This is a genomic window from Streptomyces sp. NPDC008092 (assembly GCF_042957285.1).
GTDB lineage: Bacteria > Actinomycetota > Actinomycetes > Streptomycetales > Streptomycetaceae > Streptomyces.
This window is the reverse complement of record NZ_JBIBHY010000015.1, coordinates 227,964-330,823: the sequence shown is the minus strand read 5'-3', so window position 1 is coordinate 330,823 and position 102,860 is coordinate 227,964. Positions and strand designations below refer to the sequence as shown.

General features: G+C 70.9%; 95 protein-coding genes. 65 read left to right on the top strand and 30 right to left on the bottom strand.

Annotation, left to right across the window (positions count from 1 at the left end):
• Nucleotides 1–40: 40 nt before the first annotated feature.
• Nucleotides 41–934 carry a hypothetical protein gene (locus ACFZB3_RS39675; RefSeq protein WP_391385523.1) on the bottom strand — a complete coding sequence of 298 codons (894 nt, stop codon included), beginning with the start codon at nucleotides 932–934 and terminating at the stop codon, nucleotides 41–43.
• A gap of 344 nt (nucleotides 935–1,278) precedes the next feature.
• On the opposite strand from ACFZB3_RS39675, the gene ACFZB3_RS39670 reads away from it, so the two are divergent.
• The 29 genes from ACFZB3_RS39670 to ACFZB3_RS39530 all read left to right on the top strand — a co-directional run bounded on the left by ACFZB3_RS39670 (nucleotide 1,279) and on the right by ACFZB3_RS39530 (nucleotide 19,991).
• Nucleotides 1,279–2,478 carry an AAA family ATPase gene (locus ACFZB3_RS39670; RefSeq protein WP_391385520.1) on the top strand — a complete coding sequence of 400 codons (1,200 nt, stop codon included), beginning with the start codon at nucleotides 1,279–1,281 and terminating at the stop codon, nucleotides 2,476–2,478.
• Nucleotides 2,479–2,620: 142 nt separating this feature from the next.
• Nucleotides 2,621–2,944, top strand: coding sequence for a hypothetical protein (locus tag ACFZB3_RS39665; protein ID WP_391385517.1), 324 nt, complete (start codon nucleotides 2,621–2,623; stop codon nucleotides 2,942–2,944).
• A gap of 40 nt (nucleotides 2,945–2,984) precedes the next feature.
• A complete protein-coding gene (locus tag ACFZB3_RS39660) occupies nucleotides 2,985–3,833 on the top strand; it encodes a peptidoglycan-binding protein (RefSeq protein WP_391385514.1) in 849 nt (282 codons plus the stop codon).
• A 31-nt stretch (nucleotides 3,834–3,864) separates the two neighbouring features.
• Complete coding sequence (locus ACFZB3_RS39655; protein WP_391385511.1) at nucleotides 3,865–4,119, top strand: hypothetical protein; 255 nt, start codon at nucleotides 3,865–3,867, stop codon at nucleotides 4,117–4,119.
• 169 nt (nucleotides 4,120–4,288) lie between these two features.
• Nucleotides 4,289–4,876, top strand: a complete 588-nt coding sequence (locus ACFZB3_RS39650) for a hypothetical protein (protein ID WP_391385508.1) — start codon at nucleotides 4,289–4,291, stop codon at nucleotides 4,874–4,876.
• A gap of 216 nt (nucleotides 4,877–5,092) precedes the next feature.
• Complete coding sequence (locus tag ACFZB3_RS39645) at nucleotides 5,093–5,437, top strand: hypothetical protein (protein WP_391385505.1); 345 nt, start codon at nucleotides 5,093–5,095, stop codon at nucleotides 5,435–5,437.
• Nucleotides 5,438–5,460: 23 nt separating this feature from the next.
• On the top strand, nucleotides 5,461–6,552 hold the full coding sequence (locus ACFZB3_RS39640) for an AAA family ATPase (protein ID WP_391385502.1): 1,092 nt from the start codon (nucleotides 5,461–5,463) through the stop codon (nucleotides 6,550–6,552).
• A 278-nt stretch (nucleotides 6,553–6,830) separates the two neighbouring features.
• A complete protein-coding gene (locus ACFZB3_RS39635; RefSeq protein WP_391385496.1) occupies nucleotides 6,831–7,712 on the top strand; it encodes a PD-(D/E)XK nuclease family protein in 882 nt (293 codons plus the stop codon).
• A gap of 89 nt (nucleotides 7,713–7,801) precedes the next feature.
• Complete coding sequence (locus ACFZB3_RS39630; RefSeq protein WP_391385493.1) at nucleotides 7,802–8,782, top strand: helix-turn-helix domain-containing protein; 981 nt, start codon at nucleotides 7,802–7,804, stop codon at nucleotides 8,780–8,782.
• A 104-nt stretch (nucleotides 8,783–8,886) separates the two neighbouring features.
• Nucleotides 8,887–9,336, top strand: a complete 450-nt coding sequence (locus ACFZB3_RS39625) for a hypothetical protein (protein WP_391385490.1) — start codon at nucleotides 8,887–8,889, stop codon at nucleotides 9,334–9,336.
• An 81-nt stretch (nucleotides 9,337–9,417) separates the two neighbouring features.
• Nucleotides 9,418–10,068, top strand: a complete 651-nt coding sequence (locus ACFZB3_RS39620) for a hypothetical protein (RefSeq protein WP_391385487.1) — start codon at nucleotides 9,418–9,420, stop codon at nucleotides 10,066–10,068.
• Nucleotides 10,068–10,286 carry a hypothetical protein gene (locus ACFZB3_RS39615; protein WP_391385485.1) on the top strand — a complete coding sequence of 73 codons (219 nt, stop codon included), beginning with the start codon at nucleotides 10,068–10,070 and terminating at the stop codon, nucleotides 10,284–10,286. The genes ACFZB3_RS39620 and ACFZB3_RS39615 overlap by 1 nt, the downstream gene beginning before the upstream one ends.
• Nucleotides 10,283–10,447: a hypothetical protein gene (locus ACFZB3_RS39610; RefSeq protein WP_391385483.1), complete on the top strand. Its 165-nt coding sequence runs from the start codon at nucleotides 10,283–10,285 to the stop codon at nucleotides 10,445–10,447. Before ACFZB3_RS39615 ends, ACFZB3_RS39610 begins: the two co-directional genes overlap by 4 nt.
• A 58-nt stretch (nucleotides 10,448–10,505) precedes the next feature.
• Complete coding sequence (locus ACFZB3_RS39605) at nucleotides 10,506–10,988, top strand: hypothetical protein (RefSeq protein WP_391385480.1); 483 nt, start codon at nucleotides 10,506–10,508, stop codon at nucleotides 10,986–10,988.
• A 69-nt stretch (nucleotides 10,989–11,057) separates the two neighbouring features.
• A complete protein-coding gene (locus tag ACFZB3_RS39600; RefSeq protein WP_391385478.1) occupies nucleotides 11,058–12,557 on the top strand; it encodes a DNA cytosine methyltransferase in 1,500 nt (499 codons plus the stop codon).
• Entirely contained in the window at nucleotides 12,554–13,006 is a 453-nt protein-coding gene (locus ACFZB3_RS39595) for a hypothetical protein (protein WP_391385475.1), read from the top strand. The genes ACFZB3_RS39600 and ACFZB3_RS39595 overlap by 4 nt, the downstream gene beginning before the upstream one ends.
• 19 nt (nucleotides 13,007–13,025) lie before the next feature.
• Nucleotides 13,026–13,730 (top strand): hypothetical protein, encoded by a 705-nt coding sequence (locus ACFZB3_RS39590; protein ID WP_391385472.1) that lies wholly within the window; start codon nucleotides 13,026–13,028, stop codon nucleotides 13,728–13,730.
• Entirely contained in the window at nucleotides 13,727–14,074 is a 348-nt protein-coding gene (locus ACFZB3_RS39585; protein ID WP_391385469.1) for a hypothetical protein, read from the top strand. Before ACFZB3_RS39590 ends, ACFZB3_RS39585 begins: the two co-directional genes overlap by 4 nt.
• On the top strand, nucleotides 14,071–14,295 hold the full coding sequence (locus ACFZB3_RS39580) for a hypothetical protein (protein ID WP_391385466.1): 225 nt from the start codon (nucleotides 14,071–14,073) through the stop codon (nucleotides 14,293–14,295). Before ACFZB3_RS39585 ends, ACFZB3_RS39580 begins: the two co-directional genes overlap by 4 nt.
• Nucleotides 14,292–14,978 carry a hypothetical protein gene (locus tag ACFZB3_RS39575; protein ID WP_391385462.1) on the top strand — a complete coding sequence of 229 codons (687 nt, stop codon included), beginning with the start codon at nucleotides 14,292–14,294 and terminating at the stop codon, nucleotides 14,976–14,978. Before ACFZB3_RS39580 ends, ACFZB3_RS39575 begins: the two co-directional genes overlap by 4 nt.
• Nucleotides 14,979–15,092: 114 nt before the next feature.
• On the top strand, nucleotides 15,093–15,395 hold the full coding sequence (locus tag ACFZB3_RS39570; RefSeq protein ID WP_391385458.1) for a hypothetical protein: 303 nt from the start codon (nucleotides 15,093–15,095) through the stop codon (nucleotides 15,393–15,395).
• 11 nt (nucleotides 15,396–15,406) lie between these two features.
• Nucleotides 15,407–15,730, top strand: a complete 324-nt coding sequence (locus ACFZB3_RS39565) for a hypothetical protein (protein ID WP_391385456.1) — start codon at nucleotides 15,407–15,409, stop codon at nucleotides 15,728–15,730.
• 72 nt (nucleotides 15,731–15,802) lie between these two features.
• Nucleotides 15,803–16,207, top strand: a complete 405-nt coding sequence (locus ACFZB3_RS39560; RefSeq protein ID WP_391385453.1) for a hypothetical protein — start codon at nucleotides 15,803–15,805, stop codon at nucleotides 16,205–16,207.
• A 159-nt stretch (nucleotides 16,208–16,366) separates the two neighbouring features.
• Complete coding sequence (locus ACFZB3_RS39555) at nucleotides 16,367–16,714, top strand: hypothetical protein (protein WP_391385450.1); 348 nt, start codon at nucleotides 16,367–16,369, stop codon at nucleotides 16,712–16,714.
• Nucleotides 16,715–16,743: 29 nt separating this feature from the next.
• Nucleotides 16,744–17,028 (top strand): hypothetical protein, encoded by a 285-nt coding sequence (locus ACFZB3_RS39550; RefSeq protein ID WP_391385447.1) that lies wholly within the window; start codon nucleotides 16,744–16,746, stop codon nucleotides 17,026–17,028.
• A gap of 17 nt (nucleotides 17,029–17,045) precedes the next feature.
• A complete protein-coding gene (locus tag ACFZB3_RS39545; RefSeq protein ID WP_391385444.1) occupies nucleotides 17,046–17,645 on the top strand; it encodes a hypothetical protein in 600 nt (199 codons plus the stop codon).
• A 66-nt stretch (nucleotides 17,646–17,711) separates the two neighbouring features.
• On the top strand, nucleotides 17,712–18,770 hold the full coding sequence (locus ACFZB3_RS39540) for an N-6 DNA methylase (RefSeq protein WP_391385442.1): 1,059 nt from the start codon (nucleotides 17,712–17,714) through the stop codon (nucleotides 18,768–18,770).
• A gap of 264 nt (nucleotides 18,771–19,034) precedes the next feature.
• A complete protein-coding gene (locus ACFZB3_RS39535) occupies nucleotides 19,035–19,223 on the top strand; it encodes a DUF4314 domain-containing protein (protein ID WP_220649025.1) in 189 nt (62 codons plus the stop codon).
• Nucleotides 19,224–19,289: 66 nt separating this feature from the next.
• Entirely contained in the window at nucleotides 19,290–19,991 is a 702-nt protein-coding gene (locus ACFZB3_RS39530; protein ID WP_391385437.1) for a hypothetical protein, read from the top strand.
• A gap of 312 nt (nucleotides 19,992–20,303) precedes the next feature.
• Here ACFZB3_RS39530 and ACFZB3_RS39525 read toward each other — a convergent pair whose 3' ends face one another.
• The 4 genes from ACFZB3_RS39525 to ACFZB3_RS39510 form a co-directional block, all read right to left on the bottom strand.
• Nucleotides 20,304–23,186, bottom strand: coding sequence for an Hsp70 family protein (locus ACFZB3_RS39525; protein WP_391385565.1), 2,883 nt, complete (start codon nucleotides 23,184–23,186; stop codon nucleotides 20,304–20,306).
• A 2-nt stretch (nucleotides 23,187–23,188) separates the two neighbouring features.
• The gene (locus ACFZB3_RS39520; RefSeq protein WP_391385434.1) at nucleotides 23,189–23,503 is read right to left on the bottom strand and encodes a hypothetical protein; all 315 of its coding nucleotides are present in this window, start codon (nucleotides 23,501–23,503) and stop codon (nucleotides 23,189–23,191) included.
• Nucleotides 23,504–24,987: 1,484 nt separating this feature from the next.
• Nucleotides 24,988–25,635 (bottom strand): response regulator, encoded by a 648-nt coding sequence (locus tag ACFZB3_RS39515; protein ID WP_391385431.1) that lies wholly within the window; start codon nucleotides 25,633–25,635, stop codon nucleotides 24,988–24,990.
• Nucleotides 25,632–26,780: a histidine kinase gene (locus ACFZB3_RS39510; RefSeq protein ID WP_391385429.1), complete on the bottom strand. Its 1,149-nt coding sequence runs from the start codon at nucleotides 26,778–26,780 to the stop codon at nucleotides 25,632–25,634. Before ACFZB3_RS39510 ends, ACFZB3_RS39515 begins: the two co-directional genes overlap by 4 nt.
• Nucleotides 26,781–26,901: 121 nt before the next feature.
• Here ACFZB3_RS39510 and ACFZB3_RS39505 point away from each other — a divergent pair, with 121 nt between their 5' ends.
• From ACFZB3_RS39505 to ACFZB3_RS39490, 4 genes are all read left to right on the top strand, one after another.
• On the top strand, nucleotides 26,902–27,657 hold the full coding sequence (locus tag ACFZB3_RS39505; RefSeq protein ID WP_391385426.1) for an ATP-binding cassette domain-containing protein: 756 nt from the start codon (nucleotides 26,902–26,904) through the stop codon (nucleotides 27,655–27,657).
• Nucleotides 27,658–27,724: 67 nt separating this feature from the next.
• On the top strand, nucleotides 27,725–30,235 hold the full coding sequence (locus ACFZB3_RS39500; protein ID WP_391385423.1) for an FtsX-like permease family protein: 2,511 nt from the start codon (nucleotides 27,725–27,727) through the stop codon (nucleotides 30,233–30,235).
• A gap of 734 nt (nucleotides 30,236–30,969) precedes the next feature.
• A complete protein-coding gene (locus ACFZB3_RS39495; protein ID WP_391385420.1) occupies nucleotides 30,970–31,347 on the top strand; it encodes a type II toxin-antitoxin system RelE/ParE family toxin in 378 nt (125 codons plus the stop codon).
• The gene (locus ACFZB3_RS39490) at nucleotides 31,344–31,682 is read left to right on the top strand and encodes an XRE family transcriptional regulator (protein WP_391385417.1); all 339 of its coding nucleotides are present in this window, start codon (nucleotides 31,344–31,346) and stop codon (nucleotides 31,680–31,682) included. Before ACFZB3_RS39495 ends, ACFZB3_RS39490 begins: the two co-directional genes overlap by 4 nt.
• A 1,072-nt stretch (nucleotides 31,683–32,754) precedes the next feature.
• Here ACFZB3_RS39490 and ACFZB3_RS39485 read toward each other — a convergent pair.
• The 3 genes from ACFZB3_RS39485 to ACFZB3_RS39475 all read right to left on the bottom strand — a co-directional run bounded on the left by ACFZB3_RS39485 (nucleotide 32,755) and on the right by ACFZB3_RS39475 (nucleotide 36,896).
• The gene (locus ACFZB3_RS39485) at nucleotides 32,755–34,020 is read right to left on the bottom strand and encodes an alpha/beta fold hydrolase (protein ID WP_391385414.1); all 1,266 of its coding nucleotides are present in this window, start codon (nucleotides 34,018–34,020) and stop codon (nucleotides 32,755–32,757) included.
• A gap of 213 nt (nucleotides 34,021–34,233) precedes the next feature.
• Complete coding sequence (locus ACFZB3_RS39480) at nucleotides 34,234–34,893, bottom strand: response regulator (protein ID WP_391385411.1); 660 nt, start codon at nucleotides 34,891–34,893, stop codon at nucleotides 34,234–34,236.
• Nucleotides 34,878–36,896 (bottom strand): histidine kinase, encoded by a 2,019-nt coding sequence (locus tag ACFZB3_RS39475; protein ID WP_391385409.1) that lies wholly within the window; start codon nucleotides 36,894–36,896, stop codon nucleotides 34,878–34,880. The genes ACFZB3_RS39480 and ACFZB3_RS39475 overlap by 16 nt, the downstream gene beginning before the upstream one ends.
• A 220-nt stretch (nucleotides 36,897–37,116) precedes the next feature.
• On the opposite strand from ACFZB3_RS39475, the gene ACFZB3_RS39470 reads away from it, so the two are divergent.
• The 3 genes from ACFZB3_RS39470 to ACFZB3_RS39460 all read left to right on the top strand — a co-directional run bounded on the left by ACFZB3_RS39470 (nucleotide 37,117) and on the right by ACFZB3_RS39460 (nucleotide 38,456).
• Entirely contained in the window at nucleotides 37,117–37,611 is a 495-nt protein-coding gene (locus ACFZB3_RS39470; protein WP_391385406.1) for a hypothetical protein, read from the top strand.
• Entirely contained in the window at nucleotides 37,514–38,026 is a 513-nt protein-coding gene (locus tag ACFZB3_RS39465) for a type II toxin-antitoxin system RelE/ParE family toxin (RefSeq protein WP_391385403.1), read from the top strand. Before ACFZB3_RS39470 ends, ACFZB3_RS39465 begins: the two co-directional genes overlap by 98 nt.
• A gap of 136 nt (nucleotides 38,027–38,162) precedes the next feature.
• Nucleotides 38,163–38,456, top strand: coding sequence for a helix-turn-helix domain-containing protein (locus ACFZB3_RS39460; RefSeq protein WP_391385399.1), 294 nt, complete (start codon nucleotides 38,163–38,165; stop codon nucleotides 38,454–38,456).
• Nucleotides 38,457–39,069: 613 nt separating this feature from the next.
• On the opposite strand, the gene ACFZB3_RS39455 is transcribed toward ACFZB3_RS39460, so the two are convergent.
• Nucleotides 39,070–40,785 (bottom strand): CocE/NonD family hydrolase, encoded by a 1,716-nt coding sequence (locus ACFZB3_RS39455; protein WP_391385396.1) that lies wholly within the window; start codon nucleotides 40,783–40,785, stop codon nucleotides 39,070–39,072.
• Nucleotides 40,786–40,881: 96 nt separating this feature from the next.
• On the opposite strand from ACFZB3_RS39455, the gene ACFZB3_RS39450 reads away from it, so the two are divergent.
• Together ACFZB3_RS39450 and ACFZB3_RS39445 are read left to right on the top strand one after the other, a co-directional pair.
• The gene (locus ACFZB3_RS39450; RefSeq protein WP_391385393.1) at nucleotides 40,882–41,598 is read left to right on the top strand and encodes a TetR/AcrR family transcriptional regulator C-terminal domain-containing protein; all 717 of its coding nucleotides are present in this window, start codon (nucleotides 40,882–40,884) and stop codon (nucleotides 41,596–41,598) included.
• On the top strand, nucleotides 41,595–41,816 hold the full coding sequence (locus ACFZB3_RS39445; protein ID WP_391385562.1) for an XRE family transcriptional regulator: 222 nt from the start codon (nucleotides 41,595–41,597) through the stop codon (nucleotides 41,814–41,816). The genes ACFZB3_RS39450 and ACFZB3_RS39445 overlap by 4 nt, the downstream gene beginning before the upstream one ends.
• A gap of 323 nt (nucleotides 41,817–42,139) precedes the next feature.
• On the opposite strand, the gene ACFZB3_RS39440 is transcribed toward ACFZB3_RS39445, so the two are convergent.
• The gene (locus tag ACFZB3_RS39440; RefSeq protein ID WP_391385390.1) at nucleotides 42,140–42,289 is read right to left on the bottom strand and encodes a hypothetical protein; all 150 of its coding nucleotides are present in this window, start codon (nucleotides 42,287–42,289) and stop codon (nucleotides 42,140–42,142) included.
• A 215-nt stretch (nucleotides 42,290–42,504) separates the two neighbouring features.
• Here ACFZB3_RS39440 and ACFZB3_RS39435 point away from each other — a divergent pair, with 215 nt between their 5' ends.
• Both ACFZB3_RS39435 and ACFZB3_RS39430 read left to right on the top strand, forming a co-directional pair.
• A complete protein-coding gene (locus ACFZB3_RS39435; protein WP_391385387.1) occupies nucleotides 42,505–43,851 on the top strand; it encodes a DEAD/DEAH box helicase in 1,347 nt (448 codons plus the stop codon).
• Between the two features lie 80 nt (nucleotides 43,852–43,931).
• Nucleotides 43,932–44,174 carry a DUF5302 family protein gene (locus ACFZB3_RS39430; protein WP_391385383.1) on the top strand — a complete coding sequence of 81 codons (243 nt, stop codon included), beginning with the start codon at nucleotides 43,932–43,934 and terminating at the stop codon, nucleotides 44,172–44,174.
• A gap of 262 nt (nucleotides 44,175–44,436) precedes the next feature.
• Here the strand turns inward: ACFZB3_RS39430 and ACFZB3_RS39425 are convergent, their stop codons facing one another.
• Both ACFZB3_RS39425 and ACFZB3_RS39420 read right to left on the bottom strand, forming a co-directional pair.
• Nucleotides 44,437–45,270, bottom strand: a complete 834-nt coding sequence (locus ACFZB3_RS39425) for an alpha/beta fold hydrolase (RefSeq protein WP_391385381.1) — start codon at nucleotides 45,268–45,270, stop codon at nucleotides 44,437–44,439.
• A 39-nt stretch (nucleotides 45,271–45,309) separates the two neighbouring features.
• Nucleotides 45,310–48,228, bottom strand: a complete 2,919-nt coding sequence (locus ACFZB3_RS39420) for an AAA family ATPase (protein ID WP_391385378.1) — start codon at nucleotides 48,226–48,228, stop codon at nucleotides 45,310–45,312.
• A 157-nt stretch (nucleotides 48,229–48,385) separates the two neighbouring features.
• Here ACFZB3_RS39420 and ACFZB3_RS39415 point away from each other — a divergent pair, with 157 nt between their 5' ends.
• Nucleotides 48,386–48,814, top strand: a complete 429-nt coding sequence (locus ACFZB3_RS39415) for an ester cyclase (RefSeq protein WP_391385376.1) — start codon at nucleotides 48,386–48,388, stop codon at nucleotides 48,812–48,814.
• A 131-nt stretch (nucleotides 48,815–48,945) separates the two neighbouring features.
• Here ACFZB3_RS39415 and ACFZB3_RS39410 read toward each other — a convergent pair whose 3' ends face one another.
• Nucleotides 48,946–51,810: an AAA family ATPase gene (locus tag ACFZB3_RS39410; protein WP_391385373.1), complete on the bottom strand. Its 2,865-nt coding sequence runs from the start codon at nucleotides 51,808–51,810 to the stop codon at nucleotides 48,946–48,948.
• 50 nt (nucleotides 51,811–51,860) lie between these two features.
• Nucleotides 51,861–52,835, bottom strand: a complete 975-nt coding sequence (locus ACFZB3_RS39405) for a helix-turn-helix domain-containing protein (RefSeq protein WP_391385369.1) — start codon at nucleotides 52,833–52,835, stop codon at nucleotides 51,861–51,863.
• Between the two features lie 215 nt (nucleotides 52,836–53,050).
• Between ACFZB3_RS39405 and ACFZB3_RS39400 the strand changes: the two genes are divergently transcribed.
• The 7 genes from ACFZB3_RS39400 (at nucleotide 53,051) to ACFZB3_RS39370 (ending at nucleotide 61,727) form a co-directional block, all read left to right on the top strand.
• Nucleotides 53,051–54,010 (top strand): helix-turn-helix domain-containing protein, encoded by a 960-nt coding sequence (locus tag ACFZB3_RS39400; protein ID WP_391385366.1) that lies wholly within the window; start codon nucleotides 53,051–53,053, stop codon nucleotides 54,008–54,010.
• Nucleotides 54,011–54,201: 191 nt separating this feature from the next.
• A complete protein-coding gene (locus ACFZB3_RS39395; protein ID WP_391385364.1) occupies nucleotides 54,202–55,164 on the top strand; it encodes a catalase in 963 nt (320 codons plus the stop codon).
• A gap of 73 nt (nucleotides 55,165–55,237) precedes the next feature.
• Nucleotides 55,238–55,765, top strand: a complete 528-nt coding sequence (locus ACFZB3_RS39390; RefSeq protein ID WP_391385362.1) for a hypothetical protein — start codon at nucleotides 55,238–55,240, stop codon at nucleotides 55,763–55,765.
• Nucleotides 55,752–57,083 (top strand): Dyp-type peroxidase, encoded by a 1,332-nt coding sequence (locus ACFZB3_RS39385; RefSeq protein WP_391385360.1) that lies wholly within the window; start codon nucleotides 55,752–55,754, stop codon nucleotides 57,081–57,083. The genes ACFZB3_RS39390 and ACFZB3_RS39385 overlap by 14 nt, the downstream gene beginning before the upstream one ends.
• A gap of 54 nt (nucleotides 57,084–57,137) precedes the next feature.
• Nucleotides 57,138–57,692 carry a DUF308 domain-containing protein gene (locus ACFZB3_RS39380; protein ID WP_391385358.1) on the top strand — a complete coding sequence of 185 codons (555 nt, stop codon included), beginning with the start codon at nucleotides 57,138–57,140 and terminating at the stop codon, nucleotides 57,690–57,692.
• Nucleotides 57,683–58,435 carry an SDR family NAD(P)-dependent oxidoreductase gene (locus tag ACFZB3_RS39375; protein ID WP_391385355.1) on the top strand — a complete coding sequence of 251 codons (753 nt, stop codon included), beginning with the start codon at nucleotides 57,683–57,685 and terminating at the stop codon, nucleotides 58,433–58,435. The genes ACFZB3_RS39380 and ACFZB3_RS39375 overlap by 10 nt, the downstream gene beginning before the upstream one ends.
• Before the next feature lie 190 nt (nucleotides 58,436–58,625).
• The gene (locus ACFZB3_RS39370; protein ID WP_391385353.1) at nucleotides 58,626–61,727 is read left to right on the top strand and encodes an AAA family ATPase; all 3,102 of its coding nucleotides are present in this window, start codon (nucleotides 58,626–58,628) and stop codon (nucleotides 61,725–61,727) included.
• A 186-nt stretch (nucleotides 61,728–61,913) separates the two neighbouring features.
• On the opposite strand, the gene ACFZB3_RS39365 is transcribed toward ACFZB3_RS39370, so the two are convergent.
• The gene (locus ACFZB3_RS39365; protein WP_391385351.1) at nucleotides 61,914–62,591 is read right to left on the bottom strand and encodes an RICIN domain-containing protein; all 678 of its coding nucleotides are present in this window, start codon (nucleotides 62,589–62,591) and stop codon (nucleotides 61,914–61,916) included.
• 503 nt (nucleotides 62,592–63,094) lie between these two features.
• On the opposite strand from ACFZB3_RS39365, the gene ACFZB3_RS39360 reads away from it, so the two are divergent.
• The 6 genes from ACFZB3_RS39360 (at nucleotide 63,095) to ACFZB3_RS39335 (ending at nucleotide 68,121) form a co-directional block, all read left to right on the top strand.
• On the top strand, nucleotides 63,095–63,217 hold the full coding sequence (locus ACFZB3_RS39360; RefSeq protein WP_391385348.1) for a hypothetical protein: 123 nt from the start codon (nucleotides 63,095–63,097) through the stop codon (nucleotides 63,215–63,217).
• Nucleotides 63,218–63,471: 254 nt separating this feature from the next.
• Nucleotides 63,472–65,403, top strand: coding sequence for a RiPP maturation radical SAM C-methyltransferase (locus ACFZB3_RS39355; RefSeq protein WP_391385345.1), 1,932 nt, complete (start codon nucleotides 63,472–63,474; stop codon nucleotides 65,401–65,403).
• Nucleotides 65,385–65,975 (top strand): DUF5825 family protein, encoded by a 591-nt coding sequence (locus tag ACFZB3_RS39350; protein WP_391385341.1) that lies wholly within the window; start codon nucleotides 65,385–65,387, stop codon nucleotides 65,973–65,975. The genes ACFZB3_RS39355 and ACFZB3_RS39350 overlap by 19 nt, the downstream gene beginning before the upstream one ends.
• A gap of 94 nt (nucleotides 65,976–66,069) precedes the next feature.
• The gene (locus ACFZB3_RS39345) at nucleotides 66,070–66,411 is read left to right on the top strand and encodes a hypothetical protein (protein ID WP_391385338.1); all 342 of its coding nucleotides are present in this window, start codon (nucleotides 66,070–66,072) and stop codon (nucleotides 66,409–66,411) included.
• Nucleotides 66,404–67,339 carry a hypothetical protein gene (locus tag ACFZB3_RS39340; RefSeq protein WP_391385335.1) on the top strand — a complete coding sequence of 312 codons (936 nt, stop codon included), beginning with the start codon at nucleotides 66,404–66,406 and terminating at the stop codon, nucleotides 67,337–67,339. The genes ACFZB3_RS39345 and ACFZB3_RS39340 overlap by 8 nt, the downstream gene beginning before the upstream one ends.
• A complete protein-coding gene (locus ACFZB3_RS39335) occupies nucleotides 67,336–68,121 on the top strand; it encodes a methyltransferase domain-containing protein (RefSeq protein WP_391385332.1) in 786 nt (261 codons plus the stop codon). The genes ACFZB3_RS39340 and ACFZB3_RS39335 overlap by 4 nt, the downstream gene beginning before the upstream one ends.
• Nucleotides 68,122–68,165: 44 nt before the next feature.
• Here the strand turns inward: ACFZB3_RS39335 and ACFZB3_RS39330 are convergent, their stop codons facing one another.
• Both ACFZB3_RS39330 and ACFZB3_RS39325 read right to left on the bottom strand, forming a co-directional pair.
• Complete coding sequence (locus tag ACFZB3_RS39330; RefSeq protein ID WP_391385328.1) at nucleotides 68,166–69,554, bottom strand: MFS transporter; 1,389 nt, start codon at nucleotides 69,552–69,554, stop codon at nucleotides 68,166–68,168.
• Nucleotides 69,551–70,387 (bottom strand): helix-turn-helix domain-containing protein, encoded by an 837-nt coding sequence (locus ACFZB3_RS39325; RefSeq protein WP_391385324.1) that lies wholly within the window; start codon nucleotides 70,385–70,387, stop codon nucleotides 69,551–69,553. The genes ACFZB3_RS39330 and ACFZB3_RS39325 overlap by 4 nt, the downstream gene beginning before the upstream one ends.
• A gap of 157 nt (nucleotides 70,388–70,544) precedes the next feature.
• Here ACFZB3_RS39325 and ACFZB3_RS39320 point away from each other — a divergent pair, with 157 nt between their 5' ends.
• Nucleotides 70,545–73,499 (top strand): BTAD domain-containing putative transcriptional regulator, encoded by a 2,955-nt coding sequence (locus tag ACFZB3_RS39320; protein WP_391385321.1) that lies wholly within the window; start codon nucleotides 70,545–70,547, stop codon nucleotides 73,497–73,499.
• An 8-nt stretch (nucleotides 73,500–73,507) separates the two neighbouring features.
• Here ACFZB3_RS39320 and ACFZB3_RS39315 read toward each other — a convergent pair whose 3' ends face one another.
• From ACFZB3_RS39315 to ACFZB3_RS39305, 3 genes are read right to left on the bottom strand one after another with little or no spacing between them, the layout of a single operon-like run.
• Entirely contained in the window at nucleotides 73,508–74,068 is a 561-nt protein-coding gene (locus ACFZB3_RS39315) for a DUF742 domain-containing protein (protein ID WP_391385318.1), read from the bottom strand.
• Between the two features lie 40 nt (nucleotides 74,069–74,108).
• Nucleotides 74,109–74,543 (bottom strand): roadblock/LC7 domain-containing protein, encoded by a 435-nt coding sequence (locus ACFZB3_RS39310; protein ID WP_391385315.1) that lies wholly within the window; start codon nucleotides 74,541–74,543, stop codon nucleotides 74,109–74,111.
• A complete protein-coding gene (locus ACFZB3_RS39305) occupies nucleotides 74,540–77,050 on the bottom strand; it encodes a nitrate- and nitrite sensing domain-containing protein (protein WP_391385311.1) in 2,511 nt (836 codons plus the stop codon). The genes ACFZB3_RS39310 and ACFZB3_RS39305 overlap by 4 nt, the downstream gene beginning before the upstream one ends.
• A gap of 554 nt (nucleotides 77,051–77,604) precedes the next feature.
• Here ACFZB3_RS39305 and ACFZB3_RS39300 point away from each other — a divergent pair.
• Both ACFZB3_RS39300 and ACFZB3_RS39295 read left to right on the top strand, forming a co-directional pair.
• On the top strand, nucleotides 77,605–77,997 hold the full coding sequence (locus ACFZB3_RS39300) for a DUF485 domain-containing protein (RefSeq protein WP_391385308.1): 393 nt from the start codon (nucleotides 77,605–77,607) through the stop codon (nucleotides 77,995–77,997).
• Nucleotides 77,994–79,589 (top strand): cation acetate symporter, encoded by a 1,596-nt coding sequence (locus ACFZB3_RS39295; RefSeq protein ID WP_391385305.1) that lies wholly within the window; start codon nucleotides 77,994–77,996, stop codon nucleotides 79,587–79,589. Before ACFZB3_RS39300 ends, ACFZB3_RS39295 begins: the two co-directional genes overlap by 4 nt.
• Nucleotides 79,590–79,680: 91 nt before the next feature.
• Here the strand turns inward: ACFZB3_RS39295 and ACFZB3_RS39290 are convergent, their stop codons facing one another.
• Nucleotides 79,681–80,016, bottom strand: a complete 336-nt coding sequence (locus tag ACFZB3_RS39290; protein ID WP_391385303.1) for a hypothetical protein — start codon at nucleotides 80,014–80,016, stop codon at nucleotides 79,681–79,683.
• A gap of 294 nt (nucleotides 80,017–80,310) precedes the next feature.
• Nucleotides 80,311–80,670, bottom strand: coding sequence for a hypothetical protein (locus ACFZB3_RS39285; protein ID WP_391385300.1), 360 nt, complete (start codon nucleotides 80,668–80,670; stop codon nucleotides 80,311–80,313).
• Between the two features lie 238 nt (nucleotides 80,671–80,908).
• Between ACFZB3_RS39285 and ACFZB3_RS39280 the strand changes: the two genes are divergently transcribed.
• The 3 genes from ACFZB3_RS39280 (at nucleotide 80,909) to ACFZB3_RS39270 (ending at nucleotide 84,052) form a co-directional block, all read left to right on the top strand.
• The gene (locus tag ACFZB3_RS39280; protein ID WP_391385297.1) at nucleotides 80,909–81,244 is read left to right on the top strand and encodes a hypothetical protein; all 336 of its coding nucleotides are present in this window, start codon (nucleotides 80,909–80,911) and stop codon (nucleotides 81,242–81,244) included.
• A gap of 579 nt (nucleotides 81,245–81,823) precedes the next feature.
• Entirely contained in the window at nucleotides 81,824–82,804 is a 981-nt protein-coding gene (locus ACFZB3_RS39275) for an alpha/beta hydrolase family protein (protein WP_391385294.1), read from the top strand.
• 165 nt (nucleotides 82,805–82,969) lie between these two features.
• A complete protein-coding gene (locus ACFZB3_RS39270) occupies nucleotides 82,970–84,052 on the top strand; it encodes a helix-turn-helix domain-containing protein (protein WP_391385292.1) in 1,083 nt (360 codons plus the stop codon).
• 61 nt (nucleotides 84,053–84,113) lie between these two features.
• Here the strand turns inward: ACFZB3_RS39270 and ACFZB3_RS39265 are convergent, their stop codons facing one another.
• From ACFZB3_RS39265 to ACFZB3_RS39255, 3 genes are read right to left on the bottom strand one after another with little or no spacing between them, the layout of a single operon-like run.
• Nucleotides 84,114–84,863: a D-Ala-D-Ala carboxypeptidase family metallohydrolase gene (locus tag ACFZB3_RS39265; protein WP_391385289.1), complete on the bottom strand. Its 750-nt coding sequence runs from the start codon at nucleotides 84,861–84,863 to the stop codon at nucleotides 84,114–84,116.
• 44 nt (nucleotides 84,864–84,907) lie between these two features.
• The gene (locus ACFZB3_RS39260) at nucleotides 84,908–85,333 is read right to left on the bottom strand and encodes a hypothetical protein (protein ID WP_391385286.1); all 426 of its coding nucleotides are present in this window, start codon (nucleotides 85,331–85,333) and stop codon (nucleotides 84,908–84,910) included.
• Nucleotides 85,334–85,357: 24 nt separating this feature from the next.
• The gene (locus ACFZB3_RS39255; protein WP_391385283.1) at nucleotides 85,358–87,055 is read right to left on the bottom strand and encodes a GH25 family lysozyme; all 1,698 of its coding nucleotides are present in this window, start codon (nucleotides 87,053–87,055) and stop codon (nucleotides 85,358–85,360) included.
• 339 nt (nucleotides 87,056–87,394) lie between these two features.
• Between ACFZB3_RS39255 and ACFZB3_RS39250 the strand changes: the two genes are divergently transcribed.
• Together ACFZB3_RS39250 and ACFZB3_RS39245 are read left to right on the top strand one after the other, a co-directional pair.
• On the top strand, nucleotides 87,395–89,281 hold the full coding sequence (locus ACFZB3_RS39250; protein WP_391385280.1) for a hypothetical protein: 1,887 nt from the start codon (nucleotides 87,395–87,397) through the stop codon (nucleotides 89,279–89,281).
• 134 nt (nucleotides 89,282–89,415) lie between these two features.
• Entirely contained in the window at nucleotides 89,416–90,216 is an 801-nt protein-coding gene (locus ACFZB3_RS39245) for a hypothetical protein (RefSeq protein WP_391385277.1), read from the top strand.
• A gap of 81 nt (nucleotides 90,217–90,297) precedes the next feature.
• Here ACFZB3_RS39245 and ACFZB3_RS39240 read toward each other — a convergent pair whose 3' ends face one another.
• Nucleotides 90,298–91,923 (bottom strand): protease pro-enzyme activation domain-containing protein, encoded by a 1,626-nt coding sequence (locus ACFZB3_RS39240; RefSeq protein WP_391385275.1) that lies wholly within the window; start codon nucleotides 91,921–91,923, stop codon nucleotides 90,298–90,300.
• 127 nt (nucleotides 91,924–92,050) lie between these two features.
• Nucleotides 92,051–95,074 (bottom strand): AAA family ATPase, encoded by a 3,024-nt coding sequence (locus ACFZB3_RS39235; protein WP_391385272.1) that lies wholly within the window; start codon nucleotides 95,072–95,074, stop codon nucleotides 92,051–92,053.
• A 196-nt stretch (nucleotides 95,075–95,270) separates the two neighbouring features.
• On the opposite strand from ACFZB3_RS39235, the gene ACFZB3_RS39230 reads away from it, so the two are divergent.
• Both ACFZB3_RS39230 and ACFZB3_RS39225 read left to right on the top strand, forming a co-directional pair.
• The gene (locus ACFZB3_RS39230) at nucleotides 95,271–96,596 is read left to right on the top strand and encodes an alpha/beta hydrolase-fold protein (RefSeq protein WP_391385270.1); all 1,326 of its coding nucleotides are present in this window, start codon (nucleotides 95,271–95,273) and stop codon (nucleotides 96,594–96,596) included.
• 119 nt (nucleotides 96,597–96,715) lie between these two features.
• The gene (locus ACFZB3_RS39225; protein ID WP_391385267.1) at nucleotides 96,716–97,333 is read left to right on the top strand and encodes a DJ-1/PfpI family protein; all 618 of its coding nucleotides are present in this window, start codon (nucleotides 96,716–96,718) and stop codon (nucleotides 97,331–97,333) included.
• Between the two features lie 20 nt (nucleotides 97,334–97,353).
• Here ACFZB3_RS39225 and ACFZB3_RS39220 read toward each other — a convergent pair whose 3' ends face one another.
• On the bottom strand, nucleotides 97,354–99,096 hold the full coding sequence (locus ACFZB3_RS39220) for a phospholipid carrier-dependent glycosyltransferase (RefSeq protein ID WP_391385264.1): 1,743 nt from the start codon (nucleotides 99,094–99,096) through the stop codon (nucleotides 97,354–97,356).
• A gap of 137 nt (nucleotides 99,097–99,233) precedes the next feature.
• Here ACFZB3_RS39220 and ACFZB3_RS39215 point away from each other — a divergent pair, with 137 nt between their 5' ends.
• The gene (locus tag ACFZB3_RS39215) at nucleotides 99,234–99,788 is read left to right on the top strand and encodes a hypothetical protein (RefSeq protein ID WP_391385262.1); all 555 of its coding nucleotides are present in this window, start codon (nucleotides 99,234–99,236) and stop codon (nucleotides 99,786–99,788) included.
• A 143-nt stretch (nucleotides 99,789–99,931) separates the two neighbouring features.
• On the opposite strand, the gene ACFZB3_RS39210 is transcribed toward ACFZB3_RS39215, so the two are convergent.
• Together ACFZB3_RS39210 and ACFZB3_RS39205 are read right to left on the bottom strand one after the other, a co-directional pair.
• Nucleotides 99,932–101,296 (bottom strand): cation:proton antiporter, encoded by a 1,365-nt coding sequence (locus tag ACFZB3_RS39210; protein WP_391385259.1) that lies wholly within the window; start codon nucleotides 101,294–101,296, stop codon nucleotides 99,932–99,934.
• 378 nt (nucleotides 101,297–101,674) lie between these two features.
• Nucleotides 101,675–102,847 (bottom strand): FG-GAP-like repeat-containing protein, encoded by a 1,173-nt coding sequence (locus tag ACFZB3_RS39205; protein WP_391385257.1) that lies wholly within the window; start codon nucleotides 102,845–102,847, stop codon nucleotides 101,675–101,677.
• Nucleotides 102,848–102,860: the final 13 nt, after the last annotated feature.

Genomic DNA, 102,860 nt, shown 5'->3' with positions numbered 1-102,860 from the left:
AGCCCCAACGAATACGAACACCGACACCACACCGCTAAACTCACGCTCGCCGCGTGATCAATAACCGCGTGCCCACCTTCACGGGGGAAGGCCCGCTGGCGACGGCCGTCCGCGCTGCCTCCAGACTGATCGTGGCGCGCGCCCGCCACGGGGAGACAGCGAAGACGCGCCAGTTGGGACGGCGCTGGACCAAGTCCTCGTGTAGCAGGTACACCATGGCCCAGTCCGCTGCCGCTGGGTTGGGCATGCCGCGCATGAGGCAGGCGTATGCGAGCAGCGCATGGTAGGCGTAGATTCCGATGTAGTCGTCGGGCTGTGTCAGCGCGTTCAACGCCTCCACGGCCGCAGCCGTTGGTGAGTCTTTGACATAGAGACCGATGTCGGTATCGAGAAGGTGAGTCAGGGCACGCATATCGGCGCCAGCCCAGTACCGCAGCAGCTGGCGCCAGACCGTTGTCTCGGCCACCGCGAGCCGATCTTCTGCCATCCCGGACAGTTCGGCGGCAGCGAGGACTGGGCCTGTGAGTTCCCGCCACGAGGCGTCCGGATCCTCGGTCAATGCTTCGGCGGCCTCGATGCGGTGCCGCAGGATGGTCGACACCTCGCCAAGCAGGTCGGCCACGGACCGCGCTGTGGTGACCGTCAAGTCCTGGACCTCATACCCCTGAGACGTGGGGGTGATGAACCAGTCGACATACAGGTTGTCGCGGGCGATGGCCTCGTACTGCTCCCAGGAGGGCTCGAACGTCCCGGGTTCCACGAGCTGGAGCATCCGCAACGGCCGCCCGTCATCCGGTGCGGAGAATAGCGCGATGATCGTCGGACGCACCGGCAGGGGCTGCTCGCACGCCTCACACCTCAGCTCGACCGGATCGGTCAACGAGATAACGAGATCGGCCATGTTGACGGGATTGTTGTCGCGGTAGATCAGCATCGCACCAGGCGCATGCAGATACGGCGAAGGAGTGCCGCAATTCATGCACACACCAGCAACGGACTCCGTGTGCCGCCTCAGCCTCATGACGTCCCCCCTCGCCGCCCGGCTATTCAAACAGACAAACCCTCCCAACGGTAGGACAACCGCCGTGGATCGTCTTCCCCATCAGCAAGTCGATGTTCCGGTGGGCAGGCGGCAGCCCTGATGCCTGTCCGGACGTCCACCGGGCCCGTTCGCTCCAACGGTTCAGTGAGGGCACGTCAGGGCTCCTGTCAGTCAAGGTTCGTACAGTTGCCTAGCGGCAGGGAGTTGCAGACGAGGGGGAGTGTTCGGTGCCAACGATGGGAAGCCGCAGCGGTCGTGGTCAGGCCGACTTCAATGACAAGACCCGACGGCTTCTAGCCCAGCGTGCGGCGTTTCGCTGCTCGAACCCGAGGTGCGGGGCGCTCACAATCGGGCCGGGCATCGGTTCGGAAGATGTCACCGACACGGGCACAGCCGCTCACATCTTTGCCGCTGCGGAACGAGGACCCCGGGGGGTCGGTGGTCTGTCGGACGCGGAGAGATCCCACATCTCGAATGGGATTTGGCTATGTGCGACCTGCGGTCGCTTAGTCGATGCGAATTCAGGTGACGCATTTTCAGGATCGCTACTCCGGAGCTGGAAGGACCTCCACGAACATCGAACTCGCCTGGAACAGGGTGGACAAGCTCAGCCCTTCGGCTGGGTCCAAACCCTGGAGGTTGTCAGCCACTACATCCTGATGCCAGGAATGTTGCGGCTTTCAAAGCTGAACCTGCTCTTCGGAATGAATGATTCAGGCAAGACGAAACTTTTGCACCTTCTTCGATCGCTCAGTTCACCGCATTTGCTGATGGAATATCCGGCGGATCTCTCGTGTGCCATCACTTGGTTCGATCCGGAACTTCGGAAGGCGTTGGTGGATGTCCGGGGTCGGTGGCTGGAGTACCGGGTCGATGACCGACGGGTGGCGCTGCCACCTCGCCCGTACAGGGTTCTGTCGTTCGGGTCCGAGGCCTACAATGGACGTTTTTTTCGTCTGAAGGCGTCCTCGGTCCCAGGAATTGCCGAATTCCTTGGAGTCGATCGCTGGACCGCGCGAACTGTAATCGCCAACATGCCCGTCATGCTGCCTGATGTGATATCCGATGTCACCTTCTATGGGGATGATGTCAAGGTTTCATATCGGCAAGATGCGTTGGGAGGGAAAGAGCTCGGGCAGGTGGCCGTGTGGTTCCATGCTCTAGCTGTCTTTGCGGAACTGCAAGCGCGGGTGGAGCCAACAATCCTTGTGTTGGATGAGCCATTCGTTTCCCTGCATCCCGTAGCGCAACGGCATGTGTTGGAACTGTTCGAGTCGGCGACGTGGACTTTCCAGGTCATCCTGGCCGAACACAGTCCGATCGCCTACGAGCGTCGGCACCACGGCTGGAGCGCCACAGTGCTGGTACCTGAAGGGGAGTGCCAGTCCCGCATTTCCCAGGAGGATGCGGACCTGGAACGCATCGGACGCGGCTGAGCAGTGACGCAGAGGGCACGCGCGGCGGTAGTCACTGGCCAGCGTGGCGGCGTTCCGCTGCGCGATCGGCGCGGCCGGTCCGGGCCTGCCCCGCGTCTCATAGACTGATCTTCAGCGGCGCGGGGCTGTCGAAGGGAGCGCCGTGAGCGCGCCGCCGGGCCAGGACCCCACGCCGTGGGAATTGCTACGGGCCATGCAGCAGATGCGCGACGACCTGCGCGCCGACTTCGCTGCGCTAGGCGCCCGGCTCGCCGAGATGGTGACGAAGATCCAGTACGAGGCCGATCGGCGCACCGACGAAGTGCGGATCAAAGCTGTCGAGGACGACATCGCCCAGATGCGGCGCGAGCGCGATACAGAGCGCCAAGAAGCCCGCAGCGTAAGGCGGTTGGCTATCACCGCACTCGTGGCGCCGATTGCCGTAGGAGTAATTGTCGCGATCGTGACCGCCAAGCTCGGACTGTAGGCTCAGAACAGCAGGCGCGGGGGAGAACAAGGAACGCGCCATGCCTGATCTCTGGCTGCCTGGAGCTGTGCGGCACCCGCTCAGCGACACCGCACCCACCGACACGCAGTACGACCCACGCGTCATCTGGCACATCACGTGGGACAAGAACGCCACGGCGGCCAAGCCCGCCGACCTCGTGGCGTTCGACAAGCTCGTGCAGTACTTCACCGGCAGCGGCAAGGGAGTCGCGCCGCATCTGCTCTGGGATCCCTTCACGGGCAGGACCGCCCAGTTCTACCCGGCGAACAGCCGGTCCAAGTCGGTCGTCGACACCGCCGGCGGCACCCGGACCAACCGCACCGGGCGGGTGTGTCTCCAGGTCGAGACGCTGTTCTTCCCGTACTGCCGCGTGAACGGGAAGTCGTACGCGACCGTCCGGGATACCCCGGCCAAGGGACTCGACAACATCCTGACCTGGGCGCGGAGTTGGGGGGTGCCGGACGTCTGGCCGATGGGCGCCCCGACCTGGAAGGCGAACCGCAGCGAGCACACCTGGGAGACGGAGGGCGGGCACTACGGCCACGGTCAGACGCCCGAGAACACGCACACGGACCCGGGCCCGATGCCGAAGTGGCCGACCGCGACGTCGACGACGCCCAAGGCAGGCCCGCCGGCGTTCCCCGGCCGAAGCGCCTTCGGACCCGGTAAGTCGAACGCTTCGATTCTCCTGCTGGGCCAGCAGCTCGTGCGCAAGGGCTACGGCAAGTACTACCGCGTCGGCCCGTCCCGCGACTGGGGTGAGGCGGACCGCCTCAACGTCGTCGACTTCCAGCACGCCCAGAAGTGGAGCGGCTCCGACGCCGACGGCTACCCCGGCCCGGAGACCTGGCGCCGTCTCTTCGCCTGATCTCTCTGACCAGCCCAAGGAGCACATCCCCATGAACGTCTACGCCTCGCTGCTGCGTACGGGAGTTCCGGCCGCGGTCGGCTGGCTCGTCGCAGTGGCTCTCCGACACGGACTCGACCTCGACGCCACGGCCGTCACCGGAGTCCTGACCCCGGTCGCCACCTTCGCCTACTACGGCGTCTTCCGGTTCGCCGAGGAGCACCTGTCACCTCGGTTCGGCTGGCTGCTCGGCTACGCGCGTCCCCCGAAGTACGAGAACACGACGCTCACCCTGCCGCGTGCCTGACCCACGATGAGGTGACGTCGAGCAGCGCGGAAGAAGACCCCCGTCTTGCGACGGGGGTCTTCGACCTCTTGGAGGCCCTCACCTTATCGTCTCTGTGCAGGGGTTCGGACTCCGCTCCCACGTTGGTTACAATCTATATGCAGACGTGACGTGAGCTGGAGGCGATGGAGTGACAGAGGACAAGACGCCGGCGGGAAGGAAGCCGTACTTGGCCGGCAGGGTCGAGTTCGCCGCGCTGTACGACGTGAGGCCACTTCAGGTCAGCCAGTGGATCAGCCGGGATCACACCCTCGACTACCGCTACGCCAAGATCATCAGCGGATCGCCGTACTGGCTTCTCCAGTTCGTGAAGGGCTTCGGAGAGACGACCCCGCGCCCGAAGCACCTCAATCAGACGGAGCTTGAGCGGCTGGCCAAGGAGCAGGACCCGGGTTACTGGGTGAGGGAGGTTGGGCAACTCCCCCCGCTGGTAGGTCAGGCCGAGCTGGTGACCCTGTTCCGACTTCCGTCCGGCGCGCTCCTGCGGAAGGCCATGAGTACGGGCCGGTTCCGGCCCGCCGACTACAACCTGTCGGGATCGCCGATCTGGCTCTTGGAGTCGGTCGTTGCAGACGCACCCGCGCTACAGGCGGGTGCGCGTGGAGTGGACTGGGTGGCCGATGAGGAAGTCTTGGCGGCCCTGCGTGACGGCAGCTACGACGGGCCCGGATCCAGGATTGTGCCGCGAGGCAAGGCGGCGAACAAGGCCGCCGAATAGTCCCAGGTCAGAGGCTTTCGCGTCTTGATCTAACCCCTTAATGCATATAGAATGGAAGCGCACTCAAGGGGGTGCGCTTCGTTCATTGAGGGGGGATCGTGTGGCGATCCAGGGGGCCGCCGGGGGTGGTCGGCGGCGTTATCGATCGACAATCCTCCTGTCCAGAGATAGATTCCAACACTCCAGCGTGTTGGGTCTATCTCTGAGGGGGGAGCCTTGCTGATCGAACAGCCGCCGTTGTTCGGCACCATCCAGCCCGTTCGCCACCCCGCCGATGTCGGCAGCCTGACCATCCAGCAGCGATTCGAGGCGTTCCACGCGCTCAACCCCTGGGTTCTCAGGGCGCTGATCCGGATGACCGCCGACTGCGCGGAGAAGGGGTTTGGCCGCATCGGCATCGGGATGCTCTTCGAGCTCCTGCGCTACCAGTACGGCGCGGCGACCCGAGGCGACGAGTTCGCGCTGAACAACGACTACCGCTCCCGGTACGTACGGCTCCTGCTGGCCGAACGCCCGGAGTGGTCAGCCCTCTTCGAAGTCCGGGCCCTGCGCGCGGACTGACCACGACCTCTTGGAGCCAGATTGTGAACGCACCGGCGGGCATCGACAAGCCGCCCGCAGTCCAACTGAAAACACGCAAGCCGACGGGGATCGTTCCCTGGCCCCTCCTCCTCATCGAGGGCGAGGAGGGCGCGGGCAAGACCTACTCGGCCGCACAGTTCTCCAGCAGCGACCGCATCGGTCAGATGTACTGGATCGACCTCGACGAGGGATCGGCCGACGAATACGCGGCCATCGAGGGCGCCAACTATCTGATCATCGAGCACGACGGCACCTACCGAGACATTCTCGAACAGGTTGAGGCCGTGCATGCCGAGGCCAGGCGTGCGGCGGCAGCCGGAGAGCCCCCGGTGGTCCTGACCATCGACTCGGGATCCGCCCTGTGGCGGATGCTCACCAACTGGACCTACGAACGCGGTCGCCGGACGCGCAAGAACCGCGCTCTGCTTCAGGAGGACCCGGACGCCGCGTTCGACATCGGCCGGAACCTGTGGAACGACGCCACGGAGCGGTGGAACAGGATCATCTACCTGCTGCGCACACTGCCCGGCATCGCCATCGTGCTGGCCCGCGGCAAGCAGGTCAGCGCCACGGACGACAACGGCCAGCCGATCCAGAACAAGAGCGAGTGGAAGGTCTCGGCCCAGAAGGACCTTGGCTTCGACTCGTCGTGCTGGGTGCGCATGAAGCGCAACGCCGACCCGCAGGTCATCAAGGTCCGATCGCTGCGGATGCGCGTCGAGCGGAACAAGCCGCTGCCACTGCGGGACTTCAGCATCGAGGACCTGGTCTTCAACAAGCTGGGCTGCTCCGTCGAGTCCCAGCCGCGCATCATGCCCGCGCTCGTCGGCGATCTCGTACAGCCCTGGCTTACCCGCATCGCCGGCCTGACGGACAAGAAGCTCCTGGAGGCGCTGTGGCGGGCCGTCCCAGATCCGGTCAACCGCCTGAGCCACGACGAGATCCTCACCATCCGTGCCGCCGCCGAGCAGCGCGCCGCCGAACTCGACAGCCCTCGGCGGGAGATGGGGGAGGGCCCGCTGTCCGACGCCGACAAGCTCCGTGCCGCCGCCCAGCGCAAGGCCGACGAGCAGGACGCGGACGCCGAGCAGTGACCGCCCACGCTGACCTCTTGGAGAACTCCCCTATGTCCGTAGCCACCGTTGACGGCATCGCACCTTCCATCTGGGATGCCGCACACGACGTGGACGCCCGCCGCCCCCGCTCTCGTCAGACACAGCTCGGCGCGTCCGACACCGTGTGCGGCCGACGTGCCGCCTACATCCTGCACGGCGTCACACCGACCGATCACCCCGACAAGCGAGCGGCGATCCTCGGAACGTTCATTCACCACGGGCTGCTTGAGTCCGCGCGCACAGAGTACGGATGGCTGGTGGAACGCAGTGTCCAGGACAACCTGATCCGGGGGCATGTCGACGTCGTGCAGCTCGATGCGGTGACCGCCACTCGCCTGCCCGCCCGTCACCGGCCAGCGATACCCGCCGACGTCCTCACTGTGGAGGACGTGAAGACCAAGTCCACATACCTGTGGGACCGCGTCCTTCGCTACGGAGCCACGGCCGCCGAGCTTCGACAGGTCCAGCTGTACGCGGGTGCGCTGTTCGAAGTCGGGTTCGAGGACGTTCCCGGCCAGCGGTACCTGTCCCGTCTGGGACCACTGAACATCGGCCGTATTCGCTTCCGCTTCATCAACCGGGACTCCGGCGCGGAGCACGTACAGGAGATCGACTTCGACCCGCAGCGCGCGGCGGAGGCCCAGTGGTGGGTGGAACGTGTGCGGGAGACCGGTGACCCCGAAGAGATGCCCCGCGACTTCAACGGCCCCGGTCTGGACGCCATCTGCGACTACTGCCCGTTCCGCTCCCTGTGCTGGCCCGGGACAGCTCCGGGCGTGCCCGAGCAGACCGCGCTCATCCGCGACGACGCCGACCGCGAACAGGCGCTCATCGACTACGTGAAGGGACACGAACTCGCCAGCGAAGGCGACAGGGTCAAGAAGTTCGCACGCAAGAAGCTCGACCAATCCCCGGAGGGGATCTACGGCCCCAACAAGCTGTCCTGGCGCGGAGGCAACGACGAGGAGAAGGACGACGTGGAGGCGATGGTCGACCTGCATGAGGTCGCCGGAATCCCGGTCCCGATGACGCCGGACGTCAACCGCATGGTCAAGAACCTCAAGGACGCAGGACTGGCGATCCCCCGGCGGAAGACCGGCAAGAAGACGCCCGCGGTCATCAACATCGCGCCGGCCTGACACGACTCCTATGAGTCTCAGCCCCGCCCGGGAGCGACCGGGCGGGGCACCCCGTCCTGCCGCCGTGCCTGTACCGCCCGAGGGGAACCGTGTCCATCCAACTGATGATCGCTGCGGCCTACTTGCCGCCCGACGTGCTCAGTCAGAGTCAGAAACTTGCCCTCATGAAGATCGCGGACAGCGCCGACGACGAGACGCGCCTCGCGCGCCCCGGCCTCACCCGCCTCGCGGCCTGGGTCGGCGTGACCGACAAGCGCGCCATCACCATCGTCACGGAGCTGATAGCCAAGGGGTTTGTCGAACGTGTGGAGACCGGCAAGGCGGGACGCGCGGCGGTCTACCGGGTGTTTCCCCTGGGGGTACCGCCCACACCGACCACGCCGGAGCTCAAGGAGCGCCTGGAGGCTCGCAAGGCTGCTCCGAAGAACGCCAACAAGGCCCGCTCCGGAGTCGCGCGTTCGGCCCCGGCCAAGCCTGCGATGACCTATCAGGATGTCGAGGACCGCGAGGCTGCTCGCCGAGAGAAGGTCGAATCGTCGCAGGTCGAAGCTGGGTTCCACGCGGGGAACCCAGGCGAGGAGGCAGGGTTCCACGGGGGGAACCCAGGCGGGCAGGACAGCCGGGTTCCACCCGTGGAACCCGGTGAGTTTCACGGGGGGAACCCACTGGGTTCCACGGGTGGAACCCCTTCCTTTCCTGGTTCTTCCTCCGTCCTTCCTTTCCCCCCTACCCCCACGGCTGACGCCGCAGGGGAGCCCGCGTCCGCTCCGTCAGACGACTCCACCCCAGAGCGCGGGGAGCCGCCTATGGGCTGCATGAAGCACCGGGGGCGCCCCGCTGCCTCTTGCCGTGGGTGCGGCACCAACCCGCGCGCAGGACTCCGGAGGGAGCAGGAGGAGGCCAAGGACGAGGAGCGCCGGGGGCACGGGCGCTTCTGGGACGAGTGGTACGAGGACGCCGCCAGGCGCCGCCGACAGGTCGAGGAGCACCCGGAGGCGACCGAAGAGGCGCGCAGAGCCGCGCGCGAGGCCGTACGAGCACGGAAGGACGGCAGCCAGGGGAAAACTTAGACTCCCGAAAGAAAATTTCGCCGGAAATGTGGACATCCCAGGCAATGCATATAGAATAGAACCAGAAAGAGGGGGAGGAGCCCCCTCTTGATCGGAAGGACGACATGGACTACCTGCCCACGCTTCGCCACTGCCACAAGGGCGCGATCGTGCTCGACGGTGGCGCTGCCGCCCGCGAGCAGATCCACAGCCTCGCCGACCTCTACCGCCAGGACCCGGAGGGTGTCGGCGACATGCTCATCCAGATCGCCGACCTGAAGGACCTGGTCGACTGTGAGCGACACCTCGGCGGGCTCGGGCGCGCGAAGCCGGTACGGGACGAGATCGTCGGCGAACTCCTCGAAGACATCGGCGGCGCCGAGATCCACCTCGACCACCGCGACAACCACAGGGCGCTCATGCAGGCCCGCGACCTCGCCCACCAGGCGCAGGACATCGCCGACGTCGCCGGTCATCGCGTCGACGAGCTGGAGGCCCTGACCGCGCGAGCCCGGCAGGTGCGAGAAGGGCGGCGCGCGGCGCCCCGGCTGGTGTTCATCGCCCGCCCGTGGTGAGCGCGGGCGGCATCAATTTAGCCTGAGATAGATCCCAACTCTGTACTGTTGGCTGGCACACGACCTCTTGGAGAAGGAACTGTGAGCAACGAACTGGCGCCGCTGGCCCCGATGCCCGTGCACAACAACACCGAAGACCCGCTCTGGCTGGACCTGTGGAACGCGTACGAGCCGGTCATCACCGCGCTGCGCCGCATCCCGCTCGTGACCAACGTAGAGTCCGGGAACGCGTTCGCCATAACCGCCGAGCTCACCGACGGCTCGCATCTGTGGATCTCCTCGGCCGAGGACCTGCCCATGGACCCGGCCGCGCTGGAGGGTTTCCAGGTCAAGCGCCGCCACGACGACAACCCGAACATCGACGAGGATTTCTACGACTCCACGGACAGCGGAGAGCAGGCGGAACACGGCAACAACTCCGTCCCGCTCATCCAGGCCATCACGGCCTTCGTCGCCGAGCGGCGCCTCGCGCCACGCGTCGTCGATCTGATCTCCGTCCGGCTCCGGGGCGTGACGGCGCAGCGCCTGCCGGTGTCCAAGCTGCTCCACGGCCCTCTCGCCGACAACGGCACGGCCCTCCTGGAGTACGCCAACGTCGTGCGCGCCATGGCGGCGAAGGGCTGGACGTGCGTCCACGCGCAAGGCGGGACGGACTGGCCGCTCACCGTATGGGAGCTGAACGACGAGGTCGGCATCCTCTACCTCGCGTCCACCGGACAGGTGATCGTCTGATGGCGGACACCGAAGCGGTCCCGCCGAAACCGGCGGAGGAGACCGGCAAGCGCCCCTGCGCCTGCGTCATCGCCCACCCGCAGGACGAGGCCGAACGAGCCCGAGCCCAGGCCGCGTTGGACAACGGACTCGCGACCAACGACGCCCACGGGGTCTTCATCGCGTGCATGCAGCTCCTTCAGCCCTGCCCGGCTCGCTACGAGGTGGTGGCGCGATGAACGAACTGCACGCGCTGTACGCACTGCTCGTGCTCGCCCTCGGTGTCGGTGCCGGCCTCACCGTGATCGTCATCGCAGAGCTCCGCTGGGAGGCCCGCAGCCGGGTCCCGCGCCGCACGACGTACGGCGAAGTCCACCGCCGCCACGCCGCCCAACGCTGATCGCGCTGCCCGGCCCGACTCCGGGCCGGGCAGCCGCAGACCTCTTGGAGAACACCCCGTGGGAAACGACGTCTACATCCAGACCTCTGACGGCACGAGAGCCGAAGGAAACGGCACCTACTTCCGGTTCGCCTTCACCGCACTGCCGCGCACACTCGACGCGATGAAGAACTTCGGGATGCTCGTCGAGCTGCCCGTCCCGCCATACCCGGAGCTGTCCGCCTACGGGCTGGCGGGCGTGGACCTCCGGCCCGGCACCAAGTACGACGAGAGCACGACGAACCGCGTCGCCGAATTTCGGACCGCCTACAAGGCCGTCAAGGACGCCTCCGAGGCAGTGCCGACCGGAATACCGAGATACAAGATCGACTCGAACGACGGCTTCCTCGTGACGGTCGCCGAGATCACCGCCGCCCTCGCCACCTATGACGCCCACCCGGGCGTGGCCATCGCAGAGATGCCCGTGGGTGACCCGACATGGCGGATCTGGATCGCCTTCCTGCGCCACGCGCAGGCTCAGGGCGGCCTTCGCACTCACTGATCTCGGCCGTTGCCCGGCCCCGCAATACGGGGCCGGGCACGCAGGACCTCTTGGAGAACAACTACCCACATGGCCACGTGGATTGACCTTTTGTGTGGCGCGGGCGGCAGCAGCACTGGACTTGTCGAAGCCGGGCACGAGCTGTTGCTCGGCATCAACCACTGGCGGCTGGCGATCGAAACGCACGCCGCGAACCATCCCAACTGTGAGCACGCCGTCATGACGCTCAGCGACGGCTTCCCCATGCGCATGCTGCCCAAGGCCGACGCCTTGTGGGCATCCGTCATCTGCACCGAGATCAGTCCCGCGGGCGGCAGGACTCGGGAGACCAACCAACTTGATCTCCTCGACCTGCTCGAAGAGGAACGCGACGAGTGGGAGTCTCTGACCAAGGACGCCTTCGAGGCGACCCGGGTAACCGCCTGGTGCGTGGTGCGAGCCGCTGAAGCGAAGCGGTTCAAGGCCATTGTCGTCGAAAACGTCGTCGAATTCGGCCTGGACTGGATCCTGTTCGCAACCTGGCTCCAGGCCATGGAATTGCTCGGATACCAGTACCAGATCGTGTGCGTCAGCAGCGCCCACGTCGGTGACGAAGTCAACCTGCGCGCCCCGCAGTGGCGTGATCGGATGTACGTGGTCTTCACCCTCAAGACCATGCGCAAGCCCGACCTGGAGCCCAGGCCGCTCGCTCCCTGCGTCGACTGCGGTGAGGACGTGCACGCCGTCCAGTCGTGGACCAAGACCGATGGCCTGCGCATCGGGAAGTACCGGCGCGACTATATCTACCGCTGCCCCAACACCCGTTGCCGCCACGCCATGGTCGAGCCGTACGTACGCCCGGCCAGCGACATCATCGACTTCAGCGACCTCGGGAAGCGGATCGGCGACCGCAAAAAGCCCCTCGCGGACACCACCATGGACCGAATCCGCGCGGGCCGCCTCAAGTTCCCCTGGCGCCCGTACTCGATCTCGCTCACCCACGGCAAAGACGGCGGGGACAGGGCGTACGCCGTCGAGGACCGGCCGATGCCCGTCCGCACGGTGAAGCAGGGCGATGCGCTTCTGGTGCCGACCGGCGGCTCGTGGAACACCGTCCCCGTCGACGTGCCGATGCGTACTCGCACCACCCGCGAGAGCGAAGCCCTGCTGACGATGGACCCGTTCATCATCGAGTACCGCAACCACGCCACCGCCAGCCCCGCGAGCGACCCGCTCAGCGTCGTCACCGCCCAGGGCAACCACCACGGCCTCGTCACACACGCCGGCACCGTGCCCGACCGCGCGCGGAACACCCTCGTCGTGCCGTACCGCAAGGCCGCGGTGAAGACGGCCGCCGAACCCGTCCACACCCTCTCCACCCGCGACTCAGCCGCTCTGGTGCAAAACGCCCCGGACATCAACGACTGCTACTTCCGGATGCTCAAGCCCCGTGAACAGCTCGAAGGGCAGCGGTTCCCCAAGAAGTACGTCGTCTACGGCAACCAGGCCGAGCAGACCGCGCAGGCAGGCAACGCGGTCTCGGTCAACGTCGCCCGGTGGATAGGCCAGCGATTGGAGCCCGTCCTGTGACCGGATCACGAACCCTGATCGGCACCCACGTCACCGACCACGCCCCGTGCTTCGGCGACGAGGACTTCGCCGTTGCCGACGACAGATGGAAGAACGGCATCGAACTCGTCGCCATCTGCGAACCCGTCCTCTACGTCTGCGGCGGCTGCCCCTACCGGGCAGCCTGCATCCGGCAAGTCGTCCCAGCCAAAAGCCTGTTCACCGGCATCTGCGGCGGCCGGATCTGGCTCAACGGCGTGATGATCCACGAGCTGCCGGACGCCGACCCCACCGAGCTGCCAGTCCCGGTCATCCGCAAATCGTGCGGCACGGCCGCCGGATCGCGCGCTCACCGCAGGGCCGTAGAGCAGCAGTGCTCCCGGTGTCTGCCCCACTACCGCCCCGGACCGAACCCACTGGACGCGGAGGAGCAGGCCGCGCAGCAGCTCGAACTCCCCGACGCTCCCTGACCAACCGAGAGGAATCGCAGTGAAGCACCTGACCGCAATATGCACCGGCACCCCGGACGGCTACCTGATTCGAGTTCTGGACGAGGATCACGGCGTCTACCTGGTACACCTCTTCTTCGACTGGGGCAGCTTCCGTCCGGCCAGCGCCGGTCACCGGCTGATCGAGCACGGCTACATGATCCGACCCGACGCCCGAACCCCGGACGCGGTGAACGGGTGGAGAGAGGTCCCGGGCCAGCCCGGTACCTGGTCCGTGCCGGTCATGCCGACGGGCGGGGACACCACAGAGACGCACTCGACGGTCGCCGAGCGCCTCGTCGAGGCGGTCTCCCACTGGACGGAGGGACGCCACGACCAGGCCCGGGAAGTCCTGGCTGACCTAGCACGGAACGGGACACCCTCGCTGCTGTACGGCGTCGCGACGGGACTCGCAGTCATGGCGAAGGAAGCCTTGGCGAAGATGCAGGGACTCGATGCCGACACGGCGTCCTGGACCATTCTGACTTCCGACGGCAGCCGTCCCGAGGACATCGTCCCGCAACCGCACCTCTTCGCAGCACGTTTCATCACCGCGTTCGCCAACGGGGACAACGCGACCACGCTCACCCTCTACGGAGCCGCGTTCACCGCGCCGGACCCCGAACTGTTCTCCCACTGCCTAGAGATGCTGCTGGCAGCGACTGGCGAGGCAGTTCGCGCCGCCACTCCGGGGGCTGATCGATGACCAGCTCCGCCACCTACTCGTCCGATGGACTGCGCCACGACGTTGCCGACCCGGCGACATGGAGCGTTCGGATCTGCGCGGGGCGATGCGGTACGTGCATCTTCCGGACGGGCAACCTGATGCGTTTGGAAGAGGGGCGGGTGGCCGAGATGGTCGCCAACGCCGTCGCCAAGGAGGGGCACATCGTCTGCCACGCCACACTCGGCACCGATGCCCCCGCCATCTGCGCGGGCTTCGCCGCGCACCGGACCGGTCGTACCGCTTCCCTCGCCCTGCGCCTGGCCCAAGCCGGCGTCCTTCGCACTGTCTGGGTTCACGTCGACACCAGAAAGGTGGAGTCGTGACCAGCGTGCTCGCCCTGCTTGTCCTGCTCGCGTGGGCAGCGGGGGTCGTGATCCTGGCGGACGCCTTCCGGAGGCTGCTCACCCACGCCCCGATGCTGCGGCTGCTCTGCCAACTGCGGCCGGGCGCCGTCACCTTGTACCTCGCGGTGGTCATCGTCGCGTGGCCGGCGGCGGTGGCTGCGAAGGCCCTGTCGGATCTCGTCGACCGGGGTCGCAGGTGACCCATATCAAGCCCGGACGGATCTTCGCGGCCTGCGACCCGCGGGACAGCATCCGCATACGGATCGAGCAGTACAAGCCGGGGGACATGCGCGCCCTGGTCGCAGATGCTGCGACCGGTCGGAGGCGCCGCCTCATGCTGGTCTCCGCCTTGCACGCGTCGGCTTTCACCAACGCTGGCGTGCCGCGCCGCAGCGGATACGCCCCCGAAACAACAGAGTCGGCACCGCCCACAGCAGTTCCCCCGGTCGGCGTTCCGGGAGAGGAGGAACCGGCGGACTGGTTCGAGGGGATGCCCGGACGTCAGTTCAGGGTCGCGCTGCCGCCCCGGCTGACGCTCCTGAACGCCAACCAGCGGCTGCACCACCACAGGCGCGCGGAGATCACCAGGGTGCTGCGGCGCGCGGCCTGGGCCGCCTCGCGCGCGGTGCCGCCCCTGGAACGGGTCCACATCATCGGCGTCCTGCACCCCGAGGACCGGCAGAGGAGGGACCCGGCCAACTGGTACCCCAGTTTCAAGGCGTGCGTCGATGGGCTGGTGGACCAAGGCGTCCTGGCCGACGACGACCACACGCGCGTCGTCGGCCCGGACATGCGCATGGGGCACGTGGTCGAGGGAGCGCGGCTCGTCCTCCACATACGCGACCTCACCCCTGCGGAAATGGCTGCTGACCTGCGGAAATAAAGCCACCGGTGATCAAGAAAATTCGCCGGAAATCTTGCCTTCCTCCCGAATGCATATAGAATAGAACCAGAAAGAAGGGGGAGCGGCCCCCTTCTTCAACCGTCAGGAGAGACCGTGACAGACCCCTTCAGTCCCGAGGGCATCCGCCAGCGCCTGAGTACCGAGCAGATCAGCCGCGCCCAGGCCGACCGGCTGGCCGAGGCGATCACGGGCTCCCTCCGGCGGACCTGCGAGGAGTGGTTCCCCGGCACCGACTACGACAACTGGCGGCAGATGCTCCCTGAACCGCTGCTCGACGTCTTGGTCCAGCTCCTCGCCTGGGACGAGAACGGTCGAATCGTGGCCGACTACAGGCCCACCGCCGCGGCCAGTTGCATCTTCCTGGATCTGCAGAACCATCCCATCCCCGTCGGCTGAGAAGGGCCTCCGTGAACCGTGAAGAGCAACTGAACAGTCGCCGTTGGAAGATCAGCTACACCTATCGCTGCACCTGCGACCCCCAGTGCTACTGGACCAAGATTCCCGGTCGTCACTCGCGAGGGTCGGGCACCTTCCTGAACGACGGCGAGGAAGCTCTCGGTGCGGAGGCTGCCGCCGCGATCGTCGCTGATCAGTTCCGACATGTGGACATCGCCGACATCCGCATGTGGCAGGAGAGCTTCGAGGGGCGCGACGCGCGCCTCGCGCGGCACCGCCACGAGGAGGCGGACGAGAAGCGGGGCGTCCACTGGGCCATGGGCGGAGCCAACTAACCCAACGATTTCGCCCGGCGGCCGATGATCATCACATCCCGGCCGCCGGGCGACCCAACGCTGAGGAGGCACATGCAAGTGCAAGACCCCTGCCCGCTCGCGGACCGGCGGGTGTGTGAGGCCACCCGCAACCTCGCTCGCGCCGTGCTGCGGCGCATGGCCGTGACGGCGGTGGCGATCGAGCCGCGCATCAGGACTCTCGTCGCCACGCGCGATGAACCGGGCTATGCCCTGTGGAGTCTGCACGGCGACGACGGCCGACTCCTTCTCCGGTTCGACCTGCTGAAGCAGCCGGAACCGATCTGGGGCAAGCTCACCGCTGATCTGTGCTTCCTCGCTCGGCTCGCGGACCTGCGCACGCACCCGCCCGGCTACTACTTCGTCCACCCGATGACCGACGAGCGCGACATCGCCGTCCCTCTCCCTGCCAACCCCCGCGGCCTTCCCCCTCGCGAGATCGGTCACCTTCGGTGGTAGCGGTCGGTGAGGGTGGCCGCCCCGTCGGCGGAGTGGCGCTCGTGGTCGACATCGGCCAGGGCTGACCCCCCCCGTGCTCGTTCGCGGGGCTGCAACATCCCCTGAATGCATATAGAAAAGAAGCATCTGGGGCCCGTTCATCCTCAACCGGAGGCATCTGTGCCCGCTCGCCCCTCGGTACCGGTCATCAACACGCCGGACCACCACTTCGGTGCGATGTTCCTCATCCTTATCGCCCGCGCGCCCGACACCGCCACGCTCCGTGCCGCCGCGCGCCTCGCCGACAGCGCAGCCGTCGCCTCCTGGGCGCTGCGCCCCGACGACCTCGAACCCCTCACCGTCGAGCAGTACCGGGAGTTGCTCGCCTACGCCGCCGCCCCCGAAGTCTTCGACCTGGCCCTCTACTTGCGTGGCGACAGGAAGCAAATCCGCACGCTCATGGACCACATCGGCCGAGAGATCGCGGAACTCCTCACCCACTACTCCGCGCCAGACCCCCAGGTCTGACACCTGCCCCTGAACCCCATTGGAGAGCTATGACCAGTCCACCCGCACGGCAGTGGTGGGTCATCTACCGGGAGCCGAACCCCGCACAGATGGACGTCGTTGCCGTCGAAGCCCTTCCCGAGGACGACGCCGCCCACGACAAACGGTGCGCCGAGCTGGAGGCATCCGGCCAGCTCGCCTATGTCATCGCCGCGCCCGACCAGGACGCCGCCGCAGAGATCGCCGGCCGGATCTGGGCCGGGGAGCTCGTCACCAACCCGGCACGCCACGCCGCCGCAGAGGCCTACCTCGCCGCCAACCAGCCGCCCAACTAACCCCATTGGAGAATGACATGAACCCCGACATGCTGAAGGACCTGTGCGCGAGCGTCGTGCGCCGCTTGAGCCTCCGCCCCATCACGGTCGAGGCCGCGCTACTGGTCACCCTTCACCACTTCAGCGGTGAATCCCACAACCCCGCCGTGGCCTACATCGGACTCGCGCCCGATGAGTACGTCCTGCGGTCCCTCTCGACCCCCCGCTTCGAGGCCACCCTCGCGAGTGCCGCCCTCAAGGCCGAGGGCCGAGAAGCCGACGCCCGCCTGAACTGGGAGGCGTTCGTGCAGCGGGAACAGGAAACTGCCAGGCTTGCCCACGAGGCCATACCGAAGACGGCTCTCCTCGCCGACGCCGACATTATCCATCGGATCGGTCGTCAGCTCGGTCTCTGCGGTGAATGCACGGACCAGCTCGTCTCCGGGGTCGTGCTCACCCTGGCGCTTGGATACCCCTACCGCCTCGCTGATCAATGGCACCTCAGCCTCACCGATCTGCTCGCCCAGGTCACCACCGAGGAACTGACCGAGCTGTTGCGGCACGCCGCGCACTCGGCGGCGGGTCGCACGGACGAGGCCGCCGCCGCGCTCCGGCGCATGCAGCGCGCAGTGCGCTGACCTTCCCCCGTGGCGGCCTGCGGGCCGCCACGGGATGCCTCGATCGAACCGAATCCAGGAGAGCGCATGAGCCAACTCGACCTGTTCGCCGACGCCGGTGAGCCCGAAGAGCAGCCCGCCCCAGCCGCCCCAGCGGCACCGTCCCGCAGACTTCTCACCGATCTGCCGCCGGCGCCCCAACCCGTCACGATCGCCGCCCAGCCCCGCCCCGTGCTCGCTGCGGTCAAGCGCACGCTGGGTCACTACCGCCCGTCACAGAGGAACCCGCACGCCCACGCCTTCGATCTGGCGGAGGCGGTCAGCTCGGCTTGGCATCACGCGCATGGGGGGAGCAGTATCGAAATCCCCATCGGTACGGTGGCCGCGCTTTCCCTGTGGCCCCTGCGAGGCCCAGACGCGTACCTCGCCGCCGACTGGTGGCTCAGCCTCGACGACGCCGAGCTGCTCGCCGCCTTCCGCGAGTGCTGGGCCCGCATGTGGATCATGCGGCCCGACCTCATCGACCGGGCCACGCCCCTCCATAAGTGGGTCGACGACGAGAAGCCCGATGCTCGGCGAGCCGCCGCCGTACGAGCCGTCGTCGAGGCCGCGATCACCAACGGACTCCTACATTTGACCACCAGCGATGACCTCGATCTCCGCTCCACCACCGACGTGATCGGAACCCTGCTTACCGTCATGCGCTCCGAGGGTGCTCACGACGCACTCGCGGAGATATACACGCCGCCGGACGTCGCCTACCTGATGGCCAGGATGCTGCTCGACGACATGCCATTTGAGCCCGGCATGAAGTTCGACGAACCCGCCGGCGGCACTGGCGGCATGTACCGCGCCGCCGTACAGGTCATGCGCGAACGCGGTATCGACCCGCACCAGTTCGGATGGTCACTGACGGACATCGACCCCCTCGCGGCGGCGGGCGCCGCCGTCAACGCGATCCTCTGGGACCTCGGCCCGCACGTACTCATCGGGTGCGGCGACACCCTGCACGAAGGCAACGTGTACGCCAGGGCCGCCCGGGAGGCACTGGAATCCCTGGAACGGCGCGATCGACTGCACTCGCAGGCCGTCTTCCTCTCGGCCATCCAGAAGGTCGAAGCTCTGATACGCGATATAGCGGCCTGACCTGCGGAAATTGTCTTATCGGATCTTGAATTCCCCCCTGAATGCATATAGAATAGAACCATAGGGGAGGGGAGTCATGGAAGAGCCGCCGTTCACATTCCCGTACTGCCGCAGCCACGACGTCCGGTGCCAAAAACCGGGCTGCGAGGCATGCGCCTGCGACCACTGCTTCGACTGCGGAGCCTGCCCCACCGAAGCGTGCGACCACGACGCCTAGCAGTCGGCCCACCACGACTTCCGCAACACATCACGACTGGAGCGCACATGACCTACAAGAAGGGCGACCGCGTCGCCCTCGTACACACCACCGACCCGCACACCGAACTCAAGCCCGACGACGAAGGCACCGTCCACCGGTTCGACGCCAACCTCTCCATCCTCTCCGTGAACTGGGACAGCGGCTCCACCCTCTCGATGCTCCTCGACGACGGCGACGAAGTACGCCCCGCATAGCCACACCGGGCCCGCTCCGGCAGGGGCGGGCCCCGCTACACCTGCAGACCTCTTGGAGAACGCCGCATGCTCATTACCGACGCCGCAGTCCGAGAAGCCGCGGCCAACGTCGCCCAAAGCCTCGGCGGAGACTGGGCAATTGACACCGCAGCGCCCGCCGACGGCGCAGCGCACCTCGTCTACAGCGACGGGCGAGGTATCAGCTTCCGCCCCATCTTCGGCGGAACCACCGTCCAACTCTGGATCACCGGCGGCGGCGTAGACCCGCTGCCCGACGACGCCACACTGGCCGACCGCGCCCTTCACGAAGCGCAACTCACTGCACGCCTGGCCGAAGGGCACCGCTACAACAAGGCGACCACCCTCGTCACCGAAGCCGACGAAGATCCGGAGCTCATCATCCTGCGCACCCTCGAAGACGACCTCCTTCCCGCCTTCGACTACAAGCCCCGGTACGTCGGCCACCGGCCCTGGATAGACCTGTTCGACAAAGCGCTCTCGCAAGTCATGGATGAAGCCCCGCCGGCCAGGGGCGCCTTGCTGCGTGACTGGGGCCCTGAAGCCCATGCGGCACCGCCCGGCGTCGGTGAAGACGCCGAGCCCGCGGCCGACACCGAATCTGGTCCCGCCGTCGACAACGACCTGGCGACCGAGCCCGATTCAACCTCTGCGTCCGGCGGCGACCGGCAGGCCGACAACCTCGCAGCTGATGAGATCCAGGAGGAAGCCCCGTCACCCGCCGGAGATGCCGACCGAAAGGTCACGTAGCCTCCGAGTTCCGGGCCCGAAATAGACTCCGCCTTGGAGCCGAGCCCCTTTGGCGAGATCAGCAGCGAAGCGCATGCCCAACCGGGCAGCCCCAGGCCACCACGGGACGATTGAGAAAACGGTATGGGCGGCGTCGTGACCACGATGCCGCCCATACCGTCGGTGCGTCAGCAGCACTCTCGCCGGTGCTCCGGATGCTCAGAAGGGGCCAGACGGTTCCCAGGTCAGGATCTGCGAGCGTCGGGAGGTGCCCATCTGATGGTGGCTGTAAAGTGATTGTGCTATTGAAGGTTGTTTCGGTGCGCAGTCGGCTCAGACCAAGAGAGATTCGATGTGACGGGCCTCTTCGTGGGCGCCAATGCGATCAAGGGCCTGGCTTACTTGAGTGCGAAGCTGTCCGGGTTTGCCGCCGGTTCGCCAGTCCAGCAGAAGCAGTCCTGTTACAGCGATTCTCACCTTGGCGAGAGCGGGATCGTGCTCCAGTTCCTGGTGGGCCAGCTCGAGATCGCGGATAAGGGATTCCCAAACGTCCCCTAGCGCGGCGATGTCTGCTTGCTTGGTGCAGGCCACTCGGGTTCGAACGGCGTCCGTGAGGGCTCGCAGCGCGTCCTCGCGTTGGCCGGCGAAGAAGTGGAGGCGGGCCTTGCGGTGCAGTGTGTCGGCCCGCCGGTGGAGGGGCAACGGGCCTTCGTCGTCGCGTCCTAGGAGTTCCTCGTCCAGCTTGGCGAGGTTTTCTGGGATGTCGAGGTCGGCGATGGTCCTTGGTGCCCCGTCGGCCCGCGGCTGTCCGGGACTGGAGGAGGGGACAGCGGACTCGACGTCGTGGACGGCCCATCCGTCCAGGATCAGGTCGACCCCTCCTACATCCTGTTCGCCGAGCTGGTTCTGCAGGCGGCGGTTGAGCAGATAGCGTCGGTACGTGCGGTTCGTCAGGTCCGCCACGTCCAGCGTTATGAGGCCGGACAGCTCGAATTGGGCGGTCAGTTGGACGTGCACCGACTTCTGAGGCGCGGGAAGAGTGATCGTCAGGATCTCGACGTCCTCGGCGGAGGTCTTGGACTTCTCGATGACGGGGATCGCGATGTCGGCACCTGGATCGCCCTGGAAGAGGAAGTGCCCCGTGCTCTTCGTGGGGATGCTCGTCAGCCTGTCGTACAGCACGAAGGTATTGGTGCTCTCGCCCGGTGCCTTGCGCGTCTCGAAAGGGTAGTCAGGTGCCCCTGCTTTTTCGTGCCCCTTCCCCGGCATCGGGGTTGCGAGTATGCCGATTCCGCGCTGGCTCATGTCGAGCAGCAACAGGTCTCTGACTGCGCCCTTGAGGATCCCGGCCTGCATGGCCAACCCGTGGCAGACGGCGAACTCCTGGTAGAGGTCGATAAATTCGGTGTCGGGTAGGAGTCTTTCGAGGGCCTCGCGGACGGTGAACGTCTTGCCTCCCTGCCCGGTCAGCAGGATGACGTCGATGGGCGCCGGGTGATCATCCACGTCGTCGATGGCCACCCGCGCGATATACGCGAACCGTGCCGTCAGTTCTTCGCAAACCTCCCGGAACTCGGCGCGGTCGAGGGTGAAGTGGTGCGACACCACCTGCGACCCGATCTCGATGTCCTGGATCGCGACCACCACCGAGTGGTGCGTGGTCAGCAATTGCTTGGCGCGCTCGGCCTCCTGAAGAATCCGGACCTCCATCGCGGTGTCGACCACCACCGCGCTGTTCCATTCGAGCAGCCGCTGTTTCAGACGGGCAGCAAGCGCCGTGTCAAAGTCGAGGCCCCCCAGATGATTGTCGCCGTAGACCGACTTGACCTCGATCACATTGTCGCCCACCTCGACGACCGCGACATCCAATGTGCCGCCGCCGAGGTCGACGACGAGGGCATGCCCCTCCCAGCTGGGTCGGTCCACTGCCACTACATAGGCCGCGACGCTGGGTTCGGCAACCATCCTGGCGACGTGCAGCCCCGCCAGTTCGAAGGCGCGCAGCAGGCTGTTGGCCTGTCTCATGCTGAAGTTCGCGGGATAGGCGACCACCGCCTCCTGCGGGAGCCGGCCCAAAGCGTCCTCGGCGTTGGCGCGCAGGTTCCGGATCACAAGCGAGGCGAGCAACTCCGGTGACAGCTCACTGCCGTCGACAGGAAAGGTGTAGTCGGTGCCAAGATGACGTTTGACGGCCCGCACGGTGCGTCCGGCCGAGAAATGCTCCAGCTCTACGGCGGGTGAGCCCACCAGATAGTTGAAGTCGGGGAGGAACGTGATCACGGAGGGCACCAGCTTTCTGCCGTCCCCCGCCGGAAGGAGATGCACCATGCCGTCCGTGTCCGGCACAGCGATGACCGAGGTCGTGGTGCCGAAGTCGACGGCGAAGAGCGCGGGTTCTGCTATCTCGGCGTTGACGCGGGTGACCGATCCGTGCCTGATCTCCTCGCCCACGCTCACCGAAGCCCGCCACGCGTTGCGTTTGCGGGGCGAGACGAGTTCGAGGTCGACGAGTGCCGCTGGCTCGACGCGTGAGTGCGGCCGCTGGAGCGGCTTCTCGTACTGCAGGGCGAGGCTGGGGACACGGTCCGTCAAATAGGTGTCGAGCTGTCCGACGGTGACGCAGTGTCCTTCATCGCCGAACGCCTCGTACAGGGCCTGGGAGAAGATTCCCGACTCCAGCCGGTCGCTCTCGTACGAACTCGTCTCGGGGGCACAGGAACAGAAGGAGACCATGCCGGGCGGGCAGAGCCTCTTGACGTCCACCTTGGATCTGGTCGGGAAGAGCGCCCTGCCGCCCGCGACGGCACTTCTGCACGCGTCCAGGAGCAGGACGACATGTTCGGCGCCGGTCGCCCGGAGCATCCATACCAGGGAGTCGAACCTGAGGCTCGTCTCCTCGGGGATGGCGGTGAGGGAATCCCGCGTGATGAGGTAGTCATTGCCGTTCGGGGTGGAGAAGCCATGGCCGCTGAAGAAGAAGAAAAGCCGCTCGATCGGCTCGCTGGTGTGGGTGGCCAGCCTGTTGAGCGCGTGAAGCACGTTCTGACGGGTCGGGAGGGAGTCGTCCAGCCCGTCGGCGAAGGTGAAGATGGCGTCGGACGGAACGTCCAGGGCGGCCACGAACATGTCCCGCATCCGGAGCGCGTCGCGGTGAGCAAAGCGTAGGTCCGCGATGTCGTCGTCCTGATAGTGGGAGCAGCCGACGGCCACCGCCACGTTCAAGACGTGCCTCCCGGCCTCCGCTGGAAGATCAGCTTCATTCCGCCGTTGACCTCGGTGGAGGTGGCTCCTACGAGCCGGACCTCTCCCTTTGCCGTGACCTGGACGTGAACCTCCAGGCCGGTCAGCTCCAGCGTGTCCGAGGCGGTGGAGGCCTGGTCGAAGACACCGCCCACGTATTGGCACAGCGTGGCGACGTTCTGGGCCAGCGTGTCGGAGCCGATTCGCGTGACCTGGGTGACGGCGGTTCGGGTGCGGGAGAGAAACGACTTCTCTCCGTCGTCGACGCCGTAGTCGATGGTGACGACCGGCACGCCGGCATTCCGTGGATCTGACATCCGGGCCCCCTGTGAAGTGCTGCCATGCCCCGAACTGCGCCTGCTCGCACGGCACATGGCCGTGTCATGACGAGAGTACTGAATGCGGTGCCGGAATGTGCACACTCCTGTACGAGGAGTTACCGAAGAGTGGCATTCCGCCCGAGGTCGGCCCTATGTGTCACTGCCCCGCAGTCGTGCCTGTTCTGCTGCGTGGGCGCCATCGCGGGGGTCGACGCGTGATCATATTCGGTACGGTGCCCAGGGGGCCTTGCCGTAGGAGTAATAGAACCAAGTCGCGGCAGCGGGCCCAGCAGCGGACTGGTAGCAAATGGCGGGCCTGCTGGCTTCGACAGCTGCAATGCCGCGACATAGGGGCTGGTGCACGATCGGGTCTTGACCACCAGACCCGACCCCAGAGAGCAGCGCATGGTTCGCCACGCTGCTTGATCCACTCAAGGTGGCCACCCTGGTCGCCCAAGGGGGCTACGCTCAGCAAGGGCGTTTGACTTGTGGTTACGGCCACGGAGGCTCCGCCTCGACTGCCGGGGCGGAGCCTACGTGCGTTGGAAGGGGAATCCGCTGCTCTCGTTCTTGGGCCCGTCTCTCAACTGCAAGGGCGCACGCTGTGGCAGTCAAAGACGTCCATCCGGGACGCGTTCTGGACGCAGGTTGGACACAAGGATCGGAAAAGACTGACAAGGGCCGAGAAGGACTGAGGCGCCAAACCGCGTCTGACCTGGGAATACGGCCAAGATGAGCAATGATCGACAAGGGTCGCCAAGATCCTCAAAGGACTCATAATCCGTCGGCCGTGGGTTCGAGTCCCACCCGCCCCACCTGTGCAGGCCTGTGACCTGTGGGAACGTTCATTTTGTCCTGTCGGATCGTCAACTTCGCCTGAACGGACTGAATCCGCTGCTCGTGGGTTCGGCTCCGTGGCGGTCAGTATTGATCCACGCCGCTCTGACCTGTGCGGATGTCGCGGTCCGGCGATGGGGTAGGTTGCCGCTGGTGGTGTGTGCGAGGCCTTGGGTGCCCGATTCTGGACGCTGGCCGGACACGAGGATTCAGAAGTGTTGCCCGGGGACCTTCGAGTAGGCGGCTCTGCCGGGTCGGCCGCTGGGTGCGGAGGCCACCCGAATGGGTTCCGGTCCGAGCTGGGACGCGAAAACGGCCCGTACTGGAAACGGCCCGGAGCGGAGGTGCAGCGGCCTCTGAGGGGGTTTGAGCCCCCTTCACTCCCGGTTCGGAGACGACCCTGACCGAGCGACTTGTCGGACGAGCAGTGGGCGTTGACCGAGCCGATGATCACGCCCTGGAAACAGGACCGGATAAGCCGGTCGGACACGGCCCCGGCACCTGTGGTCTCCGGGAGGTCGTGAACGTGGTCTTCTACCAGGACCGGGGGCCGTCAGTGCCGTTGTCTGCCCCGTGATCCGCCTGGTTGGTCGGTGGTGTCGTGCCACTCCACGGCAGCCCTATGAGCTCCCGTCGGCCAGGCCGGTGCGGTGGGCGAGGACCACCAGTTGCACCCGGTCGCGGGCCCCCAGTTTGGTCAGGAGGTGTCCCACGTGGGTCTTGGCGGTTCCCTGGGTGATGTGCAGGTGCCGGGCGATCTCGGAGTTGGACAGACCCTCGGCGACCAGGACCAGGACTTCGCGTTCGCGTTTGGTGATGCCTGTCGGCATCGCGGGTGCGGGGGCCGACCGGGCGGCGAACTCCTTGATCAGCCGCCTGGTGACGCCCGGGGCGAGCAGTGCGTCGCCGACGGCGACCACGCGGACGGCGGCGAGCAGATCCGCCGGCGGGGCGTCCTTGAGCAGAAAGCCGCTGGCTCCGGCGCGCAGCGCACCGTAGACATATTCGTCCAGGTCGAAGGTGGTGAGCATGAGGACCCGTACGGTGCCGGTGCCCGTGATGCGCCGGCAGGCCTCGATGCCGTCCATGTCGGGCATCCGGACGTCCATGAGGACGACGTCGGGGTGTGTGTCGAGGGCGAGGGCGACGGCTTCGGTGCCGGTGGCCGCCTCGCCGACCACTGCCAGGTCCGGTGCGGTGCCGATGATGCCGCACAGGCCCGCGCGTACCAGGGTCTGGTCGTCCGCCACGACGACGCGGACCGTCATGCGTGGCTTCCGGTGAAGTCCGGGGCGGTGAGCGGCAGGTGGACGCTGACCTGGAAACCGCCCCCGGGCACCGGTCCGGCCCGGAAGTCGCCCCCGCACATGGCGGCCCGTTCCCGCATGCCGATGAGGCCGTGGCCTGGTCCCATGTGGCCCGGGCGGCCCTGTCCCTGGTCGGTGATCTCGATGAGCAGTTCGTCAGGCCCGTAGCCGATACGGGCGCGGGCGCGGGGGGTTCCGGCGTGCTTCACCACGTTGGTGAGGGCCTCCTGGACGACGCGGTACGCCGATGTGTCGATCCCGACGGGCAGGGCGCGAGGGTTGCCGGTGATCACCAGCTCGACCTGTACGCCCGCTTCGGCCGTCAATGCCAGCAGCCGGTCAAGGTCGGCCAGCCCGGGGGCCGGTGCGAGCGCGGGGGCGGTGTCCTCCGTACGCAGAACGCCGAGCAGCCGCCGCATCTCGGTGGTTGTCTCGCGGCCTGTGGTCGCGATGACGTCGAGCGCGGCGCGGGCCCGGTCGGGCCGGTCGTCGATCACCAGGTGTCCGTAGCCCGCCTGGACGGTGATCACGCTCATGCCGTGGGCCACCACATCGTGCAGCTCCCGGGCGATCCGCAACCGTTCCTGGGCGATGGTCTGCGCGAGCAGCTCCCGCGCGTACCCGCGCCGTTGCCGCACCGCGTAACCGGTCGTCCAGGCGGTGACGAAGACCAGCGCGAAGGGGACGATCCCGCCGCGGTGCGTGAAGTCCGGCAGTGCGGTGGCCACCGCACCGGAGAGGGAGAGTACGAGGACGACCGCCGCCGTACGGATACGGCAGGTGGCGGCCACGAGGTACAGCACCCATGCCATCGGCCCCGACGCCAGGAATCCGAGCGTCCCGCCCGGCGGGACCTCGGCCAGCGGGGCCAGCCAGAAGGCCGGCAGTGCCGCGCCGAAGGCGGCGAGCGGACGGTGCCGGCCGACTGCCCAGGCCACGGTGAGCAGTACGGCCGCGGCGGCTGCCGCCACGAGCCGGAGGCCGGAGCCGTGGGCGGGCAGAACCCAGGCCGACAGGCCGTACGCGGTGGAACCCGCGAGCTCCAGCGCGAGCCGGTGTCCCGGCCGTAGCCGGGCCGGCAGCGGGGGGCGCGGATCAGGACGCATGGCTTGAGCGTAGGCGCGCGGGCAGGGCGGGGCATCGGCCCTGCGGCGTATGCCTCCAGGCAGATGCGCCGGGTGCCGCACGCCCGTCACCTTGAGAGCCCCTGACGACTGGAGAAGCCCGGTGACCCGCGATTCCCTCACAGCAGCAGCGTCCGCTGTCGGCCTCAGCAAGATCTACGGCGAGGGCGGGACCCACGTCACTGCCCTGGACAACCTCGGTGTCGAGTTCCTGCGGGGGCAGTTCACCGCCATCATGGGTCCGTCCGGCTCCGGCAAGTCCACACTGATGCACTGCATGGCCGGCCTGGAACCGGTCACCGCGGGTTCAGCCCGGATCGGCGACACCGAACTGGGTGGCCTCGACGACAAGCGGCTCACCACGATGCGCCGGGACCGGATCGGGTTCGTCTTCCAGTCGTTCAACCTGCTGGCGACACTCACCGCGCTGGAGAACATCACTCTTCCCATGGCCATCGCCGGACGAAAGCCCGACCAGGCATGGCTGGACCGGTTGGTGGCAGCCGTCGGCCTGGCCGACCGCCTCGGCCACCGACCGTCCCAGCTCTCGGGCGGCCAGCAGCAGCGGGTGGCCTGCGCCCGTGCCCTGGCCTCCCGACCGGAGATCATTTTCGCCGACGAGCCCACCGGCAACCTGGACTCGCGCTCCGGCGCGCAGATCCTCGCCTTCCTCCGCGACTGCGTACGCGATCTCGGACAGACCGTGGTGATGGTCACCCACGACCCGATCGCCGCCTCGTACGCGGACCGCGTGGTGTTCCTCGCGGACGGCCGCATCGTCGACGACCTGCGGGCCCCGACCGCGGACAGCGTCCTGGACCGCATGCGTCGTCTTGACGCCGTGGCCCGCACCAGCTGAAGAGGAGCCGACCACCATGTATCGCACCGCGCTTGGCAATGTGCGGGCCCACAAAGGCCGTCTGCTGATGACGATGCTGGCTGTGCTCCTCGGCACAGCCTTCGTCGCCGGAACCCTGATCTTCTCCGACACGATCGGGCAGTCCGTCAAGGACAGTGTCTCCGACAGCTCCTCACGGACCTCGGTCCAGGTCACCGACACGGCCGTGAGCACGGACACGGACTCGGGGGCCGGACAGAACACCGGCGTCCGGAGCCCGCTGACCGAGTCCACGGTGCGCAGGATCGCCGCTCTGCCGGGAACGCGTTCGGCACGCGGCACCGTCACCGGCTTCGCTGGGCTCTCCGACCCGCACGGCGACCTCATCGGCAGCCGCGGCAACACCCGGGGCGCCAACTGGGTTCCCGCCACGGGCGGACCGGACCCCGAGTACCCGATGGCACAGGGCACCGGACCCACCTCGGCGGGCATGATCGCCATCGATCAAAGGACCGCGAGCGACAACGGCTTCAAGATCGGCGACACCGTGCGGGCGGCCGTCAACGGGCCGGTGCTGGAGATGACGGTCACCGGCATCTTCACCACCGACGACCCGCAGGTCAGGGCCGGCGGCTCACTCGTCCTGTTCGACACCGCCACCGCGCAGCGCCTCTACCTCGAGCCGGGCCAGTACGACAGCATCCAGGTCGTCGCGACACCCGGCACCAGCCAGAACGAGCTGCGCGGCGAAATCCTGCCGGTCGTCCCGCACAGCAAGAACATCACGGTGAAGACCGGCGCCCGGCTCGACGCGGACACGGCGGCAAAGGCGCGGAGCGGCATGTCCGGGATGCGGAACGTACTGCTGGCCTTCGCCGGGATCGCCCTGTTCGTCGGCGTCTTCCTCATCGCCAACACCTTCACCATGCTGATCGCACAGCGCACCCGTGAGCTGGCACTGCTGCGGGCCATCGGAGCCAGTCGCCGCCAGATCACCACTTCGGTGCTGCTGGAAGCCCTGCTCGTGGGTGTCGGCGCCTCGGTGGCCGGCCTGGTCACGGGCATCGGCATCGGTGCCGCGCTCCAGGGCCTCATGGGCTCCATGGGCAGCCAGGTCTCCACCAGCACGCTGGTCGTGTCGCCCACCACTGTTCTCGTCACCCTGCTCACCGGGACCATGGTCACCGCCCTCGCTGCGCTGCTGCCCGGTCTGCGTGCCTCCCGCGTGGCCCCGGTCGCCGCGATGCGCGGCATCGACACCCCAGCCACCCGCAAAAGCCTCGTCGTTCGCAACAGCATCGGCGTAGCCCTGGCCGGAGTCGGCCTGGCACTGGTCCTCTGGGGGGCCGCCAGGGGTGGCTCGGCCGGTAACCTGCTGGTCGCGGGTGGTGCGGTGAGCACGCTGGTCGGAGCGTTCGTTCTCACTCCCGCACTGGCCCGGCCGGCGATCGCACTGGTCGGCCCGCTCTGCACCCGGCTGTTCGGGATCTCCGGCACGCTGGCCCGGCAGAACGCGGCGCGCAACCCGCGGCGCACCGCCGCTACCGCCTCGGCACTCACCGTCGGTATCACCTTGATCAGCGCGTTGACGGTCCTCGGCGCGTCCGTCACCCACGCCATCGACAAGCAGGTCACCCAGAACATGAGGGCCGACTACGCGGTCAGTGCGCTGCTCAGTCTGCCGGTCGCTCCGACGCTGCTGCCCGAGATCGCCAGGACCCCGGGCGTGGCCGCGTACAGCGCGCTGGACGACCAGCGCCTCCGCTCGGGCGGCAAGGACCTTCCCGTCACCGGCGTCGACGCGAAGAGCTTCGACCAGTTGATCGTCCCGAACATGGTCAGCGGCTCCACCGCGGCCCTGCGGCGGGGCGAGATCCTGGTCGACCAGGACCACGTGGTCAACGACGACTGGGCCGTCGGCAGTACGGTCCCGGTGACCTATCCGGACGGCAGCAGCGGCCGGTTGACGGTCGGCGGGGTCTACCAGAACAGTGAGGTACTCGGATCCGTGCTGATGAGCCGGTCGGTGCTGAGCCCGCACACCACCGCTCCGTTCTACAGCACGGTCCTGGTCAAGGGGGCCACCGGGGCCACCGCGTCACTGCAACAGGCGCTCAAGGATTCCACCGGCGACAACCCGCTCATCAACGTCCGTACCAAGCAGCAGATGCGGGACCACTTCAGTTCGCAGATCAACCTGCTGCTGGACGCCATGTACGCACTGCTCGCCCTGTCCGTGGTCATTGCGGCCCTGGGCGTCGTCAACACCCTTGCCATGGCCGTACTGGAGCGGAAGCGCGAGATAGGCATGCTCAGAGCGGTCGGACTGTCCCGCGTTGCGGTGCGGCGGATGGTCCGCCTGGAGTCGGTCCTGATCGCGTCCTTCGGCGCGGCACTGGGCATCGCCATCGGCAGCTTCCTGGCCTGGGCCGGCGTACGGCTGCTGAGCAGCGCGATGACCGGGCTCACGACCGTTCTGCCGTACGCGCAGCTCGCCGCGTACATCGCCGGTGCGGCGCTGGTGGGTCTGCTGGCGGCGCTGTGGCCGGCCCGACGGGCCGCGAGGCTGAACGTGCTGGACAGCATCAGAACGGACTGACCCACGAGGGCGGCCCGGCGTGATGCCTGCGCGGTGGTCAGTAGGGCCGATGTCCCGTCCCCGGCGTTCGGGGCAACGTCCCGCCGCCTGATCGGACGAGCCGGTGGACGTCAGGGATGCTGCTCCACCCCGGGCCCCGGGGTGGAGCAGCGGCGCGTGGGGGCGGTTGCTCTGGCCGGTGTACATCTCGAAGACCCTCCCGGCGGCAGACGGGGCGAAAACGCTCAAGGACCTGGTCGCCAGATGAAGGCGACCAACGCCGCCTCCGCTTCTCCAGCGACCGGCACAAGCCCCGTCGTCGAAGCCCTGACCCTCGTCGAGCGGCACAAGACACCTCTTCCTCTACCACCTACCTGCCGCTCGGCGAGACCGTCTCGTTGCAAGGCGCGGTCCGCAAGGTCGGAGCCCGGGTCCGGCTGCTCTGCCGCTGCTGTCCGCGCTTGTTGGGTCCCTCGCGTTCACCAGCACACCAGGGGGCGTCGTTGGCGGGTTCGCTGGTTGGGGGCGCCGCGGTCGAGGTTCGGGAGTCCACGCTGCGCGCCACCGCGGTCACGCTGGCCGGTGACCATTCCGATTTCCCCGACCCCGTGGACGGCGATTGCATCCGTGCCGCCTCCCGGTACAGGACCCGAGGGTCGGCCGAATCGACCGGGCCAGCATGACCTCACATCTGCCATTATGATGTCAGTGGTGTATGCTGTCAGTGTAATAAATTGCAGATGGGGGACGCGGGCATGGCTTGGAAGATTGTCGTGGTCGAGCCGGCTCTGTCCTGGCTTCACGGCCTGCGCCGCACTGACCGCGACACTCTGCTTCAGGTCAGCCAGGCTGTCACCGCCCTTCAAGGGGAAGGCCCCGCGTTGGGTAGGCCTCTGGTGGACACGATCAAGGGCTCGGCGCTGTCGAACCTCAAGGAGCTTCGCCCCGGCTCGGCAGGGGCCACGGAAGTACGGTTGCTGTTCGTGTTCGACCCGGACCGGCAGGCCGTGATCCTGGTCGGCGGTGACAAGGCGGGCAACTGGTCCGGCTGGTACCGCGTCGCGGTGCCTCAGGCGGAGCAGGCATACGCGGAGCATCTGAAGCGAATCGATGGAGAGGACGGGGAACGATGACTGATCACCTCAAGGACCCGCAGGCCGTCTCCTGGGACGACCTGGTCGAGGATTTCGCCTTCACCGATGCCGAGAAGGATCAGATTCAGAAGGGGGCGCAGGCGATGGTCCTGGCCTCCCGTGTCCACCGGCTCGCCGAGTTGCGGAAGCGGCAGCACACCACCCAGGTCCAGGTTGCCGAAGCCATGGGTGTCACCCAGGCCCGCGTCTCACGCATCGAGAAGGGCCAACTGGAGCGCAGCGAGGTTGACACCCTCGCTGCCTATGTCAAGGCGCTCGGCGGCAAGTTGAAGATCGTGGCTGACTTCGGTGATGAGACCTATGTCCTCGGCTGATCTGATGGAAAGGCCGGGGCCCAGGTTTACGCGCAGTCCGGAAGGCTGACTCGCTTCGTGAAGTAAGGGATGATGCTCCACCCCGGGACGAGGGGTGGAGCATCATCCCGTCGGTAAGCCAATCCGTTGCGCGTGGGTTCGAGACCCGCTTCCGAGCGGGGGAGATGGTCTCCGTACTCAGCCAGGCTTGTCCTTCCAGGACGCGTTCTGGACGCAGGTTGGACACAAGGATCGGGAAAGACTGACAGGGGCCGGGAAGGACTGAGGTCCCAAACCTCGTCTGAGCTGGGAAAACGGCCAAGATGGGCATTGATCGGCAAGGGTCGCCAAGATCCTCAAAGGACTCATAATCCGTCGGCCGTGGGTTCGAGTCCCACCCGCCCCACCTGTGCAGGTCTCTGACCTGCGGAAACGATTGTTTTTGGGTGTTGAAGCGTCAACTTTGCCTGAATGGACTGAATCCGCTGCCCGTGGGTTCGGAGTCCGGTGGCGCTTGAGGGAGCTCCAACCCCTCTGACCTGCGGCGGAGTGAGCGATCTAGGTCGTCGCTCGGCGTCCGGGTGACTGCTGTGAGGGCCGATACCGGGACCCAGGGGCCGTACAGGGGCCGGGACGGCGCGGCCGTGTCCAGGCCGACGGTTTCTCAGGGCCGATCAGTTGCCCCGTTTGCGGGTTGCGCGGCACGGGCTGTTGTCCCAGCGCGGGAGCCGAGCACCGGGTCGGCAGCGCCAGGGGTGCCGGCGGCTTGCGTGCCGATGGCACACCTCGTGTTGTTCGGCGGCAGGTGGCCTGCGGTCACGGTGCACACCACTTCCTCGGTGCCTCCTGGCCCGTGCCGGGGCGCTCACCGCCCTGCTCGCGCTCTTTGCCGCTTCCCCCGCCTGATCCTCGTCGAGGACCAGCCCTTCGACCAGGTGCCGTCGTTCCTCATCCACGGCTTCCGGGAGATTCAGGTCGTCCTCGGCTGAACACCGGACGACCGCTTCGGTCTCCGGGACCCCGGCAGGTCCTGGAGACCTGAGGCGCAGGCGGCCCGCGCAGAGCTCCCTTGGCCCGACCGCCCGTTCCGGGCTCAGCCGGTGCCTGTCGGCTGGGGTTCGTCCAGGAGGAAGGCCCGCAGCAGTGCGGTGTAGCGGCCGGGCTGTTCGCCTGAGATGGAGTGTCCGGCTCCCTTGACGGTCACCGACTCGGAGCCTGCGAGGGTCTGTTGGTACTCGGCGGTCACGGTGGGCTTGATGAAGTCGCACTCCCCTCGCATGATCAGAGAGGGGACGCGCAGGGTGCGCAGACGGGGCCGGGGGTCGGGAAGCTTCTCGAAGTCCCTGACGGTCATCTGGTTGCTGTAGAAGCCCTGAGGGTTGTCGTGCGCCGTGGTGGGCGGAGCGTCCTCGCACGAGGTGCTGTCCTTTCCCTGGAGGGCGACTTCGTGCATCCAGTGGTCGACCTCGCGGTCGCCGACCAGGGCGTGCGCGGCGCCGGGGTTGATCCGGAGGAGCAGGCTCGCCGCGATGATGCGGGGTGCGCTGTTCAGCCGGTCGAGCCGGGCCTTCCGGGCGGGGGAGAGGCGGTTCCAGGGTTCCCCGGCGCTGGAGCCGGGGTATTGACGGCCCCACAGCGCGCCCGGCGAGGTGAAGACCGCTTTGGCGACGTGTTCGCCATGGGCGGCCAGGTACTGGGCGGTGAGTGATCCGCCCCAGGACTGGCCGACCAGGATGATCCGGTCGGCGCCGAGTGTGCGCCGGATCGCTTCCAGGTCCGCGACCTGGCGGGCGACGGTGTATCCGGTGACGTCCCGCAGCCGGGTGGAGCGGCCGGCGCCGAGCTGGTCGTAGGAGTAGACGTCGAAGCCGTCCGCCGCGAGTTCACGGCCCCCGGTGGGGACGCCCTCGCCGGGGGTGCCGGGACCGCCGTGCAGGAAGATCACCGGGGTGGGTCTGGCCTTGCCTGTGGCGGGGGCGTGGACGTAGGCGATGCGTGAACCGGTCGGCAGATCCCAGAACCGCACGCCGGGCGGGACGGGGGCGGCCGTCGTGGTGGGCATCGGACGGAGGACGGTGACGGCGGCGAGGACGGCGACCGCCGCGGTCAGGCCGGCCGTGAGGAACGCGGACGCCCGCCGCGCCGGGCGGCGTGCGAGCCCGAACAGGGCGAACGCCGCCCGGCCCAGCAGCCCGCCGGCCAGGGCGCCGCAGACGAGACCGACGACGACCAGGATTGGCACGCTCGCGGTGACGAACGCCGCGGCGAGGAAACCGGCCACTGCCACGGCAGGGGTCAGCAGGAGCGCCAGGAACAGCAGGACCCCGCCGGCGACATGGTGGAGAAGTATGCGTGACATGCCTTCGAGGCTAGAAAGCCGACGCGCGCTGTCCGTCCAGCTCAGGGACGGTTTCGGCGGGGGTGAAGGCCGCCGTGCGGCGGGGTGTCGTCCCCTCCTCACGGCGGGGGAACCGGCTAAGGTACGGCAGGCGCGGTGCCGCGCCAAGTGTCAGGGGCTGCCCGGCAGTTGGATCGACACTCCCGCGCCCGGCAGAGACATCCACCCCCGCCCTCACCCCCCACCACCCGGCCTGATCAACCCCGTCTCATACGCCGCGATCGTCGCCTGCACCCGATCCCGCACCCCCAACTTCCCCAGCACGACCGACACGTGGTCCTTCACGGTCGCCGCGCTCACCCCCAGCACCGCCGCGATCTCCGCGTTGGACAGCCCCCGTGCGACCTGCCGCAGCACCTCCGTCTCGCGCGGGGTGAGCAGGTCGAGCCGGGTCGCGTCGAGCGGACCGGGCCCGTCCGTGAACCGGTCGATCAGCCTGCGGGTCACCGCGGGATCGAGCAGTGCGGCGCCCCCGTGGACCACCCGTACCGCGTCGATCACCCGCTCCGGCTCCGCGTCCTTGAGCAGGAAACCGGCGGCCCCGGCGCGCAGCGCGGCGAACAGGTACTCGTCGAGACCGAAGGTGGTCAGCATCAGAACACGGGTCGCGGGGCTGCGTTCGGTGATCGCGGCGGTCGCCGCGAGTCCGCCGATCCCCGGCATGCGGACATCCATCAGCGCGACGTCCGGCCGCGCCGACAGCGCGAGTTCGACCGCCGTGTCGCCGTCCCCCGCCTGCCCGACGACGCACAGGTCGGGTTCCGCGTCGAGGATCGCCGCGATCCCGGCCCGTACGACGGCCTGGTCGTCCGCGACGGTCACTCTGATCGCCATGCGAACGCCTCCGGGAGCCACACGCGGACCGCACCGCGGCCGGTCGTCGAGAGGGTACCGCCGGCGGCGTCCGCGAGGGCGCGCAGCCGCCGCTCCGCATCGGGGACGGTGGGCGCCGGACCGGAGACCTCCACGCCGTCGGAGAGCGTGCGCACGGTGAGGGTGACGCCCACGGCCATGAGCGCGGAGGCGGTCCGGTACGCGAAGACCTCCACGGCGGCGGGCAGCGGACGGCGTGCTCCGGCGTACCGGACGACGGCGCCGTAGCGCGCGGCCAGCGCGGTGATCCCGGAGACGGTGGGCGGAGGGGCGTCGTCGGCGTCGTCCCCCGTACGCAGCCCGGACAGCAGGTCCCGCAGCGCGGTCAGTCCCGCGCGGGCCTCTTCCCGCACGGCTCGCAGATCCCCCTCCTCCGCCGCGGCGACGACCGCCCGCGCGTGCCGGAGCGCCGTGTCCCGCAGCCCGGTGGCGAACAGCAGACGCTGCGCGGACACCGCCGCGTCGGCGTCCCCGTCGAGCAGAACCCGCCGCCGGGCGTCCGCGGTCCACAGCCGCTCATGCCGCCGGGCGGTCCGGCGCCCCCACGACCAGACGGCGAGGGCGGGGAGGGCCAGCACGCCCGCCAGCACGGCCCAGGCCGCCGTCCGGCTGCCGGTGATGCCACTGCCGCTCGCCAGCGCGAGCCCGCCCACGGCGGCCACGGTGAGCGGCGCGAACAGGCCTCGGCGCCACGGCAGACTCAAACCGACGCTGTGGACGAGCGTCAGCTCGACCCAGCCGTACACCAGGAAGATGTCGCTCACCGGCGGCTGGGTCCAGCCCGCCCGGTCGCAGGCCCACCACAGCAGCAGCGCCGACAGCACCGCCGCGAGCGCGCGGCCGGGCGACCGTGAACGCCAGGCCAGCGGCACGGCGTGCAGGCCCGACAGCACGACGGTCACCAGCGCGGGCAGCAAACCGCCGAACGGAGCCGGTACGTCGGCCGACAGCAGGCTCGCACCGAGCGACAGTGCGATCGCCAGGGCCACCAGCGCGTAGTCGAGCGCGGCCGTCCCCCGCCACCGGGGCCGCCGGCGGCGGGGAAGAACCGTCGCCGCAGGCAGCGAGGCCCGCACGCGCCAGCCCTCTCGACGGCCCTGCCCCACGGGTCCCGCGCGGAACGTCCCGCCCGTCGCGGTGACCGTGGCCGCCAGCCCCGCGAGACCGCGCCCGGTCCCGAGGCCCGGCTCGACGGAAGTACCGCCGTCGTCCGTGACGGTGACGACGAACAGGTGATCGCCGCCGGCCCGTACGGGCTCGTCCCGGTCGTCCGTCGGCTCGATCCGGACGCACACGGTCGCGCCCTCGGCGTACCGGGCCGCGTTGGTCAACGCCTCCCGGACCACCCGGTACGCCGCTTCCGTACTGCGGGCCGGTGCCTTGTCGACCGTGCGCCGGTAATCCACCGCGTGCGCGGCGGCCAGCGCGTCGACCTCGGTGAAGCCGGCCGCGGTCGTGTCCAGCTCGGTGAGGCGCTCCAGTTCGCGGACGGCCTCCCGGCCCGCCTCGTCGGCGTGGCGCAGCGCGTCACCGGTCCGTTCCCGGTCGGCGAGCCTGAGCGCGGCGCCCGCGGCCACCACGATCCCGGTCAGCCGATGCGCGGCCACGTCGTGCAGCTCCGCCGCCAGCCGGTCCCGTTCCGCCAGCGCCGCGAACAGCGGGACCGCCGCCGTGCCGGCCTCGTAGTCCGCCAGCGCGGACCGGCGGGCCGACCGGTGCCGACGGGAGCGGCCCGTCGCCCAGACGACCGCCACCACCCCACCGGCCGTCAGCGCGACCCCCGCCACGTAGTGCGGCGGTTCACCGCGTACAGCGGGGATCGCGGCGACGGCCAGCGTGAGCACGACGGCTCCCGTGAGGGAGGAACCGGCGGTCCTGCGTACGGCCAGCAGATAAACCATGATCAGCGAGCAGACCGCCGCGACGAGGAAGAGCACCCACACGTGCCCCGCGAAGCCGTTCATTGCCCCACGCCGACGGCGGGCGACCGTGCGACGATCTCCATTCCGGCAGACTAATCGGCTTTTTCGGTAGGGGTGAGGAGACGTCGTTGATCGACGACTGGCGCATGGTCGGGGTGTTTTCACCGTTTGGGCATGGCGGCGTCCCGCCGCGGTGGCCGTGTTCCCCAAGGTCTCTCGGGTTGCGGGCGGGCAGGGGTGATGCCCCGCTTAAGCTGCGGGCGTGAAGTACAGCGAGCTTGAGGCAGACGTTCTCCGGCTGGTCGTGGGGGCCACCGAGGATGGCGTCCGTGCCTTCGGTGAACAGACGGTCACTCGTCTGGTGCGGTCGGAGCTGCTTCACGGCGCGGCCGAGGACGAACTCACCGAAGAAGCCCAGGCCGCACTGACCACCGCCTGCGCGAACGTCCTGACGATGAGCGCCGCCGAGCTACACGACAATCTCGCGACGATCTACGACGGCATCTTGGTCGAGGACGATCTGGACCCCACGGTCCTCACCGCCATCACCGCGTTGGCGCACTGGAAGAGCTACCTGGAGCAGAACCGGCGTGGCGAGCTCTACGAACTCGCCATCCGTTCCATCGAGGACATCGACCACGAGGTGGCCGCCGACCTCGATGACATCCTCGCCACACCGCAGATGGCCGCCGAGTACGAGCGCATCCGTCGGCTGCTGGACCCCGTCGCAGGACAGGAACGCGGGCCGCACAGGTAGTTCTGGAAACTGCCCGCAGAGATGTGAGCGGGTCACCAGTGGCTGGCTCGTGGTGCAAGCAAGGGGACCCATCGTCGAGCCGGCTCTGTCATGGCTTCACGGCCTGCGCCGCACTGACCGCGACACTCTGCTTCAGGTCAGTCAGGCTGTCACTGCCCTTCAGGAGGAAGGCCCCGCGCTGGGTCGGCCTCTGGTGGACACGATCAAGGGTTCGGCGCTGCCGAACCTCGAAGAGCTTCACCCTGGGTCGCCGGGTGCCACGGAAGTGCGGTGGTTGTTCGTGTTCGACCCGGACCGTCAGGCCGTGATCCCCGTCGGCGGTGACGGGGCCGACAAGGTGACGGGGCCGGCAACTGGTCAGGCTGGTACCGCGTCGTCGTGCCTCAGGCGGAGCAGGCGTACGCGGCGCATCTGAAGCGCATCGGTGGAGAGGACGGGGCGCGAAGATTGATCACCTCAAGGATCCGCAAGCCGTCTCCTGGGGATACCTGGCCGAGGATTTCGCCTTCACCGACGCCGAGAAGGGGCAGATCCAGAAGGGGGCGCAGGCGATGGTCCGGGCCTCTCGTGTGCACCGCCTCGCCGGGTTGCGGAAGCGGCAGCACACCACACGGGTCCAGGTTGCCGGAGCCATGGGTGTCACCCAGGCCCGCGTCTCACGCATCGAGAAGGGTCGACTGGAGCGTAGCGAGGTCGACACCCTCGCGACCACGTCCTCGGTTGATCGCCGGTTGAAAGTCGACGATGCTGCTCCACCCCGGTACCAGGGGTGGAGCACCCTCGCATCGGCAAGGGAATCCGCTGTGCGAGGGTTCTATCCCCTTGGCTCAACTGCACGGACGTGACTGCTGCTGTGGTGAGTGTCCAACTCATCGACCCCCAGGGGCCATTGAGGGGCCACAAGGGCAGGAACACATCGACAAGCACCACACGGGACTGACACGGATCGGCACGTCTGACCTGGAAAAACGTCGAAAATGAGCGTTGATCGGCAAGGACCGCCAAGATCCTCAAAGGACTCATAATCCGTCGGCCGTGGGTTCGAGTCCCACCCGCCCCACCAGAAGCAGCTTCTGACCCGCTGAAGCGTCCACCGTGAGGTGCTGGACGCCAACTCCGTTTCCCTGGACCGCAATCCGCTGCTCATGCTGCATGAGCAGCGCGTCACGCACGCTCCCCAGGATGGAGCTGACCCGTCTGATCGGCAGCGATGCGGGCGATCAAAAGCGCCGACGACCTGCCGACGACCTCGGGATTGCATGTTGTCGGGTTCGAAACTCCGCCTCGGCCCGACCGGGCCGGTGCCCGACGGCGCGGTGCTGTGGACGACCCGCTGCCTGGACGCCGCCACTGCGTGGCACCGCCGGTACCGGTGTGGAGGAGTCGTCGCGGATGGCGAGGTCACCCTGCCGCCCCGGTCCGCCGCTGTGTCGTTCCTCCTTCGGCTGGGCCTGCTGTCTACGTGTCGGGCTCCTGAGCGCCGAGGGGTTGCCCGGGCTTGGCGCCCCGGGGAAGCAGCAAGGCCGAGTCCGCATGGAGGGTGATTCGTACCGGTGTGAATTCCCTGGCGTCGAGCGACGACTCGCCGGTACCGGGATTCCGGGCGTAGCGCGGATGGGCGCCTCCGCTGATCTGCCAGCGCATACGGTGACCGGCGGCGAAGCGGTGGGCGGTGAAGCTCATCGGTACGGTGACCTTCGAAGGTGCCTGCCCGACCGTCTTCAGCTGTGCGAGCCCGTCACAGACGTTGGTGGAACGTCCTTGTGCGTCCACGTCGCACAGGCGGGTGAAGACGTCGGCGTATCCGGTGTCCGTGGAGATGCTCAGCCGTGCGGAGACCGGGCCGAGGATGTCCATGGGCTCGGTCAGCGGCGGGCCGGTGAACGTCAGGACGTCCTTCCGGGCCTCCAGGGTGCGGTTGTCACGAGGTCCGGCAGCCGGGGAGAGCAGAGGGCCACCGAGTGACGGGGTGGGGGCCGCCGGGTCGTAGCGGAAGGACGTCAGCGGTGCGGCGTCCGTGGCGGGCTGCTGGGTGAGATACCCGTCCGGGGCGGGGAACCATGATGTGGCCGCCGGGGACAGCGGCCAGTCATCGAGGTCCCGCCATGCGTCCTCGCCGCCGACGTGGACGCGCACTTTGGTGGGGCGCAGGCCGGAAGGCTCGGCGCACAGGTGCGCGCGCAGCCAGGCGAGGCTCTCGGCGAACACCTCGGGCCAGCCCTGTTGAAGCGCGGAGGTGTGGGTCCAGGGGCCGACGAGCAGGGCTGTCTCGCATCCGGCCCGACGCAGTCGGCCGTACTGTTCGAAGGTCTGGTCGGCCAGCGCGTCGTGCCACCCGGTGATCAGGCTGGTGGGCACGTTCAGCCGCTCCGCTGCCTTTCCCGGGGACGCGTCGCTCCAGTACGGATCGTTGGCATCCGGGTGTGTCATCACCTCGTCCAGCCAGGGCGCTTCGTGCCCGAAGGCTGATATGCACGCCCCGCGCAGGGGCCGCGCGGTGGTAATTGAGCGCAGTCGGCGCTGCAGGCGCAGTGTCGCTCTCGCGAACGATGCCATCCCCCGGTGCTGGTATGTCATACCGATGCCGACAAGCAGGGCGTTCTCCAGCCGAAGTGCGCCGTCCGCGTAGAACAGGGCGTAGGGATCGTGCAGGCCCACCTGCACCACCATCGCCTTCAGCTCCTGCGGCGGGTCCAGGGCGAGCGCCCACTGCACATAACCCAGGTAGCTGGGGCCGACCGTGCCCAGTGTTCCGTTGAACCAGGGCTGCTCTCTCAGCCAGGACACCGTGGCCTGGCCGTCGGCGGCCTCGTTGCGCCACAGATCGAACCGACCGCCCGAGCCGCCGGTGCCGCGGCAGCTCTGCAGGATCACGTGGAAACCCTGTTCGGCGAAGAGCATGCCGTACATGGGTGACCACGGCAGGCCCCTGCCGTACGGCGAACGCACGACGAGGGTGGGGAAGTCGCCCTGAGCGCGAGGAAAGTAGTGATCCGTGATCAGCGGGCTGCCGTCGGCGGCCGGAGTCACCAGCCCGGGCTCCCAGCCGGCTTCGTGCCGTTTGGCCGGGAGGCCGTGCCAGATCGCTCGCATCATCCGCGAGGACCACGGTGGCTTCCCGGAGGGCGGCGTCCAGGCCGGGTTCGACGCGGCGTCGTGCGTGGGTGATGCCATCATCCCCTCCACTATTCTCGTACCACGTACGAGAATAGTGGAGGGGATGATGACTCCCGCAAGGGCCGCAGTGAAGAGAAGGGGACTGTGGAGATCGTGACCCGTGATGGAGCGTCCGACGCCGGCGGCGTCGACCCCCAACAGCTCTGGCTGGGCCACACAGGGCCCCGCAGGGGGCGCAGGCCCGCCTTCAGCCGCGAGGCGATCACGGTGGCGGCCGTCGCCCTGGCGGACGCCGAAGGGTTCGACGCGGTCACCATGCGGCGGGTCGCCGCACAGGTCGGAGCCGGTGTCATGTCGCTCTACAGCTACGCCCCCGACAAGGAGACGCTGCTGGAACTGATGGTCGACCACGTCAGCGGCGAACTGCCGACGACGGACGCACTCACCGGCGACTGGCGCGCCGACCTGAAAACCATCGCCCATCTCCAGCGTGCCCTCATGCTGCGGCACCCCTGGCTGCCCGGCGCCCTGTCCACCCGCCGGGCACTCGGCCCCAACACCCTGGCCTTCCTGGAACGGGCACTCGCCGCCCTGCGGCCCACCGGACTGGACGGCGCGGCGAACCTGGAGGTCTTCGCCCAGCTCACCGCGTTCGTAGCAGGGCACGTCACCTACGAGATCGCGCAGGCCGCGGCCGCGCGGTCACCCAACCGGGCCGCCGCCGAGGCCCGCTACCTCGCCGCTGTCGCAACGGACGGCCACCACCCGGAGCTGGCCGAAGCCCTCGCCTCGCCAGGACGCCCCCTCACCCCGGAAGCCACGTTCAGCCGCTTCCTCGGCCGCCTGATCGACGGCCTCGACACCGGCTGATCCGGAACCCGCCTACCGCCATTCCCTTCGGAGGCGGTGAGAGCACACAGGTCCAGGTTGCCGAAGCCGTGGGTGTCACCCAGGCCCGCGTCTCACGCATCGAGAAGGGTCGACTGGAGCGTAGCGAGGTCGACACCCTCGCTGCCCATGTCAAGGCGCTCGGCGGCAAGCTGAAGATCGTCGCCGACTTCGGTGACGAGACATACGTCCTTGGCTGATCGGCGTGCCGCGACCCAGGATCATGGGCAGTCCGCGGTGGACGGAATCGCCTGTGGTGCCAGGGATTGATGCACGACCCCTGTACCTGGGGGAGCGCCATCGCGCGCCCAGCTCGAATACGCTCAGGGGTCATTGAAAGGGCCGCAGGCAATGATCAGCACGTCCGAACTGGGAAAACGTCAAAGATGAGCACGGATCGGCAAGGGCCGCCAAGATCCTCAAAGGACTCATAACCCGTCGGCCGTGGGTTCGAGTCCCACCCGCCCCACCACAGCCTGGGAATGCAGGAACGTTTACACCTGCGAGGCAGCGTCAGTCCCCTTCAGATGGACGGGGTTTCGTCGTCCTGGCAGCCGTAGCAGCCGTCGACCGGAGGCCGCTGGGAGAACGCGAGCCGGCCGCCCGCCCGCAGCCGCTCACGGACGGCGGGCAGAAGCCGGGCCGGATCCGTGAACCAGACGGCGCCGTACACCGAGCAGACCGCGTCGAAGCCCTCCCGGTCCGTCCTGTGCCAGGAAGCCGACGGCTTCAGTGCAGGGGGCGATCAGCCCCACGACGCGGGACTGTCACTTCGTGTTATTCTCATGCTTTTGCGTTGGCGACTTCGGCTGTTCGGTTTCCCTTGTTCGTCGGCTGCTCGTGCCTACCGGGCCTTCCTCGGTACGTTCCCCATACGGAAGGCTCCTCATGGATCACCCCGCCTCCTTCGCCGACCTGGACCTGCCCGCCGAGGTGCTGCGAACGCTCGACGAACACGGTGTGCGGGAGCCCTTCCCGATCCAGGCGGCCACGCTGCCCGATGCGCTTGCGGGACGCGACATCCTGGGGCGCGGGCGCACCGGATCGGGCAAGACGCTCGCCTTCGGCCTGCCGCTGCTCGCACGGACGGCTGGGCGGCGCGCGGAACCGAAGCAGCCCCTCGCGCTGGTCCTGGTGCCCACCCGGGAGCTGGCCCAGCAGGTCACCGAGGCGCTCGCGCCGTACGCCGACGCGCTCCGGCTGCGGATGGCCACGGTCGTCGGCGGCATGTCGATCGGCCGGCAGGCCGCTGCGCTGCGCGACGGGGCCGAGGTCGTCGTGGCCACCCCCGGCCGTCTGCACGACCTCGTCGAGCGCAGGGCCTGCCGCCTGGGCCGAGTACGGATCACCGTCCTCGACGAGGCCGACCAGATGTGCGACATGGGCTTCCTGCCGCAAGTCACCGAGGTGCTCGACCAGGTGCACCCCGAGGGCCAGCGGATGCTGTTCTCGGCCACCCTGGACCGCGACGTCGACCACCTGGTCCACCGCTACCTCCACGCCCCCGTCGTCCACTCGGTCGATCCTTCCGCGGGCGCGGTCGCGACGATGGACCACCACGTCCTGCTCGTCCACGGCCCCGACCGGTACGCCGTCGCCACGGAGATCGCCGCCCGTGACGGCCGCGTACTGCTGTTCCTGGACACCAAGCACGCCGTCGACCAGCTCACCCGGCATCTGCGGGCCAGCGGAGTGCAGGCCACGGCCCTGCACGGCGGCAAGTCCCAGCCGCAGCGCACACGGACTCTCGCGCAGTTCAGGAACGGCCAGATCACCGTCCTGGTGGCGACCAACGTCGCGGCCCGCGGCCTGCACGTCGACGACCTCGACCTCGTGGTCAACGTCGATCCGCCCACCGACCCCAAGGACTATGTGCACCGCGCCGGCCGCACCGCCCGAGCCGGCGAGTCCGGCAGCGTCGTCACGTTGGTCCTGTCGGGCCAGCGCCGCGAGATGAGCCGGCTGATGGCAGAGGCCGGCGTCGAGCCGACGATCACCAAGGTGCGCTCGGGCGAGGCGGAGCTGAGCCGGATCACCGGTGCCAAGGCTCCCTCGGGCACTCCGCTCGACGGCGGGCCGGCCGTACCCCGGCCCAAGAACAGCAACGTTCCCTTCCGCGGCCTGGGCACCGGCAAGGACACCTCCCGCGGTGCCGGCGGCAAGTCACGAAAGGCCGAAGAGGCCCGCAGGCTCGCCGAGGCGCGCAGGGCGGCCGCGGTGCGGCGCGGCGGCTGAGCACGATGACGCCGTCGCGCCCCGCACTGCGCTCGGCATGACAAGCTGTGCTTCCCACCGTCCGAACTCAGGAGGCCACCATGACCACGGAGTCCGCGTCCACAGAAGGTTCGGAGCCGGCTGACCCCGGTACGTCCGCTCTGGTGCCCGACAGCGACGGCCATTACGACCTGAAACGCAAGTTCCGGGAGGCCCTGGCGCGCAAGCGTGGTGTGCAGGCGGACTCCGCCGAACTCGCCGCGAACGTCGACGCGTCGAAGGTCCGAAGGACGAACGGCCCGGCTGCGAGCCAGCGGTCGTTCCGGCGCAAGAGCGGCGGCTGAGTCGATCGGTTCCGCGGTCCGGCCGCCCGGCAGCACACTCTCCGGGCGCCATGGACTCGCGCGCCGACGGCCCGTTTCGACGAGGTCCTCGACCACCCGGCGGACCCGGGCCACGGGGACCTCGGCGACGTCGTCGGTGAGTCGGCGCACGAGTGGGCACAGGGGACCGGATGCCGAGGACCATGTAGGCCACCGCGTGGGCGAGCGTGGGGCCGGGCCGCCGCCACCCCCCTCGGGAGCGGTGGCGGCGGCCCGGATCTGTTCAGGCGAAGCGGCGGACGAACGTCAGGGCCGTTTCGGCGACTTCCTGCCAGCCGCTGTCGATGGTGAGGGCGTGGCCCCGGTTCGGGATCTCGGTGATCTCGGTGATGCCGGGGTTGTGCTGCTGTTGCTTGTAGGAGGCGTTGGCGATGGCCCACGGGACGGTGTGGTCCTTCTCGCCGGAGATGATCAGGAGCGGGCCGCGGTCGGGGTTCCCGGTGTCGACCCTGGCCTCCGTCCAGGGGTTGAGGTTGGCGGTGGCGGCCTGGAAGATCGGGGCGCCGGGGGCCGGGACGGCGAACGTCTCGAAGAGTTCCTTGGCCTCTTCCTCGCTGACCGCGTTGGCGAAGGCGTAGCGGAACTGTTCGAAGGTGAGCGGGACCGCGCGGTGGCGGTTGGCCGGGTTGCTCAGCACCGGCGCGGACGAGCGGAGCGCGGAGACGGGCAGGGGCAGGACGCCGCGGAAGGGGGCCGGGTCGACGGCGACCGAGGCGGCGGACAGGCCGCGGCCGGCGAGGATCTGGGCGAGCAGCCCGCCGAAGGAGTGGCCGATGACGGCCGGCTTGCGGTCGAGACGGCCGATCAGGTCCGCCAGGTGGTCGGCGACCTGCCCGACGGTCTTGCCGGCGAAAACCTCGGGGTGGCTGTTGGCCTCCGCCACGGTGTCCGGGTCGTCGGGCCAGGAGAGCGAGACGGCGGCGTAACCCGCCTGGTCGAAGTGGTCCACCCAGCGGTCCCAGCTGCTGGGCAGCAGCCACAGCCCGTGGACGAAGACCACGGGTGTCCTGCCGGAGTCGTTGGCGGCCTGGATCTGCTGTTCATCGTGTGCGGACATGGCGGCAGGCTAGGAAGCGCCGGGCGCAGGCCGCGACCGTCAGATGACGGGTCTGTCTACGTATTCGGCGTATTCCCCGCCGCCCTCCGCCCGGGCCTGTGCTCCGAGGGCGTCGCGCAGCGCCGCGCGGGAGCGGATGCCCAGCTTGGGGAAGATGTTGTACAGGTGGGTGCTGACCGTGCGCGGGGAGATGTAGAGCCGGGCGCCTATCTCCTTGTTGCTGAGTCCGGTGGCCGCCAGATCGGCGATCTGGAGTTCCTGGGGCGTCAGCAGGAGCGGTTCCGGCTCCGCGGGCGGTGCCAGGGCGGCGAGCTCGGTACCGGCCGCGGCGGCCCAGGGCGCGGCGCCCAGCTCCTCCAGCGTGTGCAGTGCGGCCGCCAGGTGCTCGCGCGCGGCCTCCGGGTCGCGGCCGTGGGTGCGCAGCCAGCGGCCGAAGGCGAGCCGGACCCGGGCCCGGTCGAAGGGGGCGTGGACGTCGGCGACCGCCAGCGCCCGCCGGAATCCGGCCTCGGCCGTCTCCACCGGACCGGCGAGGGCCGCCGCCGCGTGCGTCAGCAGCGCCAGCCGGGGCGAGAGTTCACCGAGACACGCGCTCCGCGCCATCGCGACGTGGACGCGTGCCTCGGCGGTCCTGCCCGTGTGCACGGCCGCCTCCACCAGGTCGTACACCGACCAGATCGCGCGCGGGTTGAGCGGGGGGAGGGTTCCGGGCGGGCCGACCAGCGCGCAGTCCCGGTACGCCGTCTCGTAGTCCCCCTGCCCCAGGGCGAGCAGCGCACGGGCCTGCCGGGCGGACACCTGGAGCAGGCCCAGCCGGCGCGGTTCGCTCCAGGCGAGGATGGCGCGGGTGAGCGTGCTGACGGTCTCGGCGTCGCCCCGGACGGCCGCCACCAGGGCGAGCTGGGAGGCGAGCCGGAACCCCGCGAGGCGGTGCCCCAGCTCCTCCGCCATCGCCAGGCCCTCCCGGGCCAGCGCCTCGGCCTCGGTGAAACGGCCGGCGAAGAAGGCCTCGTGGCCGAGGAGGATGGTGCCGTACGACCACTGCACGAAGGTGCCGCCCTCCCGGGAGCGCCGGGCGACCCGCATCCAGTGCTCGCGGTACTCGGAGGCCTCGTCGAAGTAGACGCTGAGCATGGAGAGCTGGGTGACCGGCCGGGGGCCCGCGTCGGGCGGGAGGGCGGCGAACGCCCGCCGGATCCGCCGCCGGACCTCCGGGGCCCGCTCCTGCGGGGCGTCGAAGGCCAGGCAGTAGAGCCGCACCGGGTCGGGGGCGTCCCGGCAGCGTTCCAGCACCTCCGGCCACAGATCGGTGCGCTGGGCGTAGAACGCCACCAGCGTGAGCAGGAACTGCAGTTCGCCGACGACCTCGCGGACCGCGGCGGGCGACGGCTGCCGGCTGGCACCATCGGTCCCGGCGCCGGCAGTCTCGGCACTACCGGTCCCGGCACTACCGGTCCCGGCGCCGTCCGTCCCGGCGGCGAGGAGTCCGTCGATCACGCCGGTCAGCAGCCGGTGGGCGGCCGTCGCGTCCCCGTCCGTCTCCAGCAGCGCGTACACCCTGGCCAGGGTGGCTCGCGCGGTGTCCTGGGGCGAGGCCCGCTCCCCGTACCCGTCGTCGACGAGGACCGCGGTGACGTCCAGGGCGCCGGACTGGGCCGCGGCGTAGGCCGCGTGCGCCAACCGCCGGCTGCGCTCGGCCGGCTCCGGGCTGAGTTCCGCGGCCCGGCGCAGCGCGGTCGTCGCGAGGGCGGCGCTGCCGCGCCCCAGGGCCGCGTGCCCCGCCTGCTCCAGGTCGGCCGCGAGGGGCTCCTCGGGCCCCAGGGAGGCGGCGACCAGGTGCCCGATCCGGCGTTCCGGGTCCCGTTCCAGTGCCTCGGCCAGAGCCCGGTGCGCCGCCCGCCGCCGACCGGGCCGGCAGGTGCGTACGACGGCCGAGCGGACCAGCGGATGCCGGAAGACCAGTCGGCCCGCCCGTGCGTCCACCCGCACCAGGCCCGCCTCCTCGGCGGCCGGCAGCGCGGCGTCGGCCCCGTCCATGCCGCCCGGATACGCCGCCCAGATCGTGCGCAGCCCGCCGGTCCCCTCCAGCGCGGCGACCAGCAGCAACTCCAGGGTGGCCGCGGGCAGTTCACGGAGCCGCGGAGCGAAGAGCGCCTCCAGCCGGTCGTCCACGGGCAGGGACAGCGGCAGCGGTGCGGCACCGGTGAACTGCTCCCGGGTCAGCAGGGCCGGCAGCTCCAGCAGCGCCAGGGGATTGCCCGCGGCCTCCTGGAGCAGCCGTTCGGCGGCGTGCGGGGCCAGCCCGGGGTGGGCCGCCCGCAGCAGGGCGGCGGCGGACCCTTCGTCCAGTGCCTCGACCCGCCGGCGCAGCAGTCCGTGCCGGTCGAGCGCGTGCGCATGGCCCGCCCGGCCCGCGACCAGCAGGTCCACCGGAAGCCCGGACAGCCGGCGCGCCACGAACTCCAGGACGTCGCCGCTCGCCCGGTCGAGCCACTGGACGTCGTCGATCACGACGAGGACCGGATCGTCCTCCGCCGTGCGCCGCAGGGCTTCGAGTACGGCGACGGAGGCCGCGAAACGCTCCGGCGGCGCCTGGGCCACCGAGCTGCCGAGGACCCCCTCCAGTACCGCGCGCTGCCCCGGCGGCAGCCGGTCGAAGCCGTCGCGCATGCCGAAGAGCAGCTGGTGCAGGCCGGAGTATGCCAGCGTGACCTCGGACTCCACGCCGGCGAAACGCAGCACCCGGAACCCCGAGGCCCGTGCCCCGTCCGCGGCGGCCTCCAGCAGCGCGGTCTTCCCCACGCCGGCCGGGCCCTCCAGCAGGACGGCCGTCCCCGCGCCCCCGTCCGCCGGCCGCCGGCGCAGCTCCGCGAAGAACTCCAGTTCCGCCGATCGCCCCAGCAGCCCGACGGCATCCCCGCCGGCGGGCCAGGGCCCGGACGACTGCTCGATGGACATGCAGGCTCCTCACCGTGCTCAGCGGCCGCCGGGAAGGCGACGGCGGACGGACCGTCAGGTGACGTATGGCCCGACGCGGTCGCCCGGCCCTGGAATGGCTCCCGGTGCTCCGGTCCCGGTGCACCGGAGCGGCTACGAAAGGCGGCAGGGCGCCGAGATGATCTCCAACCTGGCCCGGATGCGGGCCATCGACGACGCGTGGAACGAACGCGACTGGGATGCGTACGAAGCGCTCCTCGCCCCGGACCTGACGGCCTGGGCTGCCGGTGACGAAGAACCGCACGGACGGGCCGAACACGTCGTCCGGGCACGGGAGTTCTGCACCCTCTTCCCGGAGAACCACGTGGTCACCCAGCCCTACGTGGCCGCGTTCGGACACGGCGACCAGACCTGCACCGTCGCCCGGCTGCGCGGACGCGTGACGCGGCCGGTACGGCTCCCCGACGGGACCGCGGCGGTGGCGACCGGCGGCACCTTCGACGTCGCGTTCACCACGGTCTGCCGCTGGCGGGCCGGGGCGATCGTCGAGCAGTACGAGTTCGTCGACCAGGAGTCCCTGCGGCGGGGCCTGGGTATCGGCTCGTGAACGGCGGGGCCCGTACCGCACATGGTGATCCCTTCGTCGGGGAAGCCGGGGGAGGCCGGAAGAGGCAGGTGCCGTCACCGTAGGTCCCGGGCCGGGCCCGCCGAATCCTTGAGACCCGTAGTCCGCCCCTCCTACGGCCCCCGGGCCCCGGACCCGCCCGCGTCGCCCGGACCGTCCCCGGCACGCCCGGCACCCCTGTCACCTTCGGCATCTCTGTCCACGAGTTCCGCCAGCGCGTCCCGCAGTTGCCCCCGGGCCGTCACGCCCAGCTTCCGGAAGGTCTTGCGCAGGTGGTACTCGACGGTGCTGGGGCTGAGGAACAGCTGCGCCGCGATGTCCCGGTTCGCGGCGCCCGCGGCGGCCAGCCGGGCGATCCGCGCCTCCTGCGGAGTGAGCTGGACGGCGGACCCCACCGGGCGGTGCCGCAACCGCTCGCCGGTGGCGGCCAGTTCGGTGCGGGCGCGGCGGATGTAGAACTCGGCGCCCATGGCCTCGAACAGGGCGAGAGCGGTCCGCAGACTCTCCCGCGCCTCCCGCCGCCGGCGCCGCCTGCGCAGCCACTCGCCGTAGACGAGGTGCGCGCGGGCCGTCTGCGGCCGGGCCGCGGACGCCTCCAGGTGCTCGATCGCCTCCAGGTACAGCTTCTCGGCCTCCTCGTCGTCCGCGACCAACGCGCGCGAGCGGGCCAGCAGGCCCAGGGCGACGGGGGTGCCGCTGGCGGTCGCCACGGTGTGCAGCCGGGCCAGGGCGGCCCGCGCGGTCTCCGGGTCCCCGGACCGCTGGGCCGCCTCGACCAGTTCCGGGAGGACGTTCGCGCTGGTCGGCCCGGGGGTGTCGGCGCCGAACACCCGCCGTCCGTGGGTCAGCGCGGCCGGGTAGTCGCCGAGTGCCACCTCCAGCTGGCACAGGGCCAGGTGCGGGACGAGGGCGCCGTAGTGCTCCCGGCCCGCAGCCGTCGCCTCCCGGATGTGGGCCCCGGCCGCCTCCCGCGCGGCCTGCTCGGGGCCGGTCACGCAGTACAGCAGCTCGTAACCGCCGCCGGTACGGCCCTGCTGGCGTGTCGTCAGATCGGACAGGTCGGCCGCGGCCCGGCCGAACTCCGCCGCCGCCGTGAAGTTGCCGCGCCACAGCTCGGGTATGGCCCGCAGCAGCAGCGCGAGCGACAGGGCGCCGTGCGCGCCCCGGGCCCGGGCCAGTTCGACCCAGCGCGAGGTGAGCGCCAGCAGGCCTTCCAGGTCCCACATCTCGCCGGCGAGCACACTGCCCAGGTTGAAACCGCGCAGGTCCTCGCTGCCGAGCAGGCTCCGCACGCACTGCCGGTAGAGAGGGTAGGCGGCCTCGGGACCGTCGAGCAGCCGGGCGGTCAGCGCCGCGCTGATCAGGTCGGTCGGGGAGGCGGAGTCCGGGTGGACGGGCTCCGGGTGGACGGAGTCCGGGTGGGCGGACTCCGGGGCGGCGGGTGTCAGCGCGCGTACGGCCCGCGCCACCGCCGTCATCTCGGCCTTGCCGGTCCAGGTGGCCGCCTCCAGCGCCTGGAACAGCGTGTCGCGGGCGGCCCGTCCGTCGTCCGGGAGCAGCAGTTCCGCCGCCTCCAGCAGCAGCGGGACCGTCTCCCGTACCTGGCCCTGGGCGAACCGGATCGCGGCCAGCAGCCGCAGCCGTTCGGCCCGCCCGGACCCGGCCCCGGGCAGCGGGGCGACCTGCCGGAGCATGGCCTCGGCGGCGAGCGGGTTGCCGGTCTCCAGGGTCGCCCGCGCCGCCGCCAGCAGTCTGCCGGGCCGGCGCGCCGCGTCCGCGGTCAGCTCCACGGCCCGGCCCAGCAGCCGCGCCGAGGCGGCGTAGCCACCGCGGTCCACCGCCCGCCGCGCCGACTGCTCCAGGTCATGGGCGAGGTCCTCGTCGGGGCGGACCGCGGCCAAGGCCCGGTGCCAGATCCGGCGGTCCGGGTCGTCCTCCTCGGCGGCCAGTGCCTCGTGGGCCAGCCGGCGCTCCTCGGCCGACGCACCGTGGTAGACCGCCGAGCGCAGCAGCGGATGCCGGAACCCGACCCCCTGCCCGAGCACCAGGAGCCCCCGCTCCTCGGCCACCACGGCCGCCGCCCGGCCGGCACCCAGCCTGCCCGCGGCCCGCCACACGAGGTGCGAGTCCCCGGAGGTCTCGGCGGCCGCCACCAGCAGCAGGGTCCTGGTGGCGGCCGGGACCGCCGCGACCCGGCGCCGGAAGACCTCTTCGAGACGGCGCCCCACCGGCAGCGGGTCCGGGAGCGCCGCCGCGCCCGTCAGCTGCTCGGCCGACAGTTCCCGGGCCAGTTCCAGCAGGGCCAGCGGGTTGCCGCGGGTGCCCGCGACCAGCCGCTCGGCGACCCGGTCGTCGATGTGCGCACCGCTGATCAGGTCCCTGGCGACGTCCGCCGGGAGCCCCTCCAGGCGGAGTTCCGGCAGCCCGGCGAAGACCGGGCCGCCGTCGCCGTCGGGGTCGCGGATGCCGAACAGCAGGGCGATACGGCCGGAGCCGATGCGGCGGGCGACGAAGGCGAGGGCGTCCGCGGACTCCCTGTCCAGCCACTGGGCGTCGTCCACTACGCAGACGACGGCCTGCCCGGCCGCCGCCTCCGCCAGCAGGCCGAGCGCGGCGAGGCCGACCAGGAAACGCTGCGGCGCGGGACCGGACTCCAGGCCGAACGCGGTGCCGAGCGCCCGGCGCTGCGGCTCGGGCAGGGCGGCCAGACCGGCCATGAACGGCGACAGCAGCAGCTGCAGTCCCGCGTACTGCAGGTCCGACTCGGACTCGATCGCCGCGATGCGGCTCACCCGGGCGGAGCCGGTCACGGCCAGCGCGGTCCGCAACAGCGACGTCTTGCCGACGCCGGGCTCACCGCGCACCGCCAGCACCCCGCCGTCGCCGCCGTCCGCCCGCCCGACGACGTCCCGCACGGCGGCCAGTTCGGCGGTACGGCCGAGGAACCGGGCGCCGGCCGGGAACGGTTCGTGACGCACACCGTGAAACATGTCGGGAGACATGGGACTCCTTCCGCCCGCCCGGCCGTTCAGGCCCGGGTGCCGTCGGCCGGGCGGCTCCGTGCGCGCCATTCGCCCGGCGGGATGCCGTAGGTCTCCTTGAACAGCCGCCCGAAGTGACTGGCGTCGGTGAAGCCGTGACCGCGGGCCACGGAGGCCACTGTCTGCCGGAGCTTGTGCGGGTCGGCCAGGTCGGCGCGGCACGCCTCCAGCCGGCGGGCGCGGATCCAGTCGCCCAGCTCGATGTCCGAACGGGCGAGGACGGCGTACAGGCGCCGGACGGAGATGCCGAACTCCCCGGCGATCCGCACCGCGTTCAGCGCGGGATCGTCGATCCGGCGCCGTGCATGCTCCATGATCCGCAGCGCCAGCGTGTCCTCCAGCGGACCGCGGGCCAGGTCCGCCGCACCCAGCTGGGTGGCGATCACCGCCCGGACCAGTTCGACGGTCGACCGGTCCAGCCGCTGTACGGCGGGACTTTCCGGCAGCGCGCGCGAGTCGGCCAGCCGCGAGAGATGGGCCGCCGCCAGGGCCGCCACGGGGTTGGCCGGCCCGAGCCGGGTCGCCGTGATCCGCCCGAGCAGCCGGTCGGGCAGGGCGAGACCGGCACGCGGCAGGCAGAAGTAGTGATGGTGGGTTCCGTTCGCGTTGACCGCGGTGAAGGGCCGTGAACTGTCCACCAGGACCAGGTCGCCGGGGCGGACGACGGCCTCACGGCCGTTCTGCACGACCGTGGCGGTGCCCGACCGCTGCACGGCCAGGACGAGCCGCGTCTCGGAGCCGTCCCGGGTCTGCCGCGGGGTGCGCCGGACGGTCAGGGGAGTGGTCCGGGCGGAGAACTGGGTGAGCCCTCCGACCTGGCGGATGAGACCCCGCGCCGCGATGGCGCCGGCGGCGTGGTGGTCGACGTCGACCCACAGGACCGAGGGTCCGACGGCGGCCCGGAGCGCCTCGGCCCGGTCCGCCGGGGCCAGGTCCCGCACGTCGAAGGTCACGGCCGTCATGATCGGTTCCTCTGGGCTGCTCGAACGGTCGACGCCGGCCACGGCGGGCGCGGCCCGTCCCGAGAATAGGCGCCCGGCACGGCACCGGAACCGGCGCTGCGTGCACGGCCGTCTGCGTACCGTGCACACCGGCCGCCGGCGTACGTACCGGCCGCCCGCGTGCGCACACGGGCCTCCCCGCGCGTCATCCCGGTCGGTTACGCTCCCCGGAACGCATGAAGACGCAGTGGAGCACCTCGACGTACACCGTCGACGACCGGGCCGAGGCGATACGGCAGACGATCCGGGACCGCGTCGTACCGGTGAACATCGCGTTGCCCGAACGGCCCGAGGACGTGCACTGCGAGGTGTCGATCACCGGCATCGGACGGGTCCAGCTCAGCACCGTCCGGGCCAGCCCGGCGACCGTCGAGCGGTCCCTGCGGCTGGCCGCGGCCGACTGGGAGCCCTGTCTCTTCCTCAGCCTCCAGCACGTCGGGACCAGCAGCGTCGTCCAGGACGGCAGGGCTGCCACCATCCGGCCCGGCACCCTCGGCTTCTACGACACCCGGCGCCCGTACACCCTGCTCTTCGACGGCGGGGTGGACACGCACTTCTTCCGGATACCGGTGGCCGAACTGGGCCTGCCGGACGCCGTGCTCGGCGACGTCACCGCGCGCGTGCTCGGCGACGGCGACTCGGTCGCGGCACTCGGCGTCTCCTACCTCTCCCGGCTGGCGGCCGTCCCCGACCTGCACACCGGCCCGGCGGCGGAGCACCTGGCCGCGACCACCCTGGAGATGGTCCGGGCCGTGATCGCCGACGCCTGTGACCTGGAGGTGGCGGCCCGCGCGGCCCGCGAGGAGACCCTCGGCCCGCGCATCCTGGAGTACCTGCGGCGCCATCTGACCGACCGTGACCTCACACCGGGCGCGGTCGCGAAGGCCCACCACATCTCGCTGCGCCACCTCTACGCCGTACTCGCCCGCGAGGGCGTCAGCCCCGGCGAGTGGATCCGCCGGCAGCGCCTCGAAGGGGCCCGCCGGGAACTGGCCGCGCCCGGGGCCCGCCGTGACACCGTCGCCGCCGTGGCCCACCGCTGGGGCTTCACCGACGCCTCCCGGTTCGGCCGGTCCTTCAAGGAGGCGTACGGCATGACCCCACGCGAGTACCGGGACCGGCCGCACGCGCTCTGACGCCTCTCCGGCCCCCTGGCCGGCGCGACGCGCCTCCTCCACCCTGCCCGATCCGCGCCCCGCCCGCCTCGGTCATCCGACGATGCCGTGCCCGCGGCGGAGCCGCCGCAGCTCATCGTCATTTGACGCATCCGGACGGCGGCCGCCGCGGCCCACGATGAGGGCGTTCCCAGCGACATCGGAAGGTGCCCATGGCGCAACTCAGCCAGTACGACCACGCGGAAGCCCTGGTCGACGGAGCCCACGAAGTCTTCGGCTTCCATCCCGGATACCGTGCCCTGCACGCCGACGGCCGGATCTACCGCGGCGCCTTCCGCGCCCTGCCGGCCGCCCGCGACTACACCCGCGCCGCCCACCTCCAGGGCGACCTGATCCCGGCCTCGGTGCGCTTCTCCAAGGGCGGCGGCAGGCCGGACGCGCCGTTCGGCGCCACCGTCGGCATGGCCACCCGCTTCTACCTGCCCAACGGCCGCACCACCAACCTGGTGATGCTCAGCCAGCTCCTCTTTCCGGCCCGCAGCCCCGAGGACCTCCTCGAAGCCATCGCGCTGGCGGCGCCGCCGGAGCCCGGCGGCCCGCTGGACAAGGCCGCCCTGCGCCCTTTCCTGGCGAAGCACCCCGAGGTCGCGAACGTCCTGCGGATGCGCGCCGCGTCCCTCGCTCCCACCAGCTTCGCGCACAGCGAGTTCCACGCCGTGCACGTCTTCCGCTACCTCACCGAGGACGACGTCCTCACCAACGTCCGCTGCCACTGGATCCCGCGGGCCGGGGTCGAGGGCCGGCCCGTCGAGGAGCTGGCGGCGATGGACCGCGAGGTCCTCCTGGACGAGTTCGACGAGCGCCTGGCGGCCAGCCCGGTCGGCTTCGACCTGGTCCTGGAGATCGGCCAGGACGGCGACCCCCTCGACGACCCGACCGCCCTGTGGCCCGAGGACCGGGAGCGGGTGACCGTCGGCACGCTCCAGATCAGCGCACCCACGACGCCCGAAGAGCTCGGCGACCCCGTGATGAACCACGACCCGACCAAGGTCACCGACGGCATCGAGCTCAACGACGACCCCATCCTCCAGGCCCGCCGCGGGGTCTACGAGGTCTCCGCGGCCTACCGGACCGGCGGCTGGCACACCTGCCCGTTCGCCAAGCACTACGAGTGACACGCCCATGAAAAAAGTGACCCGGACCATCCACGTACCACGGCTGCGAGCAGCCTTCGAGGAGAAGCACGCCATGACCGACGCCACCACCCCGGCCATCGACGCCACCGACGAGCGCTACGCCCACGCCCAGCCCATCAGCGACCAGCCCGACGGCCCGGGCCGGCGCATCGGCAAGAAGGGCGAGCTCACCATCATCACGCAGCTGACCCCGAACGGGGCGAAGATCTTCCGCGAGCGGGTGGCGAGCATCCAGGCCCAGGCCGGCTACTGGGAGACCAAGGTCGGCACGGTCGACAACTTCCGCATCCTGCTCTTCGACAACGACACCCGGATGCTCATCACCCTCGTCTACGACGGCGACTTCAAGCCCTACCTCGCCGACATCGGCCGCGCCCAGCCCTGGCTGGACGAGATCTTCGGCGAGATAGTCGAGGGCTACAACGGCTACGACGACCCGGGCACCCCGGAGCTGGTGATCTCCCGCTCCTACTCGGCGGACCTGTACTTCCACGCCACCTCGGACAGCAGCGTCCACGACGTCAAGCGCATGAAGCGTCTGAGCGACGCCCTCTCCGAGGTTCTCGATGCGGCCGAATGACGCCGTCGGTGCCCTGGATCTGGACCGGATCCAGGGCACCATCCTGCGCGAACGGCCGCTGCCGTACTTCGGCTCCTACCTGCTGTACGAGGTCGGCGACGCCGCCGAGGGCCGCGCCATGCTGCGTCGGCTGCTGCCCCACGTGACCACGGCCGCCGGCTGGGAGCACCCGGCCCAGGGCGCCTGGCTCAACGTCGTCCTCACCCACCCGGGCCTGGCCCGCATCGGGCTGCCGCAGGAGATCCTCGACGGCTTCCCGCGCGAGCTGCGCGAACCGATGCGCACCCGCAAGGAGTTCCTGGGCGACATCGGGGAGAGCGACCCGGCGAACTGGGACCTGCCCGAGCACGGCTCCTTCGACATCGGGGTGCTGCTGATGGCCCCGGACGAGACCGCGTTCGCCGAGAAGCTGGCGATCGGCCACGGCGCCCAGGAGGACCTGCCGTCCGTGCGCCGGGTGAGCCGTCTCGACATCCGCACCCCGGACAACCTGCGCGAGCACTTCGGTTACGCCGACGGCATCAGCCGCCCGTACATCGAGGGCCAGGGCGGCACCCCGAGGCGCGGCCAGAGCCTCGCGAAACCGGGGGAGTTCGTCCTCGGCTACGTCAACGAACTGGGCCGGACCGCCACCGGCCCGGGCCCCGAGGAGCTGTGGCGCAACGGCACGTATCTGTCCATCCGTAAACTCCACCAGAAGGTCGCGGAGTTCCGCCGCTTCCTGACGGCGCGGTCCGCGGACGAGCACGGCGCCGAACTGCTCGCCGCGAAGATGGCCGGCCGCTGGCGCAGTGGCTGCCCGCTGGCCCTGTCGCCGGACAAGGACGTGACCGTGGAGCCCGAGCGGCTCAACGACTTCGCCTACTACGACGACGACCCGCGCGGTCTGCGGACCCCGATCGCCTCCCACATCCGCCGGGTCAACCCGCGGGACGCGCTCAAGGACACCATCGTCGACGTCCGCCTCCACCAGCTCCTGCGCCGGGGCGCCGCCTACGGCCCGATGCTCCCCGAGGGCGTCCTGGAGGACGACGGCGTCGACCGGGGCGTGGTCCTGGCCTTCGCCAACGCCGACCCGGCCCGGCAGTTCGAGTTCGTCCAGTCCCAGTGGGTCAACGACGGCGACTTCATCTCGGCCGGCGCCGACCAGGACCCGCTCGCGGGCAACCACGTCGCCGCCGCCGACTTCAGCTACGCGGCGAGGCCGGTGCGGCGCCGCCTGCGCGGCCTGCCCGCGTTCGTCGTGACCAAGGGCGGCGAACACGTCTTCCTGCCCGGCGTCAACGGCCTGGAATACCTGGCCGACGGCCGCTGGTGAGATCCGCCGGTTCGGCCGCGGGTCCAGTCATGAATCCCCACGAGGAGAAGAAACGTGTGGTCCTCCCCCTACGCCTGGAGAGGCGTCGTGGCCGTCGTCCTCGGCCTGACCGCGGTCGTCTGGCCGGGCATCACCGTCGGCGCCCTGGTGATCCTGTTCGCCGTGAACTGTTTCATGAGCGCCGGGAACGACGCCGCCGTCGCGTTCCGCGGTGACCGCGCCGGACCCGTCGTGGGCCGTCTCCTGCTGGCGTTCGTCTCGCTCGCCGCCGGAGTGACCGCGCTCGTGTGGCCCGGCATCACCGCCCTGGCGCTCGCCGTGTGGATCGCGGTCTGGGCGGTCGTCGCCGGCCTGTTCGAGATCGGCTTCGCCTTCCGGCGCGGCGCGCCCGCCGGCAACCGCGCGATGTGGATCCTGAGCGGCCTGGCCACCCTTGCCTTCGGTGTCGTCCTCGCCGTCCGTCCCGACGTCGGCGTCCTCACCCTGGCCACCCTCTTCGGCTTCTACGCGATCGTCCACGGCGTCTCCGCCCTGGTGGCGGCCGCGCACACCGCACCCCGTACCCAGCCCGACCGCAACCAGGACGAAGGAAGCCCGCAGTGGACGTGAACGGAAGGACCGTCGTCGTGACCGGCGGCGCCAGTGGCATCGGCCAGGGCCTCGCGACCCGGTTCGCGGCCGAGGGGGCGCGGGTCGTCGTCTCCGACCTCGCGGCGCAGGCTCCGGCCGCGACCGCCGGACTCCGGTACGTCCGGGCCGACGTCGGCAAGGAAGCCGACATCGAACGGCTCGTCGCCGACGTCCTCGCCCACGAGGGCCGTATCGACCTCTTCTGCTCCAACGCCGGGATCGGCCACGAGATGGACCCGATGACCCCCCAGGGCGTGTGGGACAAGGTGTTCGCCGTCAACGTGATGAGCCATGTCTGGGCGGCCCGGCACGTCCTGCCGCACATGCTGGAGAGGGGCGAGGGCTATCTGCTCAACACGGCCTCGGCCTCCGGACTGCTCACCGAACTCACCAGCCCCGGTTACGCGGCCTCGAAGCACGCTGCGGTGGGGTTCGCCGAATGGCTCGCGTTCACCTACGCCGACCGGGGCATCCGTACCTCGGTGCTCTGCCCGGAGGCGGTCCGCACCCCGATCCTCGACGCGGCTCCGTACCTGCTGGGCAACGCGATCACCGTCGAGGAGGTGGCGGACACCGTGCTCCGGGCCGTCCGGGACGAGCGGTTCATGATCTACACCCATCCGACCACACCGGTCCGCTTCCAGCGGAAGGCCGCGGACTACGAGGCGTACATAGCCGGACTGCGCGCCCGGCGATCGGAGGCGACCCGGGCCACGCGCTGAAGTAACTCCCCGGCAGGGAAAGGGAGTTCGCCGAATCGCCCCGTGCAGCCCGGGTGCCGTGAGTCGCGTTGGCGGGCCGGGGGTCCCCCCGGTAGGGTCCTGCCCCGTCACTGGTGATCAGTAGTGGCGCGACGACACGCCGTCACCGTTTCCCTGTGGTCGGCGTCCTGTTCTGCCCTGGGGGCGTGTGATGACGTTTGGCGAGATGCTGCGGGATTTACGCCGGACCGCGGGGCTGACGCAGGAGGAGCTCGCCGAGGCCGCCGGGCTGGCGGCCAGGTCGATCAGGGATCTGGAGCGGGGCCGTCGGCAGCGGCCGCAGCGGCGCACGGTGGAGCTGCTGGTGTCGGCGCTGGGGCTGGCCGGCGCCGATGCCGCCGCGCTGCTGGCCGCCGGCCGTTCCGGTCGGCAGGGCGGTCCTCCGGCCGCTGACGGTGCGACGGAATCAGGTCTGCTCGACCGCCGGGGCCAGCTGGCGGTACTCGAACGCGCGGCCGGTGAGGCCCGGGCCGGCCGGGGTGCGGTGGTGTTGGTGCGGGCGGGCGCGGGGATGGGGAAGACCTCCCTGGTGAACGCGTGGGCGGCGGCCGAGCAGTCGCGGGGGATCACGGTGGTGCGGGGCAGCGGGGGAGAGCTGGAGCAGGACTTCGCCTTCTCGGTACTGCGGCAGCTGGCCGAGCCGCTGCTGGCCCGAGCCGGCGGTGCCGGGCGGGAGCGGTTGCTGTCGGGCCCGGCGGAGGCGGCGTCGCATGCCCTGGGGGTGGCCGGCGCCGACGCGGGCGGAGGGCTGTCGCCCGAGGCGGCACCGGGCGTGCTGCACAGCCTGTACTGGCTGATGGTGCATGTCACGGACGACGGGCCGGTCGCCCTGGTGGTCGACGACGCGCACTGGGCGGACGGCCCGTCCCTACGGTGGCTGGAGTACCTGGCCCGGCGTCTGCGCGGTCTGCCGTTGCTGCTGGTGCTGACGGCACGACCGGACAGCGGGACCCGGGCCGAGCCGCTGCTGGAGCGGATCGGCGCCCAGCCGGACTGCCTGCCGGTCGGGCTCCCGGCGCTGGGCGCCGACAGCGTGGGACGGCTGGTGCGGGCGAGTCTGGGCCAGGACGCCGAACCGCGTTTCGTCGCCGCCTGCGCGGAGGCGGCCCAGGGAAACCCCCTGCTGCTGCGCGAGTTGCTGCGGACCCTGGCCGACAACGATGTCGATCCGCTCGACGACCAGGCGCATCTGGTGGGCGAGTTCCGCGGCCGGATCCTGGCGGACACCGTGGTGAAACGGCTGACGGGCCAGCCGGAGCCGGCCCGGCGTCTGGCCGGGGCCCTGGCGGTGCTGGGGGACGGGGCCGACTGGCATCTCCTGGCCGAACTGGCGGAGTCGGGCGAGGCGCAGGCCCGCGAGCACGGCCGCGGGCTGCGGCGGATCGGTGTGCTGGCACCTGGTGAGCCGGCGCGGTTCGGTCATCCCCTGGTCCGTGCCGCGATCGCCGATACCGTCGTCGGACCGGTGGAGCTGGCCGCCGGACACGCGCGGGCGGCCGAACTGCTGCGGCGCGAGGGAGCGGCCGTCGAGCGGGTGGCCGCCCACCTGCTGTCGGCCGAACCGAGCGGCGAGGCCTGGCGGGTCGAGGCCCTGCGGCAGGCGGCGCGGGCCACGCGCGGCCGAGGTGCCCCGGAGATCACCGCGGGCTATCTGCGCCGGGCGCTGCGGGAGCCGATGTCCGGCAAGGAACGCGGTCCGCTGCTGCTGGAGCTGGGCGAGGACGAGTTACAGCTCGACACCGGCGCCGCACGGCACCGTCTGACGCAGGCCTCGGCCGCGTTGACGGACCCGTACTCCCGCGCCCATGCGGCCTATCTGCTCGCCAACGCGCTGTTCCTCGAACATGAGCACGCGGACGCCGTCGAGGTGCTCACCCGCGCGGTGGAGGACCTGCGGCAGGCCGACGACGGCACCGGGGCGGCCCGTGAGGTGTCCTGGTTCCTGCAGGCCCAGCTGCTCCTGATCGGTTACGACCAGCTGTCCACCCTGCCCACGGCCCGGCGGCTCGCCGACCGGCTGTGGGGTCACAAGCTGGCCGGTGACACCCCGGGCGAGTGCGCGGTCCTGGCCGCGCTGGCCGCCTCGGCCGTCGCCGGGAACGCCGGCGCCACGGTCACCAGCGGCCTCCTCGACCGGGCCCTGCGCGGCGGGCTGGCGGCCATGGACCAGTCGCAGCTGCTCGTGAGCCTGGCCGGGATGGTCTACATGACCACCGACCGGCTCGACGACGCGACGACACGGTTCGACCAGATCGCCGGCACCGGTGCGCGGTGGGGCGTGTTCCTCATGGTGTCGACGGCGATGGTCTGGCAGCTCAGAGTCCACGCGCGCCGCGGCCGACAGCTCGCGCTCACCCCGGACTTCGGACACCCCGCCGCCGCGGCCGGCGAGGGCCTGGAGCATCGGGCACGGCTGGCGCTGATGGCCCAGGTGGGCGAATCGCTGATCGAGCGGGGCGACCCGGCCGCGGCGGCACGGGTGCTGGTGCCGGACGCCGACACCGACCGGGCCGGCTGGCTCTGGCAGGGGCAGATGCTCCTCGCCCGCAGCCGGGCGTACGCCGCGCAGGGCAGTGCGGCCGCCGCCCTCACGGTCCTGCTCGAATACGGAGCGCAGGAGAAGCGGACGCGGGTCACGAACCTGACCGGGGCGCCCTGGCGGTCGCAGGCGGCGCTGCTGCACCTGGCGCTCGGACAGCGCACCGACGCGCTTCAACTGGCCACCGAGGAACTGGAGCTGGCCCACCGCTGGGGCACCGGGCGAGTGATCGGCCTGGCGTCGCGTTGCCTGGGCGTCGTCACGGGCGGCGCCGAGGGGGAGGCCCTCCTCCGCGAGGCCGTCGCCGTGCTGGAGCGGTCTCCGGCCCGCCTGGAACTGGCCCGCGCCCGGTACGAGCTGGGCGTCGCGCTGTCGCACAGGGGAGAGGCCGACCAGGCCCGCCGGGTGCTCACCCGGGCACTGGACCTCGCCGAGACCTGCGGCAGCGTCCTCCTGGCCGGCCGGGTACGGCGGGCGCTGGCCGGGCTGGGGGTGCACCCGAAACCCGCGCCGGCCCCGGCTCCGAACCTGTCACCGACCGAGCACCGGCTGGTGGAGCTGGTCGGCGCCGGTCACAGCGACCGCCAGGTCGCGCAGGCCCTGCTGCTGACTCCGCAGGACGTGACCGGCCTGGTGGAGCAGGTGGGCCGCAGGCTGGGGGTGCCCGGCAGGGCGGAACTGGTGCGCCTGGCCGGAGCCGGCCACCCCCGGTAGGGGCCGCCGGACCCGGACCTCCGGGTGCGAGAGGTCCGGGCCCGGCCCTGGCCGTAGCGCCGCACTGTGCTCAGCGCGGGTTCGTGACCGCCCTGAGCCCCCGGCACCGGTCCGCCGGGCGGTCGCGATGCGGTTGTGGACGCCTGGACCGGACACCTCCCGGCGTCCGTACGGGGATCCTGTCCGTCACGAGCTGCGCAGGTTCCACAGGTGATCGTCCCACCCGTTGTTGCCCCACGATGCGTTGAAGCAGGGGAAGACGGTCAGCTGGGTGTTGTCGGCCAAGTCGGAGTTGTCACCTGCCCAGCCGTTGACATCGAGGCAGGCGCCGTTCTGGAAGTTGACGATCTGGTAGTCCCCCGTTGCGCCGACGTCGTTGAGCCACCATTCCTGGTTGTCGCGGGAGGGCTCGGAGTTGCAGCCGAAGACGCTGACGGCCGAGCTCGACGGCGCCGCACCGTAGCCGGGCAGGTCGAGGCACAGGGTGCTCTTGGTGTTGACGAACTGGAAGAGGCTCAGCGAGCCGACGGTGCGCGTCGGCACCATCTTCCACCGCTGGTTGTCCGAGTCGGAGAAGTTGCAGGTGAACTGGGTGACCAGGGTGTTGGCCGGAACCGCCCCGTAGCCGGGAAGGTCCGCGCACTTCTTGGTCCACTGGTTGTACAGGTTTATCGGGCCGCTCGGCGCGTCGGCCGAACCGAGCGAGGAGACGCTCTGGGAGCTGGTGGCGGCGGTGGCCGTGGCCGTGGCCTGTGAGGCGAGGAGCGCTCCGGCCGCGATGGCGGCCGCGACCGCGACGCGCCTGAGCTGGTGGCCTCGCGTGGTGACCGTGGTCGATCCGTGCTGCTGTGCGGGAGTCCGCATGGTTCTCCGTTCTCGGCGTCAGATCTGTGAAGCCCTCGTCCGTGGTCCTGGCTCACGGCGACACGGGCACCGCATCAGGGGTGCGGTGCGCGCCGCTCACTCCCGGAGGGCTTTCGTGCGACCGGGGGCTCTCGGGTACATGTCGGGCAGCCTCCGGCGTCGGCCCTGCGGGGCACCTTCCTGCACGTGACGAGGAGGGGCGGCCGCCTGACCGTGTACAGAAGAACACCGGGGCGGGTAGGGGCACCAGGAAGAAGAACGGGACGGACCACCGGAAGATCTACCGGAACGGATTCAGGAGCGCGGGGCGGAGCCTCACGGGCTTCAGCGGACCGTCTCGTCCCCGCGCCGGTCTCGCCGGTCCGGCGGTTTCCAGGGGCGTCGGAATACGGCGCGTCAATGCCCGGTCCGTTGAACGGGACGGGTCGCGACAAGGCGGCCGGGGCGCATCAGGCTGAAGCCGACGATGTACGGCGTGCCGGTACGGCCGTCCGGTATCGGGCGTGCCGGCACAGGAAACGGCCGAGAGGAGGAACGCCATGGAGAAGACCGTCGTTACCAGCGACCCGCAGAGCAACGAACGGGAAGCGGTCAAGGTCGAGGTCGGTGTGACCATCAAGTTCTGACGCCGGCCGCCCTTCGCCGGAGCCGCCCGGCACTTCCGGTGCGGCCGGGCCCAGGTCGCACCGGAAGCGCCGTCCCACCCCGGAGAGCCGGCGGACAACGAGCAACGAGGAGAGCTGAAACCGTGGAGAAGACCGTCGTCGAGAACAACCCGCAGGACCAGCACCAGCAGAGCACCCAGTCGACCTTCACCGCGATCATGGTCGCCGTGACGGTCAAGTTCTGAATCTCTCCGCCCGATCACGCTGGGGAGCACATGAAGATCACTCTGGTCTGCATGCCGTGGGCCACCACGGCGACTCCGTCACTGGCACTCGGCATTCTCTCGAGAAGAATCGCGAAGACCCATCCCGAGGTCGCGACCGAGACCGTCTACGCCAATATCGACTTCGCCGACTGGATGGTCGAGCAAGGGGGCCTGGGAGCCGCCGAATTCAGCTTCTTCTCCCTGCACAGCTATTTCCTCGGATGCGGCGACTGGGTGTTCTCCTCCGCTCTCTACGACGACCCGTCCTGGCGGGTCGACGAGTTCACCCGCGCGTTCCAGGACAGGATGACCGCCGACCAGATGGCGGCGTCCCTGCGGCTGCACCGGACCGTACCCGCCTTCATCGACGCGCTGGCCCGGCGCATCGTCGCCGACGGCCCCGATCTCGTCGGAGCGACCTCGACGTTCCAGCAGAACGTGGCCTCGCTCGCCCTGCTGCGCCGGATCAAGGAACTGGCGCCCGCCACGAGGACCGTCATGGGCGGCGCCAACTGCGACGGCCCGCAGGGCGAGGCTCTGCACCGCAACTTCGGTTTCCTCGACTACGTCGTACGGGGCGAGGCGGAGCGGACGTTCCCCGAACTCGTCGCGGCGCTCAAGGGCGACCACGAAGGTGACACCTCCCGCATCGCGGGCCTGTGCCGGCGCGACGCCGCCGGCCGGAGCGTGAGCAATCCGGCGTCCGAGCGGCTCCTCGCGCCGTCCGAGATCCCCTCACCCGACTACGACCCCTATTTCGAGCGGCTGCGGCGCTCCCGCGTGCAGTCCTGGTACGAGACGGTGCTCACCGTGGAGGGGGCGCGCGGCTGCTGGTGGGGCGAGAAGCACCACTGCACCTTCTGCGGGCTGAACGGCTCGGCGATGACGTTCCGCAGCAAGAGCCCGCGCACCTATCTGGAGGAGATCCTCACGCTGGCCGAGCGCCACCACGTCCTGGATTTCTTCGCGGTCGACAACATCCTGGAGATGTCCTATCTCGACTCCGTCCTGGACCGGCTCGCCGACGCCCCGTTCGACCTGCGCATCCAGTACGAGGTGAAGTCGAACATGAAGCTGTCGCAGATCAGCCGGATGCGCAGGGCGGGGGTGGTCAGCGTCCAGCCGGGCATCGAGAATCTCAGCACCCGCGTGCTGAAGATCATGGACAAGGGCGTGAGCGGCACCCACAACGTGCGGTTCCTGCGGGACGCGGAGAGCAACAGCCTCTCCGTGGCCTGGAACTACCTGTACGGCTTCCCGGGCGAGACCGCCGAGGACTACCTGCCGCTCATCGAACAGTTCCCCGCGCTGCACCACCTGCACCCCTCCAACGGGGTCAACCGCATCGCGCTGGAACGCTTCAGCCCCTATTTCGACCGGCCCGAGCTGGGCTTCGCCGAGCGGCGTCCGCACCAGCAGTACTATGTCACATACGACCTGCCGGAATCCGAACTGACGGACCTCGCCTACCTGTTCGAGACCACCGACCGCGGTATCGACGCCAAGGTGGCGGAGCAGCTCACCCGCGCGCTGGACGAGTGGGCCGACAACTACCTGCACAGCCACCTGTCCTGTGTCGACCTCGGCGACCGGATCCAGCTGTCGAACTCCCGGCCGCACTTCGCCTGGCGCACCCTGACCCTGCGGGACGCCACGGAGACCGAACTCTTCCGGGCGCTGCACGACCCCCGGTCCGTCGACCAGCTCGTGCGCCGTACCGTGCAGTCCGGCACGCCCTGGGACCGGGAACGCGTCGAGTCGCTGCTGGCCGAATGGCGCCGCCTGGGGCTGGTCTTCATCGAGAACGACCGGGCCGTCCATCTCGCCACCGACCACGAGAACCAGCTGATCTGCCGCATCCGGCGCGAGGCGGACAGGACCGGCGGACCCGAACTGGCCCTGGAACTGGCCGAGGAGCCGGCATGCGTGAAGATCTCCTGACCGCGGTGGCGGCGGCGCGGCCGCAGGGGCCCGTCGGCGACCGGGTGCACGACCTCTACGGCAGCGGTGTGCGGTGCGTGGCGCTCGACGAGCCCGTCTCCCTGCGTTCCCCCGGCCCGCGCGACCTGCGTGCGCTGGACTTCGTCCGGATCGCCACCGCCCGAGGCCTGCTGGTGCGCTGGCATCTGCGCGCGGGGCGGCGGGCCCTGCCCGCGCTGACGGCGCATGACCTGTCCCACCTCCAGCCCCCGCTCTCCCTGGACGGCCCCCGGTCCGCCGAGCGCCTCGCGCAGTGGAACTCCCGTTTCTACATAGGCCGTTGCGTGTGGCGCCGGGGTCCCGGATTCGTGCAGGTCCGCGACCGCAGGGACGGCGTTCTGCAGCGCTACGACCTGATCCGGCCGGAGTACGCCGAGGCGGTGCCCCTCCTGGAGAAACAGCAGCCGGAGGCGGTCGATCCGGAGGTCCTCGCGGCACTGCGGGCCGAACGCCTCCTCCTGACCTTCGGCGGCCAGGACTGGTGGGCGCCGTACCTGATGGACCGCTGGCCGGTGCCGTCCATGGTGCTGTGACCGGTACCCGCCAGAGTCGCAGGACATCGCAGGGCAGCACGGCACGGCACGTAACGGAGCATCACGGGACGTCACAGGACATGGAGGAAACGCCGTGGTCAATGACATCGCCGCGGGGATCCTCGCCTGCGGGGCCGTGGCCTGGCTGGTGTGGCGCGGGTTCTGCACCGCGCCGGGCTCGTTCGGCTCCTGGGCGATGTTCTCCCACATCTGGGCCTACCGGGTCCGGCTGCACGACGTGCGCGACGGGCGGCCGGTCTGCCCGTGGGAGTACGAGCTGCGCCAGGACCACTTCGGCTCCCTCGACGCGCTGGACTCCCTGGTGCGCTACCTCGACGAGGTGCACGGCCTCCGGGTGACCGGGGAAGGGGTGGTCCTGATGCCCTTCGACCGGATGCGGATCGCGGTCAGGGACGGCCGGGTCGTCCGTGTCTGACCTGCTGGCGGTGCACGGCACCACGGCCGGCCCGGCGCTGTGCTGCTTCCGTCTGATCCTGGGCACGGCACTGGTGTGGAAGATCATCGCCGACCACGTGTTCGGCATGGCACGGTTCTTCGACGACCACCCCAGGTCGTTGGTGCGGTGGCGCTACGAGCGGGACGAGATGGCGGTGAAACTGCTGCTGAGCCCGACCGCCTACAAGGTGTTCTACGCCGCCCGCGCGGTGGCGGCGCTGTGCCTGTTCGCGGGGGTGCTCACCCCGCTCGCGGCGGCGACGGTGGCGGCCTGGTGCATGTACGAGTTCACTTTCGACCGCAAGTTCAACACCGTGTTCCTGGGGACGATGTGCCTCCCCTTCGTCTTCGCCCGGGGAACCGACGCCTATCTGAGCCTCCAGTCGCTGCTGGACGCCCCGTCCCCGGCCGCCTTCCTCGATCCGTCCCGGGTGCCCGGCGGCGGGGGCCTGTCCTGGCCGCAGCTCGCCGTGGTGGTGCTGGTGTTCCAGCTGTACTGGAGCAGCGCCTGGTTCAAGGCGGCCTCCCCCCAGTTCACCAGCGGGGACACCCTGCAGAAGGTCTTCGAACAGCTCACGGCACTGCGCGGGGAGCTGCCCGACGGGCGTCGCGAGTACTACCTTCCCGACTGGTTCACCCGCCGGTTCGCCACCGACGAGCCGTCCCTCGTCGCCCGCCGCTGGCGCCTCCCGTCCCTGGCGACGATCGCCGTGGAGGCCGCCCTGCCCGTGCTGCTGGTCATCCCGGCCACCTGGGCCGTGGGGGCGCTGCTCGGGCTGCTCACCCACGCCGCCTTCACCGCGATGCTGCCGAAGCGGCTGGTGCCCTTCAGCCTCGCCTCGGTGGGCACCTATGTGCTCTTCCTGCCGCCGCACACGTTCGCGACCCTGACCGGAGGATGGACATGAGGAACCGCGCGGTGCGCTCCGGGGCACCCACGAGCTTCGGGGCCCGTGCGCGCGACTACGACCGGCTGCGCCCCGGCTATCCCGAGCGGGCCCTCGCCGAGGCCTGGGCGGCCCTGGGCGGCGGGCCTCCCGGGACCGCGCTGGACGTCGGCTGCGGAACGGGCAAGCTGGCCGGCGCGCTGACCGCCCTCGGCCACCGGGTCACCGGTGTCGAGCCCGATCCGCGGATGGCGGCCGTCGCCGCGGCGCACGGGCTCGCCGTCGAGGTCGGCACCTTCGAGGCCTGGGACCCGCGCGACCGGACGTTCGACCTGGTGGCCTGCGGCCAGGCGTGGCACTGGCTGCACGCCGGCGACCGTACGGCCAAGGCGGCGCGGTTGCTCGGCCCGGCCGGGCGCATCCTGCTCGCCTGGAACTTCGGGTCCTACGCGGCGTCCGCCGGGGCCGGCCTGGCCCGGGTCTACGCGGCCGTCCTGCCGGACGGGCTGCCGGTCGGGCGGGGCGGCCGGAAGGACCTCTCGGAGGCCGACGCCGACGCGTACGCCGAGGAACTGCGCTCCCACGGCTTCGCCGTGACGAAGACCGCGGTGCCCTGGCAGAGCCGGCTCACCTCCCGGGAGTTCTGCGCGCTCCTCGGCACCGAGAGCCGTCACCTGGCCCTGCCGTGGGCCACCCGGCGCCGCCTGCTGCGCGCGGTGGCCTCGTATCTCGATGCCGAGGAGGGCGGCGGGATACGCACGCACTACACCTGCGTGGTCGTCGGGGCGTCCAGGGCCGGCTGACGCCGTGGCGCCGGCCGGCGTGACAGCGGGGCGACGCGTCCCGCTCATCGGGCGAGACGCTCGTCGGGGTCGGCGCGAGACCCCGCGACACCGGCGTCGGCACCGGGGGCACCTGTCCCGCCCCCGCCCGTCCCGCCCTCGTCCATCCCGTCCGTACCGACTCCGTCCGTACCGATTCCGTCCGCCCCGATCCTGTCCAACTGGCCCATGGCCGGCACCAGATGGTTGGCGGCCGCGAGCAGGGCCAGACCGGCGGCGATGACGATCAGCGGAGCCCGGACGCCGAAGGCGTCGGCCAGTGCCCCGCAGAGCACGGGGGCGAGCCAGCCGCAGGACTGCACGGCCATGTTGACCGACGTCAGAACCCGCGCGGCCATGGCGTCGGGGACCATGGCCACCATGGCCGCCCCGAAGACGGCGTTGAGCGGGGTGAGCAGCACGATGCTCGCGCCGAGGCAGAGGCCGGCCGCCCAGGGCCGGCCGGCCAGCGGGACGAGCCCGGCGACACCGCACACGAGCATCCAGGAGACGAGCAGGACGAGGCGGTGGCCGCCGACCCGCCGCACGACCCACCCGGAGGCGAGCGCGCCGCCCAGCCCGCACGCCGTCGCGATCCCCTCGGCGGAACCGATCTCCGAGGACGAGGCGCCGTGCTGACGCAGCGTCACGATGAACATGAAGCCGGTCCCGGTGATGAGCAGGTTCATCAGCGCCGACCACAGCAGCGTGTACCGCAGGAACGGCACGCCCCTGACGAACACGAGACCGGCAAGCAGGTCCCGGCGCAACGGCGGGCGGCGGGCGGCCCGTTCGGCCGGGTCCGGTCCCATCGGCGTACGGATCAGAAGACAGGCCAGGGTGACGGCGGCGTACGACAGGGCGTCCGCGAGGAACGGCGCCCAGCGGGCCAGCGCGAACAGCGTGCCGCCGAGCGGCGCCCCGGCCAACTGGGTGCTCTGGTCGCGCACTTCGGCCCGGGCGAAGGCGGTCCTGAGCTGCGCCCCCGGGACGATCCGGCGCACCAGCGGCGCCGCCGCACCGGCGAACACCGCGGACGCCAGGCCCTGCACCAGCGCGAGGAAGGCGATCAGCGGCAACCACAGGTGTCCGACGGCCACCTGCCAGCAGACGGCTGCCATCACGGTGAGCTGGATCAGGGAGGCTTCCACCAGCAGCGCCCGGCGCGAGCAGCGGTCGGCGACCACGCCGGCCGGGAGCAGGCCCGCGGCCAGTCCGGCGCTCGCGCACGTCCCGACCACGCCGGCCGCCGCGGCGGACCCGGTGGCGGCCAGCACCAGCAGCGGGAACGCCAGCCTGGAGACGCTGGTGCCCAGCGCGGACACGGCGGTACCGGACCACCACAGGTTGTGGTCCCGGTTCCGCCACAGCGACGGCGGACCCTGCTCCGGAGCCCCCCGGCGGTCCCCGGTCACCGTCCCCGCAACCTCGTGCTGATGACCTGGGCGGTGCGCGCGGCGGCCTGGGCGATCCGTTCCAGATGGTGCGCCGGATCGGTCACGGCGCACAGGGACGCCAGCGGCGCCCGCCCCGGCTGCCCGCGCAGCGGTACGGCCGCGCAGCACACCCCCGGCACCAGCTCCTCCCGGTCGAAGGCGGCGCCGCGGGCCCTGATACCGGCGGCCTCCCGCGCCCAGGAGGGGTCGGGCGGGCCCGGCAGGGCGGCGGGGCCGGCCGCGGCCATCAGCACCTTGCCCGGCGCCGACCGCCACGGCCAGATCGTCCCGGGCCGGCAGACGACCGGTTGCCCGGCTCCCGTGCCGGACACCCATTCCAGGACCAGTGTCTGCCCCTTCCACAGCACGCAGATTCCCACGCCGGCCCCCGTGAGCTCTGCCAGGCCGCGCATCGGCTGCGGCGCGACGGACCGCAGCCCGGGGTAGGGCTGCCACCGGTGCCCGAGGCGGAACATCTGCGGCCCCATCCGGTAGTTGCCGCCGTGCCGTTCCACCGCGCCCAGCTCCGCCAGCTGCTCAAGGAGCCGGTGGGCGGTCGACTTCGGCAGTCCGCACTCCGCCGCCAGCCTCGTCGGCCCCGCCTCCCCGGCCCGCTCCACCGCCTCAAGGAGCCCGAAGGCGCCTTCCAGCACACTGCGGCCGGCGGCGCCCGGCGCCGGGGCCATGGCCACCGCCGCCGACGGCACCGCGCTCGCCGCGCCGGCCACCGCCACCGTGGCCAGTGCCCCGGCAGCTTCCCGTCTCCCCGTCCTGTGCGGTGCGTCCGCACCGGTCCCGCCGCGTCCGTTCAAGCCCTTCACCCCCGTTGCGCGCATGGAACTCCGGTCCGGCAGTACGTCAGAAGGCTCGCATCCGGCCATGTGCCGAAACGTTGTCGAATGCCTGTCGGAAATTACGGGCGACGGTGAAAGATGGGATCAGGCGCCGGGGGGCAGGGGAGCGAACAGCATGGTGCACGTGCACTTATTGGGGCCTGTGGAACTGTCGGTCGGGGGGCAGATGGCGGAGGTGGGACCTCCGCAGCGCCGTACGGTGATGGCCGCGCTGGCCGTGGAGACAGGCCGGCCCGTCGGGGTGGCCACGCTCATCGACCGGGTCTGGGACGCCGACCCGCCGAACGCGGCGCGCCGGGCCGTGCACGCCCACATCGCCAGAATCCGGCAGGTGTGCATGCAGGCGACCGACCGTGGCACGCGGCCGTTGCGCCTGGTGCGCCGTTCGAGCGGCTACGTGCTCGACGCCGACCCCGAGCAGGTGGACGTGCACCTGTTCCGGCAACTGGTCGACCGCGCCCAGGAGCCGGAGCTGCCGGACGACACGAAGGCCGCGCTCCTGCGTGAGGCGCTCGGCCTGTGGCGCGGGGAGCCGCTGAGCGGACTGCACGGGCAGTGGGCGGCGCGGATGCGGGAGACATGGCGGCGGCAGCAGGTGGACGCCGCGGTCGGCTGGTCCCGGATCGAGTTGCGCCGCGGCGACCCCGACGCGGTCATCGGCCCCCTCACCGACCTGCTGGCCCAGTACCCGCTGACGGAGTCGCTGGCCGAGATGCTGATGCGGGCCCTGCACGGCAGCGGTCGCAGCGCGGAGGCACTGGACTGTTTCGCCGACGTACGGCGGTGTCTGGCGGAGGAGGTGGGCACGGATCCCGGACCGGCACTGCGCTCGCTCCACGAGGCGATTCTCCGCGGTCACCCGTTCCCGTCCGCCGACCCGGACCCGGACCTGGAACTGCGGACCGCCACCTCGCAGCCGGCACGGCCGGAGCCCCGCGCGCCGGCCGCGCCCGAACCGTCCCCGTCCCCATCCCCGTCCCCGCAGCCCGCCCCGGTGCCGTGGCCGCCGGCGAAGCGGGAACCGGTCGTCACTCCGGCCCAACTCCCGCTCGTGGTACGGGGTTTCATCGGCCGCGACGAGGAGCTGGCCTGGCTCGTGTCGAGCCTCGACCAGGCGCGGGGAAAGTCCTCCGCGGTGGTGATCTCGGCCGTTTCCGGCATGGCGGGGGTCGGGAAGACCGCGCTCGCGGTGCACTGGGCGCGCCAGGTCGCGAGCGAGTTCCCCGACGGGCAGCTCTACGTGAACCTGCGGGGGTTCGATCCCCGGAGTTCGAGGGTCACTCCCACGCAGGCGGTGCGCGGGTTCCTGGACGCGTTCGGCGTGCGCCCGGAACGCATCCCGTCCGGCCTGGAGGCCCAGGTGGGCCTGTACCGCAGCCTGCTGGCGGGGCGGCGGGTCCTCGTCGTCCTGGACAACGCCTGGGACGAGCAGCAGGTACGGCCGCTGCTGCCGGGAGCACCGGGCTGCATGGCGCTGGTGACCAGCCGGAACCGGCTGACCGGACTCGCCGTCTCGGAGGGCGCCCACCTGCTGTACGTGGACGTGCTCGGTCCCGACGCGGCCGGAAGGATCCTGGCCGAACGCATCGGGGCGGACCGGCTGGCGGCCGAGCCCGACGCGGTGCGGGAGATCATCGCCTGGTGCGCGGGCCTGCCGCTGGCGCTCGCGGTGGTCGCGGCACGGGCGGCGGCCCCGCCGCACCGGCCGCTGAGCACGCTGGCACGGGAGTTGCGGGAGGAGCGCAACCGGCTCGACGCGCTGGACGCGGGCGAGGTGGTGAGCCAGGTGCGGGCCGTCCTCTCCTGGTCGTACCGTGCCCTCAGCTCCGGTGCGGCACGGCTGTTCCGGCTGCTCGGCCTGCATCCGGGACCGGACGCGGGACTGCCCGCGATCGCCGCGCTGGCGGGAGTCCCGCCGCAGCGGACCCGGGAGCTGCTGTCCGAGCTGACCAGGGGGCACCTGCTGGCCGAGCAGGTGCCGGGCCGGTACACGTTCCACGACCTGCTGCGGGTGTACGCGGGCGAACTCGTCGCCGAGTGCGACGACGAGCGGGTACGGCGCGAGGCGCTGCACCGCATGCTGGACCACTATCTGCACACCGCGCGGGCGGCCGACGCGCTGGTGACCCCGCAGCCCAATCCGATCGAACTGCCCGCGGCCCGGCCGGGAGCCAACGTGGGCGACTTCGCGGACTACGACCGGGCGCTGGCCTGGTTCACGGCCGAGTGCACGGTGCTCCTGGAAGTCGTGCGCCAGGCGCCGAAGGGCTTTGAGGGCCATGTCTGGCGGCTGACCGCGGTCGTCACCACCTACCTGGACCGGCACGGCTACTGGCAGGCGCTGGAGGACGCCGGCCGGCGGGCGATGGCGGCGGCGCTGCTGGAGGACGACCGCGCCGGCCAGGCCGGCGCCCACCGCACGCTGGGACTGGCCCTCGACCGGTTGCAGCATCCGGCGTCGGCGCGCGAACACTACACACAGGCCCTGGAGTTGTTCGCCGCCCTGGGCAACGACGCCGGACAGGCCCGGACGTGCCAGCACCTCGCCCGCCTGTCGGGGTCGCAGGGCGACCGCCAACAGGCCCTGGAGCACGCCCGGCGCAGCCTGCGGCACTATCGCGCGGCGGGTGACCGGGCGGGCCAGTCGGCCGCGTTGAACCACATGGGCTGGCAGCTCGCGCACCTGGGCGACTACCAGCGTGCCCTGAGCCACTGCCAGCAGGCCCTGGCCCTGGCCCTGGAGACCGAGGACTTCAACGGGCTGGCCCACACCTGGGACAGCCTGGGCCACATCCACCACCAACTCGGCCAGCACCACGAGGCGGTGGACTGCTACCACCAGGCGGCGGAACTCTTCCACGCCACCGGGGAACGCAACCACGAGGCCAGATGCCTGACCCGCCTCGGCGTCTGCTACGACAGCATCCACGAGTCCGCCCGCGCGCAGGACACCTGGACCCGGGCCCTGACCGTCGCCGCCGAACTCGGCCTGCCGGAGCAGGAGGAGCTCCGGACGGAGATCCACCGGCGCCTGCTCCGGGTGCGGCTCCGGCATCATGACGGTGCGTGAGGGACCCGTCAGAGCCGCCGCAGTCCGCCCAGTACCCTCTCCATCAGGGCCTGGGCGGGGACGGCGCCGGCGTCGGTCGCCGTCTCGTGGACGATGATCATCCCGCGGTCCGCCATGTCGCCGAGGAGGACCTTGGCCACTCCCAGCGGCACCGCCACGAGCGCCGCCACCTCGGCCACCGACCTCGGTTCCCGGCACAGGTCGAGCACCGTGCGGTCCCACTGCGCGGCAGTGTCCTGCACGCCGCCCGGACCGGCGGAGCTGACCAGCGTCTCGACCTCGAAGTGGTGGTGCGACCTGGTCCGGCCGCCCGTCCACACATAGGCACGGACGCACGCCGCTGCCGCCCCCGGCTCCGCGCTCCCCGGCTCTCCCGCGGCCTGCGGAGCGTCACGGGTGTCACGGGTGCCAGCAGTGTCAGCGGTGTCGGTGGTGTCAGGGATGCCGGAGCTCTTCCGCCTGCGTCGTGCGGTGCCGAAGCTGAACGCGTTGAGCACATCGGCGAAGGTCTGTTCGTCCTCCGCTTCCTGGCCTCTTCGAGGGCCGGACGGTCCTTCACCGGTGCTCATGGTCTCCTTGTCCGTTCTCCCGTCCGTTCCACCCGCCGGGCTAGCGGGCCGCGGCCCGCTGGAACTCGTGCAGCTCGGTGCGGAGTTCCGGAGTCAGCATCTCGCCGACCTGGTCGACGAGCACGGTCATCTCGTAGGCGATCTGGCCGATCTCGCAGTCCGGAGCGGCCAGGGCGACCAGACAGGACCCGTCCCGGATCGACATCATCAGCATGTTGCCGTGCTCCATCTGGACCACGGTGCGCAGCGCCTTCCCCGTGTCCAGGCAGTGGGCGGCACCCTGGATCAGGCTGACGGCACCCGCCGCGACGGTGGAGAGCTTCTCGGCACGGTCGCCCGCCAGCTGGTCCGACGCGGTGAGCAGCAGTCCGTCGGCCGAGATCACCACGGCGTGCGCCACGTCGGGAACCCGCTGCGTGAAGTTGGTGACCAGCCATCCGAACTGGCCCACCTCCGGGGAATGGGGTGATGTCATGGGTTCTTCCTGCCCGTCGCCGATGGATTGTGCGTCTGGTCGGGCTGCGTCCGACGGATGCCCGACTGGTAGCTGCTGAGGAAACTCCGGGCGCGGCCGGCCTTGGAACTCTCGGCCGTCCCGTCCCCGGTGGCGGACCGCTCGGGCCCGGCCGGAGCGGACCGGGTACGCGGAACCCTTCTGGGTAACCCGGCCTCCGTGAGGCCGGCCGGCCGTTCGGGCTCGTCCGTGTCGCGCTCGTCCGTGTCGCGCTCGTCCGTGTCGCGCTCGTCCGTGTCGCGCTCGTCCGTGCGCCGGTCGGCGGACGCCGGCTCGGCTGCCGCCGCGGCCACGGTGAACCACGGCGGAGCGGCGGGTTCCGGGGGCGCGCCCTCGTCCGCCGGGACGGGCCCTGTCGTCGCCGCGTTGACGGGCAACGGCCGCCGCGGCAGGCGTGACGCCGTGTCACCGGTGTCCTTCCGGCCGCCGCGCGGCCGCACCGGAAGCACGGCGGCGGGGCGTTCGGAGGGGTCGCGGCGTGCGGGGCGTTCGGGGAGCTCGGGGCGTTCGGGGCGTTCGGAGGTGGTGTTGTCCGGCTGGTCCGTGCCGGCCGCCGGCGCCTGCGCCGTGACCAGCTTCGCCGGTACGAGGACATGCGCCCGCAGCCCCTTGGCGCCCGGCCGTTCGCCGAGGCTGACGGCGATGCCGTGCCGGGCGGCCAGGCGGCCGACCACGAGCAGGCCCAGCTGCCGGGACGCGGGCGTGTCCGCGGCGGTGCCCGTCGCCACCCGCTGGTTGGACCTGGCGAGGTCGCCGGCGCTCATCCCGATGCCCTCGTCCTGGATCTCGATCAGCAGCGAGCCGTCGGGCTCCCGGACCCCGCCGACGACCACCCGGGTGTGCGGCGGGGAGAACGTGGTGGCGTTGTCGAGCAGTTCGGCGACGAGCCGCCCCAGGTCACCGGCCGCGTACCCGATCACGTCGACCGCCGGGCCGGGCTCGACGAGCACGCGCTGGTAGTGCTCGATCTCGGAGACCGCCCCCCTCAGCACGGTGTCCACCGCCGCACTGCGGGAAGAGCGCACCAGCGTGCTGCCGCACAGGACCATCATGTTCTCGTTGTTGCGCCGCATCCGCGTCGCCAGGTGATCGAGGGTGAAGAGGCCGGCGAGTTGCTCCGGGTCCTCCTCGTGCCGTTCGAGCTGTTCCATCAGCCGCAGCAGACGGTCCACCAGGCTCTGGCTGCGCCGGGAGAGGTTGACCAGGGAGTCCCTGAGGTCACCGCGCAGCGCGGCCTGTTCCGCCGCGAGTCGCACTGCCTGGGCGTGCACGGTGTCGAACGCCCTGGCGAGCTGGCCGAACTCCTCCGTGGTGTGCACCGGCACGACGCCGACCACGGTGTTCGCCTTTCGCCCCTCGCGCATGCTCTCGACCGCGGCGGGCAGCCGGTGCTCCGCCACGTCGAGTGCGGTCGAGCGCAGGAGGGCCAGCGACCGCAGCAGGTGCCGGCCGATCCCGAGACCGACGGCGAGGGCGAGCAGCAGCACCGCGAAGAGGATGACGGACGCCAGACCCGCCTGGTCGCTCGTCCGGTCCTGCATCCTGGCGGACGTGGTCCGCATGGTGCGGAGGAAGCCGTCCGCCGCCTTGCCGACGAGAGCACCGGTGGTCTCCGAGTCGCGGTTCCAGCTGTCGGCCGGGACATGCGGGAAAGCGGTGGCGTTCCCCTGCGCTCCCGACTGCGCTCCCGACGCCGGCGGCACGGCCAGTGCGGCGCTCACCACCTGCGCGCGCCGGGTGACGGCGGGACCGGTGACGGTCCGTCGATAGTCGCTCAGCTCCGCGGGGGTGGCCACGGCCCGGAAGGCGGCGAGGCTGTCCCGCAGGCGCAGGTCGGCCTCCCGCAGCGCCTTGACGAGGGCCGGGGCAGGCGGCCGGCCCCGGCCGGGTGCCTGCAGCAGGATCGCGTGTTCGAGATGGATCTGCTCCTCGACCGCCTCCAGGTCGTACAACGCGGTTGCCGACCGGGTGAGTTCCGGGGTGGCGAACCCGCTGACCAGTGCCTGGTCCAGATCGAGCAGTCCGGTGATGATCGTGCCGTAGTCGTCGAGCGCGGTCCAGGAACCGACACTGCCCGACGCCACCTGAGCGCGCAGGGCGGGCAGACCGGCCAGGAGGCCGATGGCGTCCCGGTAGCGGTGCGCCGCGACGCCCGTGAGGGAGACGCTCTGCTTCTTCGTGCGGGCGACGGCGGTCCGGGCGCTGTCGACACTCGCCGTCTGCCGCCGCAGACCGGCGGGATCGTCCACGGCGCCGGCGGTGCCGGGGGTGCCGGCGTTCAGCCGTTCGACGGACATCGTGCGTTCGGTCTGCAGGGCTTCCAGCAGCGTCCGCAGCTGACCACGCATCTTGACCCGGCGCTGCAGGTCCGCGTAGGAGTTGGCGCGGGTGACGTCGCCATGGATCTGCACGACGCCCAGGCCGACGGCGAGCAGGGCGGGTACCACCAGGACCGCCGTCAGTTTCACGAGAAGCGGCCAGTTCCGCCACTGTACGAGCGAAGCCCACAGCGACGGTCGTAACGGACGCGTGGTCGCATCCCCGGTCGCGGTCATTTCATGAACTCCGTGCCCGGAACAGCCTGCCTGCAGGGACCTGTCACGATGGTGTTCTCTCCCGGGTGCCCGCACGCTGTGTCCCGATCTGCCAACTGCTGTGGAACAGAGGCGAGCTTAGGGCAGCGGGCAATCGGCAACAATGCCGTTCCCCGGCCCTGCCGCCGGAGAATCAAACCGTTACCCACATGTCCCCCAGATTTCGTGGGCCGGAAGGTGACGTCGTGTGGTCGTGGTTCGTTTTGGTAACCGCCGAGGAAAAATAGGATCAAGTCGTCTTCGGTTCGCAACGGTTCGGGGCATCGAATGGGCGAGCGGTTCTCGGGGGCGTGTCGGGACTGTGGGTTTCGCTGCTCAACGCCCGTTTCGGGGAGTGCTGGTTGACGGTACGCGGTATCTCACTACACTCTCCACCGCCGCAGGAGCATCCGTGTGTACTCCTGCCCGGATCCCCAGGAACGAGGAACGTGATCAGACCGGCAGGGGTGCCCGCCTCCGAAGAGTCCGAGCGGTCCGCCGGGCGGGAGTTCACCGGGCTGCGTCACGAAGGCGGGCCCGACTACTCCGCGATTCAGCAGAGCGAGGAGTTCGCCCGGCTGCGCAGACGGCTCCGGCTGTTCGTCTTCCCGATGAGCGCGCTCTTCTTCTGCTGGTACATGACGTTCGCACTGCTTTCCGCCTACGCCCACGGGTTCATGAGCCGCAAGGTGGCGGGCGAAATCAACATGGGCACCGTCCTCGGTCTCATGCAGTTCGCGTCCACGATCGCGATCGTCCTGGCGTACCGGCGTTTCGCCGGGAAGAAGCTTGATCCGGAAGTGGCCAGGATTCGCGAGGTGGTGGGGGTCGACGAGGAATGACACGGCAGATCGCCGCCGGGGCGACCGGCAGCCCCACGCTCAATCTGTGCGTTTTCCTTATTTTCGTCATCATCACGCTGTTCATCGTCTACAGGGTCACCAACAGAAACCAGACGGCGTCCGACTACTACGCCGCGGGCAGCGCCTTCACCGGTGTGCAGAACGGCATCGCGATGTCCGGGGACTTCCTCTCCGCGGCCTCCTTCCTGGGAATCTCCGGGGCGATCGCCGTCCATGGCTACGACGGGTTCCTCTACTCCGTCGGATGGCTCGTCGCCTGGCTGGTCGCTCTTCTGCTCATCGGTGAGAGGCTGCGCAACACCGGGCGGTTCACCGTGGGCGACGTGATGGCCTTCCGGATGCGGCAGCGCCCGGTGCGGGCCGCGGCGGCCAACGCGACCCTGGTGATCACGTTCTTCTACATGCTCGCCCAGATGGCCGGCGCCGGCGGGCTGGTCGCCCTGCTGCTCGACGTGCACACCAGGGGCGGGCAGGCACTCCTCATCAGCGGCGTGGGCGTCGTCATGCTTCTCTACGTGCTGGTGGGCGGGATGAAGGGCACGACCTGGGTGCAGATCATCAAGGCCGGCCTGCTCCTGGTCTGCGTGACCTTCATCAGCGTGTTCATCATCGGCAAGTTCGGATTCAGCTTCTCGGCGCTCCTCCACCAGGCCACGCAGAACAGTCCGTTGGGCGAGCGGCTGCTGGAGCCGGGCAGCCTGTACGGCCAGAACGGCACGAGCCGGCTGGAGTTCGTCTCGCTGGCACTGTCGCTGGTCCTCGGCATCTCCAGCCTGCCGCACGTGCTGATGCGCTTCTACACCGTGCCCGACGCCAAGGAGGCGCGCAGGTCGGTGGTGTGGTGCTCCTGGTCGATGTTCACGTTCTACCTGGGAATCCTGGTCGTCGGATACGGCGCCACCGCCCTGGTCGGCTCCGACGCGATCGTGCACGCCCCGGGCGGGGAGAACTCCGCGGCGCCGCTGCTCGCCTTCCGCATCGGCGGGGTCGTGCTCCTGGGAGTCGTCTCGGCGGTGGCCTTCGCGACGATCCTGGCGGTCGTGGCCGGTCTGACGCTGGCCGCTTCGGCTTCGTTCGCCCATGACGTCTACGCCAACGTGATACGGCACGGCAAGGCCGATCCCCGGTCCGAGATCCGGGTCGCCCGCCTGACGGCGGTCGTGGTCGGCCTGCTGGCGATCGTCGGCGGCATCGTGGCCGACGGCCAGAACGTCGCGTTCCTCGTGTCGCTGGCCCTGGCGCTCGCCGCGTCCGCCAATCTGCCGACGATGCTCTACACGCTGTACTGGAAACGCTTCAACACCTCGGGGACGCTCTGGAGCATCTACGGCGGCCTGGTGTCCTGCCTCGTGCTCATCGTCTTCTCGCCCGCGGTCTCCGGTACTCCCGCGTCGATCGTCAAGAGCGTCGACTTCCACTGGTTCCCGCTCATGAACCCCGGCGTCGTGTCGATTCCGCTCTCGTTCCTGTGCGGATACCTGGGCACCGTGCTCAGCAGGCGTCCCGCGGATCCGGACAAGCAGGCGGAGATGGAGGTCCGGGCGCTGACCGGAATCGGCGCCCGGCTGTAGCCGATCGCGTCAGGACCGGCGGGGCTTTGCCTCCGGGTGCCCGAGCGCACGGCCCGCGCGCCGCCGGCAGACGTGCGGCGCGGCCGTGTTCTCAGACGACCTTGCCGTCCTCGCCGGCCCTTCCCCGGTGCCCCTTCCTTCCGTTGTGGCCGTCCTTCCCGTCTCTCCCGTCGAATCCCTCTCTCCCTTCCCGGCCGGGCCTGCCGTTCTTTCCGGGCGGGCCGGAGGGGCCGCGCGGGCCGGGGGGACCGGAGGGGCCCGGCGGGCCGGAGGGGCCGGGGTCGGAGTAGTAGCCCTGGAGGTCGATGTTCTGCGTCCACATGTCGTCGATCTGCATCTGATGGACGACGAGCGCGGCCGACTGCCCGACGAGCGCGGTGGTCAGCACGGCGCCGAACAGCAGGGGGCGCCACGGTCTACGCAGCAATTCCTTTACGTTTCTCACGATGTCTCTCACGCTGTGTGACGGCGAAAGTCTGGATGGCGAGGCGTCGGAGAAGGCGGGCCTTCTCCTGGGATGTCTGTCGCGGAGCGGCCTCTGCGGCCGTGCGTCCGTCGTGACCCTGCTGTCCCGGCGAGCGGTGCGCGCGCCCGGATGTCCGTCCGGTGCTGCCCTCTGCGGTGGTGGCCGGTCCCGTCCGGTGGTGCGGACCACGGGGGAGTGGGGGTGTACGGGGCCCGGGAGGGCCCCGTACGCGGTGTTCCCTGTTGGTCCCGGGGCTCAGCCGGTGCTGGTCCCGGTCGGCCTCGGAGTGGCGACGGCGTTCTGGCCGTTCTGACCGTCCTTGCCGTCCTTGCCGTCCTTGCCTTGCCTCCCGTCAAGTCCGTTCGTGCCGTTCTGTCCGTCCTGTCCGTCCTTGCCGTCCTTGCCGTTCGTGCCGGGCGGGCCGACGGGGCCGGACGGGCCTTCGGGGCCGGGCGGGCCGGACGGACCGACCTCGACCTGATGGCCCTGCAGGTCCATGTGCTGTGCCCGTAGGGAGTCGATCTCCGAGTCCTGGGCGATGAGTGCGGCCGACTGTACGACGAGCGCGGTGATCAGAGCCGCGCGCAGAACAAAGGGCCGCTGCGATCGCAGCATTTCGTTTACGCTTCTCACTTTATCCCTCACGCTGTGTGACGGCGAAAGTGTAAAGGGGGAGGCGTCGAAGAAGGCGGACCTTCACGTGGAGTGTCTGTCCCGAAGTAACCCAGAAGGCCCCCGCCGTGTGGCGGGAGCCTCCGGCCGCGTGTAAACACTCACCCCGTCGGCGGGGTGGGCCGGTCTTGGTGGTCCAAGCTGCCCGGTGGTCTCGGCCGGAGCCTGTATCGCCGTCGGTGTGGCAGCCGCGACGATCGGCTGTGCGAGTTACTGGGCGCGGACAGAAAAGATGGACTGGAGCGGCTATGGCCTGTGGCTCGTCACGGCGCTGCTCTGCGCTGTGACTGCGCTGTTCCGGCGACTGGGAACCTGCGCGGTCGTACCGCGTGCGGAAACGCTCGTCGTGCCCAATCCCGTCGGGGCCCAAGAGGCCGGGTACGAGGCCATCCGCAAAGTCTCGGTTCAACTGGGCGGCAATCTCAAGATTTTGACGGTCCGTGACGAGTGGCTTTTCCCGGCGGTTGCCGTTCTCGCCGGAACGGCAGCCGGGGTGATCGGTCTGATCGGCCTGTGATACGGACTGGCGAGGTGATTCTCGGTGCCTTCTTCATTGTCTGGGAAATCTTCGCCCGGTACAGGGCCACGCGGCATGCGGATGTCTTTGACCGTATGTGGCCGACCAGGCTGCGGGGGGCAGTGGCCAGAGCCCGGAATTGCAGATTCCAGAAGATTCGGATGGCTGCGCTGATAAACGGACATGACTGGGCGGCGACCCGCCCTTCCGTCCGGCGTCCGACGTCACCACGCACCCGCTCCGACGGTCCGGGCGGAGCTGCCGAACGCCATGGGCTTCGAACTCCTGGTCACCCTCCGGCAGTCCGCGGGCTGCGCGAGCGTGCACGTCGAGCACTGCTCCGCGGGGGCCTGGCACCAGGCCGCCTCGCAGAGGTGCGTGTCCTGCTGCTCCGACGGCTGGTACGGCTACGGCCGTGCGCCGAAGCCCTTCGCGAGCAACGACCGTTACCGCGTCCGCGGTCGGCCAAGGGGGCACGGGCCGGCGTCGCTTGACAAAGCGGGACGCTGTTCCGGATAGTAATCGGGACAGTGTTCCGTTTCTCCGGCCGTGGCCGGACGCAGAAGGGAACCGCTCGCCATGAGCGCAACCGCCAACACCTCTACCGATACCGACACCGCCGCCGTCTTCGGCCCGCCCGCTCCCGTTCTGTCGTACAGCCCGGTGACCCTGTCCGTGCCCGGACGGCCCGTGGACCTCCAGGTCCGTGTCTCCGTGCCCGCGACCGGGACCGGCCTGCCCGTCGTCCTGCTCTCCCATGGGCACGGCGGCTCCCACCACCTCTCCTCGCTGAACGGGTACGCGCCCCTCGTCAACCTCTGGGCGGCCGCCGGATTCGCCGTCGTCCAGCCCACCCACCTCAGCTCCCGGACCCTGAGCCGGCGGCTCGCCGACGCCCCGGGAGCCCCCTTCTTCTGGCGCTCGCGCGCCGAGGACATGAGCCACGTCCTCGACCGGCTCGACGAGATCGAGCACACCGTGCCGCAGCTCGCCGGGCGCCTCGACCACGACCGGATCGCGGTCGCCGGGCACTCTCTGGGCGGCCACACCGCGAGCCTGCTGCTGGGTGCCCGGACCACCGACCCCGACACCGGGGCGGAAGTGGACCTGCGTGAGCCCCGGATCAAGGCGGGTGTGCTGCTGGCCGCACCCGGCAGGGGCGGCGACGTCCTCAACGGCTGGATGGCCGAGAAGGTGCCGTTCTTCCACGCCACCGACTTCTCCACGATGACCACACCCACCCTGGTCGCCGCCGGGGACAAGGACGACTCCGCGCACTTCACGGACATCGGCCCCGGCTGGCACGCCGACCCGTACCACCTCGCCCCCGCCCCCAAGACCCTGCTCACCCTGTTCGGTGCCGAGCACCTGCTCGGCGGCATATCGGGATACGACGCCGACGAAACCACCGACGAGAACCCCGAGCGCGTCGCCGCCCTCGGCCGTCTCACCGCGGCCTACCTGCGCACCCAGCTCCAGCCCGACCCCTACGCCTGGCAGAAGGCGTGCGAGGCGCTGACGACGGGAACCGCGCCGGCGGGACGGGTCGAGTGCAAGTAGGCCGCACGGGGGTCCGGCGAGCGGGCGACTTTGTTTGACGGCTTGTCAAATTCCGTCATGGAAAAGGTCGTTGGCGGTCACTTCGGGGCAGCGGAAGGACGTACACGCTCCATTCCCGCGGTGTAGCTTCTACCCGTCAGTAGAGGTTTGAGCAACGGGGGACGTGTGGTTGCCTCTCCGCATACCGAGAAGTTCGCCGCCCGTCTCCGGATGCTGAAGGACCGCAGCGGCCGGGGATACGACCGCCTCGGCAAGGAAGCGGGCGTCAGCGGTTCCAGCCTGCACCGGTACTGCTCCGGCCTCAGCGTCCCGGTGGACTACCGCGTGGTGCACGCCTTCGCCAGGGTGTGCGGCGCCGGCGCGGAGGAACTCCGTGAACTCCACCGGCTGTGGGCGCTGGCCGACACCGACCGGGACGCACCGGCGGACACCGACCGGGACGCACCGGCGCCCGTGACCGCCGTACCGGATCCGGTGCCCGTGACCGCCGTACCGGATGACGTCGCCCCGCCGGAGACCGGGCGGCCGCGGCGGTTCCGGGTGCCCGAGAAGCTGTCCCCCCGGGTCGCGGTCCTGGCCGCCGTGGTCGCGGTGGTGCTGGTGGCCGGCTTCGTGTGGCTGCCTGGCAGCGCCCCCGGCACTGCGGCACCGGCGTCCGGTGACAGGCTGCTGGACTCCCCGGCGTGCAAGACCGTGAGCATGGGGCAGCACGACGCCTGCGTGCGTGAGGTCCAGACGCTGCTGGCGCGGGCGAAGGGCAAGCTCGCCGTCGACGGCGACTTCGGGCCGGAGACCCTGCGCAGGGTGACCGCGTTCCAGGTGCTGGCGAGGCTGCCGGCCACCAACGTGGTCGACGACGCGACGAAGAAGGCGCTCTACGCACAGCAGGTGACCATGACGACCTGGCCGCCGGCCAGGGTGGCGAAGCGGATCCGCGAGGTGTTCGTCGAGGATCCCGGCACCGCGGTGGCCGTCGCCCGCTGCGCGTCGTTCCTCGACCCGCTGTACGTACTGCCGAACACCAACGGCAGCCGCAACTGGGGCGTGTTCCAGATCTCCGACGCCCGCCTGCAGGACCTCGACGGCACACCGCTGCGGGCGTTCGACCCGGACTGGAACATCAGGGCGGCCCACCGGCTGTGGAGCGTCCGGCACGACTTCCACGACTGGCCCTCCTGCGAGGCGGCACTGAAGAGCACGCCGACGAGCACACCGAAGAGCACTCCGCAGACCACACCGAAGAAGTGAAGCCCGGAGCTCCGGGTACCGAAGCGGCGGTACCCGGAGCTCCGCTCCCCCGAGAGCGGCGTCAGACCGTGCCGTCCTCCCACCACCAGTCACGGCCGAGGTCGGCCCTGCTGTCCACGTGCTGGTGGTCGACGGTGTACGTCTCCAGGCCGGAGAACCCGCAGGTCTCGGCCTTCTGGTAGACGGTCTTGGTGGCCACCCCGGGCACGTCGAGGTCGGCCGCGGTGCCGTACAGGTGCATGCTGTCGCTGGCCCCGCCGATCTCGGCGTTGTGCGCGATGCTGCGGAAGCCGGAGTTGACCGTGATCGGCTTGTCGCCCAGCTTCTTGCGCAGCGCCTCCAGCTTGTACATGCAGCGGCGGACGTTCTCCTTCACCTGCGACGCGCTCAGCTTGCCGCCGTTGAAGGTGCCGTCCGACTGGTTGACGAACTCGCTCCAGTTGAAGTGCAGCGTGGAACCGTCCGACTGCTCCAGGGAGTTGAGCTTCGCCTGGGTGTTGGCGCCGACCTCGGCGTCGACACTGAGACCGTACGCCGCCTGGAAGCGCCGCACGGCCGCCGCCGTACCGGGGCCGAAGTCCCCGTCGATGCCCACCCGGCTGTGGCTCGCGCTGTCCGCGGCCCAGCCGGCGATCCGGATCTGCAGTTCGGTCACGTCGGCGCCGGTGGCGCCCTGGGTCAGGGTGCGCGACCACGCGTAGGCCTGGGCGGTGCCCGAGAACAGCAGCTGGCCGAAGGCTATGCCGGCGCCGGCGGCCAGCGTGCCGCGCAGCATGGTGCGGCGGTCCAGGGGACGGGAGGAGAAGGTCACGGTCGTCCTTTCGGAAAGGTCGGTGGGTGATCTGGTGGAAAAGGTCAGTAGGCGATCTGGAACGTCACGTTCTGCGCGTCGGTGTCGTAGGCGTGCACGCGCAGGACGAAGTGGGTGCCGTCCTTGACGTCGGTGGCGACGGTTCCCCACTCGGTACCGTGCGTGGTGTACGCGTCACCGTTGTTGCACTTGGTGGTGTGGTCGACGAACACCACGCAAGCGTCCAGGTACACGCCCGGTTCGTCCGTGATCAGCCGCAGGTTGATGTCGTTGCACCGCGAGGACGTGGTGTAGGTGCCGTACTCCTTGGCGGCCGCCTGGTAGTGGTACGTCAGGGTCTTCGCGCCGCCGTAGCAGGTGGTGGCGGCGGCCGAGGCGGCCGACGTGTGCGCCGAGGCGGGCGCGACGCCCACGCCCAGCAGGGCGGCCGCGGTGCACAGGGCCGAGGCGAGCGTTCTGTTGCGGATCATGGTGGTCTCCGTGGGGCCGGCGGGTCAGAAGGCGATCTGCATGACGGCGTCGTCGCCCTCCAGGGGCACGCCGTTGGGCACCGTGAACTTGGTGCCGTCCAGGACGTCGGTGGCGATGGTCGTCCAGCTGCGGCCGACCTTGGTCCAGCGGTTGCAGGTGCCGGTCTTCGCGAACTTCACGCAGGCGTTCACGTAGTCCGCGGTTCCGCCGGTGACCCGCATGTTGATGTCGTTGCAGCGGCTGGTGGTCCAGTACGGGCCGAAGTCGACGACGTCCCCGTAGCGCACCGTCACCGCCCCGCCGTAGCAGGTCGTCGCGGCCGCGGCCGCGGTCGCGGCGGAGAAGGACGCCGTCGCGGTGCCGCTCCGGTTGGCCAGCCGGTCCAGGTCGGCCTGGGTGCCGTTGAACACGTCCGCGGTCGCCGGGGCCTTGATGCCCGGGAACAGCGCGGCGTCGGTGTACTGCCACATCGCCCAGGTCGTCGAGCCGTTCGGCAGCGGCGGCTGGGTGATCGACTGGCGGTAGTCCGCGAGTTGCAGCGGATACCGGGCGAACGCGGTCGTCGAGCCCAGGCAGTCGTCCAGGAAGGACTTCTGGGTGTAGATGACCGGGGTCCGGCCGAAGGCCGCCTCCACCTTGTCGAGCCAGGCCTTGGCGTCGGCCACCGTGCCGTAGGTGGGACAGCGCCCGGTGCCGTCGTCCATGCGCTCCAGGTCGAACACCGGCGGCAGGTCGCCCGCCCGCTGCCCGGTGTAGCCGGTCGCCCTCACGGCGGCGATGAACCGGTCGGCCTGCGCGCCGCCGGTGTCGGCCGCGGAGCCGGTGTAGAAGTGGTAGGGCGCGACGGCGAGTCCGGCCGCCCTGGCCGCCGGCAGGTCGGTGGCGAGGTACTCGTCGGTGACGTTCAGGCCGCGGGTGGCCTTGACCGTCGCGAACTCGACGCCCGAGGCCCGTACGGCCTTCCAGTCGATCGGCGCGCCGCCCGGGTGCTGGTACTTGGCCGTGTCCAGGCCGTCGATCGGGTGACCGGCCGGGCGCGGCGGCGTGCAGTACACGTCACGGCCGGACCAGTCGGCCAGTTTCGCCCAGGTGTTGGGGCCCACCACGCCGTCGGCGCTGAGGCCCGCGCAGTGCTGCAGCTCGACGACCCGGGACTCGGTGCCGCCCCCGAAGTCGCCGTCGATCGTCAGCGGCGGGTAGTGGAACGGCTCCATGGCCAGGTTCAGGCGGCACTGCACCTCCTTGACCTCGGCGCCGTTCGCGCCCTTGCGCAGCGTCGGGCGGGTGTCGGTGTGGCCGCACACCGTCGCCTGCGCGGTGGCCGACGTGCCCTGGGCCGCGCAGGTGTGCGGCTGGGCGGCCCAGGTGTTCAGCGCCGCCCAGGTCTGCGGGCCGAGCACGCCGTCCACGCCCAGCCCGGCGCACGCCTGGAACTCCTTGACCCGCGTCTCCGTCGCCGGACCGAACGAACCGTCCGCCGCGATCGGGGCGTACCGGCTCGGCTTCGTCGCGAGATCGAGTTCGCACTGCGCCTCGACCGTCGGGTCCCCCGTCGATCCCCGTTGCAGCGTGGGCTGTTCGCTCGTGTGCCCGCAGACCGCGACCGCGGTGGCGGTGGCGGTCGCCGCGGACTGCGCCGCGTGCACCGCCGTGGGTCCGTACAGGGGCAGGACCGCTGCCACGGCGAGGGTCAGGCCCCGCAGTAGCGTCCTCCGTCCCATCTGTGTTCCCCCTCATGTGAGTCGGCCGGGAGCTCCCGGCCCGGTCATGCTGGCAGCGGCGGTCCCGGGGGCCGGATCCCCTCGTCCCGGATCGGGACGCCGGGACGGTCGCACGGCGGTGACCTGCGGGGACGGACGGCCGCTGGGACGGGCGTGGGACACGGACGCGGAAGGGGAGGGCGAGCGGGCACCCCACCGGCCGGTCTGCGCGCCGGTGGCCGGTGTCCCCGACGGCGTCGACGGTCACCGTGGCCGGCAGGCGTGACCGCCCCACCGGTCGGGTAGCAACGTCGTGCTTCGCCGCCGTTCGCGGGGACTGGTGTGAAGGGGGATCACAGGGTGTCGGACGACGGCCCGCCGGACGGCTGGGAGGCGCACGAGCGACGGCTGTGGGAGGCGTACCGGCGGGGCGAGTGGTGCGAGGACGTGCCGGAGGTGCGGGCCGAGGCCCTGCGCCGGCTGCTCGTCGCCGCGCCGCGCCCGGTGCCCGGACGGCTGGCCCGGCTCCGACTGCGCGGAGCCCGGATCACCGGCGCCCTGGACCTGGCCGAGGCGGCCGTCCAGGGCGCGATACGCCTCGACTGCTGCCGCTTCGACGAGGTGCCCTGCTTCGACGGCGGGCAGTTCGGTGTGCTCCAGCTGAAGGACTGCGCCCTGCCGGGGCTGAGCGCGGCCGGGGCGCGGGTCGGCCAGGAGTGCGAGTTCGTGGGCTGCACCCTCGACGGCACCCTCAACCTCCGGTCCCTGACCGTCGGTACGCATCTGCTGCTCGACCGTTCGACGGTGCACGTGCCCGAGGGCACCGCGGCCGTCGACGCGCGGTCGCTCGCCGTCGAGGAACACCTCTCGGCGACCGGACTGGTGTGCACCGGCCCGGTCCGGCTCAAGAGCTCCCGGGTGCAGGACACCCTCGGCTTCCGCGGCGCCCGGCTCCAGGGCGGGCGGGCCTGCCTCCAGGCCCCCGAACTGACCGTGGGCGGCGGCCTCTACCTCGACCGGGGCTTCTCCAGCGACGGCGGGATCAACCTCTACGGCGCCTCGATCGGCGGTTCGCTGCACCTGGAGGACGCCACCCTGACCGGTCCGGACGCACAGGGCGGCGACCCCGCCCTGCAACTGCTCTGCGCATCGGTCGGCGGCGACCTACAGGCCGGCTCGGGGCTCGCCGTGCGGGGCAGCGTCGACATGCGGGACACCGCGGTGCGGGGCAGCGTCGTGCTGCGGCGGGCCCGGCTGCACCATCCGGCGGGCACCGCGCTCAGGGCCCACCGGCTGCATGCCGGCGGCGACCTCGACTGCCGGGACGGCTTCGTCGCCCAGGGCACCGTGGACCTCTGCGACGCCCGGGTCGGCGGCTCGGCCCTCTTCGAGGGCGCCGAACTGGCCGGCCACGCCGGAGCCGCCGCGCTGCGGGCCAACGGCATAGAGGTGGGGGCGGAGTTCAACTGCTGCGACGGGCTGACCGCGCACGGCCGGATCTTCCTCAGCAGCATCACCGTACGGGCCAGGCTCTGTTTCGAGAACGCCCTGCTGGACGTGGGGCCGGGGGAGCGGGCCCTGATCTGCCGGCGGTCCGCGGCCGCCGAGCTGACGCTGAAGCCCCGCGAGGCACCGCGCGGCATCGTCGACCTCAGCCACACCCGGGTCGGCGTGCTCCGCGACGACCCGGCCGGCTGGCCCCGCTCGCTGGTCCTGGAGGGCCTCGCCTACGACAGCACCAAGCCGGCGCTGCCCGGACACCGCCGGCTGACCTGGCTCGACCGCGACCCGGCCGGTTTCGCGCCGCAGCCCTACGAGCAGCTCGCCGCCAACTACCGGCGGCACGGCCGGGACGCCGACGCCCGCCTCGTCCTGCTCGCCAAACAGCGCCGCAGACGCACCACCCTGGCCTGGCCCGCCCGGCTCTGGAGCCTCCTGCAGGACCTCACCGTCGGCTACGGGTACCGGCCGCTGCGCGCGGTGCTGCTGCTCGCCGCCTGCTTCACCGTCGGCACCGCGCTGTTCGCGACCTGGCCGCCGCTGCCCTACGGCGACGGCACGCCCCCGGACTTCCAGCCGGCCGTGTACACCCTCGACCTGCTGCTTCCGGTGGTCGACTTCGGGCAGGAGCGGTCGTACAGCTCCCACGGCGCCATGCAGTGGGTGGTGGTGGTCCTGGTCAGCGTGGGCTGGGTCCTCGCGTCCACGGTGGTGGCGGGCGCCAACCGGGTGCTGCGCAGATCCTGACCCGGCCGGTCCCGGTGAACAGGGTTGGAACAATGGGGCAACCGTGACGGTCTCCCGCATGTCTAGGCGGTGTGACGCAGCATCAGGACTCGCCGTACGCAGGCGGCGAGCCGTCGCTCCCGAAAGGGGAATCCATGCGCATCCGCCCGGCCGTCGCCGCCGTGTCCCTTGCCACCGGCCTTGCCGCCCTCGCCGCGTCGGTGACTCCGACAGCCGCCCTGGCGGCGGACCGGGCCGCATCGAGCGGCACGGTGTTCTCGAACGTCGTCGTCAACGGCGGCAAGGACATCGTCCTCGGCCTCACCACCAAGAAGACCGTCACCATCACGTGGACGGCGACGGACCCGGACGGTGTCGTCGCGTCCTGGGCCTACCTGTGGCACGGCCCGAACACCGACGACGAGGACGGCGTCCTGGGGGCGTACCCGGCGGGTACGTGCGTGGTGCCGGCCGTCGCCGACCCCACCACCGCCGACTGCACGGTGAGCATCGCCGTGGACGCCGCCCGGGACCTCGACCACAACGGCCTCGCCGGTACCTGGAAGGTGCTCGCCGGGGCCCAGGACCGCACCGACGACTGGACGGAGACCGACGCCGCGGGCACGGCCCGGATCAAGCGGCTGGGCAAGGTCACGGTCAACGCCTCGCCGGAGCCGGTGAAGAAGGGCAGGACGGTCACGGTCACCGGCAGGCTCACCCGCGCGAACTGGTCGAGCGGCAGCTACACCGGCTACCAGGGGCAGGCGGTCAAGCTGCAGTTCCGCAAGAAGGGCAGTTCCACCTACACCACCCTGAAGACCGTCACCAGCGGCAGCGCCGGGGCGCTGCGGACCACCACCAAGGCCAGGGCCGACGGCTACTTCCGGTTCGTCTTCGCCGGCACGGGCACCACCGGCCCGGCCACGGCGGCCGGTGACTTCGTCGACGTCAGGTGAGAACGGCCGCCCCCGGGCGGGCCGGGGAGTGGTCCCGGTCCGCGCGGGGGCGGTGCGTTGTTCGGCGTCCGGCGTGTGTGGTCAGCCGAGGAGCTTCGTCGCCAGCGTCGAGGCGTTGTACGAGCCCCAGCCGGTGGTGAAGTCCCAGCCGGTGGCCGCGGAGTAGGCGCCGTTGCTGCCGCTGGTGATGTCGTGGAAGCCGGTGCCGCTCGCCGCGTAGAGGGCGGGGTTGGCGAAGCCCAGGTTTGCCTTGCCGGCCGCCGCGGCCTGCTGGTTGTAGAGGGCCGCGAACGCCGCCCACTCGGGGGCCGCGGCGCTGGTGCCGCCGACCGAGGACCAGGAGCCCTGCGAGTAGATGGAGACACCGGGGCTCGGGTTGGCGTGCGCCGAGACGTCCGGGACCTGGCGGTAGCCGCCGCCCGCGCTCTTCTGCACGGCCGTCTGCCAGCTCGGGATCTTGAAGACGGTGGACTTGCCGCCACCGCCGCCGGACCAGGCCACCTCCTTGCTGAAGGCGTTGGCGGAGGTGACGGTCAGCTTGGTGCCGCCGACGCCCGTGACGTACGGGTCGCTGGCCGGGTAGTCGACGGAGGTGCCGCCGTCGCCCGCGTCGTCCGAGCCGTCGTCGCCGGAGGCCGCGTAGAAGCCGAGGCCCTCGGCGGCGCCCGCCTTGAAGACCGCGTCCACGGCGTTGATGTTGGAGGTGGTGCGGGCCGACTCCGCCGCGCCCCAGCTGATCGAGGTGGTCGGGATGCCGCTGTCGACGATGGCCTGGTAGGTGTCGACCTCACCGGCGTCCGAGTTGGGGCCCTCGAAGACCGTCACGTTCGCCTTCGGGGCGATCGCGTGCAGCACCTCGATGTCCAGCTCGACCTCGACCTGGCCGTCGCCGAGCGCGCCGGAGCCGCCGTCCACCTTGGACACGGTCGGGGTCGGCGAGCCGAGGCTGTAGTTGGTGTCGTACTTGGTGATGTTGGACTGCTGGAAGCCGTCGAACTCCAGCAGCGCGATCTTCTGGCCGCTGCCGGTGTACGTGCCGGAGACGTTGTAGCCGCCCTTGAGCTGGGCCGGGGTGTAGCCGCCGCCGGGGCCGTTGTGCGGGGAGACGGTGTGCGGGGTCGCCTGGTGGTGCAGCTGGACGCGGTTGTTGAGGCCGGCCACGTCGCTGACGATGGCGGCGAGGGAGGACGGGAGCGTCGGCGCGCTGTCGTTGGCGTAGAAGGAGCGGCCGGACGTGGCGTCCTTCCAGGTCGACAGCCGGGTGCCGAAGGCCTTCTGCAGCTGGGCCGCGGTGCCGCTGGCGTCCACCAGCAGGTTGCCGGAGTGCACCTTGCCGACGGTGACGCCCTGCGAACGCAGGTACTCCTTCAGCTGCTTGACCTCGGCGTCGGTCCGGCCGAAGCGGGCCGCGAACTGGCCCTTCGTCAGGTAGTGGCCGTAGGCGGCCGAGTGCGGGTCGCTGACCTTCGCGATGAAGGTGTCGAGGGCGCTGCCGCCTCTGGGCGTCAGGCTGATCGCCACCGATATGCGCTTGCCCGAGGCGACCTCGCCGGTGCGGGCCGCGTCGTGCTTCAGGCCGGGCAGGACGTCCCCGGCGACGGCGGCCCGGACGGTGTGCGGGGCGTCGGTCGCGTAGGCGGCGGGGACGACCGCCGTGATCAGCGCCGGCGCGGCGACCAGACCGAGCAGTTTCAGGCGTGACTTCACCGAAGTTCCTCCGGAGAGTGGGGGGTGGGGAGTGTTCCGGAAGCGGAACGGGATCACCGTAGGAACTCCGGCCCCACCCCCGTAAGCGGGGGAACCCTTGCGTTACGTGTTAACTGCCGATGTCACGTCAACGGCGTGTGTCGAGCGGCCGGGGAAGCCGGGCCCGCGCGGCCTGACTGACCGTCACCGTCTGTGCGGTGGTCGCGGGTTGTTCGTCGTCGCCGGTGTCCACCGCCGCGCCGGAGGCGATGACGGCGACCGCCATCGCGTGCGCCAGCGCGGTGCGGGAGCGGACGCCGACCTTGCGGTAGACCCGGGACAGCGTTCCCTCCACCGTCTTGACGCTGATGAACAGTTCGGCGGCGACCTCCCTGTTGGTCGCCCCGCCGCCGACCAGTTCGGCGATCCTCGCCTCCGTGGGCGTCAGGTCGGGCCCGACCGCGCCCGCCTCGGCGCCGCGCTCCCCGGCCGCCAGCCGGGCCAGTTCGTCCCTGGCCCGGGCCGCGAGCGGGGCCGCGCCGATCCGGGTCGCCGTCTCCAGGGCCTCGGCGAGCGCCTGCCGGGCCGCGTTCCGGCGGCGGGCCCGGCGCTCGACCGCGCCGAGCGCGATCAGGGTGCGCACCAGCTCGACGGGGAGCGGCAGCGGGCGCAGCCGGTCGGTGGCGGTGCGCAGCCGTGCCGCTCCCTCCCTCGCCCGGCCGATCCCCGCCTCGCGCAGCCCCTCCGCCCGGTCCAGCGCCGCCAGGACGCTGCCGGGTGCCCCGTCCGGGACGCGGGCGCGGGCGTCGTGCAGCACCGCGCCGGCCGCCTCCGTCTCGCCGAGCACGACCAGGGCCTCGGCCAGGTCGCCGTACCAGTGCAGCAGCGGCGGGTCGGCGGCGCACATCGCCTCGCCGAGTTCCCTGACGCGTTGCAGCGCCTCGACGGCGGCCGCCGCCCCGCGCGGATCACCGCCGAGCAGTTCGGCCTGCCCGAGGACGGCGAGGGCGCGCATCAGGAACAGCCGGTCGCCGTCGGCCTCCGAGGCGCGGACCGCCTGTGCGGCCAGCTGCCGGGCCTCCTCGACGGTGGCGCCGGCGGTCGCGGCGAGGGCGGACGCGTACAGCGCCGGAGCCGCCTGGGCCAGGATGCGTGCGCTGCGGGCCGCGGTGCGCAGCGCCTCCCGGCAGTGGCCGGCACGCACCTGGATCCGGGTCAGCGCCACCAGGGTCGCCACGGTGTCCTCGGCCCCGGCCGGCTCGCCGGCCGCCGCGAGCAGCGGGACGACCTGGTCGCGGGCCTCGGTCACCCGGTCGGAGTCCAGGGCGAGGATCGCCCGCATCCGGATCAGCCGCCGGCTCTCGGTCGGGAGCGCCGCGATATGCAGTGTGCCGACCGCGGCGCCGTCGTGGCCGATCGCGCAGTTCCCCGCGCCCCTTTGGGGCGTTGCCGGGCTGTGGCGGGTTTCGTCTGCGGCGTCGTTGTGGTTGGTGGCGCAGTTCCCGGCGCCCCTTTGGGGCGCTCTTGGGCCACACCGGAGCAAGGTCAGTGCCTCCGTCAGTGCGGCGTCGGCGGCGGTCGGGTCTCCGGCCAGTGACCGTACCCGGGCCAGGGTGGCCAGTGCGTCGATCCTGGTGCCGGTGTCGCCGGCCGCGCCCGCCTGTCGCGCGGCCCGCCGGGCGTGCCCGGCCGCCTCCGTCAACTCCCCGCACAGCAGCCCCCGGACGGCGGCCCAGTGGTGCAGCCGGGCCTCGGAGCGCGGATCGCCGGCCGCGTCCCGCAGGCCGTCCTCGATCAGGTCCTCCGCGCCCTCCAGCGCCTGCCCGGCACCGCGCAGCAGGACCAGCCGGGCCCGCACCCGCCGCGCCGCCGAGCCGGACCGGGCGAGCACCTCCCCGGCGGCCTCGCCCGCCTCCTCGGTGCGCCCGGCGTCGCAGGCGTACTCGGCCGCGGCCAGCAGCCGTTCGGCCCGTTCCGCCGGGTGGCGGGCCGGGGTGCGGCGGGCGGCGAGGGCGGCCAGCTCGAAGGCGGTGGAGGGGGCGCCGTCGTGGCGCGCGGAGCCGGCCGCCGCCATCAGGGTGCGGGCGGTGTCCTCGTCCTCGTACGGCTGGGCGAGCGCGAGATGGCGGGCCCGCTCCACCGGCTCGGGCACCGCGCGGGCCAGCAGCGCGTGCGCCTGCCGCCGCCCGTGCTCGGAGGCGTCGGCGTGCACGGCCGCCCGCAGCACGGGGTGGTGGAAGCGTACGGCCCCGTCGGCGTCGGCGGTCGCGATGCCGAGCCGCTCCGCCTCCGCGAGGGCGGCGGCCGGGTCCGGGAGCCCGGCGGCGCGCAGCAGGGTGAGGCTCGGGCGGGCCGCGGCGCTCGCGACGAGGAGGGTGTGCCGCACCGGCTCCGGCAGCGCGCGGGCCCGCTCCAGCAGCAGGGTGCGCAGTCCCGGCGGCACCGGCGGCAGGGCGGCGAACCCGGCGGACGCCGGGGCCTGCCGGGCGGCGCGTCCCAGCTCCCGCGCGTAGTAGGGGTTTCCGGCGGCGGTCCGCTGGACCGCCCGGAGCAGTGCCGGGGGCAGGTCGGCGCCGAGGTCGGTGCGGACGAGGCGGGCTGTCTCGTCGTCCGTCAGGGGCGGTACGGGGAGTTCGACGGTGCCCGGCGGGCAGCAGTGCAGCCGCTCGGGCCGGCCGCCGTCGGGCACCCGCTCGGCGGCGAGCATCCGTATCCCCGGGGCGTCGAGCCGGCGCACGGCGAAGGCGAGGACCCCGGCGGTCGGTTCGTCGAGCCACTGCAGGCCGTCGACGACCAGCAGGACGGGGCCGTCGGCCGCCAGGGCGCGCAGCGTGTCGAGGACGGCGACGCGCACGGCGAGCAGGCCGCGGTCGTCCGCGGGTCCGCCGCGCAGCAGGGCCGCGCGCAACGCTGTCCGGGGCTCCGGCGGCAGGCTCTCCAGCCGGCTCTCCGGGACCCGTGCGAACAGGTCGACGAGCCCGGCGAAGGGCAGCCGGGCGTCCGCCTCGGCGGGGGAGCAGCGCAGTACGGTCCCGGCGGCCGGGTCCGCCGCGAGGGCCGCCACGAGTGCGGACTTGCCGATGCCGGCGGGGCCGTGGAGGAGCAGTCCGGGGCGGGCGGCCGCCTGGACCCGGGCGGCGTCGAGAAGCGCTCGGCGCCCGGTCGGTTGCATGTGTTCATGACAACCTCCGGTGATCCGGTGTGTCAATGACGTCCGTCACCTCCCGGCGGCGGACCCCCTGCCCGACATGGCGTAACAGGTCATGTCTTCTTCCTGAATCCCTCGTTACGGAACGCGGAAGGCTCTTCCGCCCTCCTCCTGTGCGGAAGCAACGAGGCACGGGCAGGGAAAACAGGGACTGAGTGACATGGGTTTGACCAGTCGAACGACCGTATACGCGCTGGCGGCACTGGCCGCCCTGTGTGTGGCGCTGCTGGTCTGGCTGTGGCCGCGGTTCGCCAAACCGGGGCTGTGGCAGGTGCTGGGGCGGCTCGGGGCCGTCGCGGTGACGCAGGTGACGATCGTCGCGGCGTTCGCCTGCGCGGTGAACTCGTCGTACCAGTTCTTCGGCTCCTGGAACGAGCTGCTCGGCAACGTCGACACCGCTCCGGTCGGCGTGACCCAGGCGGGCGGCGGCAACGGTGGCGGCTCGGTGAACGGCATCAGCAGCGTCCACGGGGCGTCGCTCGTACAGCCCTCCGGGGACCAGCAGTTGAGCCGGGTGAGCGGACTGCCGAGCGGGCCCGCCGCGGCCGTCGGCCGGGTCGAGTCCGTGAAGATCATCGGCCGCCGCACCGGCGTGGTCGACCCGGCCTTCGTCTACCTTCCGCCGCAGTACTTCCAGAAGGCGTACCACCGCATGCGCTTCCCGGTGATCGTCGCCCTCAGCGGCTACCCGGGCAGCATCTACAACCTCGCCCAGCACCTGCGGGTCTCGCAGACCGCGGGCGAACTCCAGCGCAAGGGCCGGATGCAGCCGACGATCATGGTGATGATCCGGCCCACCATCGCCCCGCCGCGCGACACCGAGTGCGTGGACGTCCCCGGCGGACCGCAGACCGAGACGTTCCTGGCCAAGGACCTCCCGGACGCGATCAAGTCCGTCTACCGGGCCGGCCACGACGCCAACTCCTGGGGCGTCATGGGGTACTCCTCGGGCGGCAGCTGCGCCCTCCAGCTCACCATGCGCGACCCTGGCGTCTACACCACGGCCGCCGCCCTGTCGCCCGACTACCGCGTCAAGGACGACCCCACCACCGGCAACCTCTTCGGCAACGGCCCCGGCCGCCAGGCCCGGATCGACGGCCACGACCTGATGTGGCGGCTGAAGCACCTGCCCGTGCCGCAGGTCTCGGTCCTGGTCGCCAACAGCAAGCACGGCGAGAAGGGCTACGCCGAGACCCAGGCCTTCATCAGGGCCGTCCGGGCGCCCATGCGGGTCGTCTCCATCCTCCCCGAGAACGGCAGCCACAACTTCCCCACCTGGGTACGGGAGATGCCCGCCGCCCTGACGTGGATGAACGGGCAGCTGACCTTCCCCCAGGACGTCGTGCCCCGGCACCACCCGAAGAAGCCGGTGACCGAGGCGGCGGGCAAGCCCGCCCCCCGCCCCACTCCCACGCCCGGCCACGGCCACCGCTCGCTGCGCGCGGAGGGCCCGGAGCCCAGCCCCACGGCCACGGCACGCCGCTGACCGGCCCAGCCCCACGGCCACGGCACGCCGCTGACCGGCCCGGTCACCGCACCGCGGCGACCGCGGAGCTGGCCGTAGAGTGGGTGGCCGGTGCCGGACCAGGGGAGCGGGGAGCAGCGATGCAGGTAGCCGTGGTCACCTTCGACGGGTTCAACGAGCTGGACTCCTTCATCGCCGCCGCGCTGGTCAACCGGTGCCGCAAGAACGGGCTGGAGGCGTTCATCACCACGCCCGGCCCGGTCGTCACGTCCATGAACGGCGTCGAGGTGACCGGGCAGCGGCCGCTGGAGTTCGTGGCCGAGGCCGACGTCGTGCTGATCGGCAGCGGGGTGCGGACCCGGGACGTCGTCGCCGACGACCGGCTGGTGTCCCGGCTGCCGCTCGACCCCGCGCGCCAGCTGATCGGCGCGCAGTGCTCCGGCGCCCTCGTACTGGCCCGGCTCGGCCTGCTGGACGGCCGGCCCGCGTGCACCGACACCGTCAGCCGGCCCTGGGTCGAGGCCTGCGGGGTCACCGTGCTGGACGCGCCGTTCCACAGCGAGGGGAACATCGCCACGGCCGGCGGCTGCATGGCCTCGCAGTACCTCGGCGCCTGGGTGATCTCCCGGACCCTCGGCGACGAGGCCGTGCGCGAGGTCATCGGCTACACGGCACCCGTCGGGGAGAAGCGGGAGACCGTCGAGCGGGTCCTGCGCGCCGTCCGCACCGGCGAGACGGCGGCCGCGGCACTGGGCTGAGCGGCGTCTCCGGGCGGGCCTCAGATCCAGGTGTCGAGCCACATCCTGGACTGCCAGCCGCTGTAGGGAATCGTCTGCCCGGTGTAGACCGGGTAGAAGTAGACGAAGTTCCAGGCGATGAGCAGCACCAGCACCCCGGCCGCCACCGCGCCCCGGATCCGCCGCCGCTCCGTCGCGCCCGGCGGCCCGAGCAGGGCCCCGATCATCATCGCCACCGCCAGGCACAGGTACGGCACGAAGACCACGGCGTAGAAGGAGAAGACCGTACGGTCCTGGTAGAGGAACCAGGGCAGGTAACCGGCCGCCACCGCGCAGAGGATCGCGCCGGCCCGCCAGTCGCGGCGCAGGGCCCACCGGTAGAGCAGGTAGCCGAGGGCGAAGCAGGCCGACCACCACAGCAGCGGGGTGCCCAGGGCGAGGACCGTGCGGGTGCAGGCGGTCGCGGTGGAGCAGCCGTCCTGGCCGGGCTGCGGGGAGTCGTAGGCGAACAGCACGGGACGGCCGAGGACCAGCCAGCTCCACGGGTTCGACTGGTACTTGTGGGGCGTGTGCAGGCCGACGTTGAACTGGTACACCAGGTACTCGTAGTGCCAGAAGCTGCGCAGCGGGGCGGGGATCCACGACCAGGTGCCGCCACGGCCGTCCGCCCAGTGCCGGCCCCAGCCGTCGTCGGACAGGAACCAGCCGGTCCAGGTCACCAGGTATGTCAGGAGCGCGGTCGGCACGAGGGCGAGAACCGACCGGCCGAGGTCCCGGCGCAGGACCGCCCGGTACGGGTGGCGGGCCCCGGCGACGCGGCGCGCGCCGACGTCCCACAGCAGCGTCAGCACCACGAAGAAGACCAGGACGTACAGGCCGTTCCACTTGGTCGAGGCCGCCAGGCCGAGCAGCACGCCGGCCGCGAGGCGCCAGGGCCGCCGGCCCGTCCCGGCGCGGTCACCGGTCTCCGCGTCGGGGCGCACCCGGCCCTCCGCGTCGGCCGGCAGGGCCGCCGCGAGCCGGGCCCGGGCCCGGTCCCGGTCGATCAGCAGGCAGCCGAACGCCGCCAGCACGAAGAACATGACGACGAGGTCCAGCAGCGCGGTGCGGCTCATCACCAGGTGCAGGCCGTCGATCGCCAGCAGCGCCCCGGCCAGGCAGCCGAGGAACGTCGAACGGAACAGGCGGCGGCCGATGCGGCACAGCATGAACACCGACAGGGTGCCGAGGGCCGCCGTCATGAAGCGCCAGCCGACCGGGTCGAGGCCGAACAGCCACTCGCCGACGGCGATCACCCACTTGCCGGTCGGCGGGTGCGCGACGAAGGAGCCGGTGTCGGAGAGCGAGACCACCTGGGGGTGCGCCAGGATCTGCGGGTCGGCGATCTTGCGGTCCGGCCAGGTGCCCTCGTACCCGAGGTGCAGCAGCGCCCAGGCGTCCTTGGCGTAGTACGTCTCGTCGAAGACGAGGTCCCGCGGCCGGCCGAGGTGCCAGAAGCGCAGGACGCCGGCCAGGGTGGCGACGAGCAGCGGGCCCAGCCACTGCGTCGCCCTCGCCAGGCGCGGCGCCAGGGCCGGGCCGATGCCCAGGAGCTGCCAGAGCCGGGGGGCGGGCTCGGGGAAGGGCGGGACCAGGCGTTCCCGGACACCGGAGGCCGGGCGCGCGCCGGAGCCCGGGGCCCGGGCGTGACCGAACCGGCGCAGCCGGTCCTGCCACCCGGGGGACTCCGGCGCCGGACGTATGCCGTCGAGGTCGTGGGAACGCGTCGCGCTGCTGTTCGTCACCGGACGACCTTAGGCCGTGCCCGCGCCCGGACGCGCAGCGGTGGCCCTACGGTGGGGGCGGACATGAGAGAGATCACGAGCGGGATCACGAGCGGGATCACGAGAGAGCACACGAGAGAGCACACGGGAGTGAAGGCGTGACGGCGGAGACAACGCGCCCGGAGCGCGAACGGCGGCTGCCCGGCGCGCTCTTGGTGGTGGCCTGCGCCGTGTTCCTGGCGGCCGCCGGGGCGATCCTCGCGGCTCCGCTCGGGCTCTTCGGGTTCAAGGACGACGCACTGCCGAAGGCCCCGCGGGAGAGGCCCGGCGTCCCCGGCGCCGCGCTCCGGAAGACCTTCCGGCTCGCGGTGCCGGCCGGGGCCCGGCAGGCCTCCTACCTCGTCGTGCCCGGCGACGGCAGCGCGGACAGCGGCCAGGACGTCTACCTGCGCTTCCGCACCACCGCCGCGGGCCTTGAGGAGTTCCTGACCTCCCTGGACAGCACCACCGGGGACCTGGCGGCCGGTGACGCCGTCCTGGACCAGGACGACATCGACTCCGTCGGGCTTCCCTGGCGGATCGGAACCGGAGGACACCTCGCCGGCCTCTACGCGGACATCCCCGAACGGGGCGACACGGTCGGCACGGCCCTGGTGACCGTCGACGAGAGCGAGGCGGCCGCGCCCCTCGTCTACGCCCATGTGACCGTCTAGGCGGGCGGGTCCGGCCAAGCCCGCTGCGATCCGGGAGCGCCCCCGCCGTGCGCGGGTTTCGCGCAGGCTGCCCGCCGCGCACTGCCCATGCGGCTGTGGCGCTACGGCGATGGCGCTACGGCGATGGCGCTACAGCCATGGCCCTACGGCCGTGGCGCCGGCCCGGCGTCCACGGCGGGGACCTGCCCGGAGTCCGGTGTCTGCTCGGTACCAGGGCCGGTGCCGGTCTCGACGTCGGTACCGGCACCGGCACCGGCACCGGTGCGGCGGGTGGGCGGTGTGTCGGCCGGGCGGTGGAGCGGGCCGATCAGCGGTCCGGCGGCGGCCGTGGTGAGCAGCGCCATCACCACCAGCAGCGCGTACAGCCGGGGACCGATCACCCCGGCCCGCAACCCCACGTCGAGCACGATGAGTTCGGTGAGCCCCCGGGTGTTGATCAGCACACCGACCAGCAGCGAGTCACGCCAGGGCAGCCGGGCCGCGCCCCGGGCCGACAGGGCGCCGGCGGCCACCTTGCCCGTCACCGCCGCGGCACATATCACCAGCAGGAGCAGCAGGTCGGAGGCGTGCAGTCCGTCGAGCCTGACGGACATGCCGGAGATCGCGAAGAACACCGGCAGCAGCAGACCGCCGGTCTCCTGGAGCGGGTTCAGCACCTGGCTGTCGGGGGCGCCGTCGGGCTGGCGGGGCATGATGACGCCGGCCAGCAGCGCTCCGAAGATCACATGCAGTCCGAGCGCGCTGGTGGCCCACGCCGAGGCCAGCGCCAGGGCGGCGGCGACGGGGACGTGATGGGCCATCAGGGCGCCGGGCCGGTGCATCCACCACTTCAGCGCCGGCCGCACGACGAGGAACATCGCCCCTACGTACGCCGACAGCAGGGCCACCTTCCCGGCCCAGGACCCCACCGAGCCGTTCCCGCCGCCGATCAGCGCGATCGCCAGCACCGGCCAGCTCAGCGCGTCGATGACACCGGCGGCCGCCATCGCGATCGTGGCGGGCCCGGTGCCAGCCAGCCCCTGGTCCCTGATGATGCCGGCCAGTACGGGGACCGCCGTGACGGACAGGGCCACCGCCATGTAGAGGGTGAATTTCGCGTCGACCGGATGTCCGCCGTTGACGGAACGGAATCCTCCGGGATTCAGCAGAACGACAACGGCCCCGATCAGCATGGGAATCACGAACCCGCTCAGCGAGACGGCGGTCACCGCACCGCGATTGCGCAGCCGGCCGAGGTCGAGTTCATAGCCGACCGCGAAGAGGAAGAGCACCAGGGCGACTTGTGCCACCGACGTCAGAACGGGCTTGATCTGGCCCGGGAAGAGGGTTTCGTACACCCCTCCGGGGGCCAGGCCCAGCAGGCTGGGACCGAGGGCGATGCCGGCGGACAACTGCCCGATGACGGGGGGTTGGCGGAGCCTTCGGGCCGCCGCTCCCAGCACCGAGGAGGCCGCGATCACCACCGCGAGGGCTGCGACGACGTGAGTGACGGTGGAGTCGACGCTCACTGGCACACCCCTTTCGGCGAGTGCCGCCCCCTTGTGGAACATGCCGGTCGGGAGCGGGAGCGGGAGCGGCGGCGGAAGCGGGGGGCGGCGGTGAAGACGATCTTATTCGTACCTGGCACGGGCGCGCGCGATCCGGGATTCGGCGGAGGCCGCGCCGGATCGGCACTGCATTCGAACGGTATTTCCGTGCCGGAGTACGTGACCTTGCCGCGCCGGAGAGGGACTGGACAAGGACGTCGAATTCCCGGGACTTCGTTATCTGGACCCGCTGCCCGAACCGCGCCTGCTCCCGGCAGCGGCAGCGGCAGCGTCAGCGGCTCCGGCGCGAGCCCGCCCGGGCCCGCCCGGGCGCGGACGCCGCACCCGGACGAGTGGTGCTCAGACGCACGAACCGGTGAAGACGTCCACCGCGTCGTCGCTGCTGCTCGCCACCAGCAGGTCCGTCGTGCCGTCGGAGGTCACGTCGGCGGCGGCCGCCTCGTAGGCACCGTCCGCCGACAGCTCGGTGAGTTCGGTCAGCTCGCTCACCGAGCCTTCGGAGCTGCCCGTGTAGACCTCGACCGAGTTGCCGTTGAGGGACGAGACCAGCACGTCGGGGAGGTCGTCGCCGTTGACGTCGGCCGTGTTGACGGCGACCGGCAGGGACGAGGTGGTGTAGTCGACGGGGTCCTGGAAGGTGCCGTCGCCGTTGCCGGCGTAGATCTCCAGGGTGTCGGAGCCGTTGCTGACGGCGGCCAGGTCGGTGCTGCCGTCCCCGTCGAAGTCGCCCTGGGCGAGGGAGTACAGCCGTGCCACGCTGCCGTACTCGGTGACGTCGCCGAAGGTCCCGTCGCCCTTGCCGAGCGCCACGCTCACCCCGCCGGCCGTGGCGACGCTCGCGGTGGCGAGGTCCAGGACGCCGTCGCCGTCGAAGTCGGTCAGGACCAGCCCGTGCGGCCGGGTCACGGTCACCGTCTGCGAGGAGACGGTGAACGCACCTTCACCGTCGCCCAGCAGCAGGCTGACCCGCCCGGCCGACTCCTCGGCCACCGCGACGTCCAGGTCGCCGTCCCCGTCGACGTCTCCGGCGACCAGCGCGCGGGCGCCCGAGCCGACGGTGTACTCGGTGGCCGCACCGAAGGCGCCGTTCCCGGTGCCGAGCAGGACGCTCACCGTGCCGCCGTCGAAGTCGGCGGTGGCGAGGTCCGGGTTGCCGTCGGCGTTGAAGTCGGCGATGACGGTCTGGTACGGCGCGTCGCCCACGGAGTAGTCCGTGGCCGTGCCGAAGGTGCCGTCGCCGTTGCCGAGCAGGACGGAGACCGAGTCGGCGGAGTTGTCCGCGGCGACCACGTCGGCGTTCCCGTCGCCGTCGAGGTCACCGGTCACCACGTGCCGGGGGTTGTCCCCGGTGCTCGCCGAGGTGTCGGACCGGGTGAAGGAGCAGGTGGTTGCCGTCGCCGTGGCCGGCTGGCTCGCCGAGGCCACGGCGGTGACGCCGGCGGCGACCGTCAGGGCACCGGCGGCTCCGAAGGCCACGACGCGCGCGGCCCGGCGGTTCCTGTGCTTGCTCATGACCGGACGGATG

Bases quoted from the DNA above. Each gene is read 5' to 3' on its own strand.
- ACFZB3_RS39480 (WP_391385411.1), bottom strand. From the start codon at position 34,893: ATGGCGATCAGAGTGACCGTCGCGGACGACCAGGCCGTCGTACGGGCC.
- ACFZB3_RS39600 (WP_391385478.1), top strand. From the start codon at position 11,058: ATGGCCACGTGGATTGACCTTTTGTGTGGCGCGGGCGGCAGCAGCACT.
- ACFZB3_RS39275 (WP_391385294.1), top strand. From the start codon at position 81,824: ATGAGCGCAACCGCCAACACCTCTACCGATACCGACACCGCCGCCGTC.
- ACFZB3_RS39610 (WP_391385483.1), top strand. From the start codon at position 10,283: ATGAACGAACTGCACGCGCTGTACGCACTGCTCGTGCTCGCCCTCGGT.
- ACFZB3_RS39460 (WP_391385399.1), top strand. From the start codon at position 38,163: ATGGTCCGGGCCTCTCGTGTGCACCGCCTCGCCGGGTTGCGGAAGCGG.
- ACFZB3_RS39365 (WP_391385351.1), bottom strand. From the start codon at position 62,591: ATGCGGACTCCCGCACAGCAGCACGGATCGACCACGGTCACCACGCGA.
- ACFZB3_RS39285 (WP_391385300.1), bottom strand. From the start codon at position 80,670: ATGCTGCGATCGCAGCGGCCCTTTGTTCTGCGCGCGGCTCTGATCACC.
- ACFZB3_RS39545 (WP_391385444.1), top strand. From the start codon at position 17,046: ATGAACCCCGACATGCTGAAGGACCTGTGCGCGAGCGTCGTGCGCCGC.
- ACFZB3_RS39320 (WP_391385321.1), top strand. From the start codon at position 70,545: ATGGTGCACGTGCACTTATTGGGGCCTGTGGAACTGTCGGTCGGGGGG.
- ACFZB3_RS39350 (WP_391385341.1), top strand. From the start codon at position 65,385: ATGCGTGAAGATCTCCTGACCGCGGTGGCGGCGGCGCGGCCGCAGGGG.
- ACFZB3_RS39455 (WP_391385396.1), bottom strand. From the start codon at position 40,785: ATGGCATCACCCACGCACGACGCCGCGTCGAACCCGGCCTGGACGCCG.
- ACFZB3_RS39205 (WP_391385257.1), bottom strand. From the start codon at position 102,847: ATGAGCAAGCACAGGAACCGCCGGGCCGCGCGCGTCGTGGCCTTCGGA.
- ACFZB3_RS39510 (WP_391385429.1), bottom strand. From the start codon at position 26,780: ATGCGTCCTGATCCGCGCCCCCCGCTGCCGGCCCGGCTACGGCCGGGA.
- ACFZB3_RS39260 (WP_391385286.1), bottom strand. From the start codon at position 85,333: ATGATCCGCAACAGAACGCTCGCCTCGGCCCTGTGCACCGCGGCCGCC.
- ACFZB3_RS39355 (WP_391385345.1), top strand. From the start codon at position 63,472: ATGAAGATCACTCTGGTCTGCATGCCGTGGGCCACCACGGCGACTCCG.
- ACFZB3_RS39230 (WP_391385270.1), top strand. From the start codon at position 95,271: ATGGGTTTGACCAGTCGAACGACCGTATACGCGCTGGCGGCACTGGCC.
- ACFZB3_RS39540 (WP_391385442.1), top strand. From the start codon at position 17,712: ATGAGCCAACTCGACCTGTTCGCCGACGCCGGTGAGCCCGAAGAGCAG.
- ACFZB3_RS39670 (WP_391385520.1), top strand. From the start codon at position 1,279: ATGGGAAGCCGCAGCGGTCGTGGTCAGGCCGACTTCAATGACAAGACC.
- ACFZB3_RS39515 (WP_391385431.1), bottom strand. From the start codon at position 25,635: ATGACGGTCCGCGTCGTCGTGGCGGACGACCAGACCCTGGTACGCGCG.
- ACFZB3_RS39615 (WP_391385485.1), top strand. From the start codon at position 10,068: ATGGCGGACACCGAAGCGGTCCCGCCGAAACCGGCGGAGGAGACCGGC.
- ACFZB3_RS39425 (WP_391385381.1), bottom strand. From the start codon at position 45,270: ATGTCCGCACACGATGAACAGCAGATCCAGGCCGCCAACGACTCCGGC.
- ACFZB3_RS39430 (WP_391385383.1), top strand. From the start codon at position 43,932: ATGACCACGGAGTCCGCGTCCACAGAAGGTTCGGAGCCGGCTGACCCC.
- ACFZB3_RS39500 (WP_391385423.1), top strand. From the start codon at position 27,725: ATGACGATGCTGGCTGTGCTCCTCGGCACAGCCTTCGTCGCCGGAACC.
- ACFZB3_RS39370 (WP_391385353.1), top strand. From the start codon at position 58,626: ATGACGTTTGGCGAGATGCTGCGGGATTTACGCCGGACCGCGGGGCTG.
- ACFZB3_RS39420 (WP_391385378.1), bottom strand. From the start codon at position 48,228: ATGTCCATCGAGCAGTCGTCCGGGCCCTGGCCCGCCGGCGGGGATGCC.
- ACFZB3_RS39245 (WP_391385277.1), top strand. From the start codon at position 89,416: ATGCGCATCCGCCCGGCCGTCGCCGCCGTGTCCCTTGCCACCGGCCTT.
- ACFZB3_RS39415 (WP_391385376.1), top strand. From the start codon at position 48,386: ATGATCTCCAACCTGGCCCGGATGCGGGCCATCGACGACGCGTGGAAC.
- ACFZB3_RS39475 (WP_391385409.1), bottom strand. From the start codon at position 36,896: ATGAACGGCTTCGCGGGGCACGTGTGGGTGCTCTTCCTCGTCGCGGCG.
- ACFZB3_RS39535 (WP_220649025.1), top strand. From the start codon at position 19,035: ATGACCTACAAGAAGGGCGACCGCGTCGCCCTCGTACACACCACCGAC.
- ACFZB3_RS39225 (WP_391385267.1), top strand. From the start codon at position 96,716: ATGCAGGTAGCCGTGGTCACCTTCGACGGGTTCAACGAGCTGGACTCC.
- ACFZB3_RS39490 (WP_391385417.1), top strand. From the start codon at position 31,344: ATGACTGATCACCTCAAGGACCCGCAGGCCGTCTCCTGGGACGACCTG.
- ACFZB3_RS39405 (WP_391385369.1), bottom strand. From the start codon at position 52,835: ATGACGGCCGTGACCTTCGACGTGCGGGACCTGGCCCCGGCGGACCGG.
- ACFZB3_RS39625 (WP_391385490.1), top strand. From the start codon at position 8,887: ATGGACTACCTGCCCACGCTTCGCCACTGCCACAAGGGCGCGATCGTG.
- ACFZB3_RS39530 (WP_391385437.1), top strand. From the start codon at position 19,290: ATGCTCATTACCGACGCCGCAGTCCGAGAAGCCGCGGCCAACGTCGCC.
- ACFZB3_RS39495 (WP_391385420.1), top strand. From the start codon at position 30,970: ATGGCTTGGAAGATTGTCGTGGTCGAGCCGGCTCTGTCCTGGCTTCAC.
- ACFZB3_RS39255 (WP_391385283.1), bottom strand. From the start codon at position 87,055: ATGGGACGGAGGACGCTACTGCGGGGCCTGACCCTCGCCGTGGCAGCG.
- ACFZB3_RS39235 (WP_391385272.1), bottom strand. From the start codon at position 95,074: ATGCAACCGACCGGGCGCCGAGCGCTTCTCGACGCCGCCCGGGTCCAG.
- ACFZB3_RS39385 (WP_391385360.1), top strand. From the start codon at position 55,752: ATGCGGCCGAATGACGCCGTCGGTGCCCTGGATCTGGACCGGATCCAG.
- ACFZB3_RS39435 (WP_391385387.1), top strand. From the start codon at position 42,505: ATGGATCACCCCGCCTCCTTCGCCGACCTGGACCTGCCCGCCGAGGTG.
- ACFZB3_RS39465 (WP_391385403.1), top strand. From the start codon at position 37,514: ATGACATCCTCGCCACACCGCAGATGGCCGCCGAGTACGAGCGCATCC.
- ACFZB3_RS39395 (WP_391385364.1), top strand. From the start codon at position 54,202: ATGGCGCAACTCAGCCAGTACGACCACGCGGAAGCCCTGGTCGACGGA.
- ACFZB3_RS39585 (WP_391385469.1), top strand. From the start codon at position 13,727: ATGACCAGCTCCGCCACCTACTCGTCCGATGGACTGCGCCACGACGTT.
- ACFZB3_RS39310 (WP_391385315.1), bottom strand. From the start codon at position 74,543: ATGACATCACCCCATTCCCCGGAGGTGGGCCAGTTCGGATGGCTGGTC.
- ACFZB3_RS39295 (WP_391385305.1), top strand. From the start codon at position 77,994: ATGACACGGCAGATCGCCGCCGGGGCGACCGGCAGCCCCACGCTCAAT.
- ACFZB3_RS39660 (WP_391385514.1), top strand. From the start codon at position 2,985: ATGCCTGATCTCTGGCTGCCTGGAGCTGTGCGGCACCCGCTCAGCGAC.
- ACFZB3_RS39560 (WP_391385453.1), top strand. From the start codon at position 15,803: ATGCAAGTGCAAGACCCCTGCCCGCTCGCGGACCGGCGGGTGTGTGAG.
- ACFZB3_RS39400 (WP_391385366.1), top strand. From the start codon at position 53,051: ATGAAGACGCAGTGGAGCACCTCGACGTACACCGTCGACGACCGGGCC.
- ACFZB3_RS39550 (WP_391385447.1), top strand. From the start codon at position 16,744: ATGACCAGTCCACCCGCACGGCAGTGGTGGGTCATCTACCGGGAGCCG.
- ACFZB3_RS39485 (WP_391385414.1), bottom strand. From the start codon at position 34,020: ATGTCACGCATACTTCTCCACCATGTCGCCGGCGGGGTCCTGCTGTTC.
- ACFZB3_RS39655 (WP_391385511.1), top strand. From the start codon at position 3,865: ATGAACGTCTACGCCTCGCTGCTGCGTACGGGAGTTCCGGCCGCGGTC.
- ACFZB3_RS39315 (WP_391385318.1), bottom strand. From the start codon at position 74,068: ATGAGCACCGGTGAAGGACCGTCCGGCCCTCGAAGAGGCCAGGAAGCG.
- ACFZB3_RS39390 (WP_391385362.1), top strand. From the start codon at position 55,238: ATGACCGACGCCACCACCCCGGCCATCGACGCCACCGACGAGCGCTAC.
- ACFZB3_RS39675 (WP_391385523.1), bottom strand. From the start codon at position 934: ATGCTGATCTACCGCGACAACAATCCCGTCAACATGGCCGATCTCGTT.
- ACFZB3_RS39335 (WP_391385332.1), top strand. From the start codon at position 67,336: ATGAGGAACCGCGCGGTGCGCTCCGGGGCACCCACGAGCTTCGGGGCC.